Source organism: Nostoc sp. XA010, from assembly GCF_020829625.1.
GTDB lineage: Bacteria > Cyanobacteriota > Cyanobacteriia > Cyanobacteriales > Nostocaceae > Nostoc.
Map to the genome: position 1 here is coordinate 1 of NZ_JAIVFX010000008.1, position 115343 is coordinate 115343.

Here is a 115343-nt window from a genome sequence, read left to right on the forward strand (position 1 = left end):
AAAGTTTAGTTAAAAACTTTGATCGGACACTCGCTCGTGCCAATGCCAAGCTCAAGCTTTGTTTTATCAGATTGATGCTCAGAAGACTAGCCGCTAGCTAGAAAAAAGATATTAAATGGGTTCTATAGGAAAATTAATCATCTATTGATTAAAGTGAGCGACTTACCAAGGTAATTAATACTATGAGTGATTCCAATTTTATTGATGCTTTGCGATGGACATCTGAAGCTAAAGAAAAGTTACAAAATATTCCCTTTTTTGTCCGCTCTCAAGCTAAAGCCAGAATTGAACAGTTGGCCCGTGAAGCAGGTCAAGAGGTTGTGACAGCGAATTTGGTAGAACAGGCTAGGCTTGAGTTTGGACAATAAAACATTCTGGAGGTCGTAACAATGACAGTCGCCAAGAATCGAGCAGACCGAGTAATGCTTTATGACATTAGCTGGCAACAGTTTGAAAATCTTCTAAAAGACTTAGGAGAGCATCGGGCAGCAAGGTTAGCTTACGATCGCACTACTTTGGAAATTATGACACCTTTACCTGAACACGAACATTACAAAGAGGTGATTAGTATTGCAGTTCAAGACATCGCTGAAGAGTTGGCTATAGACTATGAAAGTTATGGCTCGACTACTTGGAAGCGAGAAAGCCGAATGGCAGGGGTAGAATCAGATAATTGCTTCTATTTCCAGAATGAAGCTACGGTTCGGGGTAGATTGGATCTGGATTTGAAACAAGACCCACCGCCTGATTTGGCACTGGAAATTGATATTACCAATAAATCTCTAAATCGTTTTCCCATTTATGCCCGCCTGGGAGTACCAGAACTCTGGTGTTATGACTCCGGTGAACTCAAGATTTATCTCCTGCAAAATGGGGAATATGTCGAGTCAGAGAACAGTCTAGTGTTTCCTACTTTAGCAATTCGATATCTGCCAAAACTCATTGAGCAAAATCGGGCAGATGGGAGACGGGCAATTCGTCAGGCGGTGCGCGAATGGGTGAGAAAAGGCGGAAAAGGTGAACTATCTAGTCAATATAATTCATAATTACGAATTACGAATTACGATCAGCTTGCTCCCACATTCATTGCTGTTAAAAAAGCCTTCTGGCTCACATCTCTGTAAACTGTATTCAAATGCTTCATTACCACATCGCTGGAAGTTGAATTTACTGCATTTTCCTCTTCCTTCGCTAAGGGTATTGCTCCTAAAACATCTAATACCATTTCGCTGGTAGACGGCGCAATCACTACTAATGATGACTCTAATGGCTCATTGTATTGCCAGAAAGAGCCAATTTTTACTGAGTATTTCTTGTTAGGAATTGACTGTTGAATATCGGGCGTTTCTGTGGTATTAGGTTTAATCTTGGCACTACGTAATTGACGTAAATCGCTGATAATTTGCTCTTTGGTGCGTCCGCGCAATTGAAATAGTACAAAGGGGTCTTCACTGAAGCGATCGCCTAACTGATAGTACAGCGCACCAATGTGTTTACAGGGATTTGCTTTATCAGGACAAGAGCATTTACTCTGGACATCACCAAGGGTAAATGGAAATATCGAAAGACCATTTGCGGTAAATACTTCTTCTATATTTTGTGGCATTTCTCCTGCTAGTAATTTTGCAGCAAAAATTGCCCTTTGGGACATGGTTTCAATTACATAACCCCACTGTTCATCACTAAAAGGTTCAAGGGAAAGGGAAACTTTATAAGGTTCTACTTCACTACCTTGCACCCTAGCTAATACTTTTGCTCCTTTAAATTCAATACTCAAAACATTTCCTTGACGAGCATAGTTTCTCGCACGTTCTAAACGCTTTTTAAAACGATAGGAATCTAGCAAATCTAGCCATTGTTGTGACCACCATTCTCGACTTGCTTGTAATGTGTAATTAGTCATAAGTCAATTTAAAATTTAAAATTATGCAATGGATAGGTTGATCTCGTTTTGTGACAGTTACCTCAGACTATAGCGTTTATGGCTGGAAACATATCAGTTTCGCAAATATACGCCTACAGAGCGGAAGTCTGGGACTACACAGAGATGTAAAACCTTGAATTAATTACGAATTACAAATTATTCCATCCCCACTTTGCGCTGCAACCGCTCAACCAATTGGCGCAAAAAATCCAAGTTCCGAGAGCGCAGGCGCTCTCGGATTTCCAGGGCAGCCTGTGCCAAGGGTAGCGCCTCTGCGTAGCGCCCTTCTTCCTCCAGAACTCGTGCCAGACCAGATTGAGCATGAGCTACCGAGTTTTGCTGTCCTAGTTCCTGGGCCAAGGCTAACTCACGCTGATACAAGGGGCGGGCTTCTGTAGGGCGGTTGCGGTTAAGGGCTAGAAGTCCCAGGTGGCCGTAAGAATCTGCTTGTTTTTCTTTATTTCCTAGTTTTTCTTCTATCACCAATCCTTGCTTAAAGTAGGACTCAGCACGATCATATTGTCCCTGTGATCGCCCAAATCTTCCCAGATCGGTGAGAACGATCGCCTCTCTCTTCTCATTTCCCAACTTTCGGTAAATTACTAACGCCTCCTGGTACAGCCGCTCCGCCTCAGCCCAATCCTGGCGTTGCTCTGCAATCACTCCTTGCACACGGGTTGAAAAAGCCTTATCCTCAAAGTTGCCTCCCTGTTCCATCATCTCTTTCATCTGATCTGCCGAACTTGCTGTTCGATCTGTGTCCGCACGTTGGCACTGAATCCAGGCAACATGATACGCACCCCAGCCAGCATCGCTCCACTGATCCAGCGCCTTTCCTGCCTGATATCGCCACTCAGCCAAGCGCACCCACTCATCCCAGTAGCCTCGAAACCGGAGGAAGTTAGACAAAGCATTTTCCAAATCGATGAGCATCTGGGCAGCTTGTTGGTCTTTCTGTGTACCGGGGATACCTGCCATCTCCCACAAGGTTGTCGCCACGCCCTCTAGATTCTGCCACTCAGCTTCCAGGTTGTCATGGGTCTGATAGGCATCTTTGTCCTCACCCCCGTACTTCTGGGCAAAGTCCACCCAGTAGCGCAGAACTTTCCTTTGGGCAGCAGAGTCAAACCGAATTCCACTTAGGGGTGCAGTCCCAACAGTATCCGTTCCGTCCACAGCTGCCAGGATATATGTGCGAGTGAGGGGGTGTAGGCCAAACCGTTCTCCATCCAAATCATTCACCAAAGATAGAGTTACCAGCCGTTCTAAAGAAACTTGGATCTCGGTTATGGCTAAATCCGTAGCATCTGCCAATGCTGAGGTTTTTGCTGGTGTCAGGAATACAACTAGGGCACACAACACTGTGCGATCATTTCCAGAGAGAGTTTGGGCAGCATCGGCAAACAGAAACCCGTAGAGATCGGGGGATTTGGCAGCATTCCGCAACCGCTCTAGGGCAACACTGATGGAGTAGCCTTTGTCTGCCACCTGTCCTAATGTCCAATCCAGCGCTAGGGGATTGCCACCAGAGGCTTCATATAAAGCGGTCAATATCTCTGGCTTTGTGGCGTTTAGTTCCTGGGCTAGGCGGGGGTGCGATCTTCCCTTCTCTGTCATTAATTCCAAAGCTTCTGCCTCTAAGAGACGATCTAAGCGGATGGTGACAGCGCTTTCCCCAGTACGGCGGCGGCTGGTGATGATGGCTTTGTTGGGGGTGGGCAGTTTCCGCACAAACTCGGCAATCATATCGCGTTCTTCTGCATTCAGCGTTTCCAAGTTGTCCCAAATCAACAGGGTGCGCCGTCCCCGCAGAGCATCCAGAAGGGCGCGGCGGCGTTCTGTGGCATCAGTCATTTTCACAATGTCTGTCTGTCCTAACCCCTTGGCAAATTCCCGGCAGAAGCTATCGAGAGAAGACAAAGCAAGGGTTTCTTCCCGCACTCCTTCAGCTGAAAGCCAGGTAGTCTTGGCAGAAACAAACAGGTAGGCATCAAACAAGGCTTGCTCACGGGCTAGGTGTGCTACCTCCAGCGCTAACGCCGTTTTGCCCATACCACCAATACCATCGATCGTCACACCCCAACCGCGTTCCTCTGGTGAAAGTGCCTCCAAACAACGGGCGATTTCTTGTTTTCGCCCCACAAACACATCGTTATAGCGGGGCAGGTTATCGGGCAGACTTTCCGGGCGTTGTCCCTGCAACTGGCTTAATCGTGCCTCTAAGCTAGTGACTTCTTTTTGTTTTTCTTCTAGTTCTATTACTAAGTCCGGCGGAATTCTAATCCCATAACTAGCTTTTTCCTCCTCTATTATCTGGAGGGCGCGACGAGCGCGGTTGAGAGTTCGCTGTAATGGTTCTTGATTATCCATAATGTTATATAAAAAATAAATCTAATATTAATACGCTGCAAACTATGGAGATCCCCCTAAATCCCCCTTAAAAAGGGGGACTTTAAGAAACTCTCTTGCCCCCTTTTTAAGGGGGGTTGGGGGGATCAAAAGCCTGTGGGGTAACTTTAGTCTTTCACAGTATCCCTCAAAACTCGGTGGTTCGTGTTCAGAACTCGGCAGTTGGTGTTCAGAACTCGGCAGTTGGTGTTCGCAACTCGGCAGTTGGTGTTCAGAACTCGGCAGTTGGTGTTCGCAACTCGGCAGTTGGTGTTCGCAACTCGGCAGTTGGTGTTCGCAACTCGGCGGTTCGTGTTCGGAACTCGGCAGTTGGTGTTCAGAACTCGGCAGTTCATGTTCGGAACTCGGCAATTGGTGTTCAGAACTCGGCAGTTCATGTTCGGAACTCGGCAGTTGGTGTTCAGAACTCGGAATGAGAAAAATCATCGTCGGATATATTTGCTTAATCCAATCCTGTTCTTTGATGCCGGGACTCTAATTCAGTTACCTGGCGACGTTTCTCTTCTAATTCAATCTGCAAATCCACTGGAATACGAATGCCAAAGGAAGCAGCTTGTTCTTCCAAAATTGCTAAGGCTCGTTTTGCTCTTGCTAATGCAGGTGTTACAACTTGTTGATCGGTCATAATTTGCAAATCTGAGACTGTGGTTGAGTTTGCTAGCCCCTTCCCTCCTCGCAGCATGGCAATAGGAAAATCTTCCATCGCCGTATCAAAAAATGGAGTCTGTTCTGCCTGACGTTGAGTTCTGGCACTCTCTGGAACGGTTTTACCCAAATGATTGATCAGATTTGAGAGCATAACTTTGGAATCCCCTGGTTGATTAGCCGCTCCCCGCAATGCCTCAATTAGATGATAAGTATACAGACTCATGGTTTTATCAGGACGTATCCAAGAAACCTGATTGCCTCTGGAGGACGTAAACACCGCCCTTCCTTCGCCCTGCTTCAAGGCATCGACTACACCCTTGGGCAATGCCGTAGCGATAAAATCAGCAGGTAGTTCGCCTTTAGAAGTAGCCATACCCTCTGCATGACAACTATCAATTACCACCCACAACCGCTTTGCTTGAATCTGCCGCAAAGCTTGAGTAAATTCTTGGGCAGATAGAGCGGTGTTAGCAATGTCTGTGGAATTGAAGTCATGTTGCAGCAAATAATAACACTGACTTGATAAATCAAAGCACCCATGACCAGAGTAAAAAACTACAATTGTTGCATCTTTATCGGCAGCAGCCTTTTCCTTTAACCACGTTAATCCATCCAAAATTGCGCTGCGCGTTGTCTGTTGATTCTGCAATAACCGAATATGTTCTGAATCATCCAGATAGGCACACAAGTTTGGATCGGTTAACACTGTTTTCAAAGCTTGCACATCTTTAACTGTGACAGGCAATGAATATCGAGATTCGGCTGTTGTGCCAACCCCAATTAACAATGCATAACCGTGGGCAAAGTGATTCGACATGATGGCACAGGGTAAGGAAAAAGGTGTGATATTTTTCAATATCGCATATTTAATCTAGTGGTTCATCGCGTTAATTATCAGGGGTTGAGAGATGGAACCGCATTCGCGTTGGCGTCTCCCCTTGGGAGAAGGGCGCATTCGCGCAGCGTCTCGTCAGAGAAGAGCGCAAAGGAAGAACAATTAAGAATGAGTTCACTTTGTAGTGGGTGGCTCTAACCCTAAATTCAAGGACTAAAGTCCTTACTACAAACTTATTCTGCATCATCGTCAATTACTGCACTGCGATCAAGTAGTAGTAAGTTGCGAAGTTGGTCTGTATCCATTTCAGTTAACCACTCTTCTCCAGCACCTACAACTTGTTCAGCTAGTTGTTTTTTACTTTCAATCATGTCATGAATTTTTTCTTCTAAAGTACCAGTACAAACAAATTTATGTACTTGCACATTCCGGGTTTGACCAATGCGAAATACTCTATCTGTGGCTTGATTTTCCACGGCTGGATTCCACCATCTATCAAAGTGGAATACATGATTTGCTCGTGTTAAATTCAGCCCTACTCCACCCGCTTTCAGAGAAAGAATCATAATTGGAGGGCCTTGAGGATCGTGTTGGAAACGGTCGATCATTTCCTCTCTTTGTTTTTTACTCGTACTGCCATATAAAAAGAATATTTCTCGTCCTAGCTGTTTTTCTAAATAGGGTTTAAGTAATTTACCCCACTCAGCAAATTGTGTAAAGATTAAAGCGCGATCGCTTTCTGCTAAAACTTCTTCTAACATTTCTTCTAGCCGCAGAAGTTTGGCTGAATTATGTTGCTCTAATGTCGCCTGCTTCAAGTATTGTGCTGGGTGATTGCAGATTTGTTTTAGTTTGATTAGTAACGCCAAAATCATCCCCCGACGTTGCAATCCTTCAGCAGATTCTATCTCTACTAAAGATTGTTCTACAACTTGTTGATAAAGTGCAGCTTGTTCACCAGTTAGACCGCAAAATACGGTCATTTCTTGCTTATCTGGTAAGTCTTGAATGATGTCGCGATCGCTTTTCAATCGCCGCAGTATAAATGGTTGCACTAATGAACGTAACTGAGTCAAAGAAGCAGTATCACCATACTTTTCTATTGGCATGGCAAACCGACGCTGGAAAAATTGCTTATTGCCTAAATATCCAGGATTGAGAAAATCTAAAATAGACCATAGTTCTTGCAGCCTATTTTCTACTGGTGTCCCCGTCAACGCAATCCGAAATGTCGCTTCTAATTCCCGCACTGCTTTTGACTGCTTCGCCTCTGGGTTTTTCACATTCTGAGCTTCATCTAAAACAATTATCTGCCAAGAGACACTTTGCAATGATTTTATATCTCGATGAAGCAGTGAGTAGCTGGTGACGATTAAATCGTGCTTTTTCACTGCTTCTAAAAACGCTTTTCCTTTTGGGCGTTTGTCACCGTGATATTGCAAAATTTTCAGGCTTGGTGCAAATTTATTGACTTCCCTTTCCCAGTTGCCTAAAACAGAAGTTGGGCAAACTAATAGTGTTGGATTTTCTAATGCATCTTGTTCTTTGAGATGTAGCAAAAAAGCAATAAACTGAATAGTTTTACCGAGTCCCATGTCGTCTGCGAGACACGCACCCAAGCCCCAACGTTCCAAGAAGGACAGCCAAGCAGCGCCACGTTCTTGATAAGGTCGCAACTGCCCTTTAAAGCCTGCTGGTGTCGGTAAAGGTGCGATCGCTTGATTATTGTTTAGCGCTCCAATCAACTCTTGCAATGCCCCAGATGCCTCAAAGCTAACCACTGGTAATTTTTCAATTACCTGGGTATCCCCTGTACTGAAACGCAAGGCATCTTCCAAGGAAAGCGCCATTTGGTCTTTGCGAGTGGTAAAAAATGTTTGGGCTGTCTTAATGTCTTGAGGCCGCAATTCAACCCACTCGCCGTTAATTTCTACTAGCGGACTATTTAAAGCCACAAGTTTATCAAACTCAGCTTTAGAAATAGTTTGTCCGCCAATTGCCAATTGCCATTGGAAATTTAGTAGACTTTGCAATCCTAAACGTCCCTGCTTTTTCTTTGGGGTTTCGGCAGTAATTTTCAAACCCAAACGGTTTGCCCATCCTTCGCGGTTCGCTAAACTAGGGGGCAAAATTACTCCCAAACCACTGTCTTCTAACCTCCAAGCTACAGCCTTGATAAACTCATAAGCTTGCATGGGGGTGATACGAGAAAATTGGGGATATTCGGTTTCAAAACTGGCTACTATTGTTGGATATAATCGGGAAGCTAGCCCCAAACCTCGCAAAAATGTTTCCTGTGGTTGCTCAATTGTCCGATTTTCATAAACCAATCGTTCAACTGGATTGTTCCAAATAGTTGCCGCATCTACCAAAAACTCAGGAGCATCAGCTGCTTGCAAATAATACACCAATGTCCAATCTGTTTCGCCAGACTCTGGAGAACGCAGTTGAAAACAGGTACGAAATAGAGTTTTAAGAGTTAATTGGTATTGTAGCGGCATAGTCCAAGCCTTTAATGCCGCTTCCAGTCGTTCCACTTCAATTGCATCTGCATTAACTGTATGAGATGCATTAGTTAAAGCTTGCAACCACTGTCGCACCCCACCTGCTAAAGATGCCATCGCCTTAGCTTCCATTGGAGGCTGAGAACCCACCATTCCTCGCACTTGGGCATCTATCGTACTGTTAAGGAATCCCAGCAACAATTCTTGAGGTTCGGTAGGGAAGTTTACTGCTAGGTGAGGGAATGAGGAGGATTTTGCTCCCCCTGCTCCCTGCTCTCCTGCTTCTTCCCCACTCCCCACTCCCTCTTGATAAGTCCGACAAACCAACGGCATATTTGCAGAAAATCTTTCTAGACGGGTTCCATCTACAGCACTGTCTAGAAGTACTTGCCATTTGGCAGCAAATGCACCATCTGATTGACGGCCAATTGTTGGTAAAAACTTACACCGTGAGATTAAATCTAAATTCCACCGGGCAACTTGCGACCAAAAACGTAAATCTCCTCCTAAAAAGGCATCTTCTCCGTTAGCAGCATTTAGGGGAACAGCCGCAAGAAATTTTACTGCTTCGCTGGGGTTGAGACAAAAACCTTCAACTCGCCACGGTTGCAAATATTGTGGGGAGTCTGTGTCTAGCCCCAAACTGGCAGAATGTACAGGGAAAATCGCTGTTGTTTCTTCGTTACTGCCTTCTGGGATATAAGTTGGTACGGCAATGATTTGGGAATACGTTGGTAAACTGATCTCAGTGGTAGTGGCGGCTTTGCGCGTTCGTCCAGTTGTAGCGATGGCTTTGCTTGCCGCAGGCATCGCTACTTGGGGTTGCTGCATGAAGTTGGTAATCGCCATGTTCTGGGAACGCAACCACTCATTCAACTCAACTGATGTCATCGCCAATGGATGTAGTGGTGTATCTCCAGAACCATTAGGCTCGAAATTCACTCGTGGCGATCGCCAAGTTTCTCCCCAAATAAATAAACAACCATTTTGATTTTTTAGTAACCAATTACAGTGTAAAATCGCCATTTTCTAACTACTTAGATTTCCCAAATTTCAAGAATCAAAACCGCAATTATTCTACTTTTTGCATCTTCTCAAGAAGATTTTTAACTAAAAATTACATATAATTAATTTATTTAATATCAAGATTATTAATAATGATTTTTCCTATAGTTAAAGTTTTAAAAAGCGGGATAATAGTTGAACTAGATTATATGCATCCTCAAGAACAGGAGGTTGTAAGAGCATTACTCAATGTTGTAATTGTTGAGGGTAAAACTTATCCCCAAAAGGAACCTCTATCTCAGACAGAATTTTCAGCTTACTGGTTGAGTAAGGATGCCTTTGTTGTCAGGACATCTGTTCAGAATGCTACACACAAACCAAAAGAAATATTAGGGGCGTTTTATTTAAAACCAAACTTCCCCGGTCGGTGTTGCCATATTTGCAACGCTGGTTTTATTGTACAACCTGGGTTACGTGGTCAGGGAATCGGGCGGTTCATGGGAGAGGCAATGCTCTTGATAGCAGCAAACCTTGGCTACGAAGCAGTAATGTTCAATTTGGTCTTTGAAACTAATATACCTTCAATTACACTTTGGCAGTCGTTAGGATTTGAGATCATTGGGCGCATTCCGCGTGCGGCGAAGCTAGAGGATGAACAAATGGTAGACGCGCTGATCATATATCGGGCTTTAGGTTGAACTACTTATCTATCTTTGTATGTACTAGAAGCCAGTCATAGTGCATAAATGTTAGGATTGCCACAGAAAGAGAATAGCGAAAGAGAAGGAAAAAAAACTGAATGGCAGAAGTTGATAAGTCAATATCCTTCGATGGAAGGGATATTCGACTGAAAGTAGGCCTACTAGCTCCCCAGGCTGGTGGGTCGGTTTTGATAGAATCAGGGGATACATCCGTTTTAGTGACGGCTACGCGATCGCAAGCCAGAGAAGGCATTGATTTTCTTCCGCTCACAGTAGATTATGAAGAAAGGCTATATGCTGCTGGTAGGATTCCGGGAGGGATCATGCGCCGAGAAGGTCGTCCACCAGAAAAAACAATTCTCACCAGCCGTCTAATAGACCGCCCCATGCGTCCCCTGTTCCCTTCATGGCTACGGGATGACCTGCAAATTATTGCCTTAACGCTGTCGATGGACGAGTTAGTTCCACCCGATGTGTTAGCAGTTACAGGCGCTTCAATCGCTACCCTGATTGCCCAAATTCCTTTTAATGGGCCAATGGCAGCAGTGCGGGTTGGTTTAGTGGGAGATGATTTCATTATTAACCCCACTTATGCCGAAACTGAAGCTGGAGACTTGGATCTGATAGTAGCAGGTTCACCACATGGCGTGATCATGGTGGAAGCGGGAGCCAATCAGTTGCCAGAGCGAGATATTCTCGAGGCGATTGACTTTGGTTATGAAGCAGTACGGGACTTAATCAAAGCGCAGCAAGATTTAATTGCAGAACTGGGTTTGGTAATAGTGCAAGAAGCACCACCAGAAGTAGACCAGACTCTGGAAAATTATATCCGCGATCGCGCTAACGGCCAGATTAAGAAAATCTTGTCTCAATTTAGTTTCACCAAACCGGAACGCGATGCAGCTTTAGATGTCGTCAAGGATGAAATTGCCGCGACGATTAGCGAACTGCCAGAAGAAGACCCAATTCGAGTTGCCGCAACTGCAAATAAGAAGGCACTTGGTAACACTTTTAAAGATATTACCAAACACTTCATGCGGCGACAAATCATTGAAGATAACGTCCGCGTTGATGGTCGTAAACTCGATCAAGTGCGTCCCGTTTCTTGTTTAGTTGATGTTTTACCAAAGCGAGTTCACGGTAGCGGTTTATTTAACCGGGAACTAACTCAGGTATTATCCACTTGTACTCTGGGTACACCTGGGGATGCTCAAAACCTTAACGATGACATGCAGCTAGATCAGCACAAGCGTTATCTGCATCATTACAACTTCCCGCCTTTCTCAGTCGGGGAAACCAAGCCAATGCGGGCCCCAGGAAGGCGCGAAATTGGTCACGGCGCATTAGCAGAACGAGCGCTAATCCCTGTGCTACCGTCAAAAGAAGATTTTCCCTACGTGATTCGCATCGTATCGGAAGTACTTTCCTCAAACGGTTCCACTTCAATGGGTTCAGTGTGCGGTTCCACCCTAGCTCTGATGGATGCTGGTGTACCAATTATCAAACCCGTCAGTGGTGCAGCAATGGGTCTGATTAAGGATGGGGACGAAGTGCGAATCCTCACCGATATTCAGGGCATTGAAGACTTTTTGGGCGACATGGACTTCAAAGTTGCTGGTACAGATACCGGGATTACCGCCTTGCAAATGGATATGAAAATCTCCGGTTTGTCGTTGGAGGTTATTTCTCAAGCGGTTCACCAAGCTAAAGCAGCCCGGTTGCACATTCTGGAGAAAATGCTCGCCTGCATTGACACGCCACGGACTGAAACCTCACCTTATGCCCCACGTCTGTTAACAATCAAGATTGATTCAGACATGATTGGTCTGGTCATCGGCCCTGGAGGCAAGACGATTAAGGGAATTACAGAGGAAACTGGTGCTAAAATTGACATCGAAGATGATGGCACCGTGACAATTTCGGCTGTGGATGAGAGCAAGGCCAAGAGAGCCAGAAACATCATCCAGGGTATGACCCGCAAGCTGCACGAAGGGGATGTCTACGCAGGACGCATCACTCGGATTATACCGATAGGTGCATTTGTGGAATTTCTGCCTGGAAAAGAAGGGATGATTCACATCTCACAACTAGCTGACTACCGCGTTGGCAAAGTTGAAGATGAAGTAGCGGTGGGCGATGAAGTGATTATCAAAGTGCGCGAAATTGATAACAAAGGTCGGATTAATCTCACCCGCTTGGGTATCCACCCAGATCAAGCAACAGCAGCACGGGAAGCGGCGGCGGTGAATCGGTAACTCGATTTGGGATTTTAGATTAGATAAAATCTAAAATCCGCGATGCCTACTGTGAAGGCATCGCCGTATGCTTCTCTAATTAGTTGCAATCTTAACTTGATAAAATAAAACAGTTAATATATGTTTTAACCTCGCCTATACTTGTTCAACGTGACTACATTATTTATATTATTTTGACAAGCTGTAATTAGAGTAATTTTAACTACACCTTTTATCTATTTACAAATTTAGTAAATTGTTTGATCATAACGACACAAGACGAAACGTAATTAACAACACTTTTTTGTAAGAAGTCGTAGTTTATGTAATTTTTCTGATGAATGTTCTGTCAAAAATATCATGAATTTAGTTCAAACGATAAATAAACTGACATCAACTCAAGTCCCCACACTCAATGATTGCAGTTCACAAAACCTGCTCAACTACTTTGAGAATTCTTGGGAACTTGAAGAAACACTCATGAAAAGTTTAGTCGGGGAAGAAACTTTTTATCTTAACCCCGATCCTTTAAGAAACCGGATAATTTTTTATCTTGGTCACTCAGCTGTTTTCTTCATCAATAAGTTAATTCGCGTTGGTTTAATCAAAGCTGGAATTAATTCACAATACGAAACCCTATTTGAAATTGGAGTTGATCCCCAAACACCGACAGAACTCGACGCAGCTATGCAAGGGGTTAGCTGGCCTGAGGTAGAAAAAGTTTGGCAATATCGAGACAAGGCGCGAGAAGCAATTACAAAAGTTATTCAAAATACTCCCCTGGATCTCCCAATTCATCAACAACATCCCTTCTGGGCTTTGCTGATGGGAATAGAACATAGTCGGATTCACTTTGAAACCTCGTCGATGCTAGTGCGTCAATTGCCTAGCGATCGCCTCAAACGTCCCCAAGGTTGGAATTACGCACCTAGTAAGGGTAACATTCCCAACAATGCAATGCGCCGGGTTCCTGGTGGTGTGGTGAAACTGGGAAAACCCAAGGATGATCTTACTTATGGTTGGGATAGCGAATATGGCGATCGCACTGTTGAAGTAAAACCGTTTTTAGCTAGCCAATATCTCATCACTAACGGCGAATATCTGAAATTTGTTCAAGCTGGTGGTTACAATAATCCAGACTACTGGAATGCTGAATCTTGGGATTGGAAACAACTCTACAACGTAGAACATCCCAAATTCTGGATACCCTTCCAGGATGGTTATCGCTATCGAGCCACATTCGACGAAATAGACTTACCCCTAGATTGGCCTGTAGAAGTAAATTACTACGAAGCGATCGCATTTTGTCGTTTTCAAGGCTCAGATATGCGCTTGATGACTGAAGCCGAATGGAATCAAGCGTTACTTATCTCTGAGGATAACCAGTTATCAAGTAACTATAATCTCAACTTAGAATTCATTTCCCCCAGCCCAGTGGGAATGTTCAAACCAGCTAATAGTGCTTCTGGACTTTACGATCTTAGAGGAAACGTCTGGGAATGGTTAGGGGACACATTCAACGCCCTACCAGGATTTCAACCTCATCCGCTTTACCAAGATCAAGCAGCACCGTTTTTTGATGATAAACATCAGATGATGCTTGGCGGTTCTTGGGCTACTAACGGTTCAATGGCATTACCAACCTATCGCAACTGGTTTCGTCCCTACTTTTATCAACACGCTGGTTTTAGAATTGCTCAAGATTTCAAAGGAGATTGTTGATAATGCGACCAAATCCTATCGTACCAGAATCCGGTCAAGAATCAGTTTGGGATTATCCCCGTCCGGCTCGTTTAGAAGATAGCAACAAATCAATTCGGATAATTTGTAATGGTGTTGTTTTAGCAGAAACAACTAAAGCTAAAAGAGTCTTAGAAACTAGCCATCCTCCTGTTTATTACCTTCCTTCTGAAGACATTAAACTAGAATATCTAATTGAAACACCTAAAAAAACTTGGTGTGAATGGAAAGGCAAGTGTCAATATTATGATATCAGCATCGGTGAAAAGTATATAAATAACGCTGCTTGGCGATATATTGAACCCACACCTGATTTTGTAACAATTCAAGAATACTATGCTTTTTACCCTAGTTTAATGGATGCTTGCTATGTAAATGATGAGCTAGTTATGTCTCAACCTGGCGATTTTTATGGGGGATGGATTACTGCTGATATTGTCGGGCCATTTAAAGGTAGCCTTGGAACAATGGGGTGGTAAGGGACTTCCAATTAAAAAAATAATCAATCGTTTTGAAAGGCAGGGGGAGAAAAAATTGGATAGCGGTTCCCACTCAGATGCGGTATAAGGTTATATCGCAAGATATAGGGGCACGGCATGCTGTGCCCCTATGGGTTACTTTCTCTTTTGCTTAAGCTTTTTTCAACCAGCTAAACATAGCGCGTAAATCTTTGCCGACTTCTTCAATTTTGTGTTCAGCTTCTTTGCGACGCATGGCGGTAAATCCTGGTTTACCAGCTTGGTTTTCTAGAACGAATTCTCGTGCAAATTGTCCAGATTGAATTTCGCTGAGAATCTTCTGCATTTCAGCTTTGGTTTGTTCAGTCACAATCCGCGGCCCACGAGTATAATCGCCATATTCAGCAGTGTTAGAAATGCTATCGCGCATTTTAGCTAAACCGCCTTCCACAACCAAGTCAACAATCAGCTTGACTTCATGCAGACATTCAAAATAAGCCAATTCTGGTTGATAACCAGCTTCTACCAAAGTTTCAAATCCGGCTTTGATTAAAGCACTCAAACCACCGCATAATACGGCTTGTTCGCCAAATAAATCTGTTTCGGTTTCTTCGCGGAAAGTCGTTTCGAGAACACCAGCGCGAGTACCACCGATACCTTTAGCATAAGACATGGCGCGATCGCGTGCCTGACCACTAGCATCTTGATAAACTGCAAACAGCGCTGGTACGCCTTCACCACCTTCATAAGTCCGTCGTACTAAATGCCCTGGCCCTTTAGGTGCTACCATCACCACATCTACGTTAGCAGGTGGTACAACTTGCCCAAAGTGAATATTGAAGCCGTGGGCAAAAGCTAATACATTCCCTTCTTCGAGATTTGGTTCAATCTCGTTTTTGTAAATCGTTTTTTGGACTTCATCAGGTAACAAAATCATGATGAAATCAGCAGCATTGGCAGCATCTGCAACATTTTTCACAGTTAACCCAGCTGCTTCAGCTTTTGCGACTGATTTGCTACCCGGATATAGTCCCACAATCACATTCAAACCACTATCTTTTAAATTGAGAGCGTGGGCATGACCTTGGGAACCATAGCCGATAATAGCAATAGTTTTTCCAGCCAAAAGGTCTAAATTGGCATCTTCGTCATAATACATCCGGGCCATAGAAGCATCTCCTGTCAGCAAGCATCGTCATCAATTGGCAGACTTACGATTGTACCCCAAAGTGAGTAACCACAGATGAAGTGTGAGACATTGAATTTATTCCTTTGGATTGGGGACTGGGGACTAGGCAATACGGTTCGGGTAACATGTTTATCTCTCGAAGATCCCCCCAACCCCTTTAAAAAGGTCGCCCCAGGCGGGTATTGAGGGACTAGGGACTAATGACAAACCCTGTTACATAAATTGCAACAATGCAGGCTTTGAGTTTTTCGTCAGCAATACTGGGGTTAACTTCATCCATCTAGGGGTAGATTATGTACGCTTCGACTAAATTACCGCGCACATCTGCTTTATTTGTGAGTGCGTTGTTAGGAGGGGTGATTTTCACCAGTTGCGCCTCTTCCGAACAGATGGCAAATAAGCAGTTACCTCGAATTGCAGCTGATGGCGCGGAAAATCCAGCATCTGCACCTGCTAGTGATAGCAGGATGTCCCAAAAGGCGGAAGCTGCACCAATAGCCCGTTCTCGTCCGCAACTCATCAAAAAGGCAGCAATATCTTTGACTGTCAACTCTGTAGATCAGACTATTGATGCTGTTTCGCAAATTATCAATAAACAGCAAGGGGATTTGATCGGGTTGAAACAACAACAACCCAAAACCGACAACCCGCGTTATACAGCAACAATACAATTGCGGATACCAGAGAACCTACTGGAATCTGCCCTGGAAGAACTAGCTAAATTAGGCACTGTTGAGAGTCGCAATATCACGGCAGAAGATGTGGGCGATCGCTTGGTCGATTTCCAAGCTAGATTAACTAATTTGCAAAAAACTGAAGCCAATTTGCAAAAAATTATGGATCGGGCGGGTTCTGTTAGAGATGTACTTAGTGTTGCTCAAGAACTAAGCAATGTCCGAGAAACTATAGAACAAATTAATGCCCAACTCAAAAGCCTACAAAATCAAGTTGCTTATTCCACTATTACGCTGAATTTACAAGCAGCAGTTTCTAGCACCAGTTCACAACCTGCCTTTGGTTTGCAAGTACAGGAGACTTGGAATAAATCTACCCACTCCCTTAGTTCATTTTCCGTTGGCTTACTCAAGCTGGGTATTTGGTTAATTGTTTACAGTCCCTATTTGTTAATTTTTGCTGCCCTTGTCTATGGCTTTAACCGTTGGCGGCGAACTCATTCACCACATTTAACACAAGCACCAGAATCAACTAGTTCTGAGTGAGCTTGCATAAATCCTACATCTACCGTTGATAAATCTACACAGGCAAAGAGTGATTCAAATATTGCCAACTCTTATTGTCTGAACCTCCATCTTGAAAATTTCTCTTTATCCTGTAGTTTTAATTACTTTAAAACTTTTTCAAATGTAAACAGGAATACAAAATATATGATGACAATTTTGATACAAATTTGTTAAGAATAGTTACAATAGTCGGCATACACGATAATATTTCTTATGGTAAATTCACTTGACAATAATCCACCCCATAAAGTAGTTATTGTTGGCGGTGGCTTTGGTGGACTTTATGCGGCAAAAACACTCGCCAAAGCGGCGGTAAACGTTACTTTGATCGATAAACGTAACTTTCATCTATTTCAACCCCTCCTATACCAAGTCGCCACAGGTGCGCTATCTCCTGCGGATATTTCCTCACCGTTGCGTTCTGTCCTCAGCAAGAGCAAGAATACGAAAGTGCTGCTGGGAGAGGTGAATAATATTGATCCAGAAGCAAAACAAGTGACTGTAGGCGACGAAGCAATAGCTTACGATACGTTAATTGTCGCTACAGGAGCCAAGCATTCCTACTTTGGTAAAGATAACTGGGAAGAATTCGCCCCAGGCTTGAAAACTGTAGAAGATGCGATAGAAATGCGTCGCCGGATTTTTACGGCATTTGAAGCCGCAGAAAAAGAAACTGATCCAGAAAAACGCCGTGCTTGGTTAACCTTTGTAATTGTTGGTGGTGGCCCAACTGGTGTAGAGTTAGCGGGTGCGATCGCAGAATTGGCAAATCAAACCCTCAAAGAAGATTTCCGCAACATCGACACATCAGAAGCCAAGATTTTGCTATTGGAAGGTTTGGATCGGATTCTGCCACCTTTTGCGCCAGAGTTATCAAAAGAAGCGGAAGCATCCCTGACGCGCTTGGGAGTGGTTGTGCAGACAAAAACACTGGTAACAAATATTGAAAATGATGTTGTTACCCTCAAACAAGGCGATGAAGTTAAAGAGATTGCCGCAAAAACGGTATTATGGGCAGCAGGTGTCAAAGCTTCAGCAATGGGCAAAGTACTAACAGAACGCACAGGTGCTGAGTGCGATCGCGCTGGACGGATTATCGTCGAACCTGACTTGAGTATTAAGGGACATCCGAATATTTTTGTAGTTGGCGACTTAGCAAATTTTTCTCATCAAAATGGTAAACCCCTACCTGGTGTTGCACCTGTAGCGAAGCAGCAAGGTGAATATGTAGCAGAACTAGTCCAAAAGCGGCTTGTAGGTAACAGTTTACCGCCCTTTGCTTATACTGATTATGGTAGTTTAGCTATGATTGGGCACAATTCTGCTGTGGTAGATTTGGGCTTTATGAAGCTGAAAGGTTTCTTTGCATGGCTGTTTTGGCTACTGATTCACATCTACTTCTTAATTGAATTTAACAACAAATTAGTAGTAATGATTCAGTGGGCATGGAACTATTTCACCCGTAATCGCGGAGCAAGATTGATCACAGGAAAGGAAACCCTCACGGAGTTTGTAATTAGCGATCGCAATTACACATCAGCTGAGAATAAACAGCCAGTAAATGTCTAATTAGGAATTTGTCATTTGTCATTAGTTATTCTCCCCCTGCCTCCCCTGCTCCATTAGTGTCAACTTAGAGCCAGGGCGAATAGAATTCGAGGCTACACAGCCAAAGTCCGCCTCCGCGGACTTTGGTCAAATTAAGGGTTTGAAACCCACGGAGGTGGGTTTTGTTTATGTAGACGCGGTTTCTAACCGCCCGTTTCGCGTTAAGTTGACTCTCCATAACAAAGTGATCGCCCTCATAAATTAGCAGTAAGCTGTTTGAGGGCGTTTTTCATATTTACACATGGCAACTATTAACAACAACTACCTGAAACTGAAAGCGGGTTATCTGTTTCCAGAAATTGCTAGGCGGGTGAATGCCTTTGCAGAAGCGAATCCTGATGCTAAGATCATCCGGCTGGGCATTGGTGATGTTACCGAACCTCTGCCGGAGGCTTGCCGCACAGCTATGATAAAGGCTGTGGAAGAAATGAGCGATCGCAATACCTTCAAAGGCTACGGGCCAGAGCAAGGCTACGCTTGGTTACGGGAGAAAATTGCTACTCAAGATTTCCAAGCACGGGGAGCCGATATAGATGCTTCCGAAATCTTTATCTCCGACGGTTCCAAGTGCGACACCGGCAACATTCTAGAAATCTTTGGACATGACAACACAATTGCCGTTACTGACCCCGTTTATCCCGTATATGTAGACACTAACGTTATGGTGGGGAATACGGGAGATGTCAACGATAAAGGCGAGTTTGAAGGCTTAGTTTATCTGCCAATTACGGCTGATAACAACTTCACCGCCGAGATTCCCTCAAAGAAAGTCGATTTAATCTATCTCTGCTTTCCTAATAACCCCACTGGCGCAACTGCTACCAAGGAATATTTAAAGGCATGGGTAGACTATGCCAAAGCTAATAACTCGATTATTTTCTTTGATGCAGCCTACGAAGCTTATATTACCGATCCGTCGCTTCCCCACTCAATTTATGAAATTGAAGGTGCAAGAGAAGTTGCGATCGAATTTCGGTCTTTCTCCAAAAATGCAGGTTTTACAGGAACTCGTTGTGCATTAACCGTAGTACCGAAGACACTCACAGGAAAAGCCGCCGATGGTTCCGATGTGGAACTATGGAAACTCTGGAATCGTCGCCAGTCTACCAAATTCAACGGTGTTTCTTATATCGTCCAACGGGGAGCCGAAGCGGTTTACTCCCAAGAAGGACAGGCACAAATTAAGGGATTGGTGAGTTTCTATCTAGAAAACGCCAAAATTATCCGCGAGAAACTCACAGGCGCCGGATTATCAGTTTATGGAGGCGTGAATGCACCTTACGTTTGGGTGAAAACACCTAATGGTTTATCCAGTTGGGAATTCTTTGATAAGTTGCTGCAAACTGTCAACGTTGTGGGGACACCTGGTTCTGGCTTTGGTGCTGCGGGTGAGGGTTACTTCCGCATTTCGGCGTTTAACAGCCGGGAGAATGTCGAAGAGGCAATGAAGCGGATTACAGAGAAGTTTAAAGTGTAAGCGATCGCTTTTGTTAAACTCAATCTATTAGTCTAAAGGTTACGGTGGGCTGTATTATCCACCGCAACCTGATAGATAATTATTGAGATTCAGCTTAATGATATTTTGGTTATGACTGCTGCTATCCCCGTTTTCAAAGCTGTTAGCCAGATGCAGTTAGCACCTGGTAGCACGGTGACTATTCCTGATGTTAGCTGGGAAGAATTTGAATCTATTTTAGAAGAATTGGGACAAAAAAGAACTACCAGAATTGCCTATAGCCAGGGTACTTTAGAAATTATGGCTCCTTTACCAGAACATGAAATTCCCAAAGATTTAATTTCTGATATTGTCAAAATATTGCTGAAGGCTAAAGATATCAGATACCAACCTTTTGGTTCTACGACCTTTAAACGGCAGGGTGTAGCAGGAGTTGAACCTGATGCTTGCTTTTATATTCAGAATTATCAACGAATGATTGGTCATCGCCGCTTACAACCTGATGATCCCCCGCCAGATTTAGCGATTGAAACTGATGTTACATCAAAAACTACTCTCGATGCTTATGAAGCTATTGGAGTCCCAGAATTATGGGTTTACGACAGTGGAAACCTTTCTATTTATTTGCTCAGAGATGGGAAATACATAAAATCTAATACTAGCCCTAATTTTGAAGATATAGCTATTACTCAGATTATCCCTGCTGCCGTGGAACGTAGTTGGCAAGTAGGAAGTTTTCAAGCTTTAGAAGAATTGGAAGCGATGATTTAGTAAAATGATCAATGCTTTTTTGATAATTTTACTTAATTATGATCACACCAGTAGTAATTACTTGTCAAAATCTATTAAGCTAATGTACATTAAAGTTGCAATATAGTATTTTTCTAAAATAGATTACAATTTTTTATGGAAACCCAAAACTTTAATGAAGAATATGCAAAAGCTGTACAGTTTCTAATAGATGGAGAAGAAAACGATGCAGCAATATTTTTGCTATCTTGTGCTTTTTTATCATGGGATTCTGCCTTGCACTGGTTCGATATAAAACTGAAAACTCGAAGACCTAATTACGATATTCTTCTTGATAAAGAACATTCTATTACTAAAGCTATTCATCGAGCTTTTGAAGCTATACTACCTCTTGATGAATGGGAAGTTAATAAGCTGTATATAACTCCTGTAATAGAGTTATCGAATATTCCAGATATCCAAGCTGATTGGCATGATGATTTGCTGAAAAATGCTCTTGGAAGAGATGGAAATAATCAGGGTACATTCATTTCTGATGAAAAAGTAAAAAATTGGAATGGCTTTAAATTTGCATCGCTTAGTGAAGTCCAAGTTGCAAAAGAATTAGATAAACTAGGTGTCTTATTCCTTCCAAACTGCAAAGCGCGATTTAAGGTTGGATATGGACGCGGTGAATGTTATCCAGATTTCCTAATATGTCATCAGGGAAAGTGGGGAATCCTGGAAGTGGACGGGCCACACCACAATACGCAAAGCTATATTCAGCGTGACCGTAGTCGAGATCAATCTTTAAGGGCCTACGGAATATTTATTGAGCGCTTTGATTGGAAAGATTGTCAACAGCACCCAGATTGTGTAGTTAAGCGTTTTTTAGACCTACTAGATAGCAACAGGTGATTATTAGTAAGTTTAATTAATAGGTAAAGGATATTGACATGAATCAACTAACTTATAATTTAAATAAAGATGCTAGCACTAAAGGTTTATTTTTCAGGGGAGACATAGCGTGATCGCCTTCACATTGTGGTTGTAAACTTAGCATTTTGGGTATGTTTTGCAAAATGACTTTCTGGCTCTGAATACATAGCAAATAAATCACTAAAAACCTCTTCCCCATTAACCTCTCCACTACTAACAAATCGTTCTACCTCAACCGAACCATCCTCAAAAAATTCCACTTCCCATCGTTCACCAGCCACCGCCACATTCACCATAATAGTTTCATCCCGATGATGGGCCAAAGTGTAACTAATTTTCTCTTGTTCCAATTGGTTTAGAAAGGTAACTAGTTTGCCAAATCCATGATTCTTCATTCTTTTTCACTATCATCGGGTAAATCAATTTTTGGTTGTCTATAATTAGCCAAAGTCATCCCTTCTTCTAAATATACAGCAGAGTATTTACTCAACCCAATGCGCTGTGCTGAGTAAATTCCAGAATGACCTGAAAATATATAGCTCACTACACAGCCAATAGCAATAAATATCCCCGATTCCAGACCAAATAATTCAATTCCCATTAAGGTAGATGCTATAGGTGTATTTGCTGCACCTGCAAACACACCCACAAATCCCATTCCTGCTAACAGTGGTGTAGGTAATGCCAAAAGCAACGATAAAGCATTACCTAAAGTTGCACCAATAAAAAACAAAGGGGTTACTTCTCCTCCTTTAAATCCTGCACCTAAAGTTAAAGCAGTCAAACCCAATTTTGCTGCAAAATCCCAAGGAGGTAGCTGAGTTAAAAAAGAATCAACAATAGTAGGGATACCAAGGCCAATGTACTTGGTTGTTCCACTCAACCCAACAATTATTGCTATCATCGCACCGCCTATCAAAGGACGCATTGGAGGATAAGATATCTTAGTTTTAAAGAAGTGACTAATTTTATGAGTTACTTTAGCAAAACATCTCGCTACAATTCCAAAGATTGCACCTGCAATAATAGCAGCAATTAGTCCCCAAATTGTAAGCGTCGGTATAGAGGTAGCGTGTTCGTATGCGGTATGATGTAAACCCAATAACAAAGTGACTTGATTTCCAACGATCGCAGCAATTAAAGAAGGGAAAAGGGCATCGTAGTGAATTTTTCCAATTGCTAAAACTTCTAGACCAAATACCGTTCCCGCTAAGGGAGTGCCGAAAACTGAAGCAAATCCTCCACTGATACCTGCGGTTAATAAAATTCGCCGATTCGCTCCTTTAAAATGTAATATTTTAGTTAGCTGGTCTGCCAAAGAAGCACCCATTTGCAATGCTGTACCTTCACGACCTGCTGAACCTCCAAATAAATGTGTAAGGTCTGTTCCTAGCAAAACCAGAGGAGCCATACGGAAAGGAATAACACTTTTAGGGTTATGGATTTCTTCAAGCAAAAGGTTATTTCCCGCTTCTACAGTCCGCCCAAACTGATAATAAATCCAACCACTTAAGAAGCCACCAAGCGGTAGCAAGGCGATAATCCACCGATGCGATTCTCGCCAATCAGTTGCCCATTCAAGTGATGCTAAAAGAGCCGCAGAAGCCGTTCCTGCAAGAATGCCAACTACAACGGAAATAGGCAACCATTTAATTATATGGGGTAAGGCAATAAACGGTTCAAATTGACGTAGTTGTTTCATACCATGACTCCTTGAGGTGAAATCTGTAGACTTACACTTTCTACAGGGGAGTCAGGTAATGGATTTAGCCAAGCCCTACTCTCCCGCAGCCAGCGAAGAAAGTAGGAGCCATCAGCCTTTCAGTGATGATTTTTAGGACTGAAAAAGCGGTTTCGGCGAGCTCCATCGCCATTGATTTGATTTTAAATCAAGGATACCATTTTTGCTTTTAGTCGAATCAATATTTGTTTCTTTGAGAAAATAACAATAATACAGATGCGATCGCAAACAAGCTCCCAGTTATAAATGTTGCCTCTGCTCCCAGTGTTTGCCATAAGCCACCAGCTAGCAAACTGGCAGGTAAAAGCGCTAATCCTACAGCCAAGTTGAGGAATCCAAAAGCAGTGCCGCGCAGATTTGCAGGTATACTATTTGCCACTAGTGCTAACAGCAATCCTTGACTCATGCCCAGATGTAGACCATAAAGAGCAAACAATCCCCAGGCTTGCCAAGGTGCTTGTACAAAAGCGAAGCCCAGATATACTAAAGCGTATAGGAGAAATCCACCTACCAATAGCCCAAATCTACCTAAGCGATCAGAAAGTATTCCTAATGGTAGGCGCTGAATGAGTAAGCGATGTTCATCACCACTAATGTCAATGGTATGAGTGAGGCAGAAATACCTATTTGCTCGGCTCGCAGCAACAAAAAAGCATCACTAGAGTTGCCTAAATTGAATAGCAGCGCCACCCCTACGAGTACCCAATATTTTTGACCTAAACTGCGTAAAGTTTGCCATTGCAGAGGGTTGCTCCGTTTAACTTGAGTTTGATTCGCTCTCGGTTCACGCACTCCCACTGCTAATAAAGCCACTGCCAAAAAACCAGGAATGAGTGCTAGCCAAAAAACGAGGCGGAAGTTGTTTGTGGAAGCAGCCATCAGAGCAAATGCTGCCAATGGCCCCAAGAATGCTCCGTAGGATGTTGAGCCAAACCAGCATGATTCAGCAGAACATCCTTTAAATCTCCCGGATATGTTGGTAAATCGTTTTAAACAGCAGGCAGATCAAGAATATCAGGAGTTTTTGGGGAAATGTCGGGACTTGCATAGCGAATTGACCGAGGAAAGGAAAATAGGTAATCTCACCTTTGCAGAATTAGAAGAGAACGAGGCGGAACTAACTAAACTGCGTTCTTGGTTGCCTAAAATCCGCGATCGCGATTTATTTGATGCACAAGAATACTCCCAAGCCATTGAAGCTTTGAAAGCGTGCGAATTAGATTTTCAGCTATTTAGCGAACAGGTGTATGAATCAGAAGGTATAAACTCATAACCTTATTTATTGGTAATTCTTAATGGCGTTGGCATCGCACTTGTAATTTCTGCCTGGATAAACAATTTACTCCTACAGATAGATGTCTTTTTTGTATCTATAAACATTAATTTTATTACCAAGACAGCAAGTATCCAAAATAGCTATAATTAGTATTTATAAAAGTAAGCAGGAAAACCGTACTTGTCTGATAGGTTTTCTGCACTATATAGCTAAGTTTAGCTGGATACAATCAAAGTGTGGCTTAATTAATGCTGTTCTCTAGAAAATTTACACAGCATTAGCAGGAGAGCGAAAATATGACAAATCAATTAAAAACGGCTGTTTTGCTAGCTGCGTTAAGTGGTCTTTTGATCGCAATTAGTTACTGGGTAATTGGCGGTAGTAGTGGCTTGATAATAGGGATAGGTTTAGCAGCAGTAACAAACCTGTTTTCCTGGTATCAATCAGATAAGATTGCCCTGGCAGTATACCAAGCCCAGCCTGTGAGTGAAAGGGAAGCACCAAGACTTTATCGGATGGTGCAGAGATTAAGCGATCGCGCTAACATCCCCATGCCCAAAGTTTACATTATGCCTAGCCTTGGTGCAAACGCCTTCGCTACAGGGCGCGATCCAGAACACGCTGCTGTTGCTGTCACCGAAGGCATTTTGAATATATTGCCAGAGGACGAACTCGAAGGCGTTATCGCCCACGAACTCACCCACATTATTAATCGTGACACGCTCACACAAGCTGTTGCTGCTACCGTTGCTGGTGCTATCTCATTCCTAGCGCAAATGGTTAGTTATAGCTTATGGTTTGGCGGTGGTTCACGAGATGACAACAGAGGTGCAAATCCTTTGGGAGTTTTATTAACAGTAATGCTTGCGCCATTGGCTGCGACGATTATTCAGCTGGCAATTTCGCGCACACGAGAATTCTCTGCTGATGCAGGTTCAGCTAGATTAACCGGTAATCCCCGCGCCTTAGCTAGGGCATTACAACGTTTAGAAGCCTCGGCAAGGCAGATGCCTTTAAATGCCAATCCAGCTTATGAGCCGTTATTAATTATCAATTCTATCTCTGGACAGTTTATGGGTAACTTGTTCTCTAGTCACCCTGCTACAGAGGAGCGAGTTGCAGCATTGCTGAAACTAGAGCAACAACTATTAATAACAGCTTAGTCATTAGTCATTGGTCATTAGTCATTAATCATTTGTGAAATTGACAATGACTTATGATTACCAGTATAGGGTGCAGTTTTCATCCGAGAGTAAGCTTTGCAATTTAAGGATGTTTTAACTATGACTTATAACAACATCGAATCCTTTGGAACCCCAGTAATTGAATCTACTGAATCCATAGTAATTATAGAAATTAGTCCTGAAACCGACAAATTAGTAGAAACCGAAATGGCTGGCGAAAGCGATGAAGTCAAGCGCGAAACTAAAGCGCTGATTGAGGCAATAGAAAGACGCAGCCAAGTGGAGTCAGTAGGTACTCTCACGCGTGAAACTTATTTAAAAGCTGTGCGACAAGCACGAGAATTGATTGAAGGGAGGAAAATAAAGGAACGCGATCGCTTGGAAGACTCTTGGGCGATAATTCAGGATGAAGCTGAGAGAAACTGGCACTTAATGATGAAAGACTTAGTAGACTTCAGCTTTCGCCTGCAAAAAGCGGCTATTGCTGCTTGGGAAACCTTCAATAACCCTTACTCTCGTTAGTTCAACGAACCTCTCTCTCCCTATTTTGAATTAAAGTTCAAGTCTGTCCCCCTCCGATTCGGAGCTACGGTGTACACACAAGTCTGAAATAGCTGATTAACCAAGGTTTTACCCCACCCTAACCCTCCCCTTATAAAGGGGAGGGAACTAGATTTCCAGTTTCCCCCCTTTATAAGGGGGGATTAAGGGGGGTAATTGACTTGTGTGTACACTGTAGCCGATTCTGAGAGGGACAATTTTTGCGTAGTGAAACCTCTTAGTGGTCTTTTTATATGATTTTCCGTTCTGCTCCCTGCCCCCTGCCCTCTGCCCCCTGCCTCTTCAGTCACGGATAAGATAAAGATGTAATATAGCTCCTCACACAAGTAGCAATGACTTCAACCCTGCGGAAACTTCCTCGTCTTAATACCCCAACCCTGCATCAGTTGCCCAATGGTTTGACAATCATAGCGGAGCAGATGCCAGTTGAAGCTGTAAACCTCAACTTGTGGATTAAAGTTGGTTCAGCCGTAGAATCTGATAGCATTAACGGCATGGCTCACTTTTTAGAGCACATGATTTTTAAGGGAACAGAACAACTAGCTAGCGGCGAGTTTGAACGTCGGATTGAAGAACGGGGTGCTGTCACCAATGCCGCAACTAGCCAAGATTATACTCATTACTATATAACCACAGCCCCCAAAGATTTTGCCGAGCTTGCTCCACTACAAATAGATGTAGTATCAAATGCGAGTATTCCTGATGATGCTTTTGAACGGGAGCGATTAGTAGTTTTAGAAGAAATTAGGCGTTCAGAGGATAATCCCCAACGGCGGACATTTCGGCGGGCGATGGAAACAGCTTATACTGAGCTACCTTATCGCCGTGCGGTATTGGGGCCAGAATCGGTGATTGCCGAACTGAAACCCCAGCAGATGCGGGATTTTCATAGTAGTTGGTATCAACCCCAGTCAATTACTGCTGTAGCTGTGGGCAATTTGCCTGTGGAAGAATTAATTACAATTGTTGCTGAAGGATTTACAAAAGCCACTAAAGCTCCCCACTCCCCAGCCCCCGCTCCCCACTCCCCACTAAATCCTGAATCACCATTTACAGAAATTGTCCGTCGAGAATTTGTAGATGAAAGTCTCCAGCAAGCAAGACTAGTGATGCTTTGGCGGGTTCCAGGAATGGTTCAGTTAGATCGCACCTATGGACTAGATGTTTTAGCAGGAATTTTGGGACATGGACGGACATCAAGACTGGTGAGGGATTTACGAGAAGAACGGGGACTAGTTTCTTCAATTTCTGTGAGCAACATGAGCAATCAGCTGCAAGGGACATTTTATATTTCAGCTAAATGTGCAGTAGAAAATTTAGCAGAAGTAGAAGATGCGATCGCTCAACATATTCGCACAGTCCAAACCGAATTAGTTACAGAATCAGAAATTGCCCGTGTGCGGCGGCGAGTAGCGAACAGATTTATTTTTGGCAATGAAACACCAAGCGATCGCACTGGGTTGTATGGTTATTATCAGTCTTTGGTGGGAGATTTAGAACCCGCCTTTAACTACCCAGATCATATTCAGAGCCAAGATGCAACTGATTTGATGCAAGCAGCCAAAGGGTATCTTTCCCCAGATGCTTATGGTGTAGTTGTCGTCAAGCCGTAAATTAAAAATGGGGAATTATTATAAAGTTAGGAGTTATACCAATTCTGTATGAAGATGCACATAATCAGTCCCCCCTTGTAAAGGGGGGACGGCGTAGCCGGGGGGTAAATATATGCAGCTTCACAAAGAAACGGTATTAGGAGTTATGAGTTATGAGTAAAAGTCCATGATTGTGTCTCCTTACTCCTAACTTTTATTCAACTCTTCACTCCTAACTTTTAACTCCTAACTTTTATTTAACAATGTGGACTCAAATCGATGCTCATATCAGCCAGGTGACTGGCGAAAAATTTCAGAGTCAGCAACGGCGATCGGTTGGTGGCGGATGCATCAACCAAGGTTATGCTATTTCCAATGGTGAGATAACCTACTTCCTTAAGATTAACCAAGCATCCCAAGCTGCGATGTTTGAGGCTGAGGCATTGGGTTTAAAGGAAATGCTAGCAACAGCTAGTATTCGCATCCCAAATCCTATTTGTTGGGGTGTAGCTGAGAATTCTAGCTACATCGTGCTGGAATGGTTAGAACTTGGTAGCGGTAACCGCAATTCCTCTCTACGTTCGCGCAGCGTGTCGCAGACAGACGCTCCGCGATGGGAAGAGATGGGGCGCAAGTTGGCGGCGATGCATAAAGCTAGCAGTAGCCAAGGTTTCGGTTGGAAAATTAACAATACCATTGGTTCCACGCCCCAAATCAATACTTGGACAGCAGACTGGACAGAATTTTATATTAAACATCGCCTGGGTTATCAATTTCAGTTGGCAAGGCGAAAGGGAGGAAATTTCCCCCAGGAAGAAAAATTACTAGCAGCTATCCCTGAACTATTGGCGCATCAGGTGCAACCTTCCTTAGTACATGGCGATTTATGGGGCGGAAATGCCGGGTGTACTAACTCAGGAGAACCCGTGATTTTTGATCCAGCAACTTATTTTGGCGATCGCGAAGTTGATATAGCCATGACAGAATTATTTGGTGGATTCCCCGCAGCATTTTACCAAGGTTATAACGAAGTCTTTCCCTTAGATCCAGGCTATGAGCAAAGAAAAACCCTCTACAACCTGTATCACATTTTGAATCACTTCAATTTATTTGGCGGCAGTTATGCTTCCCAAGCCAACCGAATGATTGACCAAATTTTGCGCTAACTACAACTTTGCGTACCTCGGCGCTTCCCTCCGCGCGACGGCAGTCGCTACAACGGAGGGAACCCCCCTTCGGGTGACGCTCGCAGGCTCGCTAACGCTGCGCTAACGGCAGTTCCTCATGGGGGAAACCCCCAAGACCGGACTGCCTCACCGCAACGCGCTGCCTCCCCTCTGCGTTTAAATTTCACCCCTCAATTCCCCACCATTTGACTCACCATCACCGCCAAAGCCAACATACCCAAAATCGTCATTAATCCCGCCGGCATAAACTTGCGTGTTTTAGCCAGTCTAACTGCAAAGACGACTACTAAAACAGCAGTAACTATCACTGCTAAAATCAACCCCCAGCTTTGTCCTTGGAGTTGAAAGTAAGCCGCAAGTACTAATAATAAACCGCTAATGCTACCACTTAAGAGTGAAACCTTACTTCTAGCCTGAATGTAGCCAATAATGCCACCAACAATCGCTAATATGCCGTAGGCAAAAGCAGCAATTATACTTAAATTCATTGTTAAAACCTATGTAGACTTTGACTTTACTGCCAGTGTCAGCAGACAATTTACCATAGCTATTTAGCTATACCACACAGTTAATTGATGGATAATCAAGCGATGCCAATAGCAAGTACTTCCTCATATACAAAGGTTCAATATCTCCAGCGCCAAGCAGCCTCACTTTTACTGTACCAGTCTGTTCTGCAAGGCGAAGTGGGGATGGCATTTCTGGAACTGTTGCAAGCTATACGTTACACTAATGCCGATGCACGGAGTTGTCTCCAAGCCTACGGTAGTTACTTCCACGCTTTGGCTGCTAAAAATCAAAATTGGGAAGACTATTTAATTACTCAACTTCTCTTCTCTGATAATCCTTTTACAAAGCTTGCTCAAGTGCGAGAATTTGAGGATTTACCCCCGGCTTTAGTAGCAGCAGTTCGGCATGATTTACAAATATTGCAAAGTCTCTATGAATGTAGCAGTGCTTCTTTAAGTGAGTGGATACAAGGCGTAGCTCACATGCCGATTTCGCCAGTAGTGTGGTATAAAGAGCAAGAATTGGTAGGAGGAGAGACAAAGTTCGCTACATATCTACAAGAGTTAGATAATTGGGGTGATGCTGTAGAAAAGTTAGCGGCTTATTATCGGCAATGTGGCTCTGGTTTATTTGCAGAATATCGCGCTTTACGTTGGCAAGCTGGGCAATTTATCGGTATTCGGTATTCTGATCCAATTAAGCTGAGTGCGCTTGTAGGTTATGAGTCTCAAAAAGATGCTTTGCTGAAAAATACAGAGTTTTTATTATCAGGAGAGATGGCACTGCATGTATTACTTTACGGTAGTCGCGGTTCTGGCAAATCTTCTTTAGTGAAATCTTTGTTAAATGAATATAGTAATCGCAGCCTCCGCTTGTTGGAAGTGGCAAAATCTGATTTAAAAGACTTACCGAAAATTGTGGAACATTTACGAGGAGTGTCACAAAAATTTATTATATTTGTCGATGATCTTTCCTTTGAAGAAGATGATGATGCCTTTAAAGCGCTCAAGGTAGTTTTAGAAGGTAATTTAACCGCGCGATCGCAAAATGTAGTTGTGTATGCTACTTCCAATCGCCGCCACCTGATTCGAGAGTTTTTTGTAGATAGACCTACCCCCAAGGATAACGAGGAAATCCATGCTTGGGATACGATGCAGGAGAAACTTTCGTTTAGCGATCGCTTTGGTTTAACCTTGACCTTTGAACCAGCCGATCAAAAAACTTATTTAAAGATTGTACACCATCTAGCGGCACAAGCTGAAATTAATATTACCCAAGAAGATTTAGAATTTCAAGCATTACAATGGGCAACTCGCCACAACGGTCGTTCTGGACGCACAGCACGGCAGTTTGTTGATTTTTTAAAAGCAGATTTAAGACTTTTTGGTACAAATAACAATGCGTCCAATACTTAGGATTAAACATTTTTCTATGTGGATTTTAATAACAAATTAATAATTAGTATGAGAGCTACTTTTTCTGATAATTTAACTACGCTAAAAACCAGCAATATGCAATCAGTAATGATCAGCAATCGATTTATACTAGGGATAGTTGCCTTTAGTGTGAGTTTTGGTCTTAGCCTGGTCCCAAACTGGGATTTTAATAAAGCCTTTCTCACAGGTTTAATTACTGCCGTTACTATCTATGCAGCAGCATTATTCGTAGATAAGCGACGCAGAAATTATGAAATGTTTATTTTAGGTTCTATCCACAAACGAATTAAAGAGATGGAGGCATTGAAGGCTCGCGTTGTCAGAGAAATTAATCAAATCGAAGAACATCATAATTTATTATATGCAGAGTCACAACAACTACAAAATCAAGTAATAGAAAGCCGTAATCAAAGAGATAGTTTACATCGAGAATTAAGAACATTTGCTGGACAGAAAAAGCAGTTAGAAACCGAAATCAATACGCTGCAAACTGAAATTAATAACTTGCAGAAAAATCTAACAGAATTGAACAATGCTTTTTCTGTTCTCACAGCAGAAAAGCGCCGGCTAGAGTCGAATTGTAATGTATCTCGTAGTGAAATTACCCATTTGCAAAGTCAAATTTCTGAACTCCAGCAGGAGAAACAAGAAGTTGAAAGCAATTTAACTCTTTTAGGCAGACTCAAACCCCAATTAGAAGAAAAATTATACGAACTGCGAATTGCAATTCAAGAACTAGAAGTTGAGACAACCCAAAAAAATCAATTGCTGGTAGCGACAAAAGCCCAAAGAGAAAATATCCAAGCTATCCTGAATTCTTCACAAACCCAACTTGCAGAACACAAAGCCGAATTACAGCAGTTGCAAGAGCAAGTTTCATTATTGCAAGAAGAGCGAGATTCCTTACAAAATCAAGTATGGGAATTACTCCAACAAATAGAAACATTCAATCCAGAGCATTTGTCTGATAATTCCCAAGAATATGATAATGAATTGTTTCCTTTTTCTGAGATAATGGAAACTACAGCAATTAGAGAAACTTCGGAAGCTGATACATCAAATAATTTACCTGAAGAATGGACTAATTTTTTAGAAAATCTTCCAGTATATGAACTACAAGTATTAAAAGCTATAGTCGAGCAAGATAATCCTAATGCTGGTATTAAAAAAATTGCCGAAGCAAATATTACTATGCCAAATCTATTAATTGATTCTATAAATGAACGAGCAAATGATACTATTGGTGAATTAATAATTGATTCAAATTCAGAAATTCCAGAAGTTTACCCTGAATATATGACGCATGTCAAAAAAATGATTGCAATGTATGAAGATCGAATAGCTAGACATGCTTCGTCAAATTAAATTATTATTGCCGTCGTCAGATTAGTAGTAAGGTGAGTATGTACCTTAGCTAACTTACTGCGTGCTTCTGCGTTTAGAATAAAGTGAAGTGTAATACATGGCAAAGCTTAAAATCTCGAAAAAAATCTCCACTGCTTTAATCAATTCTCTTGGTGCAGGAGTAGTACCAAGAGTGGGAGTTGAATATATAGCAGTAGGGCGAGAAAAAGAACTCAAAAGCCTATTACAAAATCTTGATGATATTGCAGAAGGTGTAGCAGCATTTCGCTTTATAATTGGTAACTACGGTTCTGGTAAAAGTTTTTTATTGCAACTAATTCGCAACCGCGCTATGGAGCAAGGTTTTGTAGTAGCTGATGCTGATTTATCCCCTGAACGTCGATTAGCTGGAAGCAGCAATGAAGGTGTAGCCACTTATCGAGAATTAATGAGTCACCTAGCTACAAAAACCCGTCCTGATGGTGGTGCTTTAGTCTCGATTTTAGAAGGATGGATTAATAAAATTCAACAAGAAGTTGTCAAAGAAACTGAAATGCGTCCGAATGACGATGGTTTTGATGACCAAGTTGAATCGAAAATTAGAGAAGTAGTTCAGTATATTGAAGGCTTAGTTCACGGTTTTGATTTTGGTAGCGTGATTATTGCTTATTGGCGTGGCTACCGATTGGATGATGATAATTTAAAAAATGCGGCGATGCGCTGGTTGCGTGGAGAATTTACTACTAAGGTTGAGGCAAAAGCTGCTTTAGGGGTGCGCGTTATTATTGATGATGATAGTTGGTATGACTATATAAAATTGTTTGCGAAATTTGTCGCTGAAATTGGCTATAAAGGACTATTAATTATACTTGATGAAGCTATACATTTATATCAAATATCTACTACAGTCACGCGGGAAAAGAATTATAATCGACTCCTGGCAATGTTTAACGATACTATGCAGTGCAAAGCAGAACATCTTGGCATTGTTGTTGGTGGAACAACTAAATTTTTAGAAGACCCCAAACGAGGACTTTTTGCAGACCAAGCTTGGCAAAGACGTACAAAAGAAAGCCGTTTTGTTGCCCAAGCTAATGTTCAAGAACATTTAGGCCCAGTGATTCGGCTAAATCCGTTGAGTGAAGCAGAAATACTGACGCTTTTGCAACGTTTAGCTGAGATTCATGCACTCAATTTTGGGTATGAACAGACTTTGACAAATCGTGAATTGAAGGAGTTTGTGCAAGAAATTATTAATCGCTTGGGTGCAGAAGCATTACTGACACCAGGGGAAATTGTGCGAGATTTTATGAGTGTGCTGAATATTCTTCACCAAAATCCAGGAATTGCGTTTGCTGAATTAATTCATGGCTCTAAATTTAAACCTACTGCTATAGGTAAGGATGCAGATGTGGATGAGGATGGCGTAGCGGAATTTAGTTTGTAATTAATAATGAAGGCACTGTACACTAGCAGAGATTAAACTGACTGCGCTGTTTACCGCCGCAGGCATCACAATGCCTCAAATTGCTGCCAACAAAGGTATAATGCACGCGGTACGTGAAAACATCCTTTCCATTTGCCACCTTTAAGGTTCAACAATACTTCTCCACGGCGATTGAGATAGCCAAACCATTCACCGTATTCTGAATCAGCAAAGTGTGACCAGGCGTAATCGTGCATCTTTTGATACCATTCCCAGCACTCCTCACGCCCTGTTAAACGATAACCCATCGCTAATGCAACCAAAGATTCTAGGTGAACCCACCACAGCTTTTGATCCCATTCCAATTGTTGTGGTGGATGACCATCTGCATCCATAAAGTAGTACAATCCGCCGTACTCGCTATCCCAAGCAAAATTTAGGATGTTTAGCACCACATCAACGGCTTGGTTAATAGTTTTGGTGTCGTTTTGGCGACGCGCAATGTCCATGATGAACCACATCGCTTCAATACCGTGACCTGGGTTAATCACCCGTCCCTCAAAAGAATCAATGTGGGAACCGTCAGGGGCAACGTTTTCGTACATTAGTCCCCGTTCTTGGTCGAGAAAATCGCTCATCACTTCCCGGACAGTCTCAGCTAGGACATTCTCTAGTGTTTCTTTTGGTAGCAACCATTCCATTTCTAGAGTCAGGTTGGCTAAAATCATTGGTACAGCCAATGATTTCATCGGGCGTGTGCCGGGATAGGTTTTATTATATTTGCCCTTGGGGTTGTCCTTGCGGCGTAATACGTTATTATAAGCCTGCATCGCCACATCCTTTGCCCATTCTTCGCCGCCAGCAAGTGCATATTTACTAAATGCCATTGCTGCAAAGCAGTCAGAAAAGATATTGTAAGGCTCAACCAGTGGTTTCCCTTCACGGGTGAGGGCAAAGTACCAGTTACCATCACTATCTCTGCCGTGTTGGGCGAGAAAATTAGCGCCATTGCTGGCAATTTTTAACCAGTTTTCGCGTTTTTCTAGCTGGTTGTAAAGCATCGAAAAAGTCCACACCTGGCGGTTTTGCAGCCAAATGAATTTGTCGGTATCATAAATTTTGCCGTAGCGATCAAGACAGGTAAAATAGCCGCCTTGCTCCCAATCGAGAGAATATTTTTCCCAAAAGGGGAGTGCGTCGTTGAGGAGAGCGTTTTTGTAAAGTTCAGCGAGCGCTTGAAAATTATACTCCATAAATTTCCTCCCCTTTTGTACTAAAACCAACAGTTTAACAGTTATCATATTTTGGCTCTAATAGGGAGCGTAGGCGTAGCCCGTCGTAGACATCGCGTCAGTCTCTTAGAAGATTTAGTCAAGCAGCAGGTATACTTCTATCTTGCACCATTCTCAATAACCGTAGGGTAGTTTTTTAGAGATGAGGTTGTTATGAGTCAGATTGAACGAGTTGCGATCGTTGGAGGAAACCACGGTAATGAGTTAACAGGGGTACATCTTGTCAAAAAGTTTCAGCAGTATCCAAATTTAATCGACAGAGCAAGTTTTGAAACTCTGGCATTACTTGGTAATCTCAAAGCTATTGAAGAAGGCAAACGATACATTGATAAGGATTTAAATCGTTGCTTCACTAATCAAGGCTTAGAAAATCCTCATATCTCAAGTTATGAAGATACACGGGCAAAAGCAATTCAACACATATTGCAACCGCAAAATCAGCCCTTTGTAGATGTAATTATTGATTTGCATAGCACAACTGCCAACATGGGGTTAAGTCTGATTTTTTCTGACATGCATCCTTTTTTACTCCGGTTAGGCGCTTATTTGAGTTCTACAAATCCGATGGTAAAGGTTTTTGTTAATCAACAATCTAGAGAAGGTGGATTTCTCCGTTCTCTGTGCGAATTGGGTTTTGTTATAGAAGTTGGTGCTGTAGCTCAGAATATCTTAAACGCCGAATTATTTCAGCAAACAGAACAGCTTATCTATGGAATTTTAGACTATTTTGAAGGTTACAACCAAGGTAATATTCCGCAGACAAACAGCACCCTTACATTCTATCAATACATTAAAAGTATCGATTATCCGAGAAGCTCTCGCGGGGAGATTAAAGCCATGATTCACCCCCAGCTTCAGTTTAGAGATTATGAACCTTTGAATCCAGGCGATCCAATGTTTCTGACTTTTGAAGGAAAAGACATTTTCTATGAAGGAGAGTCTACTGTTTATCCTATTTTTATTAATGAAGCAGCTTACTACGAGAAAGGAATTGCAATGCATCTAAGTCAAAAACAACAAGAGATAGTTTAAAAGGCGTTGCATAAGGTAATTGATGAATATTCTGCAATCGACCCAAATACACTCAATGTACTTGTTCACCATTCAGCAATGAGCGATGGGGATGAATATCCCTTTGTTCAAGACTGCGAGATGGGTAAATTATCACTGCTTGTCAGTCGCTAAATCTGATTCGGTTGCGGTAGAAATATAGTGAAGATTCTGCAAATACTCTCTCGTAAAGCTGTTCATCCGTCTTGGAAAGTTGCTCTACTTGGGGAGCCCCCAGACGCTCGCAGACTCGCTAACGCTGCGCTATCGCTTTTAGCGTCTCCCCTTGGGAGAAGACCGCACTTTCCGCTTCTGAAACTGTACTTCACAGAAATATACAACACCTGCACCTTCATTTTCTGGCGGAAGAAACACCCCATCTATCTCAAATTTAGGTTCTTTAATAGCTACTGAATCAAATCGATAAGCATTTGCATTTATGGGCGGATTTGTCAATAATTCAAATAGCAAAGTGGGAGATTGTTGAAAGAGTTTGTAAAAAATGGAGTCTCGACGCATTAAGTATTATGCTTAATTTATTTATTCAACCTGCGATACATTTAATCACATATCTCCCTACATATAGCAATCCTAAATCATTCGTGAAAAGTTAGCTCCACGACTTCTTTGATAAGTCGTGGAACTGGACACCGCGAATTTTTACAAATCAGATAGGATTGCTATAGCTATTCTCTAAACCTGATGATAAGTTTTTAAGCGCACACGATATTAAACGCTTACCCCGCCAGCCGATACATAATGACTTTTCCTTTCCAATTTTCTTCCACAAATACCAGATGCTCACCATTTGAACGACGAAAAGCGCGGATACCGTAGGGTATATCAATCCAGCCACTTTCGCTGCCAACTTCTGGGCCTGGTTTTAACTGTTGTACTTGCGCTCCCGTCTTGGCATTATAGACATATACCTCTGCGGTTTTAACTGTCACGGCAAATACATAGTCTCCCGCCACACTCATAGCTGCCGTAGACACTTCGCGTTTACCGGTGGTGTCATAGGGAATTACAATCCGCCAACGGGGAGTACGATTTCCTTTACTCCAATTGTCAAAACGGGCAATCTCAGATCCAGCAACTCCAGTATCATCACCGAATGCAGGGTGATCTCCTGTAAAGCCTGACAAATACATAGTATCTGTTTGGGGGAAATATTCGATCCGCCGCAAGTCGTTAAATATTTTGGGAGTAGTTTGCTTTTCCATCGAACTATAGCTGTAGATGGGGTTGCCTTTAGGATCTATTCCCTGTAAAGGATAGTGTCGAATGCCATCTTCTGTTCGCAAAGCTTTCCAAACATCTCCTTTGCTGTCTACCCACCATCCGCCGATATAGGGATAATCTTTGCTGGTATCATATTCGTTATTTTCAAATTTGCCATTACCGTTGCGATCGCCCCAGATCCATTCCCCTTGTTTTGGTTGATTCGGTGGCCAATTTCCCTTGAGAAATGGTTTATCTGCGCCATTGCTACCAACAAACATTCCGGCTGGTATGGCAACTTTCCCATCTGTGTCTGGATTAAAACGATATATTTCCAGAAAGCTGTTATACATATCTGTGAGAAACAAAAACGGCTTCCCTTGGATGCGGCGAACAAAGGTTCCATCTGGCGAGGTATGCAGACGGGGATCTTGAGGATATTTGAAAGGATTTAAGGTGTAGGCTTTGTAAGTCCATTGCTTACCAGCAGCCTTACTGTAATCCATGAGATAGTGTTCTTGTTTGGTGAATAAATCTACACCATCAGTTTTAGGATCTGCATCTGCATTATCGACGAATATCAATCCTAGCGATCGCCACATTAGTTTTCCCAATGGCGAAAATTTCCGCAAATCTGTTCCTGATTTGTTGAAACCATTACTATTTATATAGATATTGCCTGAAGCATCTGTACCAACTCCAGTAAGTCCATAAAGTTTCAAATCTCGAACTTCACCAGCAACTCCTGCATAGATACCCCCCTTAGCACCAAAACTACCCACCTGCGTCGGCTTATCTTTGATGTCATAAACCAACATTTGCTGACGCGGCCCATTTTCTGCTACCAACAGCTTACCTTGATGATCAATTGCGATCGCAGTTGGTTCAACAATATCTGCAATCTGTTGGGCTAATTGCTTTCCACTTTGGGAATAATGTAAAATCTTGGCAGGCTTACTACCATTTTTGCTTTGAATAATCCAGAGATTTTTTTGTGGATCAATAGTTATCGCTCCGGGATTAGCAACGGTAAAGCTCCGTAGTTCCTTCATCGTATCAGTATTATAGACACGAATCTTGTTGGTAGCAAAATCACTCACATACAACTCGCTTCCTACAGTTGCTAATCCAGTGACTTCACTTTTAGTACTGGTAATTAACATACTTTTATCCCAGCCACGCCCACTAGGAAAAGGCGCAGGTTTTCCTGACAAATCATAGCGTCTAACGCAATGCCAAGTTGTTCCTTCTGCTGGGTAATCTTCATTGGTTTTACCCTTCGAACCCTGAGTCATGGCAAGGTAAATATATTTACTATTTACTGTTACAGCTATGCCACCACCACGACTCCAGCCGTGAGTATCCCCAATAGCACCAATAACTTTACCATCCTTATAGATGGCTGCTTCCATTCCTGCCTCATCCCAATGGCTGTTAGTATAAACTGTGCCATCAGGGGCAACATACATTGCCTCAATATTGTTTTGTATCCGCAGATTTCCACTACCAATCGTGTTACCTATCCACGATGTTTTATAGGTATGTGTGGATGTTCCCTTATTGTTTTGTACTAGCAGATTTTCACTGGCAATAGTATTACTTCTCGAGATTTCTTTGTGTGTAAGTGTGGGTGTTTCAGTATTGTTTTGTATCGGCATTTCACTGCCAATAGTATTACTTATCGACGATGTTTTGTAGATAAGCGTGCGTGTTCCAGTTGTCGCCCAGTCTGTTGTAATTCCAAGAGTAGTAACAATTACTCCAACAGCCAGACTGAGTAAAAAGTTGAAAGTTTTACTTTTTTGTATATATCTAATCTTAAATATTTTTTTGAGATGCTGGTTGAGTTGGTGACGGAGTTTTATTAACTGCGCCAGTAATTTATTTTTCATATACTTTTTAAGCTTTTAATTATTTATATACAATGGTTTTTTCGGTAATCCGCAAAAAATATAACTATTTTGAAGTGGCTAAGATACAGGCTATGCATAGACATAACATTTAATAGTAAGTTTTACATAAGCTTTATAAAACTCACCTGATTCTTTGGATTTTCAGCTAATATATTTTATGTATTAATTTTTACTTATTATCTAATCTTAATGGTAAAACTTAATACAAAATAATTTTAAATTTATTACTTTATCTCAGCTTTTCTCTCTCACTATATAGTATTGAGCTTTCTAGATTGGCAGGTATCATATATATCTAGCTCGGTGTTGTTTAGTTAATAAAAACACAGTTTTCATTCCATGTTGACGTTGACATATAAATAGTTTATAAATTGGTGTTCTATACAAAAAATCTTATTGGTAATGTATATTCGTAAATTTTAATGATTCAGGTTTAGATACAGATGTAGGAGCGCATAAATGTGCGCCTGTTTTAATATATTTATAGGAGATATATCAGTGAAAAATAAACCAGAAAATTTTGCTTCATCATCTGCATCTATTCTCACCCTTGGATTGGGCTGGTTTCCCAAAAGTCCCGGAGGATTAGAAAGGTATATTTATGAACTTACTCATAAATTAGCTGCAAATAAAGACCAGGTTGAATTATGCGGAGTCGATCTACCAGAGGCTGAAATAAATTCGCCGATTAAGCTGACTAATTTAGCGAGTCCCGACAGTGCTATTTGGCAAAGATTATGGTCTATTCGCAGTAATTTTCAGAAAACAAGAGCAGGGAAACCAGATGCTATTAATTTGCACTTTGCATTATATAGCTTTCCTATTTTAGATATTTTACCAAAGGGAGTGCCAGTTACTTTTAACTTTCATGGCCCTTGGGCTTCTGAGAGTCAGCAAGAAGTGGTTAATAAAAACCTTAGTCTTTTAATCAAGCAGTGGCTAATAGAACAAAACACTTATAATCGCTGCGATCGCTTCATTGTTTTGAGCAAAGCATTTGGTAAAATTTTACATGATAAATATCAAGTACCGTGGAGCAAAATTAATATTATTCCTGGTGGAGTTGATATCAACTGGTTTCAGCCAAATTTATCACCCCAGGAGGCTTGTACAAAGCTAGGCTGGCCAACTAATCGCCGTATCCTATTTACATCGCGCCGCTTAGTACATCGAACCGGAGTTGACAAATTATTACAGGCACTGGCTATAATTAAGCCCAGAATACCAGATGTTTGGCTAGCGATCGCAGGTCGTGGTCACATCCAAGCTGCACTACAACAACAGGCTATAGAACTAGGACTAGCCGACAACGTTAAATTTTTAGGTTTTCTACCTGATGAGCAATTACCTATAGCTTATCAAGCTGCTGAATTAACTGTCATGCCTAGCCAATCTTTTGAAGGATTCGGATTAGTAATAATTGAGTCTTTAGCGTGTGGTACTCCTGTTTTATGTACTCCAGTTGGAGGAATGCCAGAAATTTTGTCAGGATTTTCACCCGATTTAATTACTACTTCAACAGAAGCCTCAGCTATTGCTGAAAAATTAGAGCAAGTGCTTTTGGGAAATATCCTTATACCTTCGCGAAAAGCTTGCCGCCAGTACGCTACCACACACTACGACTGGAATCAAATTGCCCAACAAGTACGGAAGATTTTATTAGCTTAAACAACTGATTGTAATAAATTTTACGGGTGCTACGTGTGTCAAATTAGATAAAATAGAGGTTTAATGAAAATTTTTTTTCTAGACCAAAGTGGTAAACCAGGCGGCGCAGAATTGTGTTTAATAGATATTGCTAAACCTTATGGCGATCGCGCTTTGGTAGGTTTATTTGCAGATGGGTCATTTAAAGATATACTACAGCAAAATAATATCCCAGTAGAAGTTCTTGCAACTCAAGCAATCCAAGTTCGCAAAGAAAGTAGTTTGCTACAAGGATTAAAGAGTCTGGGAAAACTTGCACCTTTGATTACTAAGGTAGTTAAAATAGCGCGTGAATATGATTTAATCTATGCCAATACTCAAAAAGCATTAGTTGTGGGAGCATTAGCAAGTTTTTTCAGCCGTCGCCCTCTCGTTTATCATTTACATGATATTCTTTCCACAGAACATTTTAGTGCAACGAATCTTCGTATTGCTGTTAACTTAGCTAATCGTTTTGCATCATTAGTAATTGCCAATTCCCAAGCTAGTAAAACAGCCTTTGTACAAGCGGGGGGACGCCCAGATATTATCGAAGTTGTTTATAACGGCTTTGAAACAAAAAAATATCAAATTGATGAGTTTGACATTAATAAATTACAGCAACAGTTAGGATTGCAAGGTAAATTTGTAGTCGGACACTTTAGCCGTCTTGCACCTTGGAAAGGGCAGCATATTTTAATTGATGCCCTTGCGAAATGTCCGCCAGAGGTGACAGCAATTTTAGTGGGTGATGCACTATTTGGCGAACAAGATTACGTCCACCAGTTACACCAACAAGTTGCTGAACTGGGATTAGAAAACCGTGTCAAATTTTTAGGATTTCGTTCTGATATTCCTCAGTTAATGGCAGCTTGTGACTTGGTAGCACATACTTCTACTTCCCCAGAACCCTTTGGTAGAGTGATTGTTGAGGCGATGCTATGTGGAAAACCTGTAGTTGCAGCAAAAGCTGGCGGTGTAATGGAATTAGTAGAACATGGACTTAATGGTTTTCTAGTGACACCAGGAGAACCCCAGGAACTTGCACAAATAATTATCACCTGTCTTCAGGAGACAGAAATAACTGCAACTATAGCTAATAATGCCCGGACTACTGCTAGTCGGCGTTTTGATGTTGCAATTATTAATCAACAAATTGCCCAACTGCTGTCTCACAGATTAAATACAGACCTAACCCCCAGCCCCTTCCCTACTAGCGTTGGGGAGTAAGATTCAAAGCCTCTCTCCTTTTAGAAGAGAGGTCATAAATGTATTGCAGGATAACCGCAGGCTTGAATCTGGGGTTTATGGATGTGATTACAAACCAACTAATTCACGACATTCTAAATCAGACAGTTGTTGAGCAATCGGTAATCTTGCTTCCAACTTAGCTAGACTAAATTGGTTACGCAGATATTCCAAATGAGCGATGTCTGACGACAAGCCGCTTTGCGTCTACGCGCTTTATCGAGAGTTAATCGAATTTGGGTGTCTATTGCCTTTTGATATTCATGATTCACAAGCAGCACTTCAAAGCGACGAGACTTGCGTTGAGCATCATTTTTCAAATCCATCTCAAAGGCGGCGACACGATCTGCATTGCCTTCAACTGAGAGTCTATTTCATTAGCCCGTTGGGCAGCTTGTGCGATCGCAGCTGGGTAATGACTCAGTTGCATCATTTAATAATTTTCCTCTCAGGTCAAATATATTCATGATTCCGTTAGCCGTCAGACTTCAGTCTGCGGCTACACAAAGTAAGCCTGCATAAGCAGGCTTTATTTTCTGCTAAACTCTGCACTTTAGCTCAAGCCGCTTCCCGCAGTTGTGGTTGTGACGGCACACTCACTTCTGGAAACGAAAGCGAGAGTTGTTCGGCTTGAGGGACTGCGGCTTGCTCTAAAACTTGAACTTCGATATTCACGCTCACTAAATAACTGCCTGTATCAGCACCAACCGCTTCAGCAATTAATTTGGCAATGTCTGGGCGTTTGGCAGTCAGCGGGTCACGTAAAATACACCGATCCCATTCATGCTTGGCAGTCGGATTGAGGTTGAGAATGTAATGCTTCATCATCGAACTAACCCTTGAATCCATCTTCCAGAAGGTTTTCACAGAGCCGTTATACATTTAGCTAGGCTTTGTGGACGCTATCTATATTATAGTATATTTGTACTAAATTGGGTGATATCTGAGTGAGAAAGTAGGGAATATAGACCATTAGCAGGAGCGCACACAATACGGTTCGGATAAGATCCCCCCGCCTGTGGCGACCCCCTTAAAAAGGGGGTAAAGGAGGAAATTAGCCCGCCAATTAGATCGGGGGGTTGGGGGGATTCTTCGCTCGGTGGGCAAAGCCAACGCCACATTTATCTATTTCCTTTCTTCGCAAATTTGGTAGCGGTGTAAATCCCCAATCTGCAATTCAAGAAAATCTGCCCATAGGTAAGTTCTAACATCATGGTATTGCAACTAAGCTTACAAAGTAACGCCTAATTTTTATATAAATCGCTATATGGTAGATATCTATATTATTAACTTATTTGTGATTGGTCTACTTCTGTTAATCGTCACATTAGGGTCAGGTTGGATTGCTCGCTTACCTCTTTCATTTGCCCTTATCTACCTAATAGTTGGTATTTTTCTAGGCCCTAACGGCTTTGGGCTGATTCAATTACGTCGAGATGAAGTTTTCAACGCCGAAGTGCTGCAAAGAATAACAGAACTTGTAGTAATTATTTCTGTGTTTGGCTGCGGCTTAAGAATTGTTCGTCCTCTAAGGTTGGGGGTTTGGGATATTACAGCCCGATTGATTGGATTTCTGATGCCAATTTCAATTCTTGCTCTGGCTGCTGTGGGTAAATTATTTTTAGGAATGAATTGGGCAGAAGCGATTTTATTAGGAGCAATTCTTGCACCTACCGATCCAGTATTAGCATCAGAAGTACAACTGACCGATATAAACGACCAAGATGAGTTGAGATTTGGTTTAACTTCTGAAGGTGGGTTAAATGATGCTTTAGCTTTTCCCTTCGTTTATTTTGGTCTTCATGCATTAGAAGATGATAACTGGGGGAACTGGTTTAAACAGTGGATTGCGGTTGATTTAATTTGGGCGATCGCAGCTGGGATTGTTATGGGAATTGTGGTTGCCAAATCTCTAGTTTGGATTGAAAAAAGAATTCAAAAACGCCGTCGTCCTGATGAGTTAATGGAAGATTTTATTGCTATCAGCACTATTTTAATCAGTTATTCATTAACAGAAATGGTGAATGGCTATGGATTTCTGGCAGTATTTGTTGCTGGGTTAGTTGTCCAACGCAGTTACAGAAATCCTGACAAACCGTTAGCACAGTTGGAATTTGTTGAACAAGTTGAAAAGCTGCTGGAAGTTGGGACAATTTTACTATTGGGTTCAATATTATTATTGCAGCCAATGCTTAAGTATGCTACGCAATCTTTATTAGTTATAATTTTATTATTCTTCATAATCCGACCTATAGGAGTTTGGATTAGCACTATAGGTAAACGTCCTGTAGACTCACACCGCCGAAGCATGCACCCAGGAACTCGGTGGTTATTTGGATGGTTTGGTATTCGCGGTGTCGGCTCTTTATATTATCTTGCCTATGCGTTTGGTCATGGCTTAAAAGGTGAAGCTGCCGAACAAATTGCTTGGATAACTTACACTACTATTGTAGCTTCTGTGATTATACACGGCATTAGTTCAACTCCATTAATGAAGTGGTATGAGCGCAATATTGCTAATCAGAGAAAGACTACTTCTCCCGACACAATAGATGAATTTGAGTAAAAGCGATTTTTATTTGTAGGGTGTGTTATACCAGACACTAACGCACCTTAAATTGTTGATAACACACCCTACAATTTAATTTTCTAAACCTGACTCAAAAGCGGAGATAGGCTTTGAATCTTACTCCCCAACGCTAGTAAGGAAGGGGTTGGGGATTAGGCATATATTTCCTATTTACCTGTCACCTTTTCAATAACTTCTTTTGCTTTTTCACCAAAAGTTTCTGGGGGATTTTGTTCTTGTTCAGCCTTCAAATTCCTTTCGTAAGTCTTCTCTATAGTAGTAAGGTTTTTTGAATCTTTTATTGCTTGCTCATAAGCTTCTTGTCGTTCTTCTTCTTGAATGCCAATACCTGGGTCAAATTCGTTAGCACGATTAATTTTTTCTTCAGAATTTGGTTTATACTCTGGCGGTATTAGCTTTAATTCTTCAAGAGTAGTTGCATAACTAGGTTGCTGAACGAAAATGAAAGAACCTGACAAGCTAATGAAAATAATTAAACCAATAACCAAAAAGCTTGAACGTAATGCTTGTTTTAAAGTTAATAGAATTTTTTGCACGAAAAACTCCTCCTGTTGTTCTGTTATAAGCCTTGGTTATGTATAAATATATTCAATATTTCAGGCTCACAGGCATCCTATATGTTTAGGTACAGTTTTTCCTTCTATCGCAAGATATATTAATTTTCACATCTAGTAGGGGCGTACAAATGTACGGCCCTACCTGTGTATCTGAATATTTCGTAAAATCGGATAAAATTCTTACCCAGTGTGCTTAACCTAAGCGCATTAACCTATAACCAACTGTGATTAATTTTAATTCCTCGACTTTGGATTATCTCTTCAAATAAATCTGTTGGTAGAGCTTCTTCTACAGCAAAAACACCTGGTTTTTTAAGTTTACCTTCTAGCAATAATTGGGCAATACTACCTGTACCACAACCAGAAGCCACTGCTGTATTTTCATGCACTACAGTTGAACAATAAACGGCGGTTTCACCATTTTTTTGTCCTGTCACTTCTGAACGAACTGCTACACCAATCCCAGTAAAATTATTAGTGACATCTGTCATTGAATGACTGACATGAGACAGAAATTCAATCATGTAACGACGCTGCATTAACCACTTAGGAAAAACGTGTGCCGCAATCCAAGTTAGGTAATTGTAAAAATCGGGAACAGAGCCAAATTTAGTAATTACAGTTTTTACAGATGGGAAAGCTTTGGGCAGTGTAAAGGTTTCTGGCATATCAAACCAGTAAACTCCGGTGCGTCCATAGGGAGGTGGAAAATCAACTAATTCTCTTTCACTATAAGGCTTGATTATCTTCCATTTTCCATCTATCCAAGTCTCAAAAGGATACTGCAACCCAAGAAAAGTTGTCCGCATCACTGTAATGCCAGCACCGCCAGAACCCGAAACTAAATAACTTAAATGGATCTTTTCTGGTTTATCAAATTGTTCAACACCTTGACGTACCATGCTGTTAGAAATACCAGGAAAAATACCAGTATTAATAATTGCCGTCACACCAGCAGCAGCAGCTTGTTCACTAAAATTGAGAGCTTTGCTGGTATAAGAACGATGGTCACTGACATCTACATAATTAACGCCTTGAGCAATACAGGTTTCAAGAACATTAGTATCTCGATAGTGAAATGGGCCAGCACAATGGATAACTAAGGTAGAGTTTGCGATCGCATCTTGCAACTTGTCAAGTTCTGCCAAGTCCAATACCAAAAACTGCACTTGTCCTCCCGAAGACAAGCTAACAGCCTTCCCAAACTCCGCAGAACGTCCAGTAATTGTAATTTTAGCCTGCGTATGGGTAGCTAGATCCTGAGCAACACTGCTACCAATCCGCCCCCTTCCACCAAGAATTAAAACGCTGTCTGTCATTACTCCAGCATTCGCAACAATAACTTAATTTGACCAGTTTTCCGTCCCCTTTGTCATCGGTTACAAGTATGACTTGCCTGCTAAGGAAGGAGGACTTTTTAACGAAGAGGCAGGGGGCAGGGGGAAATGAGCCTAACCCCATCAAGAACTACTGTGGAATGAAGGGGCAACATGGGTCTGAGTCCCCCACTTCAATAAGCGTGGTTCTGGTTCAGGCGGGGTCGAAGCCCCTTGCTGTTCTATCCCCCTTGCTCCCTGCTCCCTGCCCCCTTGCCTCTTCTTCAATTTGCCTAACTACCGTCAGCGCCGAATAACTCACCCCAGCAGTACCTTCGCCGGGATGAGTGGAATCACCAACTAACCACAAATTCTGGATGGGTGTACGATTGGCGAACCCAAAGGGGCCAAAGGTAGGAATCCTTTGACCAATACCGCCTACTATACCGCGATCGCGGGCTGTGAAATGAGCAAAAGTGCGGGGTGTTGCCGCTTCTTGATGAATAATAGTTTCCGGTTTGAGGTAGAAGTATTGGGCAAGGCGAGCGATCGCTTCTTGGGTAAACTTTTCTTTTAATCCTTCATAATCTTCAGTCTGCCACCACTGTGCAGGATCGACAAATGAAGAAGCAATAATTGTCGCTTTCCCTTCCGGTGCGCGGCCGTCTCTAGGATGACTGACGGAAACAAATAAGGAATTATTCTCGCCAATGGGGCCATTGACATCGTACAGAAATTGTAAGTGGGGAGGGCATTCAAGCGGAATCGCGCTGGCATCTACACCCAAATACACCACAAACGCACCCGATGCTTGGGGCAGTTTTTCCACCCGATTTTTATATCCAGATGGCGCTTGTTCTCCCAATAACTGCACCAAGTTTTGCACGGTGACATTGCTAACTATGTGGTCGGCGGCTTCTGTCCAGACTTCGCCAGTTTTCTGATTTCTAATGACTACAGCAGTAGCTTTACCGTTTTCTACTTTGATTTGTTCAACAGTGTGGCGCATCAACAATTTGCCGCCATCTCTTTCTAAGGATTGTACCAAGCGATCGCTCAATACTTGCATACTTCCCTGGAGGTGAAACAATCCTTGGGGCAGTTGGGATACACTCAACGCTGTTGCAGCATAAAGTAATGCTGTCTGTTCTGCATCCACCTGGGAGTATAGCTTTAGTTGTAAATCCAAAAAAGTCCTCAATCGCTGGTCATTTCCCAGTCCACATAACCGTAAAGCATCTCCTACCGTAAACAAAGTGAAGGGTACGGTAATTAATGTACTAGGACGCACCGCTTGCGCTAGTTGCCACAAATCCCATAAATTACGCGGCGGTAGCACCGGATCGCGTCCTTGAAATTCCCAACTAGCATCAAATAAAGTTGCCATCAACTGCCAAAACGGTTCGCTACCAGGAAACTGTTTTTGTCGTTCCTCTTGCCATTTCTCTTGGTCGCGCCAAACATTAATCGGTGTGCTTTCCCCAGGTAAATAGACCGCACAAGCAGGATCGCAAGGCGTTGCTGGCGGTAAATCTATTTCTAATTCTGAGAAAATGCGGTGGTGAATTCCCCCTGGTTCCAACCCCGCCACCTGAGTTGCTCCCACATCAAAGGTAAATCCCTGCCGTTTAAACGTCGAAGCACAGCCTCCTGGTACGAGAGCCTGATCCAAAATTAAGACGCTGTAACCTCTATGAGCTAATAATGCTCCAGCAGTCAGCCCACCTATTCCCGCACCGATAACGACAACATGAGAGTTACTTTTGTCAAGAGAAATGCTGGACATTGATTAGTTTATTTAAAATTCTTAACATTTTTAATTATAATTTTAACTTCTCTGCCCCATCTGTGCCCATGCAAATATTTCCAGTATCGGTGAGAGCAGATTCTAACTTTTTGTAAAGATTGCATAGGAAAACACGTAAAGTTATCTGCTTGATATCGAGAAATTAATAGAGGTTTCCTTTAAGGATGAAATTACATGTCAGTATCAGCTTCTTTAGACCTGTCTAAAACTTTCTTCCTCAACAGCTTACTAGGAGCTAATCAGACAATTTATTTAGATTTCGACGGCAATATCACCTCTGGTACTTCCTGGAACACAAGTGAACGTCCGGCTAACATTATCACCCCTGCCTTCGACTTCGACGGCAATACAGCATCCTTTAGCTCGGCTGAACTTGAAACAATTCAGTATATCTGGCAGCGCGTCGTTGAGGATTTCAGTCCGTTTAATGTTAATGTCACAACGCAGGCTCCAGCAGATATTAACGATTTGATTAAGAGCGGCAGTAATGATACTCGCTGGGGGGTGCGTGTTGCGATCGGCGGTAGCAGTTACGATTGGTATGGTAAAGGACTCGAAGGAGTCGCCAAATTTGGTTCTTTCAACTGGAATAGTGATACTCCTGCCTTTGTTTTTGCTAAAAATACGATCAACGGTGATGAGAAGGAGACGGCTGAGACTATCTCTCATGAAGTAGGTCATACGCTAGGATTCGAGCATGATGGACGAATAACCCCCGATGAAGAATACTACGAAGGACATGGTAGTGGAGAGACTAGCTGGGCACCGATCATGGGATTTGCGGGGTATTACCAGGAGCTAACCCAGTGGAGTAAAGGCGAGTATGCTTCTGCTAACAATACTGAGGATGATTTGCAAATTATTACGACCCAAAATGGGTTCACCTACCGAGCCGATGATTGTGGTGATGCAATTGCGGCAGCAAAGCCACTAACAATTTCTGGTACGTCTATCAGTGATAGTGGCATCATTGAGCGCAATACAGATATAGATTTTTATAGTTTTGTTACAGATACTGGTCTGATTAGCTTGATAGTGAATCCTTTTAGTCGAGGGCCAAACTTAGACATTTTGGCAGAGCTATACAATTCTGCTGGTACCTTAATTGCATCGTCCAATCCAACAGATTTACTATCTGCAAGTATTACAACAAATGTCGTTGCTGGAAATTATTACCTCAAAATTGATGGTATAGGAAAAGAAAATCCTCTTTCAACTGGCTACACGGATTACGGCAGTTTGGGGCAGTACTTTATTAGTGGTACTTTAAACTTTTCTAATATCCAGCGATGGGCAACTGGGCAAGGCGGGTTTTGGGATACTCAAAAATGGCTAGTCGGCGATTTTAACGCAGATGGAAAAGATGATTTAGTCAACGTCTTCAATGATGGTGGGGGTCTAGCTAGTATCGATACTCACTTATCTAATGGTGGGAGTTTTGGTATCCAGCGATGGGCAACTGGGCAAGGCGGGTTTTGGGATACTCAAAAATGGCTAGGCGGCGATTTTAACGCAGACGGGAAAGATGATTTAGTCAACGTCTTTAATGATGGAGGTCTAGCTAATATCGATACTCACTTATCTAATGGTGAGAGTTTTGGTATCCAGCGATGGGCAACTGGGCAAGGCAGGTTTTGGGATACTCAAAAATGGCTAGTCGGCGATTTTAACGCAGACGGGAAAGATGATTTAGTCAACGTCTTCAATGATGGTGGGGGTCTAGCCAGTATTGATACTCACTTATCTAATGGTGAGAGTTTTGATAGCCAGCGATGGGCAACTGGGCAAGGCGGGTTTTGGGATACTCAAAAATGGCTAGTCGGCGATTTTAACGCAGACGGGAAAGATGATTTAGTCAACATCTTCAATGATGGAGGTCTAGCCAGTATTGATACTCACTTATCTAATGGTGAGAGTTTTGATATCCAGCGATGGGCAACTGGGCAAGGCGGATTTTGGGATACTCAAAAATGGCTAGTCGGCGATTTTAACGCAGATGGGAAAGATGATTTAGTCAACGTCTTCAATGATGGTGGGGGTCTAGCCAGTATTGATACTCACTTATCTAATGGTGAGAGTTTTGGTAGCCAGCGATGGGCAACTGGGCAAGGCGGGTTTGGGGATACTCAAAAATGGCTAGTCGGCGATTTTAACGCAGATGGGAAAGATGATTTAGTCAACGTCTTTAATGATGGGGGCCTAGCCACTATCGATACTCATATTTTGATTACATAAGGAACCAGACTTTGAGATGAAATTGATAGCCAATAGGACTTGAGATAAGTTTGCCTTGGGGTATGATTACTTACTCAGTGTCGCTGGTAAGTGCCGAGGTGATACGCCAGCACCTCGGAGATATTCCAGCACCGTCGGCATTTCAACAACTTGCTGCACACCATATTTAAGCTGTCGTTATCAATATTATTGCAACTGGTAGCAGTTCCCGGACTTATGGGAGCGGCTCCCGGACTTATGGGAGCGGCTCCCGAACTTATGGGAGCAGTTCCCGGACTTATGGGAGCGGCTCCCGAACTTATGGGAGCAGTTCCCGGACTTATGGGAGCAGTTCCCGGACTTATGGGAGCGGCTCCCGGACTTATGGGAGCAGTTCCCGAACTTATGGGAGCGGCTCCCGAACTTATGGGAGCAGTTCCCGGACTTATGGGAGCAGTTCCCGAACTTATGGGAGCAGTTCCCGGACTTATGGGAGCAGTTCCCGGACTTATGGGAGCGGCTCCCGGACTTATGGGAGCAGTTCCCGAACTTATAGGAGCGGTCTACTTCGCAACATTACTCACTAATTGCGGTGCTTCAAGTTCTGCTTACTAATTTAATTATTAGACCTCTTGCAAAAATCCTTGAATCACCCCTCCCCAACCCTCCCCAACACATCGGGGAGGGCGCAAGATTTTAAGTTTCCCCCCTTTATATCGGGGGGATTAAGGGGGGTCTATTCGACTTATGCAAGAGGTCTATTCATTAACTGGCGACTCCGACGCGGGAGTACCCGCTAACGCAACTATTGGAGACGCACTCGCGTTCGCTATCCCCGACCCTACTCCCCGCTCCCTTGCCTCTATTGACGTTGGATGTAGAAATTGAGTAATTTAATTCTTGGATGTCCCTAATTACAGCTTTAAAAAAAGCAGGTTTTGAGGTAGCAAGAATCCGAGGTAGTCACCATTTTTGATACACAGTGATGGTGGTCGAACTGTTGTTCCAGTGCATTCTGGTGAAACAATAGGTTCTGGTTTGTTAGCACAGATACTCCCTGACTGTCAGATCAGCCGTGATGAATTCTGGGAACTATTGTAAAAATAGGTAAAACTTACCCTTCTGAGTCATGGATTCTCCTATTATGTAGTGTGAAATTATTCCATTTTTTCTTCAACTAGAACTACTACAATTACTATTGATGCTAGATAATGGGAAAGCTTTGACATTTGCTTGCCAATCTAGCCCGGAAACAATAACTAAGACTTATGCGAACTCACTATTGCGGCGAACTCCGAAAAGAACATATTGGAGAAACTGTTACCTTTTACGGATGGATAGACCGTCGCCGCGATCACGGTGGTGTGATATTTTTAGATTTACGCGATCGCTCTGGAATTGTCCAAATCGTCAGTGATCCGCAACGCACCCCAGATTCTTATGAGCAGGCGAACGCCCTGCGAAATGAATATGTTGTCGAAATCACTGGTAGGGTAACACAGCGTCCCGAAGAATCGTTGAATACCCGCATCCCAACAGGCGAGGTGGAAATCTACGCCGATAAAATTCAACTCCTCAATGCTGTTCGCAAACAGTTACCTTTCCAAGTTTCCATTGCTGACACCGAGACAGTGCGGGAAGACTTGCGGCTGAAATATCGCTATTTGGATTTGCGACGCGAACGCATGGCGCAAAATTTGCAACTGCGTCATCAAATTGTCAAAGCCATGCGTCGTTATCTAGAAGATTTGGAAGGTTTTATCGAAGTCGAAACCCCAATACTTACCCGTTCTACCCCAGAAGGAGCGAGGGATTATGTTCTACCCAGTCGCGTCAATCCTGGTGAATGGTATGCTTTGCCGCAATCACCCCAGCTATTTAAACAATTGCTGATGGTATCCGGCTTAGATAGATATTATCAAATTGCCCGTTGCTTCCGCGATGAAGATTTACGCGCCGACAGACAACCAGAATTCACTCAGTTGGACATGGAAATGAGCTTCATGTCCCAAGAAGAAATTATCGAACTGAATGAAAACTTAGTTTGCCATATCTTCAAAACAGTTAAAGGAATTGAGTTACAGCGTCCTTTCCCCCGTCTCACTTACGCTGAGGGGATGGAACGCTACGGGAGTGATAAACCAGATACACGCTATGGTTTGGAATTAGTCGATGTCTCAGATATTGTCAAAGACTCTGGTTTCAAAGTCTTTCGGGACACTGTTACTAATGGTGGTATCGTCAAAATCCTACCCATTCCCAACGGTAACGATGTAATTTCTAATGTCCGCATTAAACCAGGCGGTGATTTATTTAAAGAAGCCAGCGAAGCCGGTGCTAAAGGTTTAGCTTATATCCGCGTCAGAGATGATGGCGAAATTGACACCATTGGCGCGATTAAAGACAACCTCAGCGCTGAACAAAAAGAAGAAATTTTACGCCGTACAGGTGCAAAAGCTGGACATTTGCTATTGTTTGGGGCTGGTGATGCTGCTACAGTTAATAAGACATTAGATAGATTACGGCAAGCGATCGCTAAAGAATTTAACTTAATTGATCCAGAAAAAATCAACTTACTCTGGATTACAGATTTCCCCATGTTCGAGTGGAATGCTGACGAAAAGCGTCTAGAAGCACTGCACCACCCGTTTACAGCACCCCATCCTGATGATTTGAGCGACTTAAAAACTGCACGCGCCCAAGCTTACGACTTGGTACTCAACGGCGTAGAAGTTGGCGGCGGAAGTCTGCGGATTTATCAGCGAGAAGTTCAACAGCAGGTGTTTGAAGCGATCGGTTTATCTCCTGAAGAAGCACAAAGTAAATTTGGCTTTCTCTTAGAAGCATTTGAATATGGTACACCACCGCATGGTGGCATCGCCTACGGTTTAGATCGTTTGGTGATGTTGCTAGCTGGCGAAGAATCTATTCGAGATGTGATTGCTTTTCCGAAGACACAACAAGCACGTTGTTTGTTAACAGATGCGCCTTCGAGTGTAGATGCGAAACAGTTGAAAGAATTGCACGTTGCTTCGACTTATAAACCAAAGTCTTAGTTAACTAATAAATTGTCTAAGTAAGGTGGGCAATGCCCACCAATTACTTGCAATCATACATTGATTCTCTTCGACAACACTGGGTTGATTTGTACAACAGTCTCAAAAATAAAAAATAAGTTCAATTATCAAAGCTTGCTTTTCTCCTTAAAAAAACACGAACATATTTTTTTAATTTTACCTTCTATTTCACTTAACTAAGTAGTATTAGGTGTAAAGTGCATTGAAGTGATTAGGGCACTCAATGGAAGTTATCTTAGCTAATATTAATCATCTTGAAGCTGTTTCAGTATTATTTGATCGATATCGAGTTTTTTACAATCAGCCATCAAATCTTGAAGCTGCTAAGGAGTTTCTCAAAGAACGTTTCAACAATAATGAATCGGTAGTGTTTGCAGCTAATGACAATGGGGAATTAGTCGGATTTACTCAGCTTTATCCCAGCTTTTCTTCAGTGTCGATGAAACGAGTATGGATATTGAACGATTTGTATGTAGAAGAGTCACATCGCCGCAGGGGAATTGCAAAATTATTGATGAGTGTTGCAGAAGAATACGCCAAAGAAAGTGGAGCCGTTAGAGTAATTTTAGCTACTCAAATTTCTAACATAACCGCGCAAAAACTCTATGAAACGCAGGATTACATTAAGAATGAAGAGTTTTACCATTATGCTTTGCGGTTGCAATAGTGGCATGACAACAAACTCAAAGCCTTAGAGCTTTTTGCTGGTATCGGTGGGTTTCGCCTTTGCAGCAACCGCCAGAAATTAGCTATGTAAAAATTTCTAATGCATTACAGTGGCGATCGCAATAGGCTAGGATTATTCAGGTAGCAACTACGACGACAACATATAAGTGTAGAAAATCTACTGGTAGGATGAAAGGGATTAATGCTGCTGCCACAATAGAATTAAGCTGCTAGCCCCAGAATTCCTTATGAGTGAATCTATCATCTTGACAGACACTGGCTTATTACCAGAAGATTTGTTACCAGATGTTAGTCATCTGGTGACAGAGGACGATGAACCCTTGGATAATCTGCCATCTGAAAAACAACAACGCCTGCTGACAGAGACACTTTACAGTTCTTGGAACGGGCCTAGTAATGCCCAAGGGTTTCTTGTGGCTGCCAATGTGGGGTTGTTTCCCAGTAACAAACAACCGCCGATTGTGCCTGATGTATTTTTGAGCCTGGATGTACAAGTAGCTGATAACTGGTGGGAAAGACGGCATCGCTCTTATTTCTTCTGGGATTTTGGTAAACCGCCAGAGGTGGTGATTGAAATTGTTTCAAATCGAGAAGGCAATGAAACAGGACGAAAAATCTTAGAGTATGCCAGGATGCGGGTAATGTACTACATTATCTTTGATCCAACTCGACAACTTGGTGGTGAAGTTCTACAGATGTACGAGTTGCGTGGGCGGCAATATATACCCATGAGTGAGCAATGGCTGACTGAAGTTGAGCTAGGTTTATGTTTGTGGGAAGGTGCCTATGAAGGTAAGCGGGATGTTTGGCTGAGGTGGTGTGACGCTACGGGTAATGTAATTCCTACTGGTGCAGAACGAGCCGAACAAGAACGTTTACGAGCCGAACAAGAATGCTTACGAGCTGAACAAGAGCGAGAAGCTAAAGAAACTGCTCTGCAACGAGCTGAACGCTTGGCGGCACAGTTACGAGCCTTGGGTGTTGAGCCAGAAGTATGAGGTGAGGATGAGGAGTAGGGTAATTCAATTAATTGAAAAACGCTGTAAGAGCAAAATTACCAGGAAACCTCCTCAAAACAAAAAAAACCCGCCATAGCGGGTTACACAACAAACTAAGAACATTGAAAACTTGATTTAGCTGGAATACCTCATTTCAGCTTCCAGTTGACGAATCAGCTGTTCGTCGCCCTTTGCTCTGGCTACTTGCAAGCGATGCTCTAGGCTTTTTTGAATATTCTCTCTATGGGCTTCTTGTGCTTTCCTGCCACTTTGTAGTCTATTTTGATTCATAGTGATTACCTTCTTTAATTTTTTGCTTTATGTCTTGCATTCTTAACATAACACATATTCTGTAGCTGTTGCTACAGAATATTCTAAATTAATATATATTTTAGCAAAAATATGCCTAAGAAGCAGACAAGTCAACAACCACTCCTAACTTTACTAAGCGATTTTGGCGATCGCGATGTTTATGTAGGCATAATGAAGGGTGTCATAGCCCAAATCAACCCCAGACTTACGGTAGTAGATTTAACGCACCAAATTCCGCCGCAAGATATAGCCGCAGCCAGGTTTTCCCTGATGAATGCTTATCCCTATTTCCCTGTTGGTACAGTGCATGTGGCAGTAGTAGATCCAGGTGTAGGAAGCAAGCGACGAGCGATCGCAGTAGAATTTGCTCAAGGGTTTCTCGTCGGCCCAGATAATGGTATCTTTAGCGGGGTACTGAGTCAAAGTCCGGCGATCGCAGCCGTTGAACTTACAAATCTTAACTATTGGCGAACTCCTCAACCAAGCAAGACTTTTCACGGTAGAGATATCTTTGCACCAGTGGGAGCTAATCTTGCTAGTGGTGTCTCTCTTAAAGAGCTAGGACAAGAAATTGATCCAGCAAGTTTGGTAAAACTGGATATAGGCGAGTGCCAGCAAACAACCACTGGTGTAGTGGGTTGTATTCAATATATTGACCACTTTGGCAACTTAGTGAGCAACATTTCAGGAAGTTTCGTACAAGGCAAAACTTGGTCTGTGCAAGCTGCGGGGTTGAGTATACCAGGCTGTGAAACTTATAGTGATGTCAAAGTGGGAGAGATAATAGCTTTAGTAGGTAGTCACGGCTGGGTAGAAATTGCCATTAATAGCGGCAATGCTCACTCAAAGTTGCAGTTAGATTCGCAAGATACGCTTCAAGTTGTGCTAACTTAAATACCGTCAAAGAAAATCGGCTATTCCTCCCACCTCCAAAGTTATTAGTACCAATGACTAATGACTCGAACCTTAACTATGTTCGTCCCAAGCTACGGGAAAGGAATAATCTGAAATCGCCGATAAATTACGATTTTCGCTGCGGGTTTCTTCATCCAGAACTTTGACGACTTTGTTATAAATATCTTGTGCTTGTTGTGGAGAATCTCCGATACTGGTTAATCCCAACTTGCCAAACTGCGAAAGGCAACCCATCAGATGAAACACTGTACCCGTTTCTGTACCACTGTCAAAGTGCAGTCTGTGATGAGCAATAATATCCATCAAATCATTAGGTAATAATCCTTGATAGCGCTCTTTTTGCAGATTATCAGTGGCAATGTAATATTTTGGACGACCTTGCTGACTATAAAATAATCCCGTGGAAAGGTCATAGCGACCATTCGTTAATAATTTCAAGGTCATGAATGGATGAGTTGTACCGCCTTTACGCAGGTTAATTTCGATTGCCTGAATATCCCACTCACCATTACCTTTGTCAACGGCGATAAAATCTACACCAAATCGCTCTAAAGTGCCTTTTTCTGCTAACTTTCTCCCAACTTGTAACCCCAATTGCTGTAATTGCAATCGGTATCTTTCATCAGCCGGAAAGCTACAACCAAGATAAATTTGACCGTCTGGGCCTCCGAGAATTTGGTCGTGGGTTGAAAGGATTTCCACTTCGCCCTGGGGTGTGATCCGTCCTTGGACGCTGGGCGATCGCTTAATTTCCCCTTCCACAAATGCTTCGACAATTGCTCCCAACTCAGGGATTCTTCCGGAAAAATTGTCCCATGTCTCTTTTTTTGCTTGAAAGCGCAGTGTTGAAAAGCGATCGCTAATTGCTGCTACCCTTTCGGCATGAGTCCCTTTATCGGGTGCTAAATTCTCAATCGGTCTAAAATCTAGCAGCGCATTCCCTTCTCCAGAAATGCCTTCGTTGAGTTTTACCACTACCCGTTTTAATGTCGGTTGCCGTTCCCACAAATCACTGGTAGCTTCTGCTAAATCTGTATGGTTCCAAATTTTTTCGCTGCCATCTGGATGCGGTACTCCACTTTCGGCGAAGATTTGCCGACTGCCACTTTTTGTCCCCCAAATCTGTAAATCTGGTGCGGCAGCATAGAGTGGTACACCCAATTTTACAGACAATTCGCCTTCCCAGTGCGAAGAGTTGTAGCAAATCATAAATGATTTATCTAGCCTCAAAGCTTGATGAATCCGCTTTAGCAGGCGGGGGCGTTCTAAAATCTTTTGACTCAGAGGTTTAAGCGAGGAATCGTAAGTAGAAAGTAGCAGCAAACGGTTGCGAGCATGAGAAAAGGGAATTCCTGGCAACAGTTGCAGATAATAATCAATGATACTAGGATGCAACGGTACTGATGTTACATAAACTAGCCGAGTCCGGGGATTTTGCAACCGAATTAAGGAAAATAGTAATCTTTCTTCATAATGTTCGCAGCCTTCGATCTTTTGGAGTTCACGCTGGTCGAGACTCAGGGAGGGAATAATTAAAATATCCGCTTCATTATTATCAAATGACTCGCTTGTTTTCCAGCGATCGCTCAGGCTTAATTGTAAGTGGTGAAACTTTTCAACCTGCTCTGACTCAGAAATATTTAGTATTGCCATAACCCCTACCCTCTAATAATCTCAATGTAGCGCACCATGCAGGCTTTTGGGCTATTATGCAAACTAGTCATCAGATACTTGTGCAAGCAATTTAGTCTGTAAGAAGACAATTATGCAGATATCAGTCTAAATAAATATTAACATTAACAAAAATCAATGGTATTGAAGTAAGTATTTTTGCAACCACGAAGTGAGAAAGTATAAATCTTGATTTTCATTTAGCGAAAATGCCTCAATATTGAGGCAAAGCAAACGATTATAGACTAATTTAGTAACTCTGATTTATTTAATTTATTTTACGTCTTAAGGTTGAGCAGATTTCAGCTTGTTTTACCTCTATGGAGCGATAAAGTACAGCAACATAATAGCTAATTTAAAAGCAGATGAGAACGATAAATCCTTTATTGCATGAGAGTTGTCTACTTATTTTTCGTGGTCAGGTAAAGAGCGTGTGTCAGGTGTGAGGAGAAATAATGTCAGCCGCGTACAATTGCCAGTCATAAGTACGTTTGGTGAGCATCGAAGCTATAAACGCCTAAAGTTGCAAATGGCTAGTGGGAGCCAAAGCAAAAAATAAACCTTGGGTTGAAGTTTCGATCCAAGGTTTACTTTTGAAATGGGCACTAGATGACTGGAAACGGCTTTTTGCAACATCTAATTACATTCAATTTAAATTAGCGAGACAAAACCTATGGCTAAATCAAAAGAGAAAAAAGAGCAAACATTACAACCGCCACAGCAGCAAGAAGCACCAGGTGTTGAATCAGAAATGACGCCAAAACCCAAATCAGATGATGCCCAATATCGGGGTAGTGGCAAGTTACAAGATAAAGTAGCATTGATTACGGGTGCAGATAGTGGTATAGGTCGTGCTGTAGCGATCGCATTTGCTAAAGAAGGTGCAGATGTGGCGATTCTTTACCTCAATGAACACGACGATGCCAAAGAAACAAAACAATTGGTAGAAAAACAAGGGCGTCGTGCAGTAACCATTGCAGGTGATATTGGCAATGAAAGTTTTTGTCAGCAAGCTATCCAACAAACAGTTGGTGAGTTTGGCAAACTCGATATTCTCATCAACAACGCCGCCGAACAACATCCAAAAGAAAGTATCGAAGAAATCACCGAAGAACAACTAGAGCGAACTTTCCGCACTAATATATTCTCGATGTTTTTCATGACTAAAGCTGCACTCAAGCATTTACAACCAGGCAGTTGTATCGTCAATACCACATCGGTAACAGCTTATAAAGGTAGCCCACAGTTACTAGATTATTCCTCTACAAAAGGTGCGATCGTTGCTTTTACTCGTTCCTTATCAAAAAATTTGGTATCAAAAGGAATTCGCGTTAATGCTGTCGCGCCAGGGCCAATTTGGACACCTTTAATTCCCTCAACTTTTCCCGAAGAGAAAGTTGAAAGTTTTGGTAAACAAGTACCAATGCAACGAGCCGGACAACCAGAAGAAGTTGCTCCTAGCTACGTATATTTAGCCTCTGATGATGGTTCTTATGTCTCTGGACAAGTGTTACATGTCAATGGTGGAGATGTTGTCAATGGTTAAGTGAAATAGTTAGTCATTAGTCATTAGTCATTGGTCATTAGTTATTCGCTTTAGATAAATGACAGATGACAAATGACTAATGATAAAAAAATAATCACTCCTAACTCCATCCTTATTTTCCTCCATTGGAGGGATGAATTAATGTTTAAGTATTGATAATCTATCTAGCAACAAACATTTAAGAAATAATAACTACGTCTATGGCATCTCCTACACCATTGCATGGCACGGAACTCGTAGATTGCGCTAGAGCAAATGCCAAGCAAGGAATTGAAACTGCTGCTTATCAATGTGGCTATGGTCAAGACCTTAACAAATTTGCACAAGAACTAAGACAAGCTTGTGAAGAAATGAATTTACAAGTAAAAGAACTTAGCGGATTGATTACTGACCAGGACATGATACTGCAATTGGGTACTGGCGAAATTGTTGCTCCAGATAGCGAATCAGAATTGTAAAAGTTAGTCATTGGTATTTTATTCTTCACTAATGACCAATGACTAATGACTCTCTTCATAATTTTAAAATTGCTCGCGCCAAATTGAAGTAAATCAAAACGCCCACCACATCAACTGCTGTGGTGATAAATGGTGCTGACATTAATGCCGGATCTAAACGGAGGTAGCGAAATAGAAACGGCAATGCTGAACCGGAGATAGAAGCTAAAATAGAAATAGCTACCAGGCTAGTGCCGACAGCGATCGCTACTTCTAATTGTCCTTGCAGAAAATAAGCCCAGACAGTAGCGATCGTACCTAACATTCCTCCTAATAATGCTCCTGCGATCGCCTCCCGACCAATTACTTGCAATGCACCAAGCGATCGGATCTCATCGGTATTCATCCCGCGAATCACCACTGTGGAAGACTGGGCACCCACGTTACCACCAGTACCAGTCAGCAAAGGGATAAATGCTGTTAGTGTTACTACTTTTGCTAAAAGGTCTTCTTGCGACTTAATAATCGTTCCTGTAATGGTATTGGTTACAAGTAAAACCAACAACCATACAACCCGCTTCCGAGCAATTTCCAGTAAATTCATCTGAAAATAGTTGTCGCCCCCCGACTGCACACCACCACCCAAAGCGTAGATATCTTCGGTGGTTTCGCGTTGCAAAATATCAATTACATCATCGACGGTGACAATACCTACTAGACGGTGTTCTCGATCTACCACTGGCACAGCTAGAAAGTCATATCTTTGGATTAATCTGGCAACTTCTTCTTGGTCTGTATCAGTGTGGACAAACACCACATCACGGGTCATAATTTCGCCAATAATTTGCTCAGGCTGAGAAGTCACCAACTCCCGCAACGATACAATCCCCGTTAAGCGCCTTGCCCCATCCATGACATAAAGATAATAAATCATCTCACTGGCATTAGCTAAGTTGCGAATTCGCTCTAGAGCTTGAGCTACTGTAAAGTTTTCTTTCAGTGAAATTAACTCTAGTGTCATGATTCGCCCAGCAGTATCAGCTTCATAACCCAATAGTTGGGCTGTAGCTTGGCGTTCTGCTGGACTCAGTTGTTCTAGAAGACGATTAACGACTTTTGCCGGTAATTCATCAAATAACCTAGCTCGGTCATCCGGCGACATTTGATCGACAATATCGCGGACTTCCTGACTTTTAAGTTCCTCAATTAAGCGTTCTTGAACACTGTAGTCGAGATATTCATAAACCTCGATAGCCTCATCCTTAGAAAGCAAGCGAAAAGCCAAAGCGTGCATCGCTTCTGGCAAACCCTCAATCGCCTCGGCAATATCCGCAGGCTGCACAGGCACGAGAATAGCTTTTGCTCCCTGCAAGTCTCCTGTTTCCAGGAGCATTTGCAGCTGAGTCCGCACTAAATCTCGCAATTCCCTGCGTGAGATATTCTGGATGGTAGAGTTAAAATTGTTGGTCTCAGTCAAAGTCCACTTTCCTCAGCCAGTTTGAACAAGGTTGCTGCCCTTAGTCTAGGGGAAAGTGGGAATGTGCAGGATTAAACTTGTAATTTTCTGACTTTAAATAAATTGAAAACTTTTGTAAATAAGTAAATAATCAGGGTTTCAGACGCTGATAATTCCTTACGTTCAACGCACCCGGTAGGGAATCGTGCTACGCAAAGAAAGCGTCTGTCTGCGACACGCTGCGCGAATATAGAGAAGTTGTCGCGTAACTATTCCCTGGATAGTCCACGGACAACAGGTTTACTCGAAAAGTACGATAATCTCTTAATTCCAGCAGATTGTGTTCTCTAACTTAAATACATGACTGCTGAGGCTTTTGCAAAACTTTTTGCTTCACTCGCTATTAATACTATTCTCTGCTAGTCCTTTAGTACTAAGTTAAAACACATCTAATTTGCATATCAAAACTTTATCAATATCTTGTGGGTGGGCATCTTGCTTGCCCTAATTATGCAACTTGAATGCTGATTAGCTTATTCTCTGCTGGATCTCGTCATAAAAATATGAATTAACACTCAAGATGAAGTATAGATAAATAATACTTTTTCAAATCTTTAAATATTAAAAGCCTTCTTTATGCAAATTTTATGTAATTAATAACTATGTAAATACAAAGCAAAAACTTCATCCGGGAGATTAGTAATTTTTATTTAAATATGATCAAAACTTTTATATTCCTTTAAAAAGTATAAATCAATATGAATCTTTAAAGAAGGTTCCATAAAGAAGATAGACATAACCCCTAAACTATTGTCAAATGGTAAATTAATTGCTCCCATAAAAATACTTAAGTAATAATATGTAAGGATATTACGTTAGCTAATTAGATGTGTATCTGCCCAATTGGGGTTGCTTCACTTTAACTTCATGCACCTGCACGTCAGTGAGATTAGAAGCTCTAAAGAGAGGTGATTTATAATTTTTGATTAAATTCAGCAAACTTATATTTACATCAATCAAAACTCAGAAATCTGTCAAATTAAACAAAGATTTATAAGGGCTAATACACCCTTGAATTAATCTCTGGTATTTTTTGTCATACACATTTTTATATATATCTGCTTTTAAAGAATATAAAGCAATATATATAACTTCATACTGCTTTATTTTAAGGTTAATACAAATAAACAGTATAGATAAGCAAATTAAAACAATAGTAGACCCATAAAAATGTATCAGTGATTGAATGGAATAGTATCGACATTAAAAAACATAGTAATCAGTTACTTATTGCTTTTGTGTTAATAAATTAACGCCTAAAAAAGCTACATATTTTTTGAAAATATTCAATATAAAACTGATTATTGAACATTGATTATGGAATTACTTTTAGTACTATTGTGAGGCATATATCTCAATGACTGATTCACAAAATCAACTGTTGTCAACATCTTTAAGCCCAATAAGTCCTCAATCATCTCTACAAAGCATTGATCGGGTGTTATCTCAAGGGAATGGACTCAAAGCAGAGTACTACGACAACATCGACTTCACCAACTTGAAGCAAACTCGCACAGATTCGACAGTCAACTTTAACTGGGGTGAGGGATCTCCAGATCCATCCATCGGTGCAGATACCTTCTCAGCGCGTTGGACGGGTCAGGTAGAAGCCAAGTACAGCGAGACTTACAACTTTTACACCACTAGTGATGATGGTGTGCGACTGTGGGTTAATGGTCAGCAAATCATCAATAAGTTTGTCAATCAATCTGCCACAGAACACAGTGGCGCGATCGCACTGGTTGCAGGTCAGAAGTACGATATTAAACTTGAGTACTACGAAAATAAATACGATGCAGTTTCTCACCTGTCTTGGTCAAGTTCCTCTCAGACCAAAGAAATCATTCCTCAATCGCAACTGTATAGTAATTTCAGCACAGTTGGAGTTGGTAATGGCAACGGACTCAAAGCAGAGTACTACGACAACATCGACTTCACCAACTTGAAGCAAACTCGCACAGATTCGACAGTCAACTTTAACTGGGGTGCTGGTTCTCCAGATCCATCCATTGGTGCAGATACCTTCTCAGCGCGTTGGACGGGTGAGGTAGAAGCCAAGTACAGCGAGACTTACAACTTCTACACCACTAGTGATGATGGTGTGCGACTGTGGGTCAATGGTCAGCAAATCATCAATAAGTTTGTCAATCAATCTCCCACAGAACACAGTGGCGCGATCGCACTGGTTGCCGGGCAGAAGTACGATATTAAACTTGAGTACTACGAAAATAAATACGATGCAGTTTCTCAACTGTCTTGGTCAAGTTCCTCTCAGACCAAAGAAATCATTCCTCAATCGCAACTGTATAGTAATGTCACCACACCTGCTAATGGCAACGGACTCAAAGCAGAGTACTACGACAACGTTGACTTCACCAACTTGAAGCAAACTCGCACAGATCCGACAGTCAACTTTAACTGGGGTGCAGGGTCTCCAGATCCATCCATTGGTGCAGATACCTTCTCAGCGCGTTGGACGGGTCAGGTAGAAGCCAAGTACAGCGAGACTTACAACTTCTACACCACTAGTGATGATGGTGTGCGACTGTGGGTCAATGGTCAGCAAATCATCAATAAGTTTGTCAATCAATCTGCCACAGAACACAGTGGTGCGATCGCACTGGTTGCCGGGCAGAAGTACGATATTAAACTTGAGTACTACGAAAATAAATACGATGCAGTTTCTCAACTGTCTTGGTCAAGTTCCTCTCAGACCAAAGAAATTATTCCTCAGTCACAACTATATTCATCAAATATTCAGACCGTTATCACATTAGGATCATCTTCCACAACTGTCAACGAAGGTGCTGGTAGTGTTACCATAACGTTGTTGAGAACTGGTGATTTAAGCAGCACATCTTCAATCAAGTATGCAACCTTAGCTGGTACTGCCACAGCAGGATCTGACTACGGAAGTGAAGGCACCGAAAGCGCTGGAACACTTATTTTTGCACCAGGACAAGGCAGTAGACAGATATCCATTCCAATCAATGACGATTCCTTAACAGAAGCAGATGAAACCTTTAGTTTTGTCATCGATCAGACAGAGGGAGCAACATTAGGACTTCAAAGAACTCTGGGAATTACGATTCAAGATAACGATCGCTCCAGCCTGGATTTCACTCAGCCAGTAGTTAATGAGGGTGACGGTACTGCTACGGTGACAGTTACACGGGGTAATACTTCGGGAGCTGCTAGCCTAGACTACATAACCTTGGATGGGACTGCTAAAGCTGGATCTGACTACCAGGCTGTATCTGGAACCTTGGCCTTTGCAGCAGGACAAGCCAGCAAGACCATTTCTCTAGTCCTTAAGAATGACACCGTTGGGGAAGTAAATGAAACATTTACTTTGAAGTTCAGTAACGCAGTTGGAGTGCAGCTAAATACTCAACAGACAACTATTACTATTATTGATGATGACGCTGGTAACTTTGCTTTAGAGACTGTAGCTTCTGGTTTGAATCAACCTACAGCTTTTGATTGGACATCTGACGGTAAGAGCATGTTCATTGCCCAGAAAAATGGGGTAGTGCGAGTGTTGAACAACGGCACTTTATTATCAACACCATTTATCAATATCTCTGGACAGGTTAATGATACGCGCGATCGCGGTCTTTTAGGAATTGCCGTACATCCAGATTTTGGCAAAGCCACAAACCCCAAAAACTACGTTTACCTGTTGTATACCTACGATCCACCAGAAACCAATCCAAACAACTCTAAAAACAATCCCAATAGCACATTAGACAATCCCGATCAGAATGGGAATCGGACTGCACGGCTAATTAGGGTAGAAGCTGACCCCAAGACTAATTACACTACTGCTATTGCTGGCAGTGAAGTTGTGCTGCTAGGTACTAATGGCACTTGGGAGAATATTAGCCGCCCAGATGGAAATAGCACAAATGTCTCACTTGGCTACGCACCATCAGGAATTCTCAACAAAGATACTGGTAAGCCGTTTACCAGCTTACAGGATTATCTCAATAATCTCGATAAAGTCCAAAATGTCCAAAATTTTATAGCTAACGATAGTGAATCTCACTCAGTTGGTTCTGTGCATTTTGGCACTGATGGTTCTCTGTTTGTGAGCTTAGGAGATGGCACTTCTTACAATGGGATAGATCCGCGAGCAATTCGTGTTCAGGATGTCAATAATCTCTCCGGTAAGATCCTGCGGATTGATGCAATTACTGGTCAAGGCTTATCAAGTAATCCTTTCTACAACGGTGATCCTAATAGCAATAGTTCCAAAGTTTATAACTTAGGTTTGCGTAACCCCTTCCGTTTTACAATTGATAAAAACACCAATACCCCCGTAATTGGTGATGTTGGCTTCGATTCTTACGAAGAGGTCAATATCGGAAAACCAGGAGCTAACTTTGGCTGGCCATTCTATGAAGGTGGCCTTGATGCAAATGGCAATATCGTCAATCTGAAACAACCAAAGTATTCTAGCTTAGATGCAGCAATAGCCTTCTATAATAGTGGGAAACCTGTTACAGCACCAGCTTACACTTATAAGCATTTTAGTTCTAATTCCATTACTATGGGTGACTTTTACACAGGCAGTACTTTTCCCTCAGTCTATCAAGGCGCGTTATTCGTTGGTGATTCCAGTCAAGGAACTATTGATGCTTTGAAATTCGATAGTCAGGGCAAACTTGTCTCAATTAAGCGGTTTGCTTCTCAAGCAGACAGACCAAATTTAGGAGTCCCTGTACAAATCACCACTGGAAAGGATGGTAATCTCTACTACGCAAACTTGACCGGGGGTGAGATTGATCGCTTTCTACCTGTTTAGATAACAATTATCGAAACAGAATTCAGAATTTTGAATTCTGAATTCTGAATTCTGACTGATTTTGCTCAAGATAACTTTGTTAAAAATCCCAACAATTTTTTAGTATTTGATGTCAGGAGGGTTCGACGATAAGCATCAGCAGCTTTTTTAATCGCTTCGGCTTGAGTGGGGTAAGGATGAATTACACTGCTTAACTTACTCAAACCGATTTTATTCACCATTGCCGTAGTGACTTCTGAGATCATCTCACCCGCGTGACTGGCGACAATAGTTGCACCGATAATTTCATCAGACCCCTTTTTATGGTGGATTTTGAGAAATCCTGATTCTTCACCATCTGCGATCGCTCGGTCTACACTACTAAAAGGTATGTTAATTGTCGTCACCTCAATACCCAATTTCTGCGCCTCGTGTTCGTACAAGCCTACATGGGCAATTTCTGGGTCAGTATAAGTTACCCACGGCATTACCAGACTACTGAGTTTCGAGCGTCCTATGCCAAAGGGAGAAAACAGAGTATTTTTAATTACAATTCGCGCCGCAGCATCAGCAGCATGGGTAAACTTCCAGTTCATGCAGATATCGCCAGCTGCATAAATTTTGGGATTCGTCGTCTGGAGATAATCATTTACCTTCACACCTTGACGCTTGTCGTATTCCACCCCAACTGATTCTAAATTTAAACCTTCAACATTTGGCGATCGCCCCGCACCGACTAAAATTTCATCTACTGTCACCGAATCTCGATGACCATTGGAGGAAAAGTAAAGCCGTTTCCCCTCGGTAACAGTTACCACTTCTTCCAACTTAGAATTTAGAACCACGCGAATTCCTTCGCTAATCAAAACCTTTTGCAGAATTTCAGCAGCCTCAGCATCTTCTTTATTTAGAAGATGAGAACCGCTATGGAAAAGTATCACCTCAGAACCCAAACGCCGGAAAACTTGCGCCAATTCGCAACCAATGGGGCCGCCACCAATCACCGCTAAACGTTCCGGTCGTTGAATTAGGGAAAAAACCGTCTCATTAGTTAGATAACCCGCCTTTTCAATTCCCGGAATCGCCAATTGTGTGGCTCTTGCGCCAGTAGCAATTACAGCTTTTTTAAACCGGAGGGTTTTGTCGCCAACTTCCACGGTATTTTTAGTTGCAAATCGCCCACTACCCAAAAAGACATCGACACCCAAGTTTTGAAACCGTTCCGCCGAGTCATTAGGGCTGATACCAGCTCTTATCCGCCGCATCCTTGCCATGACTTTGGGAAAATCAACATCAATATTATGTTGGGGAATATTAACACCCAAGTTTTGAGCATTCCGAATTTCGCCAACAACGCGAGCAGACCGAATAATCGTTTTAGATGGTACGCAACCAACATTTAAGCAATCCCCACCCATGAGATGCTTTTCAATTATCGCCACTTTTAAACCCAAATCCAGACCCGCCGCACCCGCAGCCACTACTAATCCCGCCGTACCAGCCCCAATTACTACCAAGTCGTAAACATCGGCAGGTTGAGGATTAACCCAATTTGGTGGATGAGCGTAAGACACCAACTTTTGGTTATACTCATCCGTTGGGCGAACTGTAACTCTCTCTAAATCTGAATTGGTCATTAGCAAAACCTCTTTTAAGAATTGAAAATACTAAAGTCAACTACCTTTTGGGAGTATTCAAAGTTCAGAATTAAGAATACCAATGAATTTAGGCGGCTCAGTCTTTTATTTTTTATGCTTGTTTAATAAGGAATACAGCCTTTGAATTGTTTTGTGCGTTTGGGAATTGACAGATACAATTGAAGCTTTCCTGGATAAACATTTCAACAATTGATAATTTAGAGCAATTTGCAGTTAAATAGACCACAGTAAAAATGTACAATTTATGCGCCCTTATAATTCCTCTTCTAAAGCTTTGCGTGCAATCCGGGTGACATAAACTGTCACAGCGACTGTAGCAATCAAACCCAAAATCCGAATTGCCCATTGTAAAGTTGGGTTGGTAGGTTGAGCTTCAGTACCAATCATGGCAAGATTACCTGCAAGGGAACCAATATAAACGTACATAATGGTTCCGGGAATCATGCCTACAGAGCCGATGAAGTAATCTTTAAGTGAAACTCCTGTGATGCCAAAGGCATAGTTTAATAAATTGAAAGGAAATATTGGGGACAGTCGCGTTAACAGGACAATTTTTAATCCTTCTCTACCAACCGCTTGGTCAATGGCGGCAAATTTTTTGTTATCTGCGATTTTCCGAGCAACCCAGCCCCTTGCTAAATAACGTCCGACAAGGAAGGCAGCAGTAGCGCCAAGGGTTGCCCCGATAAATACGTAGAGAGAACCCCAAACTGCACCAAAAATCACACCAGCCCCCAAAGTGAGAATAGAACCTGGGAAAAAAGCGATGCTAGCGAGAATGTAAAGGGCAATAAAAGCTATGGCTCCCAGCGCACCCAGGCTATCAATCCATTGCAACGAATCCCGTAAAATGGCTTGGGGATTGAAAGAAATTGGATTTGTAGATTCTTGTGCCAAAGCTGGGTCTGTATTTAATGCTAAAGCACTCGCCAATATTAGTAATATTAATACAGTTAGCCTAAAAAACTTCTGTAAGTTTCTGGTATTAATACTTTTAAATATCTGAATTATTGTTAATTTTCTCATGAGTTATTATTTCTTCTATTGCCACACTTTGAGCTAATGCTTTTTGAGCAACTTTTGTGATATACACAGTCACGGCAACGGTAGCAATCAACCCAACTACTCGCATTACCCATTGCCAGACTTGAGTTTCTGGAGTAATTGGTTGATAAGACGTGTTAATCATGGCAAGATTCCCAGCTAAAGAACCAATATAAACGTACATCAAAGTACCGGGAATGATGCCGAAAGAACCTAATATATAGTCTTTGAGGGAAACCTGTGTTACTCCAAAAGCATAATTCAATAAATTGAAAGGAAAAACGGGACAGAGACGAGTCAACAAGACAATTTTCCATCCCTCTTTAGCAACTGCTAAATCAATCGCTTTAAATTTAGGATGTTTGTCCATTTGTCGGGAAACCCAATCCCGTGAAAGGTAGCGTCCAATGATAAAAGCCAAGGTTGCTCCGACTGTTGCAGCAATTAGCACATATATTGACCCCCAAAATACTCCAAACAGACAACCGCCTTTGAGTGTTAAGAGGGAACCGGGTATAAACAGTAATGTTGCCAAGTTGTAAATGACTATGTAAGCGATAGGCCCTAAAAGACCAAGACTCTCAACCCAAATGACTGAGGTTTGTAAAAGTCCCTGAAAGTTGAATTGTTTAGCGACAATTATGAGAGTGATAATTAGGCAACTTAAGAGTAGTAGTTTGAGTTTGGAATTTAACAAACGCTTCTTCATTTTTATAAGTTTCACCTTTTGAGGCTCGATGTTGACCTTCTGAGGCTCGACGTTGACCTTCTGAGGCTCGACGTTGACCTTCTGAGGCTCGACGTTGACCTTCTGAGGCTCGATGTTGACCTTCTGAGGCTCGATGTTGACCTTCTGAGGCTCGATGTTGACCTTCTGAGGCTCGATGTTGACCTTCTGAGGCTCAACTTTGACCTTCTGAGGCTCAATGTTGACCTTCTGAGGCTCAACTTTGACCTTCTGAGGCTCAATGTTGACCTTCTGAGGCTCGACGTTGACCTTCTGAGGCTCAATGTTGAAACTTACACCTCAAATCTAATGCCCCTAAGATATACTACCTATATTAGAAACAGCTTAAATTCTCTTAAATTTTTCTCGGCGATACCAGCGACAAATTCGCTCAGGTGAAACGCCGAGTAAATAAGCAATAATTACTATTTGATTAAGCAGCGTGGTTTTGAACACTCCCTTTTGTAACCATCTACGGGCTGAGGTAACAACTGGTGTGGGAATAATTACAATCCGTCCGATGCGTTTTAAACGACGGATGAGTTCAAAGTCTTCCATGATAGGCAATTCAGGAAAACCGCCAATTTGCTGAAATACTGCTTTTGTTAAAAAAATTGCTTGGTCGCCATAAGGCATTTGGTAAAAATGCGATCGCACATTTATTCCCCACTCCACCCATCGTAAACTCAAAAGTGATGCATCAATCTGCAACTTAAATGCACCAGCTACAGCCCCAGGCTGTTGTAGCGCTGTGCGAACCATGTCATCAAACCCAGTCGGTAAACAGGTATCTGCATGGAGAAACAGCAGAATCTCGCCCGTAGCAGCTACAGCACCCGTATTCATTTGCACAGCCCGACCGGGAGACGATGAGATAATTTTGACACCTAAAGACTGAGCGATCGCTACAGTATCATCTTGAGAGCCACCATCTACTATGATTACTTCTATATTTGTATTGGCTTGAGTAGTTGCAATTGCCTCTTTGATATTCTCTGCTTCATTAAGAGTCGGAATAATAATAGAAATTCTAACTGCGTCGATATTCTGACTCATAATTGCTTACAATTTAGCTAAAGTTGATGTCATCCTCAAGATAATCTCCATGACAGCTATCACCGTCAACTTGAACCCCATCATTCAACTCACCGACAACCAATTTTATCAACTCTGTCGGGAAAACCCAGAAGTCAAATTTGAACGGAATGCAGAGGGAAAACTACTAATAATGCCACCTACAGGCGGAGAAACAGGAAATCGTAATTTTGAAATTGCGGCAGATTTTGTGATTTGGAATCGCCAAACTAAACTAGGAGTTGGCTTCGATTCTTCCACCTGCTTTAAACTTCCCAATGGTGCAAACCGTTCTCCTGATGTAGCTTGGATAAGAAAAGAGAGATGGAATGCACTCACACCCGAAGAACAAGAAAAGTTTCCGCCGATCGCACCAGATTTTGTTTTAGAGTTAATGTCACCAAGCGATAGTTTGCGAGAAACGCAAGCGAAAATGCAGGAATATATCGATAACGGAGTTAAATTAGGCTGGTTAATTAATCCGAAAATGTGTCAGGTAGAAATCTATCGTATTGGTAAACCAATCGAAATACTAGCATCTCCACAACAATTATCAGGAGAAGATATCTTACCAGGATTTATTTTAAATTTACAAATAATCTGGGGATAAATATTTGCATTTGCGATGCCTGCGGCGGGCTGCGCCTACGCAACGCAACAAGTTGCTGTAATACTTATGGAAACCACCAGCTATTTGTATTGCTGTAAAACTGAAACCGTCCAAAGCCGAGAAATTGTCCGTGGGATTTCTCACCTACTGGGAAAGCTGTGACACCCAATAAGTAGACACCAGAAAAGCTGGGATTACTCACAGGGCGGAGGGCGATTGTAACTGTCTGTCCCGGAGTCACAGGTGGATCAAAGTTCACAGTAACAGTTCGTGTCTTGCGTTCTGCTGTGACTGAGCCTAGTGTTAGCCGAGATTCTTTGGCATCGCGAGTTCCGACAAATGCGCGGGTATCCTTAAGCTTGTAGTCGATGTTTTCTGCTCCCTCCTTCTGTGCGATCGTTACCTTCTGGAGCGATTCTCCAGCATTCTCCGGCACGTTAATAGTAAAATAATAAGTTCCGCCCCAAACATTCACATCTTTGTAAGTAGTTGTCGCTTTAACAAGTTTCGGCGGTTCGACAAAGTAGACTGTACCATCTCTAAGCTGAACCGCTTGAGTCACCGGAACAGCAACTCCTCCGATGCCTATTGCTAACGAGAGTGTTATCCCAAACAAAGTTGTAACGCGCATAATTCAGATATAAAAAAACGCACTTATTTCAATTTTAGTTCTTTGGGAATGAGCGACTTGGGAATAATAGAAGCTTGTTTTTCCCCATCATAAGATTTCGTGTACCACCAAGCCCAAGCAATTAAAACTGCTTGAAAGGGGAGTCTGAATACGTGTACCCAAGGTGAATTTGGTATATGTTCAATCTTAATAAGATTAGCCGCCATATAAATATTGGCAGGGTAAACAGCAATAAAAAGAGCAAGAAGTCCCCAAGCAGCAGCTTGACTTACAGGCGGGACTAATAAACCGATACCACCCAAAATTTCATAAAAACCACTCAGATAAACTAATCCTAAAGGGTAAGGTAGTTGCGGCGGCACAATTTTGACATATTCTCCTGGAACAAGAAAATGTGTCACTCCAACCACAATGATGCATATAGCAAGGATGACTCGTAATATTTCCTTATACTTGTTCATGGGTTTTGCCTGATTATATACTTGCCCCTATTACTTCATTTTGATTGACAGATGTTAATCTGCCTTGAGTCAATAGGGATAAAAATCGACAAAATTTTTCAAAATCCCACTTAATTAAGAGATTCATCTAATTGCCCATCACATCTTTGAGTATTACTTCCGTGCTTTTACTGAAGTTTTTTCTTGGCTAGTAGCTAACACTGGTACAGTATCAAAGGGAGTAAGAAAGCAACTACTTATGTTTTATCGTTTAGCCTTGATTTCTAGCTTTGTGCTGGTAAATTACTACTGTCTTACTACGTCTGCATTGGCAGAAGTAACTTTTAAAAATGTTCTTCCTGGTACTTTAGAGCCAACGGGGACAGAAATGAAAGTGCTGCAATCTTTAACCCCAGTAACTCTTATTGTCAACGTACCAGAAAATAGGAATGCTCAAATTACTATTTTGCCTCCTACCAGTGCATCTAGCCCTTCAGAAGATCCAAACGGTACAACACGGGTTGGGTTTTTAAAGTTTGGTTCTACTAACTTAAGAAGCGATAATAGTGACAACACTAAGAACATTGCAAATCTACCTACAGGCAATACGGTTTTAGAAGTAGGAATGCGTGTACAACGTCCCGTAGCTTTCTCCCCAGGAACTTACAATTACAGTCTTAATCTCAGTGTCACTATTACGCCGCCTTAACTTTTTTGAATCAATTAAATATACAATCAAAATAAATTAAAAATAAAAACCCGCCTCATTTATGAAGCCGGGTTTTACCCAATTTATTAATAGTTTTTATTTTTTTGGTACTGTCAAATTTACACTAAAGGGAATTTTATTTTTATTGTTCTCACCCCATCCCAACTCACCGGAAAGCTTATATTCTCCTGGGGATAACTTGAGCTTAGGCTGATTTTTATTTAAAGAATCAACTGACAAATAACGTTCACCTTCTGCAATCACAGTTGTATTATTTATTGCGCCTGTTTTAATTACCTGACTTCCTTGTTTGATTGTCCAATTACCACCAACAATTGCCGATGCTTTACCTTTATTTTGAACTAATAATTGAATCTGACCTTGAGGATTTAATCTGGCACTATTAGGAATGAGATTGGGTGAAATATCCCCTTTACGCACATACACAGCTACACCAATCCGAGGAATAATAGTCGTTTGGAATTTGACATTATTATTGGTCGCATCGGTTTGTGTTACTGTCGAAGTCTGTAAGTTCTCTGTAAAAATCATGGTGCGATATTCCCCATCTGGTAAGCTGGGGGGAAACCTCACAATAAATCTGATTCTACGTTTAGCTGTGCCAGGAACTTCTAATTCTCTAGGAGAAAATTGTATATACCGACTCAGGTCATTGGGGCTAGAAGTTAAAGTTTGAAAGCCATTTTCATGGTCATAGGTAAAAGGAGAAGTATAAACGCGGGCGCGGAATGTATTTCGTTCTTGGTTGTATACAGTGATATAACCTTGTGTTTGTCCACGTTTAGCCTGAGTTTCAATAACCATAGGAGAAATAGCAATGTCTGCTAGTGCAGTACTTCCCCAAAGTAAAGCGCTAGATAACAAAACGCTACTTAAATGCAGTGGAATTTTAAAAATTAATTTCATATTTATCAAGATTTCTGGCTAAAAACAACAAGTAAGTTGTTAGCTTTTGCTTGAGTTTAATCAAAATGAATTACTCAAAAGGTTTCAATATTATTTATTAATAATAAACCTGATTTATTGTCAAATTAGGTTTATTATTATTTTTAAGTTACAGATTAGTAGCAGTCAAGGTGACTGTATAAGAGTAAGTGCCAGCAGGAACAGGCACGCCACCAGTATTATCACCAGCAATCATACCTATTGTAAGAGCTACGTCAGTAGCAGCGGGGATATCTAAAGGAGCATTAGATTGACCCCACAAACCACTATCAAATGGATCACCTGAACTAGTACTGGTGTAATTAGTACCATCGGAGACAATTGATTGTTTTATGGGGGCGTTAAAACCAGCAGGTGCAGCAGTTTGAAGTGGTACTCCAGTGCTAAGTGAACTGGCCGAAGTACATTTAAGAGTCGCTGTACCGGGTTTACCTGTAGTGGAACCAATAATGCCAGCAGCACCTTCAACCCACGAATCTCCTGGGCTTCCTTGCGCTAAAACACCATCTTGTACATTAGAAAATGTACAAGTTGCCGGAACAGTACCGCTGAATAGTATGTCCTGCGTTTTTGTTTCTGCACTTGCTGTAGATGCAAAAGTTAGAGCACTCAAAAGACTTAAACCAGTGGCTAAAGCAATACGACGTATCATATTTGGTTATTCTTGTATTTTGGATTTTGTTAAATTGTTGGCAATTGTTGCTGTTATACAACCAAACATCTAAGAATTTTTAAATTGCTTAAACTTGAAGAGAAACAACTGGCAATAGCTAAATTTTAGTTAGCAGAATCGCTATCTATACAAATAATTTATCTTAATGGTAAATAAAAAAGTTGAGTATAATTACCAGAAAAAATATTAATTCAATTGATATCTTGTTAATTATACTGAGGTTTATATTTTGTAAGTAGGTTATATGTAATTATAATAAATTTTCAATAGCGATTTTTGTGTTTTTATGCTTACAAATAGTTAACTACATTTAGAGTAAATTTTCTGCCATTAGTTCTCACTCAGTTAGTTTTTTGAGACCAATGGTTAATCGGATTAATTTTGATTGGTCTTCATCAGATAGGCACTGTCTTAACCTTTCATAATCAATACGGTTAACACTAATTATTGTAGTCAAAATACAACATTCATTGAATTGTTTCAACTACTAAATTGCATTTACAAAGCAATTTAGTAGTTGAATTATACTCTTATAAAAAATGCAGACACAAAAGATTTGGCTATTAATACTGTTTTCTACTGTTGTATCGATAATACCTTTAAAGGTAGTTAGTCAATCTCCAGTTCCTCTATCTTCTCAAGTACAACCTTCACCATTACAGAGTGAGAGCATTGTTAAAGATTCATCTCCAAACGATTCTGATGCGGCTGTAACTTTAGCAGCAGCTAGATTTAAGGTATTTACTGTGGGATTGAATATAGGTAGTCGTAATATCAACCCTGGTCTACTGGTGCGTGGAGAAGAAGATGGAACAAAAGCGATTGATTTTGAAAATTGGCTGATTCCCTATGACGCTGTAATTGAAGCATTGAAGCTGAACGTAACTACTTTAAATGATGGTCGATTAGAAATCCGTTCTTCTGGAATTGTGACGCGTATAAACCCGAAAGACTTGCGTAACGATCCAGAATTGGGGTTAGTATTTTCCATCCAAGATTTACAAAAGCTGTTTGGCGTGAAATCACAATTTGATATTAATGAGTACGCCATTGTTTTAGATATCCCGTGGTTGAATCTAGATAACTCCAATAACTTTGATGATAGCGACATACCAGTTATATTGGAAGGCTTACCACTCCTCAAACCAGGCAAATTCAATATTGCAGCTCTTGAACAGAGGGTGAATGTTACAGGTAATGGAAGCTTTTCACCAAGTTACACTGGTGATTTTCAGGCTGTAGGTACAGCTTTTGATGGTTCTTGGTTTATCCGCTCAACTCAACCAAATTTACAAAATATCCGAACATGGAATATAGCTGAAGCCCAATTTTTGCGACAAACTGATCAAACAGATTATTTTGTTGGTTCTCAACCGACTTTTTGGCAAAGTCAGGGAACGGGAGATTATTGGGGATTTACCTTAATTGAACGCCAGGGGTTTACACCACCAGAATACTTCTATGCAGGTGCTTCAGATCCTCGCCAACGCTTGCAAGCGGCCTCCATTAGCAGGACAATTTCAGGAGAAGCCGAACCAGGAACTTTAGTGAGATTAGTCCAAGGCTTTGGCAATAAAGTTATTGCCGAAGTATTGATAGATTCTTCTAGAATTTATCGCTTTGAAAACATCAAGAATAAGAACGGAATTTATGGTAGTAACTACCGGGTTTTTCTATATCCCCAAGGAAGGCTAACTGCACCACCAGAAATTCGAGAAGCAACATCTTCCACAGTAGCAGGACAAATCCCCGCAGGTACTTCAGCCTGGGTTATTTCTGGGGGATTGCGCCGAAATTTAACTAATCAAAGTCTTGTAGGGAATTTTTCTGATTTTGGCGGGGGAATTTATAGACGTTGGGGTTTATCACAAAATCTGACAGTTGGTTTCGGTGGAGTGTATGATGAATCTTTAAAAGGGTTAGCAGAGTTATTTTGGCGACCTAATAATTTTCCTTTGCAAGTAGCCGTTTCTGCCTTGGCAGGTAATGAATTAAATCTAAATACAGATATCCGTTACAATCCATCTCCTAACCTCAGTGCTTCATTTATTAGCGATAAGTTTTCTAGTCGTTTTTATGCCGATTGGCGTGTTTTGCCAAATTTTAGCTTATTTACTACTGTTGACAGCCGTAGTGCTACTTCTGGCGGCATCCAGTTTAATTATAGTCAAGGAAATTTTTATACTTTTGGCCGCGCTAGTTTAGATACAGAAAATAATTTCCGTTGGTTTTTGTTACAAGGTCTTGGTAGAATCGCATTGAATCTGCAAGGTAATGAAATTGGTGCTTTATCAGAATTAACCTATAACCTTTCTGAGAATAGTACTTATAGTTATGGTCATGCCTTACTGCTTAATTATGAAACCCGTAGTCAAAATAGTAATGACAATTTGCTGACTTTAGGATGGAAGTACCGTTCTAAAGAAAGAGCCAGTGATGGTAATTATCTCTGGGAAGCTGAACTCGGTTATGGAATTGGTTCTCAGGGTAATGGCATACTTGCCTCGTTAGGAACAACAGTGTTACCCGGTATGATGCTACGGGGACGCTACCAAGCTGTATCTCTAACTTCCGATGAAAGTTCTTTTAGTTTAGAACTTGTCTCTAGCCTTGGTTTACAAAGAGGTTTGAGTGCCGGAGATAGGCATTCTCAATACTTCCGTACTCAAGGCGGTTTAATGATACAGCCATTTTTGGATAAAAATCAAAATGGTAAACTCGATCGGGGGGAAAGCATTTACACAGAGAATTCTGATTTGTTGCTGTTAGTAAATAACCAACCCATTAAGAGATTACAACCAAGTATTCAAAGCGATCGGATCAATATACGTCTCTACCCGGGAACTTATCGCTTAGATATCGATCCGGCAGGGTTTCCTGTTGATTGGCAAGCATCAACTGATGCCATTGCTGTAAATGTAGTTGCTGGTAGTTACACCAGTGTAATGATACCTTTGATTCGCTCCTATACTCTTTCAGGGGTTGTTACAGATGCCCAAGGTAATGCCATTGCTGGAGTCAGGGTAGAAGCTATACAACTAAGTACAGGGAAACGTCGTTTTTCCGTTACTAACAGTGCAGGAGTTTATTATCTGGAAGGGTTGCAACAGGGTGAGAATGAATTGCAAATCAACGGTAAATCAATAGGTAGTATAAAACTAGAAGAATCCTCAGAACCTTTGCAAGAGATAAATATCAAGCAACCCTAAAAAACATGAGCGATGCCTTTAGCCGACTTGCACCCTTCATCCAAGAATATATTTATCATCACCAGTGGACTGAATTACGACCAGTTCAAATTGCCGCTTGTCAAGTTATATTTGACACCGATGCTAATTTGCTAGTTACTGCTGCAACTGCTGCGGGTAAAACAGAAGCAGCTTTTCTACCAGTTTTGACTTTATTACATGCTAACCCTGCTGCAACTGTAGGTGTATTATATATTAGCCCCATCAAAGCTTTAATTAACGATCAATTTGAGCGCCTCAACGACTTACTTAAAGAAGCAGATATTCCAGTTTGGCACTGGCACGGTGATGTTTCTCAAACTCGAAAAAACAAACTTTTAAAAAATCCTCAAGGTATTCTACAAATTACACCAGAATCTCTAGAAAGCTTGTTAATAAACAAAAATAACGACCTCCTTCGCTTATTTGGTGATTTAAGATTTGTCATCATTGACGAGATTCACGCCTTTATGGGTTCCGAACGCGGTTGTCAAATTATTTGCCAACTACAACGTTTAGCAAAGTTGACGCAAAAGCAACCGCGCCGGATTGGTTTGTCGGCAACTCTTGGTGATTACTCAATAGCTGAAGATTGGTTGCGTTCAGGAACAGATAAGCTAGTGATTACACCGCAAACTGACGGCATAAAACGCCAAATTAAACTAGCTGTAGAACATTTTTATATTACTAATGAAGTAGATGAATCAAATGCCACAGCTTATGAAAAATATATTTTCAACCTCAGCCAATCTAGCAAATGCCTGATATTTGCTAATAATCGCACACAAACTGAATCTGTAATAGCATCTTTGCGACAAATAGCCACAGAACAAAGGCTACCAGATATATATCATGTACATCATGGGAGTATATCTGCTAGCTTGCGGCAAGCTGCTGAAAATGCGATGCGTGAACCTAACAATCCAGCAGTTACCGCCGCCACTCTAACTTTAGAATTAGGCATAGATATCGGTCATTTAGAGCGAGTTATTCAGTTAGAATCGCCCTTGTCTGTAGCTAGCTTTTTACAGCGCTTAGGACGTAGTGGCAGAAGAGGTGAAGCTGCTGATATGCGCTTTATCTGTGCTGAAGAGAAACCATTATCAGAAGCTTCTTTACCGGAGCAAATACCTTGGCAACTTTTGCAATCTATTGCTATCATTCAACTTTATTTAGAGGAAAAATGGATTGAACCAATCAGACCGATTAAATATCCTTTGAGTTTGCTTTATCACCAAACAATGAGTATTTTAACAGCAGCAGGGGGAATTTCACCTAATGCCTTAGCTAAACAAATTTTTAGCTTGCCGCCCTTTGCTGCTATTTTAAAAGAAGATTTTCAACTATTGCTCCGCTATTTAATTGATATTGGTCATATTCAGCATACTGAGCAAGGTAAATTAATCCTGGGTTTAGCAGGAGAAAAGATTGTGAGAAAATTCCAGTTTTATGCTGTATTTGCTGAACAGCAAGAATATATTGTTAAGCAAGGTGCAACGCAAATTGGTAGTATCGTCACGCCGCCTGCTGTTGGAAATCAATTTGCTTTAGCTGGGAGAACTTGGGAAGTCGTAGAAGTTGACTTTAAAAAGAAAGCTATTTTTGTTAAACAAGCCGAGGGTAAAGCTAGTATTTATTGGCGTGGTAGTGGTGGCACTATTCACACCAAAGTTTTACAACGAATGCAACAGGTTCTATTTGAAAATGTCGAGTACAGCTATTTGCAAAAAAATGCTTTGCAGCGTTTACGTAAAGTTCGCCAATTGGTGCAGCAGGTAGGATTAGATAAACAAAATATCTTGCAATTAGAAAAAGGTAAATGCTGCATTTTTCCCTGGATGGGTACGGTTGCTTATCGCACTTTAGAAAGATTACTCAACTTCTACTGTCGAGAATCCTTGGAAATTACAAGTATTGGTGGAGTAAATCCTTATTATTTAACAATTAAATTAGGCAAGGATAAATTTAAATATCTTTATCACGAAATTGCTTCATTGTGTGAGCAAAGAATTAGCTCCGAAGATTTACTCAGTACTTCAGAGGCACCGGAAATTCAAAAGTATGATCAATTTATTCCTCATCCACTTTTACGAAAAGCTTTTGCTAGCGATTCTTTAGATATGAGAGAACTTAAACAGCAAGTGTTGATGTGGAGAGGAGAAAACATAGCACAATAGTTAAATTATCTGTAGTCGAGAACCCCTATAATTCCTTAAAACCATAATTAGGTAATCCAGAAACATCAGTTTGGAGGGCAAACAAATCACCAGAGTGAAAACTTTTTTCGATCTCTGCCTGGCTTAATCCAACCGAAGCAGTAGTTATGTAGAGTGTTTGCAAATCTTCACCACCAAAAGTACAACTAGTTGGCACTTGCACAGGTACCTTTATCCGCAATATCTCTTCACCCTTGGGATTGAACCGAATTACACACCATCCATCCCACATAGCTGACCAAATATGTCCTTCACTGTCTATTGCCAAACCATCTGGATGGAAAGATTCATGAGTTAAATCAATAAAAATTCGACGATTACTAATGTTTCCTGTTATTGAATTAAAGTCATAAGCATATATTTTTTGCTGAGGAGAATCTGTTAAGTAAAATGTCTTTTGATCGGGACTCCACCCCAAACCATTAGAAATAGTCAATCCTGTTTCCATTACATGCAATGAACCATCATTGTCATAGCGATAGAGGCTAGCCTGTGGTTTTTCCAAAGAACACATTGAGCCAAACCAAAAACGCCCTTGAGGGTCACATTTACCATCATTGAAACGATTATCTGGTAGATTTCCTTCAATTTCTAAGATTGGGGTGACTTCACCTGTCTGGGTGTTGAGGAATGCCAGATGATGACGCAGTGCCATAATTAATCTATCTGCACCTGCTGTTGCGATCGCACCTACAACATCTCCCACATCAAAAAACAAGTCTTTCCCCGTGGCAGGATTGAACTGATGCACCCGATGGTTAAAAATATCGACCCAATACAGTAGGTTTTGGGTAGAGTCCCACATGGGGCCTTCACCTAAGCGGGCCCTGGCTCCTAGAATATTATGGAGTGGATATTGCAACTTGTTCATATTATTTATCAACCAACAGCAGTATTTACAAAAAGTAATTTTAGTGGTAATACGCAATAAAAATATTATTCCTATTCAAGTAAAACCTAAAGACGCGATGAATTGCGTCTTTCCCAGGTAAAAGAAAAGATTCTTTCTTTGGAATAAAGCTTAATATTCCCAACTTTTTAGATAAGTTGGGAATCTTTTTATTAAACAGCTTGTAAAATCTCCTCATCTACAGAAAAATCTACTTCAGCTTTGTCTTTTGCATTAGCCAAATAATCATTTTCCAAAGAGTCTTGTAATCCAGAAATTAAATCATATTCAGGATGCCAGTTTAATTCTGTTTGTGCTTTGTTCACCGAAGCAAAGAAATGCTGCACTCGCATCGGAAAAGCTTTGCGCTTGCCAAAATCAAACTTTTTCGGGTCGTAATGGACGATTTTTACAGCATCAGGTGATTTGCCAGCCGCTACAGCACTAGCACGGGCTAAACCATCAAAAGTGACAAAGCGATCGCCAGATATATTATAAATCTGTCCTATGGCTTGTTCATTACCCAAAACCTTAGTCATTGCTAGTGCCAAGTCTTTTACATGACCAAACTGGGTGATATGCAAGCCATTTCCGGGGATGGGAATAGGGCGATCGCGCACAATTCTATCAAAAAACCAACCTTCCAACTCATTATAATTACGAGGCCCGTAAATATAAGTAGGACGAATGGAAGTAAAAGGTAATCCCAATTGAGTCAGATAAGCTTCTGTTTCATGTTTACCCTTATGGCGACTTTTAGGATCTACTGCATCACCTTCTACATGGGGCAATTGGTCAGATTTGAGATAGACCCCGGCAGAACTCATATAGACAAAATGTTGCACTCGGTCTTGAAAAATCTCCGCCAGTGGTTGAGTATCAGTAAGTTCCCGCCCGTTATTGTCAAAAATGACATCAAAGTTTTCTTGTAATAACTTTGCCTTTAATTGAGTAGCATCAGTGCGATCGCCTATAATTTGTCCTACTCCCTCTAAAGAAGGTGCTGGCCGATTTCCCCGATTGAACAGCACCACCTCATGTCCTTGTTCCACTAATAGTTGAGTCAAATAGACACCAATGAACCGAGTACCACCCATAATTAAAATTCGCATAAATTCACCATTTCTATATCAGTTGTTGTCAAGGGAGTAGGGAGTGGGGAGTAGGGAGTAGAGGAAAAGCAGAGGAAACAGGGGAAGAATAACTATTGGTATTCCTTATTTCCCCATTCCCCATTCCCCACTCTCCACTCTGAGATTATCAGGTTGCAGCATCCATCTGGAACCTCTAAGGTAAGATTGCGTCTTATGTGCTAATCTGGGGCGCTTCCCGTTAATTAATCACAGGGGAAGACTTTTCAGTTAACGTCATCAAGTTGCCCTTTGTAATTTCAATTTATTCAAGTTAGCTGTGCCCTTGAAATATGCTCTGGTTCATGAGTGGCTGACACCCAAAGCCACCGGTGGTTCAGAACTCGTTGTACGAGAAATTTTGAATCACATTGATGCTGATTTGTATGCCCTGATCGATTTTGAATCCAGTAATCCTGAAAGTTATTTATATAAGCGTCAAATTGGCAAGACGTTTCTCCAGAACTTTCCATCTGCCCGCAACGGTATACAAAAATACTTGCCTTTGTGGCCTTTGGCAATTGAACAACTCGATTTACGGCATTATGACGTAATTTTGTCTTCATCCCACGCTGTTGCCAAAGGAATTCTTACCACTCCCGAACAGATGCATATTTGCTACTGTCACAGCCCTATGCGCTATGCCTGGGACTTGACTTTTGATTATCTGCGCCACAGCAAAATGGGTAGTGGTTTCGCTGGGTGGGTGACGCGGTATTTGTTACATCGTTTACGCCAGTGGGATGTATTGAGTGCCAATCGCGTTGATTACTTCATTGCCAACTCGCAGCATACAGCTCGGCGGATTTGGCGTTGCTATCGACGAGAAGCAACAGTCATTTACCCACCAGTGAATATTGCGGAATTTCCATTTCTGTCTGAGAAAGAGGACTTTTACCTGACAGTTTCCCGGTTAGTGAGTTACAAACAAATATCGTTGATTGTCAAGGCTTTTAATCAACTAAAACGACCATTAGTAGTCATTGGTACAGGAGATGAAATGAACAAGATTCGTGAAATGGCAAACTCTAATATCCAAATATTGGGATGGCAACCCGATAATGTGGTAAAAAAATATATGTCTAGGGCTAAGGCGTTTGTATATGCAGCTTGTGAAGATTTTGGTATCGCCCTAGTGGAAGCACAAGCCTGTGGCACGCCAGTGATTGCCTACGGTGCAGGGGGTGCTTTAGAAACAGTGCGAGATATTCGCTCTTGTGCGGATACAGGGACAGGTATATTCTTCAGGACGCAAACAGAGGCGGCTTTAGTGGAGGCAGTAGAAAAGTTTGAAGTGTATGAGGGTTCGTTCAGTTCCGAGTATATGCGATCGCACGCCGCGCAGTTCTCACCGCAAATTTTTGCAGATCGTTATCTAGATTTTGTAAACAAATGTAACGAAAAAAGACCATTTTTGCAATGATGGTCTTGAATAACGTTTTATTTTTTTAGGCTTTTGGCAATTTTCCCCAGAAGCACCTCATTTTGGCTTTAATATTGGGACTATGTGTGGTGTGGATTATTAAGGAGTATGATGACTGCCCAGAGCTCACTCCTCTCCGGCAAACGAGGCGTAAGGCAAGACACCAGAACGTCTACGCGTTTCTTAAAACGCGGTCAAAAAACGAAAACACCAAAAGTTAAACCAAAAGGTTTATCTTTTCAGGGTTTAAACGGAGAGTTTGCCAAACGACTGTTCGATATAGTGTTTTCGCTGTCGGTGTTAATTTTGTTCTTGCCCGTCTACTTAATTTTGGCCTTGCTGATTGCTTTCAGCTCAGAAGGCCCAATTTTTTATGTCCAGGAACGGGTAGGGAAAAATTATAAAACGTTTAATTGTATTAAATTCCGAACAATGGTAAGCAATGCTGACGAAATCCTCATGCAAATGATGGAAACATCGCCCGAATTGCGACAAGAATTTGAAAGCAGTTTTAAGCTGAAACAAGACCCCCGGATTACCGAAATTGGTCGATTTTTGCGAATTACTAGCTTAGACGAATTTCCCCAGTTCTGGAACGTTTTAAAAGGGGACATGAGTGTAGTCGGCCCCCGACCCTTGGTAGCAGAAGAACTGCCAAAATACGGTTCTTACATTGATGAGATTTTAACGATCCGTCCAGGAATTACAGGTTTGTGGCAGGTGTCTGGGCGTAATGATATTCCCTACCCTCGGCGAGTCCAAATAGACCTGCATTATGCTAGGTTTAGGAATCTCTGGCTTGATTTATGGATCATCTTGAAAACTGTTGATGTAGTCATTCTGCCTAAAAATAACGGGGCATACTGAGTAACTACTTAGGGTGAATTCTGTGGGGCAGTTAATGCCCCTAAATACTAACTTTATCCCTAAAACTAAATGATTGTTCTTCGTTATTTACATAGTTATCTATAATTTATGCGTTTCTACTTAACTTAGACTTATTTGAGTGTGTATCTGTGGTTTGCTTTGCTCTTATTTTGATTTTTGGCAAAAGTCTAATTTAAAATATTTATTTTATTTAGTCTTTATAAAACCTATTACATTATAAAGTTTTCACAAGCAAAGAACATATACAAAAAGAATCTTGATTTATATAGGAAAAGAAATATATATATTTAAACAATCTTGATATATCTAGGTTGAACTTACGTGTTAAATTACTTTTTATTAAGTATATCTATTTACGGAGAAAGTCTCTGAACAACAATAACTCGTATGTTTACCATTAGGCAATTAAGCAATTAGCTGCTAGGTTGTATCAGATTGGCTGTAACTTTTTAATCAAAGACAATAAGGGATAATTAAGCATGACGCAACAGAAACGAGCGTTGATTACTGGTATTACTGGTCAAGATGGTTCATATCTAAGTGAATTTTTGTTGGAACAAGGTTATGAGGTTCATGGCATTATTCGCCGGACTTCTACCTTTAACACAGACCGCATCGATCACATTTACGAAGACCCCCATAAAGAGGGAGTGCGGTTGTTTCTTCACTATGGTGACTTGACAGATGGTACGACGCTGCGACGCATTATAGAAGAAGTCCAGCCAGTAGAGATTTACAACCTAGGCGCTCAATCCCATGTCAGAGTAAGCTTTGATTCACCAGAATACACGGTGGATGCTGTCGGAATGGGAACGTTGCGTCTGTTGGAAGCAATTCGGGACTATCAACACCGTACCGGAATTCAGGTGCGATTTTATCAGGCGGGTTCTTCGGAAATGTACGGTTTAGTACAAGCAATACCTCAAACCGAGACAACGCCCTTTTATCCCCGCAGCCCTTATGCCTGTGCGAAAGTTTATGCCCATTGGCAAACTGTAAATTATCGTGAGTCTTATGATTTGTTTGCTTGTAATGGCATACTTTTTAACCACGAGTCACCACGACGGGGTGAAACCTTTGTAACCCGCAAAATTACTAGAGCAGTGGCTGGTATCGTTGCTGGTAAGCAGAAAAAAATTTACATGGGTAATCTAGATGCAAAGCGAGATTGGGGCTATGCGAAGGATTACGTTAAAGCAATGTGGTTGATGTTGCAGAAAGACCAGCCAGACGATTACGTAATTTCTACTGGTGAAACCCACTCGGTACGCGAGTTTTTGGAACTGGCATTTAGTTACGTAAATCTTAATTGGGAAGATTATGTAGAGTTTGATGAGCGTTACCTCCGTCCATCTGAGGTAGAGCTATTGATTGGCGATTCTACCAAAGCACGCCAGAAGTTGGGCTGGACACCATCAGTAACCTTTGAAGAACTAGTTTCCTTAATGGTAGAAGCAGATTTACAAGCATTGGGTCACACTTCACCCAATGGAAATGGTTCACAATTTCCATTAGATATTGCGACTATTCGTCAACAACTGGGCGCTTTGCACTTCTGATTCGCACCACAGAGGATAAAAATATGACCGGCTTAGAATTAAAAAATAAACGCATTCTTGTCACTGGTGGGTCGGGGTTTCTAGGTCGTCAGGTGATAGATCAACTGTGTAAAGCAGGGGCTGAACGTGAGAAGATTACAATCACGCGATCGCGTGATTGTGATTTGCGTGTTTGGGAAAATAGCCAACGCGCAGTTGACCAGCAAGACGTAATTATCCACCTAGCAGCTCATGTTGGGGGTATCGGTCTGAACCGTGAAAAACCCGCAGAGTTGTTCTACGATAACTTGATTATGGGAACGCAGCTAATTCACGCTGCCTATCAAGCTGGAGTAGAAAAGTTTGTTTGTGTTGGCACAATCTGCGCCTATCCTAAATTTACCCCGGTGCCATTCAAAGAAGATGATCTTTGGAATGGCTACCCAGAGGAAACCAACGCCCCCTACGGAATTGCTAAAAAAGCCCTTTTAGTCCAATTGCAATCTTACCGCCAGCAGTACGGTTTTAATGGAATTTATCTACTGCCAGTGAATTTATATGGCCCAGAAGATAACTTTGACACAGGAAGTTCTCACGTTATTCCAGCATTAGTTCGCAAAGTTCACGAAGCCCAAATTAAGGCAGAAAAGCAACTCCCAGTTTGGGGTGATGGCAGTCCCACTCGTGAATTTCTGTATTCAGAAGATGCAGCGCGGGGGATTGTTATGGGAACTCAATTCTATAACGAATCGGAACCAGTTAACTTGGGAACAGGTTATGAAATCTCCATCTTTGATCTAGTAACTCTAATCTGCGAATTAATGGAGTTTAAGGGTGAAATTGTTTGGCAAACTGACAAGCCTAATGGTCAACCCCGCCGTTGTTTAGATACTGAACGAGCAAAGGAAGCCTTTAATTTCACGGCTCAGGTGGGCTTTGAGCAAGGGTTAAAAAATACCATTGAATGGTATCGTCAGCACGCTGTATAACAATGTACTGGTGAGTGTAGAGTACTTAAGCTGGGCATCGCCCGGCTTATTTATTTGACGCTATAAATTTTCATGGACAAAGTTAATCATCAATTAAATAAAGCGGAACTACGGCGCACTCTACTTAAAGCTCGTCAATCAATGTCCGTTCAAGAGTGGAGAGAAAAAAGCGATCGCTTATGCTTTCATTTACAAAACTCTACTTTGTTTACCCAAGCAAAAACAATACTCGCTTATTTCAGCTTTCGCCAAGAACCCGATCTCAGTCCACTATTTGCAAACACCAAATACCGTTGGGGATTTCCTCGCTGCATTGATAAAAAATCCCTATCTTGGCATCTTTGGACACCGAGTGATTCTATCCAAAGCGGCGCTTATGGCATTACTGAACCACACCCCGACGCTCCAATCTTAGATCCGGCTGAAGTAGATTTGATTCTTGTCCCTAGTGTCGCTTGCGACTATCAAGGATATCGCTTAGGCTATGGCGGTGGATATTACGATCGCTTGCTCAGTTTACCACAATGGCAAACAAAGCCAACTATCGGAATTGTCTTTGAGTTTGCCTATTTGTCCAAAATACCTATTGAACTTTGGGATAAACCACTACAAGCTGTTTCTACGGAAACCGGATTGACTAGGAAAGGCTAAAGGATTCAGGATGCTGAACACACATCATCAAATGTTTTATTATTGATGATAGATTACGATAAAATTAATCAAATTCTAAAGTAAAGCCATGTCTGACTCAGTTCAGTATGTCACTAATGCAGAGGGAAGAAAAGTTGGAGTCCTGTTAGATTTAGAAACTTATCAACAGCTAACTAACTTATCTGTAGACTCGGAATTATTGATTGGTTTAAATCTAGATGAATTGCAAGCTTTGGCAGAAAGTTATTTATCTCCCAAAGCTCAGATACACTTACAAAAATTATTAATTAAAAATTCTGACAAATCATTGTCAGATGACGAAACTGAAACCTTAGACAGATTATTGGCACAAGTTGACCAATTAAATATTATTAAAACTAGAGCTAGATATACATTAAATATTTTTCAAAATAAACAGCAAGCAGCGTGAGTCCTTACATTCCTGTTGAATTACAAAATAAAATTCGCAGTAATTTTGGTGATTTGTGTGCTTACTGTCGCACTGCTGAAGCTTTAACAGTCACTACTTTTGAATTTGAGGATATCATTTCCTTGTCTGTGGGAGGGAAAACTGGAGAGAGAAAATCTATGCTTGGCTTGTCCATGTTGTAATCGTTATAAAGCAACTCACCAAACAGCAATTGACTCTAATACTCAGAATGAGGTTAAATTATTTAATCCACAACAGCAATTATGGGCAGACCATTTTATTTGAAGTGAAGATGCTACAGAAATTGTAGGACTTACAACCATTGGTAGAGCAACAATTTATAGTGTAAAAATGAATCGTCTGCAATTAACTCGTGTGCGGAAAATGTGAGTGAAAATGGGTGAGCATCCACCAAATATTTGAGCAAGTGCAAAATATTGAAAGCAAGTTGTAGCGTTATAAAGAAAGTTGTAATAAATATTTAGAGAACTGAAAAAGTTATTAATCAAATGCTGAACTGGAAAAAATCACGATGGCAAATTCTGCTGATGTATGCGCTATTGGGAGCGATCGCACTAGTGATGCTCTTTCCTTTACTGTGGCTAGTTAGTACAGCCTTGAAATCGCCTACAGAAAATATTTTGCAGTCGCCGCCACAGTTATTGCCTGCCTCACCTACACTAGATAACTTCGTTAGTGTGTGGAACTCTTTACCTTTTGGACAATACCTGTATAACAGTACTTTGGTATCAGTGCTGACTGTGGGCTTAAATTTGCTGTTTTGCGCTTTAGCTGCCTATCCGTTGGCAAGATTATCATTTGTCGGGCGAGACTGGATTTTTGTAGCGATCGTCTCTACGATTATGATTCCCTTCCAAATCGTGATGATTCCGCTTTATATTTTGACAGTCCAGTTGGGTTTGAGAAATAGTTATTTAGGAATGATTTTTCCGAGTTTAGCTTCTGCCTTTGGCATTTTTCTGTTGCGTCAAGCTTTTATGAGCGTACCCAAAGAGATAGAAGAAGCCGCGCGGATGGATGGCAGTTCCGAGTTAGGTTTGTGGTGGCATATTATGTTACCAGCAGTTCGCCCAGCATTGGTAACTTTAGCTATTTTTGTATTTATTGGTGCTTGGAGTGACTTTTTATGGCCTTTAATTGTCATCCAAGATGAAAATTTATACACTCTTCCCTTGGGAGTCGCAAAGCTAGCAGGTACATTTTCCCTTGACTGGCGGTTGGTAGCTGCTGGTTCAGTAATTGCGATCGCCCCAGTATTATTACTATTTTTATTTTTACAACGTTACATTGTACCCACAGAAACTGGTAGCGGGGTCAAGGGTTGAAGAATTAAAAAGTTAGAAGTCAGAACAAGAAAGTGGTAGATGAGGGAAAAATAATTAATGCCCAATGACAAATGACAAATGACAAATGACAAATTCAATAAGCCCCAGTCTTCTTCAAGACTACCCAAATAGTTTTAATAATCAGACTCAGGTCATAAGTTACAGACCACTTACGTTGATAATCTAGATCCATCTTGACAATGGTTTCAAAGTCTGTGATGCTAGAACGCCCATTAGCTTGCCATTCTCCAGTAATACCTGGTTTGACTCGCAATCTATCCCAGTGGTGTGGATCGTAATTGCTGACTTCATCAGGAGTGGGTGGACGAGTACCAACTAAACTCATGTCCCCTACCAGAACATTCCAAAATTGGGGAAATTCGTCTAAGCTAGTACGCCGCAAAAATTTACCCACAGGAGTAATGCGAGGATCGTCAACAGATTTAAAGATGTGACCTTTGGCTTGATTTTCGACCAAATGCTTGAATTTATCGGCATCGACGATCATTGAACGGAATTTCCAGATGCGGAAAGTTTTTCCGTTTAAACCACAGCGAATTTGGGAATAAAATATTGGGCTTGGAGCATCTATAAAAGTAACAATTGCTACAGGAATTGCTATGAAAAATGTAATTATCAGCCCCACAATCGCTCCAACAATGTCAATTAATCGTTTTCTCACGCTTAAGGTTGACGGGTGGAAAGGCTGTTGCGAGCAATTAACTGAATAAAGATAAAGATGATTCACAACGACTAACTTATCTACAATAGGACTTTTTGAATCAGTAGTGTAGACATGAACATAATTATTAAATGATTTTTATTGATTTTGTCAGTACTACTGAGTGTTAACATACGCAAAAATTAAGCAATATAAAAACCGAAAACCTAAAGTTTACAGAATCTTTTAATTAAGGTAGGAATTTGTAAAATTACAGTATCATCCCATAAGCTAAAAAAGCTAGTGTTATGGATATACATACAAAGCATTACATAGGACTTACGCAAAGGTAACGGAAAACCGAACCACAGAGGATGCAGAAATCACGGAGGAATGAGAGTTTGGAAGGGTTTTTGCGTAAGTCCTAACAGTGTTGAAAGTTAAAAGCTCATCAGGATGTGACTGACTCAGAAAGACACATGAATTTATCCCACTATTCTAATAATCTCTACTTCTTTTCGTAAAATGTGCTTAAAACCTTGATTTTTCGATTTCAGTTCTCAATAAGCTTAAGCTTTGTAGCACATATATTATTAGTGGGATAGGTTCATCCGTGATGTAAGTAAAGCGGTGTAAATACTTAAAGGTTTGTAGTCAGGACTTTAGTCCTAAAAGAAGGGCTAAAGTCCTGACTACGAAATCGATTACAATAATTTTACATTACTTAAAATAGTTCAATTTATTCGCACCGACTTACTTACTAATGTCAATGATTAACCTCTAAAGCGAAATTCACTAAGTATGCTTCCTCCAGTGATTGCTGATTACTAGCCTTGATTGCATCTAGATAGCGACGCAAAGACAACAGTTGTTGGGAGTTGGGACGATATGTGAGACTCCCTTGTTTTTCAAAAAGTGGTGCTGTAGCGATCGCCTGATAGTCAGGATTTTCTTGCGAACTCTGAGTCAGCCAAGCCGAATCTGTAACTGAAGGTATCAAACCCGAAGGCAGTTCACCTTCCAAAAAAGCCAGCAGACGTTGCTGACAAGTGCGAGTATTAATCCCACGACCCTCAAATAACTGGATAACTTCACCGAAAGATAAGGGTCGGTCTGGTAGCAGCCGCAGCAATTCTGTAAATAGGAAATAATCAGTGTATTGTTGCCTGGGTATATCTAATATCTGGGGATGCAAAGGCAGCATCGCCAAACCATAAGCAACGCGACTGCAATTAGGAGCACCGTTTTCGCCGAGATATAAATCTTGAATAATCTTAGCGCTGGGGAGTTTTTGCCGCAGCCAGCGATTCACCGTTCCGATACAAGCCACCCCACCAGTCAGGATAGCTTGATTAATGGATTCTGTGGGGATGCCAAGAGCTACCAATAACTTGTTGAGTTCTCGATTCAGACGACGCACAAAGGGGATAAATACTTGGCTTTCTAAATCTCGTCGCTGCAAAATCCACTGCTGATCGGCCAATTCTAAGGTAAAAGAGTCTTGGTGTTGCAAAATCAGCTTTAGAGCTAGTGCGGCATCTAATACTCCCTGTCCCAGCAGGGAACTTTCTAGACGCTGCTGGAGGCGAATCCGAGCGGTGATATCTGGCTCTCCGACTCTAGGTAGTTCTAATTCTTCCAACCCTAAACTCTGCCAACGCATTTGGTCTAAACCGGGAATTGACGGTTGCCATTGCCAAGGATTATTGGTAGTAGTTTTGTGATTGCCTTGGGTTTGTGGGCGTGATTGCCGAGATTTCGGTGGCAATAGCAACTGGCAGATTATATCTTGTTCAATTCCCTTACCAGCATAAGCAAAACTGTGGAGCATGAAATCATTGTATGTCAATTGCTGCAATGTTTCTGGGAGATTGACCAGCAGCATTTCTGTGGCGGTTGCCCCAATGTTAATCACAAGGGTATTGCCAACAATGGGATTTTCGCTGGTTTTTGCCGGATGAGAACCCTGATTTTGGCTTAATTTTACTTGCTCACCGTTAGGAGCATCGAGTTCTGGGAGTAAACTAGCGATCGCTTCTTCGACAAAAAAGACTTGCTGCGGATGTTGGATGAGTTTACTGGTGAGTAAAGCTGACCGCACGTTAAAGCGGTATTGTTCCGAGCAACTAGATGGACAGGTGCAAATTACACCAGCAATATTATTGATAATTTTGGGGAAATCTTGTTCGCTGATCCCCATAGCAGCAGCCATTAAACTAGGAGTGGTACAAGTTTTTTCAGATTTGAGGGTTAATAGTAGCTTAGAGAGCGATCGCACAACCCAAATCAAAGGGCCTGCCGAAAATTCATTTAATTGCAAAACAGGTTCCCATTTCTGCCGTTCACTCTTGTAGGGAATGGCTACTTGTAAATAAGGCTTCAACTGCGCCGAGTAGAGATTATTTATCGTCGCATCTGTTGTTGTCCGTGTTGCAGGAGTGGTGGCCGAGCGATCGGGTACTTTATCTTGGGCAACAGCCGCAGGTGTAGTCCGCTCATGTACTTCGATACTTTCGTTTTCTCCGTGGGGTACAGAAGCTGTAGGCAGATAAACCTCTGTTGGTAAACGAAATGATTGCTGAAAAGAAGTTGTTCCCGGCGGATTTTCTGCTGACCAGTAGATAGGATGTACAACAAAAGTAGAGCGATTTAATAATGCCGCAGAAATTCCTGTTGTACCTAAATCAATTCCTAAATACCAGACTGATTCTAGAACATTGAGCGATTCTGGATTGTTGATGGAGTTGGAAATTGGAGGTAAAGAACTTTCTTCAACAGGAGTAGTGATTTCCTTTTCTTGTTCAGTTTCTACCTGGGGAACTGCCAAACTAGAGAAAGCAGCAGTTGAGGTATTTTCTACTATTTGGAGATTTTCTGTTGGCGGCTCAGGGGAAGTTATGGGAATTATGTGTAGATTATCATCAAGTAGTTCTGAGAAAATATCCAAGTTGGTAGCTGGCTGCGACTCAGAATTTAGCTGTAGATCAAAATTAGCTAAATCCTGATCTAATTGCTGCAACTGTTCTTCATCTAAAGAAATATCAACTACCGCTGGAGCCTGGTTTGACTCAACACAAAGCAAGTTTTCTTGTGGCGAGGCAGCAATGTAGTCATCTGAAGACAGTTCTGGCTGATTATCGTTAATTAGTACTTCCGGTTTGGCAATCGCAATTTCCGCTACTTCGGGAGTAACTGGTGCTATAGTTGTGCCGTTATCCTCAGAAAATGACACTTCCAGCAGTTCCTGCTCATTACCTGTATCAGGCAATAGCTCAGTTAGAGTATTAATTGTATCAGTGCTAGCTGGCTGATTGCCGATCTCCAAGCTGTCTATTGCGGCAACTGCTTGTGGAGTAGAGCTAACAAGCTCTATATCTGTATCTTCTTCAAAAAATAGTTCTTCGTGTGAATCTGATAAAGCTGTATTTTCTACTGGAGTCTGTTGGGTTGTTTCTGGGTTAACGGTGCCCAGATCGAACAGATCCGTCGTATCTGCTGTTACAGCTTCAGAATCCACAGTCGGAGAGACAGATGCGCCCTCAGCAATGTTCAACGTTGATTCTGAGGCTGTGGAAACTTCAAGACTTGGATTATTAACATCACCAGTACCAAACAAGCTAGCGTAAAGTTGGTCTACTTCATCACCAATTAACGCGGAAATATCTTGCGGTAATTCAGTCTGCTGGGAAGATAGAGACGAATCTATACCAAGCTGCAACAGCGCTGCATCTAAATCTTCTGTAATGTCTGTAATGTTAGTATCCTGTTGCTTAGGATCAATTGTGAGCGAAGATGTTTCTGGCTGTATAAGCTCTAAGGGTTGGGGTGCAACTCCAGCAAAAATCTCGGTGGGGTCAGTTAATGATCCTGGTGTATCAGATTCGACCTCAAGGAAAGGCGGTTGGGAACTAGGGGATTGCTGCTGCAAATGCTGGGTCAAATTGTTGAGAAAGCTGGCCATCAACTGTTCGCCTTGCATCCCCTGACTATGCATTCTTGCCAATGCTTGCGACAGGGACTCGTGATAAGTATTAATGTTGCGTTGTAGTGCTTCAAATACTACATTTACAGTCCCATCTAGTGACAATAAACGTTGATCCAACTCCCTGGCCAGGTGAGTTAAACGTTCCGTAGGGTCTGGTGATTCTAATAACGGTTGAGTTGCAGAGATTCCTAGTTCTGAGTTTGCACTATTTGCTCCTGAAGTGGCGGAATTTTCCCGCGTCTGTGCTAGCTGTGGCGTTAAAGTTGGCACAAGACGACTCATGAGTACCTGTAAAAACTCGGTAATCATCTGCTCCTGGTTTGTCAACTGCTGCGCTAAGGAGTAATTTTGCAATCGCCTTTGCTCTAGCTGCCTAATTTCCTGTATGAGAGCGGCTCGCTCTTGCAAGAGCAATTCTAATTCAGATCGCAATGGCTGGATTAAGCTCGAAAATTCACTTTTTAATTGTCCTGCCCCAACAGTACTCTGTTCCTGATTGGATTCGGGCCGGGGTAGTGGATACTGATTATAACCTTGCTCAATAAATTTTGTTAATAAAGGCGATGGCTCTGTCGGCGATCGCGGTTCTTTAGAAGACTCATTTGGGATGCTATTCTCTAATGCTTCTTTTTCTTCTAGCCTTACCAAGAAGTTGCGAATTCGTTCTAAAACTTCTTTAGGCTCTTGCGCCTGACCAGACAGAAATCTAGACATACGCTTGCCACCACTGGCAAGTAAGTTGTCAATGTCTGCGATCAGCTTTTGAATTTCGTCTGCACTGGAAGTCACTTTTGTTACCTTACTTAGAGATGTATGTCAAATAATCTGACAATTACTTTACAATCACCGTACCCTTATGGGAAAGCAAGCATTGCCCATAGGAGAAGTTTTGAGTGGCAGAAGCCGCTTTCGACTTGTGACTGTCATTATGTTATGGATTACTGCGAGTCGTGGCAATCTTCAGTCAGCCTTTGTGTGAAAGCTTAGTTTTACAGATCATTAATTGCCTATTTTTGAAAATGGCTAAAATACCTGAGCAATAATTTACTCCCTTTAGTATCATTAATGTTGTTTGCCTATATTGTGAACTAATCAAGTTTGCAGTGTAGCTAGCCCTAAGTAATACAACCGTCGGCTATAAACTACTTTTTGCAAAACTTTTACCCCGTTTAAACTTATAGGTAAAGATTATTTAGAAAAACGTTCTTGTCGCTTTCTTATGTAGCATAGTTTAGTTTTCTTTTTGAAAGGGAGCTGTGCAATGATAGCTTAGGCTGAAAATGGCACTCCTGTTTGTTGTGTGTATATATAGCCGCTTGAATAAAGATGTCGTAATGGAAGACCGATATAGCTTGCAAGCACAGGCTAATTCTTGGATGATCACGTCGTCGGCTCCCTTTTTTCAAGGGTTGCCAAAAAGTGCTGTAGAATCAGCCCTCATCCATCTTGTTACCCGCACTCACCCAGCCAATCAGGTAATTCTGCTAGAAAATGACTGGGGCGGTTCTGTGTATTTTATTCTGGACGGATGGGTAAAAATTCGCACCTACAATCTGGAGGGAAAAGAGGTAACGCTGAATATTCTTGGTAAAGGGGAATTGTTCGGTGAAATGGCGGCGCTAGATGAAGTGCCCCGATCTACAGATGTGATTACCTTGGCCCCAACGGTAATTGGTAGTATGCCTGCTCAGGATTTTGTCAAGTTACTTCAGATAGAACCCTTAGCGGGAGTTCGATTGGCGCAACTAATGGCACGACGCTTGCGGCAAGTAAATCGCCGATTGCGGTTGCGGGAATCTGATAGCCAGTCACGGGTGGCAGATACGTTGGTATTTTTGGCAGAAGGACAGGGAAAAAAAGGGCAAACAGGAACCGAAATCCCCAATTTACCTCATCGGGAATTGAGTAGTTTGAGCGGACTGGCGCGGGAAACTGTGACAAGAGTGTTGACAAGGCTAGAAAAAAAAGGCTTGATTAAACGGGATCAAGACACTATTTGTATTCCCGATTTGTCAGCCTTAGAAAGAATGATCGTTTAAAAACTTGTCAGATATGAGTATTTTAGATTCTTTGCCAGATGAGCCAGAGGAAGATCCATCGCCTGAGCCTTCAACTCCCCATAATCATTGGTTAGACAAAGAACAGCAGTTAATGCCTCCTCAACTCAAAGCTGATGCGCCCTTAAGGATGGTGGAAACGGCGTTTTTAGCAAGTACCGCTAGCTTGATTTGGTTTATTAATTTCTACTTTCCCTTAGGGCCAGTTTTACGGATATTTTTTCCGGTACCGATCGCTTTAGTTTATCTGCGTTGGGGCAGGCGTGCGGCATGGATGGCAGCACTCACCTCCGGGTTACTGCTGACAGTACTGATGGGGCCAGCCCGCAGTTTGCTGTTTGTGATGCCCTACGGGTTTATGGGCGTGCTTTTAGGAGCAACGTGGTATCGTCGTCGTGTTCCTTGGATTACTTCTATCACCTTGGGTACACTGTTGGGTACTTTGGGGGTCTTTTTTCGGCTGTGGTTGCTGTCTGTTTTGTCAGGTGAAGACCTATGGATTTATGTAATTACCCAGGTGACTGAGTTCATAGAGTGGGTATTTTTTAACTTGAGTTTGTTGACGAGTCCCAGTGTGTTTTTAATTCAAGTGGGAGCGATCGCTTTAATTGTACTCAACAACTTTATCTACCTTTTTGTGGTACACCTGGCAGCATGGTTGCTTTTTGATCGTCTAGGTAACCCCATTCCCCCTCCACCACGCTGGGTACAAGTCCTCATGGATTATGAAGGATAGTCATTTGTCATTTGTCATTTGTCTTTGGTTAAATGATAAGTCCTAACTAATGCCCAATTCCCAAATTCGTATTTATACGCAAAAAGAACAGGGTGAAGAATGGCTACGACGGTATCGTGGCTGTCTACCCGTATTTGCCTGTGTTTTAGGATTTACTGAAACTGGTTTAATTCCAGGGATTTCAGCAGCCGGTCGCACTCCAGAGGATCGGAAATATACTGCTTGTGCCGATGCCGAGTTTTTGTATTATGGCCCAGAACATAAAGCCCAATATCCCTTACCACCATTAGCGGCCGGGGCTTCACCTGTGCTGATTTCTCGCGCTGTGTTTGAGTCACTAAAGATACCAGTTCATTTGTTTAATGCTGGTTTACCTCAGCCTCCGGCTGTGCCAGTAATTGATTTGGGCGGCACGGCTGCTCGGTGTTTAAGTAGTGGTGCTGCTATGGAAATCACAACTGTATACCACTTGTTTAAACAAGGGCTACTTTGGGGCGAACGCCTTGCTGCCAATAACCAACATAACTATGTGATTCTCGGTGAGTGCGTCGTTGGAGGCACTACAACTGCCCTGGCAATCTTAACTGGTTTGGGTATAGATGCTGCCGGAAAAGTTAACAGTAGCCACCCTATTTGTAACCACGCGCAAAAGTGGGCACTAGTGCAAGCTGGGCTGGAGAAGATGAGGGGGAGCAGGGAGCTCTTAGCAGGGGGAGATGAGGGAGCAGGGGGAGAAAATTTTACTTTGTCCTCCTCATCTTCCCCAGTTAACCCCGTGCAACTCGTCGCTGCTGTGGGTGATCCGATGCAAGTAGTGGTGGCTGGGATGGCGATCGCTGCTAGTCGGAGTTGTGGTGTAATGCTTGCTGGTGGGACGCAAATGCTGGCGGTTTATGCGCTGATAAGTGCGATCGCTCAAGCTTACGCCTTATCATGGCAACCAAAAGAAGTAGTTGTAGGCACAACCCGATGGGTAGCAGAAGATCCTACTGGCGCTACAGTTGACTTAGCTCTCAGCTTAGAAAAAGCCAGCTTAACTCAGAGTGGAAGAACTCCTCCCCTATTAGCAACTCATCTAAGTTTTGCTGATTCTCGTTATCCCCAACTCAGAGCTTATGAGGAGGGCTTTGTGAAAGAAGGTATGGGTGCTGGAGCCGCTTGCATAGCCGCCCATCTTAGCCAAAATTGGCAGCAACACCAACTTTTGGCAGCCATTGAAGCCCAACTTGAACGGCTAAGTACAGCATTTCATTAATTCATAGCTAATGAAATTCGGCAAGACTCTGCGCCCCACCAAAGTTATAGGCGGAGGTTTCCTTTGCTCATACCTCTCTGTCTACGTTTAAAAGCGCTACAATCTTACGCAAAGCTTTACTTAGCCAAATCAATAGTTAATAATCTAATCGCCATTCAAATTGCATCTGCGTGTTTCACGAACTTTTGCTCTCAGGTAGCCAGAAACTCCTGACAACTCTTGTGTGTCTGTGCGTAAGAGTGTTTTTCTAGCAATTTGAACTACGCAACTTTGTTTACCTTCTTGTTTTTCAGGAGAATTATCTGATGAAATTAGTAAAAAAGCTTGGTATTGCTACCGCTAGTGCTGTTATCAGTATTACTGGTGTTGGTGCATCTTCTGCGGCACAAGCTGTACAGCTATTTGATTTTCAATACTCTTTTCCCAGTGATGGAGCAAATGGTACAGGGATTTCCGCTAGCGGCACTCTTAACACCACCGATTTAGATCCTATAAAAAACAATTACACAATCACAGGAATAACTGGAACAAGGACAATTCAAGGAATTTCCGAGACAATCATTGGCTTACTCTCACCAGGTACATATGGAATCAATGATAATCTGTTGAATGCGAGTACGCCGGTGTTAACCCAGAACGGTTTTTCTTACCTGGTTTCTGGGAGCGGAGAAGACGGAAATGGAAACGTTAACGTATTTTATAGTAGTTTCAATGAAGGTTATTCAGAGCTTTCAAGCGATGTAGATTATGGCAGCTTTAGTGTCTTACCACGTCCTGTTCCCGAACCTTACACAGTAAGTGGTTCATTGGTTGCTCTTAGTTTTGGCTGGTGGATGAAGCGAAAGCAAGCAGTAGCTTCCCAGAAGAAGCTCTATAAAAATATCTATCTGTTAGATTCATAGTGCATCTGCAATCTAGATTGCATTAAAAAAATGTGCTTGCTATCCTACTTTTACAGTAATACCAAGTCGCGTTCATGATATATCACTAGACGACTTGGTATTAACATAGAATATTAGCTGTAACTAAAATTAAAAACTTCCAGGATTGTCATCAAGTGCTAGCAAGAAATTAATTAGGTCTGTTTGCTGGTTTGAATTAAACCCAGACTGTCTATCTACGTAGAAATAATGACCAGTGCCATCAAGGTTACTACGCACTAAACTAGGGTTAGCTTTGTTAGCTTTCACAACTTTTGCACGAAGATCGCGATCAACCAAGGCACGCAAGCTGCTAGCTGGATCGGCAGGTATACCTTGACTGAGAGTGCCAGAAAGCCCTAAGCCAGTCTTGTCAACAACCGCGATTCCATTTGAGTCAACTTTCAGGCTTCCTGCTCGTACTGCTACACCACCATCATGCAAATATGGTGCGCTTAAATAAAGACCACGCAAGGAAGTAGTTTTGTAACCGCCTTTTGGCAATATACCTTTGGGTAGAGTCGTGGGACTATCGGAGATACCCTGTGTTGGTACATCCAGCACTTCAGCCTTAGCAGGTATGGGAACTGGAGTGTTTAAAGTATATAGCTTGGGTGGTACTAACAAATTACTCAGCCTCAAGCGAGATTGGGCACGAGCGGGGTTAGTACGAATTTCATCAATTGGATGAATTTTATTGTCAGTGAAGAAAGGTGGAATATGGCAAGTTGCACAATTAGCTTTCTCAAATACTTTTGCACCACGCTTAACAGAATTGCTGTTCAAGGCTTGCCAATTTTCCGAAGTCTGGTTGGCAGGTGGTACTAAGCTATTTTGGAAAGCAGACATAGCGTTGCTAGCAAATAAGAAAGTGCCACTAGCAATATCACTGGGCTTTCCAGTATTTGGGCTGAAAACTAAACCGTTGTAAGTAAATAAACTGGGACGTAAGTTTGGGTAATTTCCTGTGCCAGGAGCAGGAACTTGGTCTTCTAATTCTGCTTGTGTAGGATTCGGTGCAAGCTTCCGCAACCACTGTGAGGGTTTTACCGGAGGCCCTTCTGGTAAACGGAGGCTGGGAACAGCAGCATTTTGAAGAAATGTACCAATATAAACTTCTGGATCAATCCCAAGGGTTTTTGCACTAAGTTGAGCAGCTGCCGACAGATTGATTTCCGAAGAATGAACACCATTGCTGACAGCGCTGAGTCCCGCAAACGGCCCCACACCAAACTGCCCATCAAAGAAATAAGGATGATTCTTAAATGTGAACATACTCGGAATTTGAGTAGTATTGTTGAGACTATCTGATGAACTCTCAAAATTACCAAAAGGCACATCCAATACTGCATCGTCGAAAGCTTTTTCAAACTTTTCAGGATCAGGTAATTCTACTTTATTACCTTTACTATCCAGAATAATTTTTCCATTGCCTTTATATTGTGGATCTAGGGGATTAAACTTTAACCGCGAAAACCCTGCGGCTGAATTTGGTGCTAAAGCAACCAGCAGAGGCGTGGCAATTTCGCCATTAGGTACTCCCAAAAGACGTTTACCCTTATTTGAAAGAGATACATGGCACACAGCACAGGTAACATCAATGTTAGATGTGATTGCTAGCCCAATAGGAAAAGTTCCTCCCTTTTCCATTTTTAAGCCTGTATTGACGACAGCTCCTTTGGGAAAAGTTCGACTACCTAACGCTATATCCTTCTCAAGAATAATTTGTAAGTTCGTTGTCGGTTGACCTTGCAACTTAACTATTGCTGTCTGTAATTCTGGCAAAATTTTAGCAATGCCAAGTCCAAAACCAAATGCCCCTTGTAAACCAAATACGTCGCCAATCTTGCGGTTTAAGAATATATCTTCACCTTGGGCGATTAATTCCTTAGTAATTTTAACTGCCCCTACCCGTTGATAGGAAATGGGGTTATTAGGATCAAGTCCCTTATTTGCAACTACCCCTGCTGCTTCTTGAGGGCTAAGTAGTTTGCCGAAATAGTCGTAATAGCCTAGCGGTTGAGTAGGAGCAGGTTGCAAAAGGTCAATCTTAGCGAAAGCTGCCTGGCTGGTCATCAACCAATTTGATAACAAGATGCCAAAAACACTAATGATAAAAACGCAGATTAATAAGAAAAGCTTGGTTTTTGAAGCATACAATACCCTAAGAGCACCAGTCTTAGGGTTATTTTTTTTTTGTTTCATAGTGAGGTACTCACTAAAAGCTATAACGTAGATATATCATACTCTTACGTAAATATATGTAATAATGTGTTTAAGTTTTTTATCAATTTTATGGCTGGATTAGTTGCTTATACTTAATAAATATATAAACCTATCCTACTAATAATATTTATTGCTATAAAGCTTAAGCTTATTAAGGGCTAAAAACTAAAAATTAAGGTTTTCAAGCACATTTTACGGAAAGAAGTAGGGATTTTTAGAATAGTGGAATAGTGTCATGGACATAAAGCCATGATTTGGCATTGAATTTAAAGGCTTGCCTTCCCTACCTCCAGCCATTTTTTTAATTAGTAGAACTGAGATTAAATTTAATGAATTCTCTCTCTGAGTAATTGTTCTTCTAAGGCAGCAATGCGATTGTATGCTGCTGTTAATTGCGCTGTCAGTCGTTGTATTTGAATTTCTGGTGTTATATTATCTCCACCTTGACGATGCATATCTAGATAAATGCCATCTATCAAGACATCCTTGTGTTCCATTTCTGGATTTAAATTGTTACGTCTGAACTGGTAGCCACCAGTTGCGCCATTTTCCTGATAATTATCCTTTGCTTGTGTATTTGCTAAAGAACACTCTGAGAAAGCTTGAGTGACTTTATCATCAAGCTGCTCAATCACTTGGCAGAGGGCATCCAGTTTTTCGCTTAAAGTCAGGATTTGCTTCTGTAATGGCTCCATTTAATACCCTCATCCGTACATTTTCTTTATGTTATTCAATTTACTCTAAATCTTAACTATACTTAGGGATTATTTAAGTATTGATAATTTTTGGTGCAAATGTGACATTTAAATCATTACTTCTAAATATAAGTAAAGTTTGACCATAAGTACCATTAAGGAAATTTATAGATAAAAATTCATCTTTAGGCAGTTATTTGACGATAAAATCGATATTTTGAGTAAAAAACTCAGATTTATCGCCATTCCCAAGAAAAAATACCAATAATTTTCCAATTCCACTTTTTCACTTAGTCAGCCTCTGGTGAATCTTTGCTTAATATTAGGTATAATCTAAAATCTCAAAATCCAAAATCAATGGATCGACGGTCTTTTTTACTAAGTACAAGCACACTGGCACTTTCACAACTGCTTTTTGGCTGTGGTGGAAACAACCAGACACAACTAAAAGTACAGTTATTAAAAGGTTCTATACCTGGTCAGGTGGTTAATCAGTTCCACAAAGGTTTGCAGCAACAGGTGCAGTTAAAGTTTGCTCCGGTTGAGCAGATACAAGGTTTATTTCAGCAATTACAAAATTGGCAGCAGAAACCAAAAGCCACTGATGAGCAGGCATGGAGACGCTTTATACCCTTTATGCAAGGTCAAAAAACAGCTGATGCAGACCTGGTGACATTGGGAGATTACTGGCTAAAAGCAGCTATTGAGCAGAAACTGATTCAACCACTCCAAGAGGTGCAGGGAAACCAATTAAAGCAGTGGTCTGCTTTAGATGAAAGGTGGAAACAACTGGTAACGCGCAACGACCAAGGTAACTTGGATACTCAAGGGAAAGTGTGGGGTGCGCCTTATCGGTGGGGTAGCACAGTAATTGTTTATAACCGTGACAAGTTGCAAAAATTGGGATGGACGCCCAAAGATTGGAGTGATTTGTGGCGAGATGGATTGCAGGAGCACGTTTCGCTACTCAATCAACCACGAGAAGTTATTGGTCTAGTCTTAAAGAAGCTAGGAAAATCTTATAATACAGAGAATCTTGACCAAGTACCAGACTTGGAAAAGGAATTACAGACGTTAAACAAACAGGTCAAGTTCTACAGTTCCAATAACTACTTAGAACCTCTAATTATGGGAGACACTTGGGTAGCGGTTGGTTGGTCAAGCGATGTATTGCCAGTTCTGGGACGTTATCCGCAACTTGGTGCAGTTATTCCCCAGTCAGGAACAGCAATATGGGCAGACTTGTGGGTACGTCCCGCAGGTATTACTACTAAGAGTACTTTATCAGATCAATGGATTGACTTTTGTTGGCAACCAAGCACAGCTAAACAAATTTCGGTGCTGACCAAAAGTAATTCGCCAATTTCTACAAATATTGTCGCTTCCGATATCCAAGAACCATTATGGAGTTTCTTAGAGAGCAATCGCCAATTTTTTGATAAAAGCGAATTTTTGCTTCCCTTATCCCCATCAGCAATCAAACAATACGAGTCTTTATTCGCCAAAATTAAGGTTTAATTGGGAATTGGGCAATTCAATTTTAGATTTTGGATTGACAATTTTAGATTAAAATTTAATCCAAAATCCAAAACCTAAAATCTAAAATTACTAGAGTAAACGCTCTAACCCTATCTTGTTCTTAAAAGTCGTTTGGATATTGCATAAAGCTGGACTTATACTAAAGTTGCAAGTGTAGGTTGCCAAGGCTTCTTTTTGATAGTTAAATACCCGGACATTATAACCAAAGTTACGTGCAGCGCTACCCAAGCGATTTACGAAGTCGTAACGCTGTATAGAGTCTAGCAAGCTCCAAATTTGCTGATTCACGATCAAGTCTACTCGTGCAGGTTCTTTTTCAGAAGCTGGATATGCTATCCAATTATCCAATAGCTTTGTCTCAGAGTTTGCTTGTGCCCACCATAAACTGGGAACGGTTAATCGTTCTGGGTTTATGGTGTTAGCTGTGATTACATAGTCTTTTGGCTTGGTCAATAAATCTAGTTCCAGAGGCGCATTAGAAGGCGATGGTATTGGGCGGGTTTGCGCTAGCGAGGGCGGGACTAGTAAAGTGGTGAGGCTAATGGTTAGTAATAATGAAAGTAATCTGTGGCGAACGCACAATTTAGGTATATGCATAGCTGATACTAATTCGTAATTAAGGTATTAGTAATAATTCGCACATTTTAAAGTTTAATGGCAACGATGCGAATTCTTCGATAGTCTGCTAACCAACTTCCTTGTTGATACAATATTGGCTTAAGATATTCCTCAACGACGCGAATTACTTGTATTTGTTGCTCACTAGAAAGTCCTGCTAAAAAACTGCTGGCGAACATCCCAATCCAGTTTGCCATACCTGCTTCTCCTTCTGCTAAAGGAGTTGGACGAGCAAAAAGCATGGCATGAATAACATCAAAGCCTTGCTGTTCTAGTAAGGTGGCGTATTCACCAATACTAGGGAAATACCACGGATTTAGGGTTTGTGTGGGGATATTAATTGCTTCTAAGGCGCTTTCTAAAGCTGTGGCGATCGCTTGCACATTTCCCTTACCACCGAATTCTGCCACAAAACGGCCTCCGGGTTTTAGGGATTGATGGATGGAAGCGATCGCACTATCTGCTTCTTTCACCCAATGCAATACAGCGTTGGAAAACACAGCATCCAATGGCTTATCTACTTGAAAGTTCCTAGCATCAGCAGCATCAAAGCTGATATGGGGATAGTTTTCTCTGGCCTTTTCGATCATCGCGGGTGCAAAATCAACTCCCATGACTTCAGCACCAGCTTGGGCAATTTTTTCTGTGAGTTGTCCCGTACCACAGCCAAGATCCAAAATGGATTCTCCTGGCTGAGGGTTGAGGAATTTTAGTAAGTCCTCACCATACTGCCAGACAAAGGCGTGTTTATCTTGGTAGAGAGCAGCATCCCAAGAATTTTTAGGTATTGAAAGATTATTCATAAGTAGTGAAATTACAGTGTATTGATTTGCCGATTCATCACCGCCTAATTATCACAGTAGAAAATATTTTTAACTATGTCCAATATATATTTTTACCTTAACTAATATTTTAAAGATATGAGTTTAGGTAACAGATGGAACTACGACACTTGCGCTACTTTGTCACCTTGGCCGAAGAATTGCACTTTGGACGGGCGGCGGAACGATTACACATTGCCCAACCTCCCCTAAGTGAACAAATTCGGCAGCTAGAGGGAGAATTGGGTTTTGAACTGTTTTACCGCACGAAACGAAAAGTACAGTTAACAGAAGCGGGGCAAGTGTTTCTGGATGAAGTGCAGCAAATTATGAGGCAATTACAACAGGCAATCCAAGTCGGGCGGCAAACCAGTTGCGGCGAAATTGGACAGTTGGTGGTCGGCTTTGTCAGTTCTGTGGCGTATAATATTTTGCCTATTATTTTGCGAACCTTTCGTAGTTGCGTTCCTGGTGTGAGCATCGAGTTGCATGAACTGACTACAGATCAACAGTTAGAGTGGTTACGAGAAGGTCGAATGGATGTAGGATTATTGCGTCCACCCGTTGAAGAAAATAGATTTAGCTGCGAAACAATTTTTCAAGAGTCGCTGATGGTGGCACTACCTGAAGCACATTTGCTAGCGAGTCAATTTAATGTATGTTTGACATCCCTGGCCAATGAACCGTTTATTTTATTTCCCAGGATATTAGCACCAGGACTTTACGACTTAATCATTAGCCTCTGCCAGCAAGCAGGCTTTAGTCCCAAGGTTGCCCAAGAAGCTATCCAGATGCAAACGATTGTCAGCCTAGTAGCAGCCGAGATGGGTGTGGCGATCGTCCCAGCATCTTTGCAAAATTTGCAACGGATTGGGGTAATTTATAAAACTTTAGAAGAACCTACCTCAAAAGTAGCCATTGCAATGATTTGGCGAAACAATGAGACATCCCCAACCGTGTTGAGGCTTGTGGAAATAGTTAAACAAGCTGCCCAGCAGTGGTGAATAGGGCAGCTTACAATAATTATTATCGCAATGCAGACACTCCCATAGGGCCACGAGTTACGCCTAATTGATTTTGCAGTTTCAACTCCCGCCAGAGTTGGGAACCTGTAATCTCCCCTTGAAGTAGTTGACTATAATAATGTATTGTTTTACTCACTTGTTCTGGGGTTTCATTGACAAACTCAATGCGAAACTGACGTAATCCTAGTTCTATTAGGCGCTGTACGTACTCGGCTCCGGTTTGAGCAGTGCCGTTAAATACAGTATTGCGACAGCCTACATCTGCTTTGAGGACATGTTCGCTACCAACGCGATCGCGCAATTTCACTTCCTGCTTTTCACAAGGTCGCCCACAGTTAGTGTAGTCTGTACCTGTCGATAGAAAGGCACAAAATACACAATGTTCCATGTGAAACATCGGCATGTGTTGATGGATTGTCACCTCAAACCACTGGGGTGGGCAACTGGTGAGCAGGTCTTGTAGTTGGGTAATATTCAGGTCATAGGATGCCGTCAGCCTTTCTAAACCAAAGTTTTGCTGAAAGTAGTCTGCTGTTAAGGCATTAGCAACGTTGAGCGAAAAATCTCCAATACAACGGTCTTGGGCAAAAAATTTCAGTTGATTATAGTTCCGCACCAGATAGCCATCTGCTTCACAGGCACGGACTTGCTGCAAAATCCAGTTTTCCCCAGGTTTGGTAATTCGGGGTGGTGCAACCCAAATTGTGGGAAATGGGGATTGTTGCCTTTGTTTATGTACTAGCTGTACCGCTTCCCGGTAGGCGCGGGGGTCTTCAAATTCACAGTACAGCGTTTCAATACCAGCTTTGAGGGCGGCTTGGAGTTGCTTGAGGTTACGTACCAAGACTATGAGTGCAGGAGATGTAGCTTTAGCTTCCCGTAGGGTAGGTGATAAGGGAGATGAAGAGGGTACTAAGTCTTGGAAAGAAACATCAGAACGTAATTGCCAGCGTTTGGGTTGACTTCGCAATTCTTCCAACTGTGCTACGATTTCCCGCCGCATCCGGTTCAATTCACTGACGGGCAGCATAAAAGTACCACTGAGGTGGTTGGTTAGCGTTCCCAAACAGAAAGGTGTGTTACCGAGACGACCGAATTGTTCTTGTAAACGGTCTGTATTTAGGGGTTTGGTGTGTGCCTCCACCAGGGAAATTGCAGACTCTACTTGGACAATATTACCGAGTTGATCACGAGCGATCGCAATCAACGCCTGACTAACTTCTCCATAAACCTCCAAGTCAATCGGACGTTGAAATTGAGGATTCTCGCCAGCAAAACTTTGACGCAGTTGCTTATCTAATTCTGGATCATTGGTTTTCCAAATGCGATCGCCTATATGCACTCGGCGTAGGTTCAAGTCATTTCGCCCAAATGTCAGCATGGTTTCTTTACCTTTGGACACCACAGCATAAACCCGGCCGCCTTCTTCCTTCGCCTCTGGATGACCGCAGTCAAACACAATTCCATCTCCAGGTTTTACAGGCGCTTCTAGTTTGACTGTTACCTGTTCGTTGTGGATACGGCTGACTTCACCCAAATAAACGCCACGTTTTTTACCAAAGCGGGCGTGAACTAGTTCCTGATTATTAATCCCGCCAAACCAACCCGTGTAGAGTCCGCGAGAAAATGCCATTTCTAGGTTGTAGTGTTCTTGATTCGATTGACCTCTCCCCCAGCCCCTCTCCGAAACGGAGAGGGGAGCTTTTATTCCCCCTTCTCTTGTAGGGAAGGGGGTTAGGGGGTTAGGTCTTTCTAATTCCGCCATTACTCCATCCAAAGCTTGCCGATAAACACGGGTGACATTGGCAACATACTCTGGGGCTTTCAAACGACCTTCAATCTTGAGACAAGTTACTCCTGATTTGACCAAATCTGGCAGAACATCTAACCCTGCTAAGTCTTGAGGACTAAGTAAATATTTGCGTTCTTTTAAATTTACAACTTCGCCATCAGCGATTAAATCGTAGGGCATCCGGCAAGCTTGGGCACATTCACCTCGGTTTGCAGAACGTCCGCCTAAAGCCTCACTAGTCAAACACTGACCAGAATACGCTACGCACAAAGCACCGTGAACAAAAACTTCCAAGGGCAGCGAAGTTTCCTGTTGGGCAATCTGCTGCTGAATTTTATTGATTTCCTGAAGAGAACATTCACGCGCCAGCACCACTAATTGACAGCCGAGGGACTTGGCAAATTCCACCCCAGCCGCACTGGTGATCGTCATTTGGGTGGAAGCATGGATGGGAAAATCGGGCGACAGGTGACGGATGAGACGGCATATACCCACATCCTGGACAATTACCGCATCCACACCTGCGGCAATAATTGTGCGGAGATATTGCTGTGCTTCTGCTAGTTCTTTGGGAAATATTAGTGTATTGACAGTGACATAACCCTTTACGCCGCGACGGTGGAGGAATGTCATCAATTGGGGTAAGTCTGCCTCAGTAAAGTTTTGTGCCCGCATTCTGGCGTTGAAGCGATCCAAACCGAAGTAAATCGCATCTGCCCCATTTTCCACAGCAGCTTTAGCACAGTCCCAGTTACCTGCTGGCGCGAGTAGTTCAGGACGTTGAAGAGAAGGAGGGGGAGAGGGGCGATCGCTTTTCATCAGATTTAGGGAGGGTTAACTAGCACCATAGTGATTTTATCGAAGTTATTGAGGATGGTGGGGCGATCGCTCTTTTGTATAAAAGAAGTGATATATCAAGGATATTGCTGGGAATACTGAGATTAAGTCTATTTTGCAACAACTATGGTTAATCCATTTACTCAGCGACCAGAACCACATTTGTTTAAGGGAGGAAATGCCTCCGATTACGAGGTATTTACTGGTGAAGCAGGTACTTGGTGTACACGTCATAGTGTAAGCGGAGAGACAATTCAATCCGTTAGACCAGCTATTGATATGTTTAATATTGCTAATTTGGGAGTAAATATACTCAATCTTGGTGTAGGGATTTACAATTCTGTCCAACTTTACAAGATTAAAAAGAAGTTAGACCGGAATCAAGATCAGATTCAATTCTGTGTTGAGGAGTTAGATAGAAATCATGAACAAGTTCAAGTAGTCTCAGATAAATTAGACAGAAATAATGAACAGATCCAGACTTGTTTTAACAGTATTCAAAATGCCCTTACTGTTCAACACCGCACTCTTGAGTTATTAGTTTGTAATCAGTGCAATTTAGCAAATCAAATGAATATTCTCCGTGAGGAGATGCGTACAGGTTTTCAAAATGTTGTAGAAGAAGTTAAAGATTTAGAAGCTCGGAGGCGTAGAGAAGAGTTTGAGACTAGAACTTTTAAACTACTTAAAACCTATGAACGATTTACCTATATACTGCCTGAATTACTAGAAGCAGATCAACTTATTGAAAGAGCCGAGGATTTAGAAGCTTGGCTGCGAACTCAACTTAATCGTATTGATAAAGGCAAACCGGAAAGATTACCACTATTGGTGGCTCTTGCTTTTAGTGTCAGAGCAAAAGCTGATGCGTTTGAAGCTAAAGGGGGAGATTACACAAGTTTTGCTACTAAAGATATTGGTCTACTAATAAATCAACTTCGTGATGAGGCTAGTGCATTTTGTGAGGGACGCAGTTTATATACTCTTGGGGTAGAAATGCCAGAAATACTCTATCAATATGCCCTATTAAATCGAAGTCTTTGTAAAGGGTATGAATTTCAGAAAAAAATTAAGCAAGCTGATTCTGAAGTTATTTTTTCAGAAGAGGAGTTGACTTGGGACGATGAGATGCAGGAATTAAGAGAAATATTTAAACCGAAGCCTGAAGATACTGAAATGCTTACTGGAAAGCTACTAGTTAAACTAAATACTTTAGTAGACTACGATTGGTATATAGGCTTTGCAGATGAGGATAGACATAATTTTAGTGTCCATTCCCGCCCTACAATACCACTTGGTGATATCCTGCAAAAAATAGGTCATCCTGATCCTCAGAATGGGCAAATTAGAAAAACGGATCTCAATGCTTTGATGCTTTTTGCTCTTCCCGAAAAAGGTAACAAGATTTCTCATCTTATACAAACCGAGTTTACGTTAGAAGCTTCCCCTAAACTTCTTGGCTTTGGAGATTAGAAGAATGAGCGATCGCTACAGTATGGTAATTCAATAGTTAAATGAAGATAATTGCTACTTGGTACATTTACCGGAATTCCCTTGGCAGCAATTCCACACTCATGGTAAGACTTATGAAGAAGCTGCTAAACATGGGCAAGAGGTAATTGAATCTCTGATCGAATGGTATGGAGAGCAAGGAAAACCTTTGCCAGAGCCAATTACTTTTCCTCAGAAACCGTTAAAAGTGGCTTAAATCTTTTGCATAGATAGAGCGATCGCTATTTTTTACTACCTAATTCATCTGAGGGTTATAAATCGTATAAAGTCTTAAACCAGGTTACGAATGTCTGTGCTTTTGGATGCTGTGGATTCAGAATTTCTTCCTTGATAGCGTTATGGAGTTGTCGTCCTGGTGGCTTTTGCCAAGCTAACCATGTGTAAATGTAAGCTTTATCAATATGAGAATCTATAAATGGTGCCCCTCTATTTTTTGCTTCTGCTACAACTTCCTGAGCATATTGCCAGAGAAGTTCACTTTCATCTCGAATCATATAAGCTAAAAAAGTTTCTAACATACCTCGCATCAGGTTATCTGGCATAATCCAGACCCCAAACTTAATTCCATTTGTGGTGAGGAGTAGTCCTATTTCTGGTATTTGCTCAGGAATATCAGGAATACTTGGTAAACAAGCGTTTCGAATACTTCTCCAACGTATATCTGGATCGTCATCCGCATCTACCATCAAACCCAGATGTGTCAATCCTGCTCCTTTCAATCGAGCTGATATTCTATAAGGATTAATGAATCCATCGCCACCATAGTTTTCAATCTCGACAGGATGCTTATCTTTTTCCCAGATAATTCCGTTAGCTTCCATGAGATATGGTATTACTCGCTTGTCTTGTTCACCCTCCACAATAAGTTTTTTGGTTCTATAACTGCTTGTCATTACTAACGTACCTCAATGTTTTCTTCAGCAGCGATGACAATTTCAGGTTCAATAAAAACTACACTTGCTTCTTTACCTTTCTCGATTCTGTGAATTCTAATACCATCCTCAGTTGCATCTTCCTGTTCTGCAATACTAGCTAAACTTGTCCAACAATCACTATTGTGTGTAGTTGCGAAAACTTGCACATTTAACCTTTTGGCTGTTTCCCAAATCAGTTTCCACATGTCAGACATAGCCGTAAAATGGAGTCCGGTATCAATCTCATCAACAAATAAGTATCCATCTTTAGAACATACTGTAGCTAGTGCTAGTCCTAAGATCCGCCAAATACCATCACCCATGCTGCCAATTGGTACACGCTGATTACTATCAGAAAGAAGCACGAAAAAACCGCCCCGCGAATCTAAGGAATACCTGGACTTTCGAGAACTAACGGGAGCAATCCGTTGAATTTTAGAGTCTATTCTATGAAGTGCTTGCTCTACAAGTTTTTCTTCAGGCGTTAGTACTATTTGATCAAATAGTTCAATCATTTTCTCGGTTCCTAGAGAAGATGATGTGACAAATTGTATTTTTGGTGAATAATTCTTAGTATCTCTACGCAATTGTCCAGTATAATTATCTACAGCAAGTCCACCATTAGCTGATAGCGGTAGTATCCAAGGCTTTTCTTGTCGCCCATAATTCCACTTAATACTGAAATCTAGTTCCCTTAATGCATCTGGGACTTCATCATATAGAAACTCAGGCGATGAGCTAAGTGACTCTTTTGAGGAAATTTTACGTACTTCTATTGATACAACAAGCTCCTCTTGAATATTGCCATTAGTACCCGTTATTGAAAATTTGCTACCCAATTCAATCTCGTGACCATAAAAAAGGTGACGAACATCAAGGTCTTGAACTGGCCTTAACCTACGTTCAGTACGCTCATCATCAAAAAAATATTCACTCCGGTTAGTCATTGTCTGACGTAGTGGATCAAGATTATTTCGTGAGCATAAAAGTTGAATAGCTTCCAGTATTGATGTTTTACCGATATTATTTTTACCAACAAGTAGGTTAACTCTACCAAGTTGCTGAAGCTCAAAAGATTGGAAACTGCGGAAATTTTCTATTTTTATCGTCTTCAACATAATTTTGCTAGCCGGAGACAACAAAGAGTTAATGACTGGCATTAGTATAAGCAGTCCTAACACCTCTTACTTTAGCAAAAACAGTCCAATATCTTCTCTGCGTTCGCGTAGCGCGTCGCAGACAGACGCTACGCGAACGATAAGCTATGCTTACGCACTTTACCCCAATCCTTCAATATCAGCACTTTCCCCTTCGGACTCAACAGGCTCAAACTTTACCTTATTGTATAAATCTTGTAGAGAAATCTCAAAGGGTACGGTTACAAGTGCGATCGCTTCATCTTCTTCATCATATTCACGAAGCGTCCATTGTTTTTTCCCAGTTTTAGAAAATTGATCTACATGAATCCCTGTTTGATCAATTAATAGATATTCTTGGAAAGTAGAAATAGTTCGGTAAGCCTGAAATTTATCTTCGCGGTCATACCCTTTGGTCGATTTTAATAAAACCTCAACAATGATCTGTGGGTTCAAAATTATATCCATTCTGTTGTTAAAAAACTCTGGTTCACCTGCCAGAATCATCACATCGGGATAAGTGTATGTACACTTTTTGGGTATCCATAGACGAACATCACCCATGAAAACTTCGTAATCTCGCTGGCGAAACGCAAAATTTAAGGCAGCACTTAGATTCAGAGAGATTCGATTATGATTTGCTGTTTTACCCGCCATAGGAATTATTTGCCCGTCAATGTATTCACATTTAGAGTCAGTACCTTCTTCTAGTTCTAAATATTCTTCTGGTGTGTAGTATCGTTGTTGTGTAACTTGCATAATTTTATCAAATAACAACTGCACTCAAGGGATTTCAGCAATTTATATCGAACAGTCTAACGTAGTTATATCAGAGGCTAGATGCTGTGACAAAGTGGGCGTAGGCGCAGCCCAACCTAGGTATCGCTATCTCAATTCACAAAGTTTATTAGCTTTCTTTCCTATTGATAACCGGCTGCTTGTAACAGAAACAACTTGGCATAACGTCCTCCTAGCTGTAAGAGTTCTTCGTGAGTTCCCTGTTCTATAACTTCCCCGTTTTCTATAACTAGAATTTTGTCAGCCATTCTTACCGTTGAGAAACGATGGGAAATCAAAAGTACCATCTGATTTTTAGTAACAGTGCGAAAATGATTGAAAATCTCAAACTCAGCTTGGGCATCTATTGCCGATGTTGGTTCATCTAACACCAAGATATCTGCTTGCGATCGCATAAAAGCACGAGAGAGAGCAATTTTCTGCCACTGTCCCCCCGAAAGTTCCTGTCCTCCCTTAAACCAACGACCAAGTTGAGTCTGGAAACTTTGGGGTAATTGATCAATAAAAGATTGCGCCATACCTTTTTCAGCAGCAGTTTGCCAACGGGTTTTGTTTTCGAGATGTTCTACATCACCGACGCCAATATTCTCCCCTACAGTGAACTGGTAGCGGACAAAGTTCTGAAAAATCACACCAATCCGACGCCGCAGCACATCCACATCCCATTCCTGCAAGTCCAAGCCATCTAAGAAAATTCGCCCAGAGTCTGGCGTGTAGAGTCGGGTAAGTAGTTTGATTAAGGTAGTTTTACCGGAACCATTTTCACCGACAATTGCCAGTTTCTCTCTGGGTTTCAAATGTAGAGAAATGTTTGTCAATGCTGGCTTAGAACTTCCTGGATAAGTGAATGATACGTTTTCAAAACGGATACCATCTTGGGGATTTAAACCAATGGTTGCCTTACCCCAAGATTTTGGTACTTCTTCTTCCAGAAAATCGTAGAGATTTGATAGATATAGGTTATCTTCATACATCCCTCCAATAGAAGTGAGGGCATTGGAGAAAGTAGACTGTCCTTGGCGAAACACAGTGAGATACATTGTCATATCTCCCAAGGAAATCTTACCTCGCACTGTTTCCAGTACAATCCAAGCATAAGCTAGATAAAAAGCACCAGTACTGACTAAACCCAGGAGATACCCCCACAGTCCTCGCCGGAGGGTCAAATCGCGGTCTTCACCATATAGTTGCTCAAACAGGTTGCGGTAACGTCCTAGCAACATCTCTCCTAGCTGGTAGAGTTTGACTTCTGTGACAAAATCTTCTCTTGCTAGCAGATTTTCTAAGTAGTGCTGTTGACGAGTTTCTGCCGCACGCCAACTAAACAAGCGAAAGCCTTCTCCAGCAAACTTTGTTTCGGAAATAAATACAGGCATAGCTGCCAAAATCAGCACCACCACCGCCCAACCTGAGAAATTTACTAGCAAAATACCGTAGGTGAACAGGGAAAGGGCATTTTGCACTAACCCAAAGGTGCGGTTTACTAAAGAAAGGGGACGAACTGATGCTTCTCGTCGGGCATTGGTTAATTTGTCATAAAATTCTGAGTCTTCAAACTGCCTAAGATCAAGTGTCAGCGCCTTTTCTAAGATAAGTACATTCACTCGCTGACCCATTAGCGCCCGCAATAACGACTGACAAATGGTGATTCCCCGTTGACTGCCTGCTAGTAAAATTACAGCGATCGCTTCTAATCCTACATAAGATAGGGAAGGATAAATATTGACAAAACCATTGCTCTGTGAGTTAACTTCAGAGGCAAATACCACTGCATCAACAATTAACTTACTGATGTAGGATATCGCCGCCGGTAAAAGACCAGCAACTAAAGTTAAACTAGC

At 41.7% G+C, this 115343-nt stretch carries 95 protein-coding genes, 3 pseudogenes and 1 riboswitch (1 of these 99 running past the window's edge); of the genes and pseudogenes, 55 read left to right on the top strand and 43 right to left on the bottom strand.

The window, feature by feature from the left end; all coding sequences use genetic code 11:
* Nucleotides 1-182 precede the first annotated feature (182 nt).
* Entirely contained in the window at nt 183-368 is a 186-nt protein-coding gene (locus LC608_RS13875; protein ID WP_190914277.1) for a PCP reductase family protein, read from the top strand.
* A 21-nt stretch (nt 369-389) separates the two neighbouring features.
* A complete protein-coding gene (locus LC608_RS13880; RefSeq protein WP_229554107.1) occupies nt 390-1046 on the top strand; it encodes a Uma2 family endonuclease in 657 nt (218 codons plus the stop codon).
* A 20-nt stretch (nt 1047-1066) separates the two neighbouring features.
* Here LC608_RS13880 and LC608_RS13885 read toward each other — a convergent pair whose 3' ends face one another.
* On the bottom strand, nt 1067-1903 hold the full coding sequence (locus LC608_RS13885; RefSeq protein ID WP_229554108.1) for an SWIM zinc finger family protein: 837 nt from the start codon (nt 1901-1903) through the stop codon (nt 1067-1069).
* A gap of 177 nt (nt 1904-2080) precedes the next feature.
* Nucleotides 2081-4294, bottom strand: a complete 2214-nt coding sequence (locus LC608_RS13890) for a tetratricopeptide repeat protein (RefSeq protein WP_229554109.1) — start codon at nt 4292-4294, stop codon at nt 2081-2083.
* Between the two features lie 176 nt (nt 4295-4470).
* On the opposite strand from LC608_RS13890, the gene LC608_RS13895 reads away from it, so the two are divergent.
* Nucleotides 4471-4749 carry a hypothetical protein gene (locus LC608_RS13895; RefSeq protein WP_229554110.1) on the top strand — a complete coding sequence of 93 codons (279 nt, stop codon included), beginning with the start codon at nt 4471-4473 and terminating at the stop codon, nt 4747-4749.
* Between the two features lie 26 nt (nt 4750-4775).
* Here LC608_RS13895 and LC608_RS13900 read toward each other — a convergent pair whose 3' ends face one another.
* Together LC608_RS13900 and LC608_RS13905 are read right to left on the bottom strand one after the other, a co-directional pair.
* Nucleotides 4776-5798 carry a caspase family protein gene (locus tag LC608_RS13900; RefSeq protein ID WP_229554111.1) on the bottom strand — a complete coding sequence of 341 codons (1023 nt, stop codon included), beginning with the start codon at nt 5796-5798 and terminating at the stop codon, nt 4776-4778.
* A 251-nt stretch (nt 5799-6049) separates the two neighbouring features.
* Nucleotides 6050-9346, bottom strand: coding sequence for a DEAD/DEAH box helicase (locus tag LC608_RS13905; RefSeq protein WP_229554112.1), 3297 nt, complete (start codon nt 9344-9346; stop codon nt 6050-6052).
* A 131-nt stretch (nt 9347-9477) separates the two neighbouring features.
* On the opposite strand from LC608_RS13905, the gene LC608_RS13910 reads away from it, so the two are divergent.
* From LC608_RS13910 to LC608_RS13925, 4 genes are all read left to right on the top strand, one after another.
* Nucleotides 9478-10023, top strand: coding sequence for a GNAT family N-acetyltransferase (locus LC608_RS13910; protein ID WP_229554113.1), 546 nt, complete (start codon nt 9478-9480; stop codon nt 10021-10023).
* Nucleotides 10024-10124: 101 nt separating this feature from the next.
* The gene (locus tag LC608_RS13915; protein WP_229554114.1) at nt 10125-12281 is read left to right on the top strand and encodes a polyribonucleotide nucleotidyltransferase; all 2157 of its coding nucleotides are present in this window, start codon (nt 10125-10127) and stop codon (nt 12279-12281) included.
* Between the two features lie 339 nt (nt 12282-12620).
* Complete coding sequence (ovoA, locus tag LC608_RS13920) at nt 12621-13982, top strand: 5-histidylcysteine sulfoxide synthase (protein WP_229554115.1); 1362 nt, start codon at nt 12621-12623, stop codon at nt 13980-13982.
* A 2-nt stretch (nt 13983-13984) separates the two neighbouring features.
* Nucleotides 13985-14479, top strand: coding sequence for a DUF427 domain-containing protein (locus LC608_RS13925; RefSeq protein WP_229554116.1), 495 nt, complete (start codon nt 13985-13987; stop codon nt 14477-14479).
* A gap of 151 nt (nt 14480-14630) precedes the next feature.
* Here the strand turns inward: LC608_RS13925 and ilvC are convergent, their stop codons facing one another.
* The gene (gene ilvC, locus LC608_RS13930; protein ID WP_193948847.1) at nt 14631-15626 is read right to left on the bottom strand and encodes a ketol-acid reductoisomerase; all 996 of its coding nucleotides are present in this window, start codon (nt 15624-15626) and stop codon (nt 14631-14633) included.
* 314 nt (nt 15627-15940) lie between these two features.
* Between ilvC and LC608_RS13935 the strand changes: the two genes are divergently transcribed.
* From LC608_RS13935 to LC608_RS13955, 5 genes are all read left to right on the top strand, one after another.
* The gene (locus LC608_RS13935) at nt 15941-16867 is read left to right on the top strand and encodes a DUF4349 domain-containing protein (protein ID WP_229554117.1); all 927 of its coding nucleotides are present in this window, start codon (nt 15941-15943) and stop codon (nt 16865-16867) included.
* A gap of 234 nt (nt 16868-17101) precedes the next feature.
* Nucleotides 17102-18457 carry an NAD(P)/FAD-dependent oxidoreductase gene (locus tag LC608_RS13940; protein WP_229554118.1) on the top strand — a complete coding sequence of 452 codons (1356 nt, stop codon included), beginning with the start codon at nt 17102-17104 and terminating at the stop codon, nt 18455-18457.
* Nucleotides 18458-18737: 280 nt separating this feature from the next.
* Entirely contained in the window at nt 18738-19973 is a 1236-nt protein-coding gene (locus LC608_RS13945) for an LL-diaminopimelate aminotransferase (RefSeq protein WP_229554119.1), read from the top strand.
* 111 nt (nt 19974-20084) lie between these two features.
* The gene (locus tag LC608_RS13950; protein ID WP_229554120.1) at nt 20085-20723 is read left to right on the top strand and encodes a Uma2 family endonuclease; all 639 of its coding nucleotides are present in this window, start codon (nt 20085-20087) and stop codon (nt 20721-20723) included.
* A gap of 135 nt (nt 20724-20858) precedes the next feature.
* Nucleotides 20859-21599, top strand: a complete 741-nt coding sequence (locus LC608_RS13955) for a DUF559 domain-containing protein (protein ID WP_229554121.1) — start codon at nt 20859-20861, stop codon at nt 21597-21599.
* A gap of 119 nt (nt 21600-21718) precedes the next feature.
* On the opposite strand, the gene LC608_RS13960 is transcribed toward LC608_RS13955, so the two are convergent.
* The 4 genes from LC608_RS13960 to LC608_RS13975 all read right to left on the bottom strand — a co-directional run bounded on the left by LC608_RS13960 (nt 21719) and on the right by LC608_RS13975 (nt 24240).
* A complete protein-coding gene (locus tag LC608_RS13960) occupies nt 21719-22015 on the bottom strand; it encodes a hypothetical protein (RefSeq protein ID WP_229554122.1) in 297 nt (98 codons plus the stop codon).
* Nucleotides 22012-23322: a voltage-gated chloride channel family protein gene (locus LC608_RS13965; protein WP_229554123.1), complete on the bottom strand. Its 1311-nt coding sequence runs from the start codon at nt 23320-23322 to the stop codon at nt 22012-22014. Before LC608_RS13965 ends, LC608_RS13960 begins: the two co-directional genes overlap by 4 nt.
* A 95-nt stretch (nt 23323-23417) precedes the next feature.
* A riboswitch (Fluoride riboswitch) is annotated at nt 23418-23501 on the bottom strand.
* A gap of 38 nt (nt 23502-23539) precedes the next feature.
* Complete coding sequence (locus LC608_RS13970; RefSeq protein ID WP_229554124.1) at nt 23540-23875, bottom strand: hypothetical protein; 336 nt, start codon at nt 23873-23875, stop codon at nt 23540-23542.
* 35 nt (nt 23876-23910) lie between these two features.
* On the bottom strand, nt 23911-24240 hold the full coding sequence (locus tag LC608_RS13975) for a hypothetical protein (protein WP_229554125.1): 330 nt from the start codon (nt 24238-24240) through the stop codon (nt 23911-23913).
* 94 nt (nt 24241-24334) lie between these two features.
* Between LC608_RS13975 and LC608_RS13980 the strand changes: the two genes are divergently transcribed.
* The 5 genes from LC608_RS13980 to LC608_RS14000 all read left to right on the top strand — a co-directional run bounded on the left by LC608_RS13980 (nt 24335) and on the right by LC608_RS14000 (nt 29140).
* A complete protein-coding gene (locus LC608_RS13980) occupies nt 24335-24634 on the top strand; it encodes a Chromate resistance protein ChrB (RefSeq protein ID WP_229554126.1) in 300 nt (99 codons plus the stop codon).
* Between the two features lie 299 nt (nt 24635-24933).
* On the top strand, nt 24934-25800 hold the full coding sequence (locus LC608_RS13985; protein WP_229554127.1) for a zinc metalloprotease HtpX: 867 nt from the start codon (nt 24934-24936) through the stop codon (nt 25798-25800).
* 120 nt (nt 25801-25920) lie between these two features.
* Nucleotides 25921-26343, top strand: coding sequence for a hypothetical protein (locus LC608_RS13990; protein ID WP_229554128.1), 423 nt, complete (start codon nt 25921-25923; stop codon nt 26341-26343).
* Between the two features lie 371 nt (nt 26344-26714).
* On the top strand, nt 26715-27995 hold the full coding sequence (locus LC608_RS13995) for a pitrilysin family protein (protein WP_229554129.1): 1281 nt from the start codon (nt 26715-26717) through the stop codon (nt 27993-27995).
* 242 nt (nt 27996-28237) lie between these two features.
* Nucleotides 28238-29140 (top strand): fructosamine kinase family protein, encoded by a 903-nt coding sequence (locus tag LC608_RS14000; RefSeq protein WP_229554130.1) that lies wholly within the window; start codon nt 28238-28240, stop codon nt 29138-29140.
* A gap of 191 nt (nt 29141-29331) precedes the next feature.
* Here LC608_RS14000 and LC608_RS14005 read toward each other — a convergent pair whose 3' ends face one another.
* Nucleotides 29332-29649 carry a TMEM14 family protein gene (locus tag LC608_RS14005; RefSeq protein WP_229554131.1) on the bottom strand — a complete coding sequence of 106 codons (318 nt, stop codon included), beginning with the start codon at nt 29647-29649 and terminating at the stop codon, nt 29332-29334.
* Nucleotides 29650-29736: 87 nt separating this feature from the next.
* On the opposite strand from LC608_RS14005, the gene LC608_RS14010 reads away from it, so the two are divergent.
* The 3 genes from LC608_RS14010 (at nt 29737) to LC608_RS14020 (ending at nt 33898) form a co-directional block, all read left to right on the top strand.
* A complete protein-coding gene (locus LC608_RS14010) occupies nt 29737-31086 on the top strand; it encodes an ATP-binding protein (RefSeq protein ID WP_229554132.1) in 1350 nt (449 codons plus the stop codon).
* Between the two features lie 96 nt (nt 31087-31182).
* Nucleotides 31183-32472 carry a tellurite resistance TerB C-terminal domain-containing protein gene (locus tag LC608_RS14015; protein WP_229554133.1) on the top strand — a complete coding sequence of 430 codons (1290 nt, stop codon included), beginning with the start codon at nt 31183-31185 and terminating at the stop codon, nt 32470-32472.
* A 97-nt stretch (nt 32473-32569) separates the two neighbouring features.
* Nucleotides 32570-33898, top strand: coding sequence for an ATP-binding protein (locus LC608_RS14020; protein WP_229554134.1), 1329 nt, complete (start codon nt 32570-32572; stop codon nt 33896-33898).
* Nucleotides 33899-33963: 65 nt separating this feature from the next.
* Here LC608_RS14020 and LC608_RS14025 read toward each other — a convergent pair whose 3' ends face one another.
* Entirely contained in the window at nt 33964-35130 is a 1167-nt protein-coding gene (locus LC608_RS14025) for an AGE family epimerase/isomerase (RefSeq protein WP_229554135.1), read from the bottom strand.
* Between the two features lie 192 nt (nt 35131-35322).
* Here LC608_RS14025 and LC608_RS14030 point away from each other — a divergent pair, with 192 nt between their 5' ends.
* Entirely contained in the window at nt 35323-36201 is an 879-nt protein-coding gene (locus tag LC608_RS14030; protein ID WP_229554136.1) for an aspartoacylase, read from the top strand.
* Between the two features lie 55 nt (nt 36202-36256).
* Here LC608_RS14030 and LC608_RS14035 read toward each other — a convergent pair.
* The 3 genes and pseudogenes from LC608_RS14035 to LC608_RS14045 form a co-directional block, all read right to left on the bottom strand.
* Nucleotides 36257-36421 (bottom strand): annotated as a pseudogene (locus LC608_RS14035) (DUF2887 domain-containing protein); the annotation flags it as partial.
* 107 nt (nt 36422-36528) lie between these two features.
* Nucleotides 36529-36738: pseudogene (locus LC608_RS14040) on the bottom strand (DUF2887 domain-containing protein); the annotation flags it as partial.
* A 218-nt stretch (nt 36739-36956) separates the two neighbouring features.
* Nucleotides 36957-39332 (bottom strand): hypothetical protein, encoded by a 2376-nt coding sequence (locus LC608_RS14045; protein ID WP_229554137.1) that lies wholly within the window; start codon nt 39330-39332, stop codon nt 36957-36959.
* A gap of 519 nt (nt 39333-39851) precedes the next feature.
* Between LC608_RS14045 and LC608_RS14050 the strand changes: the two genes are divergently transcribed.
* Nucleotides 39852-41021 (top strand): glycosyltransferase family 4 protein, encoded by a 1170-nt coding sequence (locus LC608_RS14050; protein ID WP_229554138.1) that lies wholly within the window; start codon nt 39852-39854, stop codon nt 41019-41021.
* Between the two features lie 63 nt (nt 41022-41084).
* Nucleotides 41085-42269, top strand: a complete 1185-nt coding sequence (locus LC608_RS14055; RefSeq protein ID WP_229554139.1) for a glycosyltransferase family 4 protein — start codon at nt 41085-41087, stop codon at nt 42267-42269.
* Nucleotides 42270-42356: 87 nt separating this feature from the next.
* On the opposite strand, the pseudogene LC608_RS37275 reads toward LC608_RS14055, so the two are convergent.
* Both LC608_RS37275 and LC608_RS14065 read right to left on the bottom strand, forming a co-directional pair.
* A pseudogene (locus LC608_RS37275) lies at nt 42357-42720 on the bottom strand (hypothetical protein).
* Nucleotides 42721-42845: 125 nt separating this feature from the next.
* Complete coding sequence (locus tag LC608_RS14065) at nt 42846-43115, bottom strand: hypothetical protein (RefSeq protein ID WP_100900343.1); 270 nt, start codon at nt 43113-43115, stop codon at nt 42846-42848.
* Nucleotides 43116-43554: 439 nt separating this feature from the next.
* On the opposite strand from LC608_RS14065, the gene LC608_RS14070 reads away from it, so the two are divergent.
* The gene (locus LC608_RS14070; RefSeq protein WP_229554141.1) at nt 43555-44853 is read left to right on the top strand and encodes a sodium:proton antiporter; all 1299 of its coding nucleotides are present in this window, start codon (nt 43555-43557) and stop codon (nt 44851-44853) included.
* 170 nt (nt 44854-45023) lie between these two features.
* On the opposite strand, the gene LC608_RS14075 is transcribed toward LC608_RS14070, so the two are convergent.
* The 3 genes from LC608_RS14075 to crtD form a co-directional block, all read right to left on the bottom strand.
* Nucleotides 45024-45413: a hypothetical protein gene (locus tag LC608_RS14075; protein ID WP_229554142.1), complete on the bottom strand. Its 390-nt coding sequence runs from the start codon at nt 45411-45413 to the stop codon at nt 45024-45026.
* Between the two features lie 233 nt (nt 45414-45646).
* Nucleotides 45647-46753 carry a saccharopine dehydrogenase family protein gene (locus LC608_RS14080; RefSeq protein WP_229554143.1) on the bottom strand — a complete coding sequence of 369 codons (1107 nt, stop codon included), beginning with the start codon at nt 46751-46753 and terminating at the stop codon, nt 45647-45649.
* Nucleotides 46754-46964: 211 nt separating this feature from the next.
* Complete coding sequence (crtD, locus tag LC608_RS14085; protein ID WP_229554144.1) at nt 46965-48536, bottom strand: C-3',4' desaturase CrtD; 1572 nt, start codon at nt 48534-48536, stop codon at nt 46965-46967.
* A gap of 195 nt (nt 48537-48731) precedes the next feature.
* Here crtD and LC608_RS14090 point away from each other — a divergent pair, with 195 nt between their 5' ends.
* From LC608_RS14090 to LC608_RS14110, 6 genes are all read left to right on the top strand, one after another.
* Nucleotides 48732-50792 carry a hypothetical protein gene (locus LC608_RS14090; protein WP_229554145.1) on the top strand — a complete coding sequence of 687 codons (2061 nt, stop codon included), beginning with the start codon at nt 48732-48734 and terminating at the stop codon, nt 50790-50792.
* Between the two features lie 150 nt (nt 50793-50942).
* Nucleotides 50943-51386, top strand: a complete 444-nt coding sequence (locus LC608_RS14095) for a hypothetical protein (protein ID WP_229554146.1) — start codon at nt 50943-50945, stop codon at nt 51384-51386.
* A gap of 289 nt (nt 51387-51675) precedes the next feature.
* The gene (locus LC608_RS37545; protein WP_374108401.1) at nt 51676-51747 is read left to right on the top strand and encodes a hypothetical protein; all 72 of its coding nucleotides are present in this window, start codon (nt 51676-51678) and stop codon (nt 51745-51747) included.
* A 292-nt stretch (nt 51748-52039) separates the two neighbouring features.
* Nucleotides 52040-53827: an aspartate--tRNA ligase gene (gene aspS, locus LC608_RS14100; protein WP_229554147.1), complete on the top strand. Its 1788-nt coding sequence runs from the start codon at nt 52040-52042 to the stop codon at nt 53825-53827.
* A gap of 244 nt (nt 53828-54071) precedes the next feature.
* Nucleotides 54072-54515, top strand: a complete 444-nt coding sequence (locus LC608_RS14105; protein WP_229554148.1) for a GNAT family N-acetyltransferase — start codon at nt 54072-54074, stop codon at nt 54513-54515.
* A 247-nt stretch (nt 54516-54762) separates the two neighbouring features.
* Nucleotides 54763-55533, top strand: a complete 771-nt coding sequence (locus LC608_RS14110) for a Uma2 family endonuclease (protein ID WP_229554149.1) — start codon at nt 54763-54765, stop codon at nt 55531-55533.
* A 135-nt stretch (nt 55534-55668) separates the two neighbouring features.
* Here the strand turns inward: LC608_RS14110 and LC608_RS14115 are convergent, their stop codons facing one another.
* Nucleotides 55669-55824: a hypothetical protein gene (locus LC608_RS14115; protein WP_167755997.1), complete on the bottom strand. Its 156-nt coding sequence runs from the start codon at nt 55822-55824 to the stop codon at nt 55669-55671.
* A gap of 111 nt (nt 55825-55935) precedes the next feature.
* Here LC608_RS14115 and LC608_RS14120 point away from each other — a divergent pair, with 111 nt between their 5' ends.
* Nucleotides 55936-56739, top strand: a complete 804-nt coding sequence (locus LC608_RS14120; protein WP_229554150.1) for an S-adenosyl-l-methionine hydroxide adenosyltransferase family protein — start codon at nt 55936-55938, stop codon at nt 56737-56739.
* Nucleotides 56740-56811: 72 nt separating this feature from the next.
* Here LC608_RS14120 and LC608_RS14125 read toward each other — a convergent pair whose 3' ends face one another.
* Nucleotides 56812-58413: a peptide ligase PGM1-related protein gene (locus LC608_RS14125; protein ID WP_229554151.1), complete on the bottom strand. Its 1602-nt coding sequence runs from the start codon at nt 58411-58413 to the stop codon at nt 56812-56814.
* 691 nt (nt 58414-59104) lie between these two features.
* On the opposite strand from LC608_RS14125, the gene LC608_RS14130 reads away from it, so the two are divergent.
* Both LC608_RS14130 and LC608_RS14135 read left to right on the top strand, forming a co-directional pair.
* Nucleotides 59105-59977 (top strand): SDR family oxidoreductase, encoded by an 873-nt coding sequence (locus LC608_RS14130; protein ID WP_229554152.1) that lies wholly within the window; start codon nt 59105-59107, stop codon nt 59975-59977.
* 200 nt (nt 59978-60177) lie between these two features.
* Nucleotides 60178-60435, top strand: a complete 258-nt coding sequence (locus tag LC608_RS14135) for a hypothetical protein (protein WP_229554153.1) — start codon at nt 60178-60180, stop codon at nt 60433-60435.
* A gap of 55 nt (nt 60436-60490) precedes the next feature.
* On the opposite strand, the gene mgtE is transcribed toward LC608_RS14135, so the two are convergent.
* On the bottom strand, nt 60491-61891 hold the full coding sequence (gene mgtE / locus LC608_RS14140) for a magnesium transporter (protein ID WP_229554154.1): 1401 nt from the start codon (nt 61889-61891) through the stop codon (nt 60491-60493).
* A gap of 1396 nt (nt 61892-63287) precedes the next feature.
* Between mgtE and LC608_RS14145 the strand changes: the two genes are divergently transcribed.
* On the top strand, nt 63288-66737 hold the full coding sequence (locus tag LC608_RS14145) for a PA14 domain-containing protein (RefSeq protein WP_229554155.1): 3450 nt from the start codon (nt 63288-63290) through the stop codon (nt 66735-66737).
* A 65-nt stretch (nt 66738-66802) separates the two neighbouring features.
* On the opposite strand, the gene LC608_RS14150 is transcribed toward LC608_RS14145, so the two are convergent.
* The 3 genes from LC608_RS14150 to LC608_RS14160 form a co-directional block, all read right to left on the bottom strand.
* Nucleotides 66803-68353, bottom strand: coding sequence for a mercuric reductase (locus LC608_RS14150; protein WP_229554156.1), 1551 nt, complete (start codon nt 68351-68353; stop codon nt 66803-66805).
* A gap of 273 nt (nt 68354-68626) precedes the next feature.
* The gene (locus LC608_RS14155; RefSeq protein ID WP_229554157.1) at nt 68627-69400 is read right to left on the bottom strand and encodes a TVP38/TMEM64 family protein; all 774 of its coding nucleotides are present in this window, start codon (nt 69398-69400) and stop codon (nt 68627-68629) included.
* Nucleotides 69369-70127, bottom strand: coding sequence for a TVP38/TMEM64 family protein (locus LC608_RS14160; RefSeq protein WP_229554158.1), 759 nt, complete (start codon nt 70125-70127; stop codon nt 69369-69371). Before LC608_RS14160 ends, LC608_RS14155 begins: the two co-directional genes overlap by 32 nt.
* An 18-nt stretch (nt 70128-70145) precedes the next feature.
* On the opposite strand from LC608_RS14160, the gene LC608_RS14165 reads away from it, so the two are divergent.
* Entirely contained in the window at nt 70146-70544 is a 399-nt protein-coding gene (locus LC608_RS14165) for a hypothetical protein (RefSeq protein ID WP_229554159.1), read from the top strand.
* Here the strand turns inward: LC608_RS14165 and LC608_RS14170 are convergent.
* Entirely contained in the window at nt 70491-71201 is a 711-nt protein-coding gene (locus LC608_RS14170; RefSeq protein ID WP_229554160.1) for a TIGR04283 family arsenosugar biosynthesis glycosyltransferase, read from the bottom strand. The two genes, LC608_RS14165 and LC608_RS14170, sit on opposite strands and share 54 nt — an antisense overlap.
* A gap of 49 nt (nt 71202-71250) precedes the next feature.
* Between LC608_RS14170 and LC608_RS14175 the strand changes: the two genes are divergently transcribed.
* Complete coding sequence (locus LC608_RS14175) at nt 71251-71829, top strand: Uma2 family endonuclease (RefSeq protein ID WP_229554161.1); 579 nt, start codon at nt 71251-71253, stop codon at nt 71827-71829.
* A 64-nt stretch (nt 71830-71893) separates the two neighbouring features.
* Here LC608_RS14175 and LC608_RS14180 read toward each other — a convergent pair whose 3' ends face one another.
* Nucleotides 71894-72460, bottom strand: a complete 567-nt coding sequence (locus LC608_RS14180; protein WP_229554162.1) for a DUF2808 domain-containing protein — start codon at nt 72458-72460, stop codon at nt 71894-71896.
* A 23-nt stretch (nt 72461-72483) separates the two neighbouring features.
* Nucleotides 72484-72921 (bottom strand): DoxX family protein, encoded by a 438-nt coding sequence (locus LC608_RS14185; protein WP_229554163.1) that lies wholly within the window; start codon nt 72919-72921, stop codon nt 72484-72486.
* Between the two features lie 238 nt (nt 72922-73159).
* Between LC608_RS14185 and LC608_RS14190 the strand changes: the two genes are divergently transcribed.
* Nucleotides 73160-73609: a hypothetical protein gene (locus LC608_RS14190; protein ID WP_229554164.1), complete on the top strand. Its 450-nt coding sequence runs from the start codon at nt 73160-73162 to the stop codon at nt 73607-73609.
* A gap of 96 nt (nt 73610-73705) precedes the next feature.
* Here LC608_RS14190 and LC608_RS14195 read toward each other — a convergent pair whose 3' ends face one another.
* Nucleotides 73706-74536: a hypothetical protein gene (locus LC608_RS14195; protein WP_229554165.1), complete on the bottom strand. Its 831-nt coding sequence runs from the start codon at nt 74534-74536 to the stop codon at nt 73706-73708.
* A 148-nt stretch (nt 74537-74684) separates the two neighbouring features.
* The gene (locus LC608_RS14200; RefSeq protein ID WP_229554166.1) at nt 74685-75227 is read right to left on the bottom strand and encodes a hypothetical protein; all 543 of its coding nucleotides are present in this window, start codon (nt 75225-75227) and stop codon (nt 74685-74687) included.
* Nucleotides 75228-75787: 560 nt separating this feature from the next.
* Here LC608_RS14200 and LC608_RS14205 point away from each other — a divergent pair.
* Complete coding sequence (locus tag LC608_RS14205; RefSeq protein ID WP_229554167.1) at nt 75788-78457, top strand: carboxypeptidase-like regulatory domain-containing protein; 2670 nt, start codon at nt 75788-75790, stop codon at nt 78455-78457.
* 5 nt (nt 78458-78462) lie between these two features.
* Nucleotides 78463-80652, top strand: a complete 2190-nt coding sequence (locus tag LC608_RS14210) for a DEAD/DEAH box helicase (RefSeq protein ID WP_229554168.1) — start codon at nt 78463-78465, stop codon at nt 80650-80652.
* Nucleotides 80653-80677: 25 nt separating this feature from the next.
* On the opposite strand, the gene LC608_RS14215 is transcribed toward LC608_RS14210, so the two are convergent.
* Complete coding sequence (locus tag LC608_RS14215) at nt 80678-81562, bottom strand: SMP-30/gluconolactonase/LRE family protein (protein WP_229554169.1); 885 nt, start codon at nt 81560-81562, stop codon at nt 80678-80680.
* A 191-nt stretch (nt 81563-81753) separates the two neighbouring features.
* Nucleotides 81754-82692, bottom strand: coding sequence for an NAD-dependent epimerase/dehydratase family protein (locus LC608_RS14220; RefSeq protein ID WP_229554170.1), 939 nt, complete (start codon nt 82690-82692; stop codon nt 81754-81756).
* Nucleotides 82693-82990: 298 nt separating this feature from the next.
* Between LC608_RS14220 and LC608_RS14225 the strand changes: the two genes are divergently transcribed.
* The 8 genes from LC608_RS14225 (at nt 82991) to LC608_RS14260 (ending at nt 89975) form a co-directional block, all read left to right on the top strand.
* Entirely contained in the window at nt 82991-84133 is a 1143-nt protein-coding gene (locus LC608_RS14225) for a glycosyltransferase (RefSeq protein WP_229554171.1), read from the top strand.
* 111 nt (nt 84134-84244) lie between these two features.
* On the top strand, nt 84245-85000 hold the full coding sequence (locus tag LC608_RS14230; protein WP_229554334.1) for a sugar transferase: 756 nt from the start codon (nt 84245-84247) through the stop codon (nt 84998-85000).
* A gap of 500 nt (nt 85001-85500) precedes the next feature.
* A complete protein-coding gene (gene gmd / locus LC608_RS14235) occupies nt 85501-86580 on the top strand; it encodes a GDP-mannose 4,6-dehydratase (protein ID WP_229554172.1) in 1080 nt (359 codons plus the stop codon).
* A gap of 23 nt (nt 86581-86603) precedes the next feature.
* Nucleotides 86604-87548, top strand: coding sequence for a GDP-L-fucose synthase (locus LC608_RS14240; RefSeq protein WP_229554173.1), 945 nt, complete (start codon nt 86604-86606; stop codon nt 87546-87548).
* A gap of 72 nt (nt 87549-87620) precedes the next feature.
* The gene (locus LC608_RS14245) at nt 87621-88199 is read left to right on the top strand and encodes a 5-formyltetrahydrofolate cyclo-ligase (RefSeq protein ID WP_229554174.1); all 579 of its coding nucleotides are present in this window, start codon (nt 87621-87623) and stop codon (nt 88197-88199) included.
* Nucleotides 88200-88287: 88 nt separating this feature from the next.
* A complete protein-coding gene (locus LC608_RS14250; RefSeq protein ID WP_229554175.1) occupies nt 88288-88629 on the top strand; it encodes a hypothetical protein in 342 nt (113 codons plus the stop codon).
* Nucleotides 88626-88811: a hypothetical protein gene (locus tag LC608_RS14255; protein ID WP_229554176.1), complete on the top strand. Its 186-nt coding sequence runs from the start codon at nt 88626-88628 to the stop codon at nt 88809-88811. Before LC608_RS14250 ends, LC608_RS14255 begins: the two co-directional genes overlap by 4 nt.
* Nucleotides 88812-89138: 327 nt before the next feature.
* The gene (locus LC608_RS14260) at nt 89139-89975 is read left to right on the top strand and encodes a carbohydrate ABC transporter permease (RefSeq protein WP_229554177.1); all 837 of its coding nucleotides are present in this window, start codon (nt 89139-89141) and stop codon (nt 89973-89975) included.
* A 94-nt stretch (nt 89976-90069) separates the two neighbouring features.
* Here LC608_RS14260 and LC608_RS14265 read toward each other — a convergent pair whose 3' ends face one another.
* Both LC608_RS14265 and LC608_RS14270 read right to left on the bottom strand, forming a co-directional pair.
* Complete coding sequence (locus LC608_RS14265; RefSeq protein WP_229554178.1) at nt 90070-90723, bottom strand: sugar transferase; 654 nt, start codon at nt 90721-90723, stop codon at nt 90070-90072.
* Between the two features lie 679 nt (nt 90724-91402).
* A complete protein-coding gene (locus LC608_RS14270) occupies nt 91403-95410 on the bottom strand; it encodes a hypothetical protein (RefSeq protein WP_229554179.1) in 4008 nt (1335 codons plus the stop codon).
* A gap of 545 nt (nt 95411-95955) precedes the next feature.
* Here LC608_RS14270 and LC608_RS14275 point away from each other — a divergent pair.
* The 4 genes from LC608_RS14275 (at nt 95956) to LC608_RS14290 (ending at nt 99571) form a co-directional block, all read left to right on the top strand.
* Nucleotides 95956-96660 carry a Crp/Fnr family transcriptional regulator gene (locus LC608_RS14275; protein ID WP_229554335.1) on the top strand — a complete coding sequence of 235 codons (705 nt, stop codon included), beginning with the start codon at nt 95956-95958 and terminating at the stop codon, nt 96658-96660.
* A 13-nt stretch (nt 96661-96673) separates the two neighbouring features.
* Nucleotides 96674-97414: a DUF2232 domain-containing protein gene (locus LC608_RS14280; RefSeq protein WP_229554180.1), complete on the top strand. Its 741-nt coding sequence runs from the start codon at nt 96674-96676 to the stop codon at nt 97412-97414.
* A gap of 49 nt (nt 97415-97463) precedes the next feature.
* Nucleotides 97464-98669 (top strand): nicotinate mononucleotide-dependent phosphoribosyltransferase CobT, encoded by a 1206-nt coding sequence (cobT, locus tag LC608_RS14285; RefSeq protein WP_229554181.1) that lies wholly within the window; start codon nt 97464-97466, stop codon nt 98667-98669.
* Nucleotides 98670-98974: 305 nt separating this feature from the next.
* Nucleotides 98975-99571: a PEP-CTERM sorting domain-containing protein gene (locus tag LC608_RS14290; protein WP_229554182.1), complete on the top strand. Its 597-nt coding sequence runs from the start codon at nt 98975-98977 to the stop codon at nt 99569-99571.
* Nucleotides 99572-99700: 129 nt separating this feature from the next.
* Here the strand turns inward: LC608_RS14290 and LC608_RS14295 are convergent, their stop codons facing one another.
* Complete coding sequence (locus LC608_RS14295) at nt 99701-101794, bottom strand: di-heme oxidoredictase family protein (protein ID WP_229554183.1); 2094 nt, start codon at nt 101792-101794, stop codon at nt 99701-99703.
* 347 nt (nt 101795-102141) lie between these two features.
* Nucleotides 102142-102510, bottom strand: coding sequence for a hypothetical protein (locus LC608_RS14300; protein WP_229554184.1), 369 nt, complete (start codon nt 102508-102510; stop codon nt 102142-102144).
* 357 nt (nt 102511-102867) lie between these two features.
* Between LC608_RS14300 and LC608_RS14305 the strand changes: the two genes are divergently transcribed.
* Entirely contained in the window at nt 102868-104028 is a 1161-nt protein-coding gene (locus tag LC608_RS14305) for an extracellular solute-binding protein (protein ID WP_229554185.1), read from the top strand.
* 90 nt (nt 104029-104118) lie between these two features.
* On the opposite strand, the gene LC608_RS14310 is transcribed toward LC608_RS14305, so the two are convergent.
* The gene (locus LC608_RS14310; protein WP_229554186.1) at nt 104119-104646 is read right to left on the bottom strand and encodes a hypothetical protein; all 528 of its coding nucleotides are present in this window, start codon (nt 104644-104646) and stop codon (nt 104119-104121) included.
* Nucleotides 104647-104693: 47 nt separating this feature from the next.
* Nucleotides 104694-105470, bottom strand: coding sequence for a class I SAM-dependent methyltransferase (locus LC608_RS14315; protein WP_229554187.1), 777 nt, complete (start codon nt 105468-105470; stop codon nt 104694-104696).
* Nucleotides 105471-105604: 134 nt separating this feature from the next.
* Between LC608_RS14315 and LC608_RS14320 the strand changes: the two genes are divergently transcribed.
* On the top strand, nt 105605-106492 hold the full coding sequence (locus LC608_RS14320; RefSeq protein ID WP_229554188.1) for a LysR family transcriptional regulator: 888 nt from the start codon (nt 105605-105607) through the stop codon (nt 106490-106492).
* A gap of 22 nt (nt 106493-106514) precedes the next feature.
* Here the strand turns inward: LC608_RS14320 and LC608_RS14325 are convergent, their stop codons facing one another.
* Nucleotides 106515-109124 carry a U32 family peptidase gene (locus LC608_RS14325; protein WP_229554189.1) on the bottom strand — a complete coding sequence of 870 codons (2610 nt, stop codon included), beginning with the start codon at nt 109122-109124 and terminating at the stop codon, nt 106515-106517.
* Nucleotides 109125-109421: 297 nt separating this feature from the next.
* On the opposite strand from LC608_RS14325, the gene LC608_RS14330 reads away from it, so the two are divergent.
* Nucleotides 109422-110615: a hypothetical protein gene (locus LC608_RS14330; RefSeq protein WP_229554190.1), complete on the top strand. Its 1194-nt coding sequence runs from the start codon at nt 109422-109424 to the stop codon at nt 110613-110615.
* Nucleotides 110616-110673: 58 nt separating this feature from the next.
* On the top strand, nt 110674-110850 hold the full coding sequence (locus LC608_RS14335) for a type II toxin-antitoxin system HicB family antitoxin (protein WP_229554191.1): 177 nt from the start codon (nt 110674-110676) through the stop codon (nt 110848-110850).
* Between the two features lie 55 nt (nt 110851-110905).
* Here the strand turns inward: LC608_RS14335 and LC608_RS14340 are convergent, their stop codons facing one another.
* From LC608_RS14340 to LC608_RS14355, 4 genes are all read right to left on the bottom strand, one after another.
* On the bottom strand, nt 110906-111547 hold the full coding sequence (locus tag LC608_RS14340) for a DUF3226 domain-containing protein (protein WP_229554192.1): 642 nt from the start codon (nt 111545-111547) through the stop codon (nt 110906-110908).
* 2 nt (nt 111548-111549) lie between these two features.
* The gene (locus LC608_RS14345; RefSeq protein WP_229554193.1) at nt 111550-112728 is read right to left on the bottom strand and encodes an ATP/GTP-binding protein; all 1179 of its coding nucleotides are present in this window, start codon (nt 112726-112728) and stop codon (nt 111550-111552) included.
* A 117-nt stretch (nt 112729-112845) separates the two neighbouring features.
* Nucleotides 112846-113463 carry a Uma2 family endonuclease gene (locus tag LC608_RS14350; RefSeq protein WP_229554194.1) on the bottom strand — a complete coding sequence of 206 codons (618 nt, stop codon included), beginning with the start codon at nt 113461-113463 and terminating at the stop codon, nt 112846-112848.
* A gap of 161 nt (nt 113464-113624) precedes the next feature.
* Nucleotides 113625-115343, bottom strand: the 3' portion of a protein-coding gene (locus tag LC608_RS14355) for an ABC transporter ATP-binding protein (protein ID WP_229554336.1). It continues 90 nt past the right edge of the window; only the last 1719 of its 1809 coding nucleotides appear in the window; its start codon lies off the right edge, out of view; the stop codon is at nt 113625-113627.

Bases quoted from the DNA above. Each gene is read 5' to 3' on its own strand.
- crtD (WP_229554144.1), bottom strand. From the start codon at position 48,536: ATGTCCAGCATTTCTCTTGACAAAAGTAACTCTCATGTTGTCGTTATC.
- LC608_RS13885 (WP_229554108.1), bottom strand. From the start codon at position 1,903: ATGACTAATTACACATTACAAGCAAGTCGAGAATGGTGGTCACAACAA.
- LC608_RS13905 (WP_229554112.1), bottom strand. From the start codon at position 9,346: ATGGCGATTTTACACTGTAATTGGTTACTAAAAAATCAAAATGGTTGT.
- LC608_RS13990 (WP_229554128.1), top strand. From the start codon at position 25,921: ATGACTTATAACAACATCGAATCCTTTGGAACCCCAGTAATTGAATCT.
- LC608_RS14150 (WP_229554156.1), bottom strand. From the start codon at position 68,353: ATGACCAATTCAGATTTAGAGAGAGTTACAGTTCGCCCAACGGATGAG.
- LC608_RS14030 (WP_229554136.1), top strand. From the start codon at position 35,323: ATGAGTCAGATTGAACGAGTTGCGATCGTTGGAGGAAACCACGGTAAT.
- LC608_RS14200 (WP_229554166.1), bottom strand. From the start codon at position 75,227: ATGATACGTCGTATTGCTTTAGCCACTGGTTTAAGTCTTTTGAGTGCT.
- LC608_RS13925 (WP_229554116.1), top strand. From the start codon at position 13,985: ATGCGACCAAATCCTATCGTACCAGAATCCGGTCAAGAATCAGTTTGG.
- LC608_RS14170 (WP_229554160.1), bottom strand. From the start codon at position 71,201: ATGAGTCAGAATATCGACGCAGTTAGAATTTCTATTATTATTCCGACT.
- ovoA (WP_229554115.1), top strand. From the start codon at position 12,621: ATGAATTTAGTTCAAACGATAAATAAACTGACATCAACTCAAGTCCCC.
- LC608_RS14055 (WP_229554139.1), top strand. From the start codon at position 41,085: ATGAAAATTTTTTTTCTAGACCAAAGTGGTAAACCAGGCGGCGCAGAA.
- gmd (WP_229554172.1), top strand. From the start codon at position 85,501: ATGACGCAACAGAAACGAGCGTTGATTACTGGTATTACTGGTCAAGAT.
- LC608_RS14250 (WP_229554175.1), top strand. From the start codon at position 88,288: ATGTCTGACTCAGTTCAGTATGTCACTAATGCAGAGGGAAGAAAAGTT.
- LC608_RS14005 (WP_229554131.1), bottom strand. From the start codon at position 29,649: ATGAATTTAAGTATAATTGCTGCTTTTGCCTACGGCATATTAGCGATT.
- LC608_RS14065 (WP_100900343.1), bottom strand. From the start codon at position 43,115: ATGATGAAGCATTACATTCTCAACCTCAATCCGACTGCCAAGCATGAA.
- LC608_RS14115 (WP_167755997.1), bottom strand. From the start codon at position 55,824: ATGAATCAAAATAGACTACAAAGTGGCAGGAAAGCACAAGAAGCCCAT.
- LC608_RS14110 (WP_229554149.1), top strand. From the start codon at position 54,763: ATGAGTGAATCTATCATCTTGACAGACACTGGCTTATTACCAGAAGAT.
- aspS (WP_229554147.1), top strand. From the start codon at position 52,040: ATGCGAACTCACTATTGCGGCGAACTCCGAAAAGAACATATTGGAGAA.
- LC608_RS14325 (WP_229554189.1), bottom strand. From the start codon at position 109,124: ATGAAAAGCGATCGCCCCTCTCCCCCTCCTTCTCTTCAACGTCCTGAA.
- LC608_RS14135 (WP_229554153.1), top strand. From the start codon at position 60,178: ATGGCATCTCCTACACCATTGCATGGCACGGAACTCGTAGATTGCGCT.
- LC608_RS14320 (WP_229554188.1), top strand. From the start codon at position 105,605: ATGGAACTACGACACTTGCGCTACTTTGTCACCTTGGCCGAAGAATTG.
- LC608_RS13910 (WP_229554113.1), top strand. From the start codon at position 9,478: ATGATTTTTCCTATAGTTAAAGTTTTAAAAAGCGGGATAATAGTTGAA.
- LC608_RS13960 (WP_229554122.1), bottom strand. From the start codon at position 22,015: ATGAAGAATCATGGATTTGGCAAACTAGTTACCTTTCTAAACCAATTG.
- LC608_RS14015 (WP_229554133.1), top strand. From the start codon at position 31,183: ATGCAATCAGTAATGATCAGCAATCGATTTATACTAGGGATAGTTGCC.
- LC608_RS14080 (WP_229554143.1), bottom strand. From the start codon at position 46,753: ATGACAGACAGCGTTTTAATTCTTGGTGGAAGGGGGCGGATTGGTAGC.
- LC608_RS14160 (WP_229554158.1), bottom strand. From the start codon at position 70,127: ATGAAGAAGCGTTTGTTAAATTCCAAACTCAAACTACTACTCTTAAGT.
- LC608_RS13945 (WP_229554119.1), top strand. From the start codon at position 18,738: ATGGCAACTATTAACAACAACTACCTGAAACTGAAAGCGGGTTATCTG.
- LC608_RS13995 (WP_229554129.1), top strand. From the start codon at position 26,715: ATGACTTCAACCCTGCGGAAACTTCCTCGTCTTAATACCCCAACCCTG.
- LC608_RS14195 (WP_229554165.1), bottom strand. From the start codon at position 74,536: ATGAAATTAATTTTTAAAATTCCACTGCATTTAAGTAGCGTTTTGTTA.
- ilvC (WP_193948847.1), bottom strand. From the start codon at position 15,626: ATGGCCCGGATGTATTATGACGAAGATGCCAATTTAGACCTTTTGGCT.
- LC608_RS14125 (WP_229554151.1), bottom strand. From the start codon at position 58,413: ATGGCAATACTAAATATTTCTGAGTCAGAGCAGGTTGAAAAGTTTCAC.
- LC608_RS13935 (WP_229554117.1), top strand. From the start codon at position 15,941: ATGTACGCTTCGACTAAATTACCGCGCACATCTGCTTTATTTGTGAGT.
- LC608_RS13880 (WP_229554107.1), top strand. From the start codon at position 390: ATGACAGTCGCCAAGAATCGAGCAGACCGAGTAATGCTTTATGACATT.
- LC608_RS14010 (WP_229554132.1), top strand. From the start codon at position 29,737: ATGGATAATCAAGCGATGCCAATAGCAAGTACTTCCTCATATACAAAG.
- LC608_RS14025 (WP_229554135.1), bottom strand. From the start codon at position 35,130: ATGGAGTATAATTTTCAAGCGCTCGCTGAACTTTACAAAAACGCTCTC.
- LC608_RS14350 (WP_229554194.1), bottom strand. From the start codon at position 113,463: ATGCAAGTTACACAACAACGATACTACACACCAGAAGAATATTTAGAA.
- LC608_RS14310 (WP_229554186.1), bottom strand. From the start codon at position 104,646: ATGCATATACCTAAATTGTGCGTTCGCCACAGATTACTTTCATTATTA.
- LC608_RS14305 (WP_229554185.1), top strand. From the start codon at position 102,868: ATGGATCGACGGTCTTTTTTACTAAGTACAAGCACACTGGCACTTTCA.
- LC608_RS14300 (WP_229554184.1), bottom strand. From the start codon at position 102,510: ATGGAGCCATTACAGAAGCAAATCCTGACTTTAAGCGAAAAACTGGAT.
- LC608_RS14020 (WP_229554134.1), top strand. From the start codon at position 32,570: ATGGCAAAGCTTAAAATCTCGAAAAAAATCTCCACTGCTTTAATCAAT.
- LC608_RS14180 (WP_229554162.1), bottom strand. From the start codon at position 72,460: ATGCGCGTTACAACTTTGTTTGGGATAACACTCTCGTTAGCAATAGGC.
- LC608_RS13975 (WP_229554125.1), bottom strand. From the start codon at position 24,240: ATGGCTGCTTCCACAAACAACTTCCGCCTCGTTTTTTGGCTAGCACTC.
- LC608_RS13940 (WP_229554118.1), top strand. From the start codon at position 17,102: ATGGTAAATTCACTTGACAATAATCCACCCCATAAAGTAGTTATTGTT.
- LC608_RS14130 (WP_229554152.1), top strand. From the start codon at position 59,105: ATGGCTAAATCAAAAGAGAAAAAAGAGCAAACATTACAACCGCCACAG.
- LC608_RS14155 (WP_229554157.1), bottom strand. From the start codon at position 69,400: ATGAGAAAATTAACAATAATTCAGATATTTAAAAGTATTAATACCAGA.
- LC608_RS14295 (WP_229554183.1), bottom strand. From the start codon at position 101,794: ATGAAACAAAAAAAAAATAACCCTAAGACTGGTGCTCTTAGGGTATTG.
- LC608_RS14070 (WP_229554141.1), top strand. From the start codon at position 43,555: ATGGTAGATATCTATATTATTAACTTATTTGTGATTGGTCTACTTCTG.
- LC608_RS14120 (WP_229554150.1), top strand. From the start codon at position 55,936: ATGCCTAAGAAGCAGACAAGTCAACAACCACTCCTAACTTTACTAAGC.
- LC608_RS13915 (WP_229554114.1), top strand. From the start codon at position 10,125: ATGGCAGAAGTTGATAAGTCAATATCCTTCGATGGAAGGGATATTCGA.
- LC608_RS14275 (WP_229554335.1), top strand. From the start codon at position 95,956: ATGGAAGACCGATATAGCTTGCAAGCACAGGCTAATTCTTGGATGATC.
- LC608_RS14280 (WP_229554180.1), top strand. From the start codon at position 96,674: ATGAGTATTTTAGATTCTTTGCCAGATGAGCCAGAGGAAGATCCATCG.
- LC608_RS14315 (WP_229554187.1), bottom strand. From the start codon at position 105,470: ATGAATAATCTTTCAATACCTAAAAATTCTTGGGATGCTGCTCTCTAC.
- LC608_RS13985 (WP_229554127.1), top strand. From the start codon at position 24,934: ATGACAAATCAATTAAAAACGGCTGTTTTGCTAGCTGCGTTAAGTGGT.
- LC608_RS14205 (WP_229554167.1), top strand. From the start codon at position 75,788: ATGCAGACACAAAAGATTTGGCTATTAATACTGTTTTCTACTGTTGTA.
- LC608_RS14330 (WP_229554190.1), top strand. From the start codon at position 109,422: ATGTTTAATATTGCTAATTTGGGAGTAAATATACTCAATCTTGGTGTA.
- cobT (WP_229554181.1), top strand. From the start codon at position 97,464: ATGCCCAATTCCCAAATTCGTATTTATACGCAAAAAGAACAGGGTGAA.
- LC608_RS14045 (WP_229554137.1), bottom strand. From the start codon at position 39,332: ATGAAAAATAAATTACTGGCGCAGTTAATAAAACTCCGTCACCAACTC.
- LC608_RS14190 (WP_229554164.1), top strand. From the start codon at position 73,160: ATGTTTTATCGTTTAGCCTTGATTTCTAGCTTTGTGCTGGTAAATTAC.
- LC608_RS14090 (WP_229554145.1), top strand. From the start codon at position 48,732: ATGTCAGTATCAGCTTCTTTAGACCTGTCTAAAACTTTCTTCCTCAAC.
- LC608_RS14105 (WP_229554148.1), top strand. From the start codon at position 54,072: ATGGAAGTTATCTTAGCTAATATTAATCATCTTGAAGCTGTTTCAGTA.
- LC608_RS14145 (WP_229554155.1), top strand. From the start codon at position 63,288: ATGACTGATTCACAAAATCAACTGTTGTCAACATCTTTAAGCCCAATA.
- LC608_RS14290 (WP_229554182.1), top strand. From the start codon at position 98,975: ATGAAATTAGTAAAAAAGCTTGGTATTGCTACCGCTAGTGCTGTTATC.
- LC608_RS14345 (WP_229554193.1), bottom strand. From the start codon at position 112,728: ATGCCAGTCATTAACTCTTTGTTGTCTCCGGCTAGCAAAATTATGTTG.
- LC608_RS14215 (WP_229554169.1), bottom strand. From the start codon at position 81,562: ATGAACAAGTTGCAATATCCACTCCATAATATTCTAGGAGCCAGGGCC.
- LC608_RS14210 (WP_229554168.1), top strand. From the start codon at position 78,463: ATGAGCGATGCCTTTAGCCGACTTGCACCCTTCATCCAAGAATATATT.
- LC608_RS14260 (WP_229554177.1), top strand. From the start codon at position 89,139: ATGCTGAACTGGAAAAAATCACGATGGCAAATTCTGCTGATGTATGCG.
- LC608_RS14240 (WP_229554173.1), top strand. From the start codon at position 86,604: ATGACCGGCTTAGAATTAAAAAATAAACGCATTCTTGTCACTGGTGGG.
- LC608_RS14175 (WP_229554161.1), top strand. From the start codon at position 71,251: ATGACAGCTATCACCGTCAACTTGAACCCCATCATTCAACTCACCGAC.
- LC608_RS14245 (WP_229554174.1), top strand. From the start codon at position 87,621: ATGGACAAAGTTAATCATCAATTAAATAAAGCGGAACTACGGCGCACT.
- LC608_RS13875 (WP_190914277.1), top strand. From the start codon at position 183: ATGAGTGATTCCAATTTTATTGATGCTTTGCGATGGACATCTGAAGCT.
- LC608_RS14220 (WP_229554170.1), bottom strand. From the start codon at position 82,692: ATGCGAATTTTAATTATGGGTGGTACTCGGTTCATTGGTGTCTATTTG.
- LC608_RS13980 (WP_229554126.1), top strand. From the start codon at position 24,335: ATGTTGGTAAATCGTTTTAAACAGCAGGCAGATCAAGAATATCAGGAG.
- LC608_RS14000 (WP_229554130.1), top strand. From the start codon at position 28,238: ATGTGGACTCAAATCGATGCTCATATCAGCCAGGTGACTGGCGAAAAA.
- LC608_RS13965 (WP_229554123.1), bottom strand. From the start codon at position 23,322: ATGAAACAACTACGTCAATTTGAACCGTTTATTGCCTTACCCCATATA.
- LC608_RS14185 (WP_229554163.1), bottom strand. From the start codon at position 72,921: ATGAACAAGTATAAGGAAATATTACGAGTCATCCTTGCTATATGCATC.
- LC608_RS14340 (WP_229554192.1), bottom strand. From the start codon at position 111,547: ATGACAAGCAGTTATAGAACCAAAAAACTTATTGTGGAGGGTGAACAA.
- LC608_RS13890 (WP_229554109.1), bottom strand. From the start codon at position 4,294: ATGGATAATCAAGAACCATTACAGCGAACTCTCAACCGCGCTCGTCGC.
- LC608_RS13950 (WP_229554120.1), top strand. From the start codon at position 20,085: ATGACTGCTGCTATCCCCGTTTTCAAAGCTGTTAGCCAGATGCAGTTA.
- LC608_RS13900 (WP_229554111.1), bottom strand. From the start codon at position 5,798: ATGTCGAATCACTTTGCCCACGGTTATGCATTGTTAATTGGGGTTGGC.
- LC608_RS13955 (WP_229554121.1), top strand. From the start codon at position 20,859: ATGGAAACCCAAAACTTTAATGAAGAATATGCAAAAGCTGTACAGTTT.
- LC608_RS14230 (WP_229554334.1), top strand. From the start codon at position 84,245: ATGACTGCCCAGAGCTCACTCCTCTCCGGCAAACGAGGCGTAAGGCAA.